The following is a 115,343-nucleotide window of genomic DNA, read 5'->3' on the forward strand; positions in this document are numbered from 1 at the left end:
AACTCTTCAGTTTAATACTTGCTAGCACCTTAAAGGGTGCCAATCTTGGCTCATCAATTTTCTGACATCAATTTCTCAAATAAACTTCGAGCAATTTCTACCATCAATCAATGAAAATAATTTCGATCGATCAATCAGTAAAAATCCACACAAGTTGTTCTTCATAATCTCTTAATGATCTATCTAATACCTCGTCAGTATTAGATGCTGGACTCAATATACTCAACAACTCAGCGCTTCGCGCTTCGTTCGTTTCCGTCTATCTCGTCGGCATGGGGTGCATTCTATACGGTTTTGCTATGAGTGCAAGCGCATTTTATAAAAAAATGCGAAATACATCACCAAGAGATTATTAATTAATCAAATCGAATATTTATCACACTAAATTTAGCATCAGAGCATATTTTTTACAGGTTTCTACACTGAAAAAACTCAGTACACATTCATATACTGAGTTTTTTAATATTAAAAGAGAGCTTAGTTTGCTTGTTCAGCCACCCAACCCATAAATTTTTGTCTTTCTGCTTTATTTGCTTTTTTCCATAGTTCAATTAATTCTTGATCTACAGGGATAGCATTTGATTTGGCATTTGTCGCAACTTGTAATGTCGAAGACGGTGAGTTTGCCACAGGCTGTGTATATACAGCTGGCGGTTGATTAACGGGTGTAGATTTTTTTTGTGTTAAATCTAAAGCTCCACCAAACATACTGCGACTTAACCATGGTTTTTGTTCTGTATTTGCACCAGTTTGCTGAACCAAAACTTGCTGTTTTTGATCAAAAAGCGCAATTGTAGGTTGTTGTGCGTATTTTTTGGCATCTTCAAACGTTTTTGGTGGATTGATTAAAGCTAATTTATAGGTTTGATTGTCTTGAAGGCTTGGTGTTTTCAAAGTAACAACACCTGATTTAACAATATCATGCTCACCAGACATATGTTCAAAATACTGAATGTAGCGAACGCTAATGTCTGAACTACCCGCATCTAACTTATAGGTATTATTTTCTGAACGGAATAAACCTGTATTCACTTCTTGATCATTTACCGCAAGAATCTTGATTGTTTCTGGAGCTGTGATTGTAACCGCTGAAAATACCGAACTACTTACCATTAATGCCGCTGTAGCAAATGTTAAACGTAAAGCCATTTTGCCTTCTCTTGATTCATTGTTAAATTTTAGTTGCACTATGCAAGTTATAAATGACAATTTTATGACAAAGTCATTTTTGAAATGCAACCGATTTCTTTAACTTATTTTTATATACTTTACACAATAGATGATATTGGCATTTGGTCGAGGGGAAATCCGAATGCACATGGTGCATATACGATTTAATATAGAAATTTGATCATTTAAAGACACCGCAATCATCAATGTAAATGACTGCGGTAAAGACATTTAGTTAAATGTTTTAAAGCGGATGTTATCGTCTAAATATGTTTTCTCACCCGCTGGTGCTTCTATTGAACCTAACACTAATTGAGCGCGTAGCTTCCAATGGCTTGGAATGTCAAAAGTTGCCGCAACTTCAGCATCAATTACTGGATTATAGTGCTGTAAGGATGCACCAATATTATGTTCAGCCAATATTGTCCAAACTGCATATTGCGCAATTGCTGATGAATGCTCTGACCATACAGGGAAGTTATCTGCATAGAGTGCGAATTGCTCTTGCAATGATTTCACAACATCTTGATCTTCATAAAATAGAACCGTAGCGTAACCCGCAGCGAAACTATCTATTTTTTTACTTGTATTTTCAAATGCTTCCGCTGGAACCATTTTACGCAAAGTTTCGCGTACAATTTCCCAGAACTTATGGTGTGATTGACCAAATAGGCTAACGACGCGTGAGGTTTGAGAGTTGAAAGCTGATGGACTTTCACGTACAGCATCCTTAATAAGCTGTTCGACTTCTGTTTGTTCTAGATTTACATTCTTTCCAATTGCATAAATTGTACGGCGTTTTTTCATATGATCTAAGAATGCCATTATTTTGTCCTCATTCATTTGTTCGTTTAAATAGAGAGTTATATCTCAATTGTCATACATGTATCTTAAGTGGTTTGTAAATTATATAAAGACCTATGATTGTGACAGTCTGTTTTATATTTAGAACGTTCAAAGGATAACAAAATTTTCTTCATTACGGCTTAAACGAAATTGTCACTCTCTTACTTAAAAATCAAAAAATCTGCTTCTTTCTTGACAGCTTCCACATACTCGGCATCTTGTTCGATCGAACCAAATACTAGCTGGGTTTGCAACTTCCATTTTGTACTGAGTTTTAAGTATTGTGCAACTTTGTAATCAATTGAGGGACTGTAATAATTAAAATTCGCACCTATTCCTATTTCTGCTAAAGCCATCCAAACTGCATATTGCGCCATTCCTGAACTCTGTTCTGACCACAATGGTAATTCTGCTGAATTTAAGGGTGAATTCTTTTGCAAGTTTTCGATGGCTGTTTGATCTTCAAAAAATAAAACTGTTCCATAAGCCGCGTTGCATTTCTGAATCTTTATTGCAATTGCTGGAAATAAGTGTTCGGGTATTTGTGTTTTTTGAATTTCTTGAACCAAACGCCAAAATTCCGTATGTGCTTTGGAAAATAGAATAACAATACGTGTAGTTTTCATGTTCACTGCAGATGGGCAACTTAAAGCAGCTGTATGAATCAACTCAGTTAAATATTCTTGATCATATGCTAGGTTCTTACCTAATTTCTGTATGGATTGGCGTTGTTGTAATTGTTGAAGATAATCCGATTCCTTTGAATCAGTTTCATTTTTTCTATTAAAAATTAAGTCCGTTGTAATTTCAGTTGTTAGCACTTGGCTAAGTTTATCTAATAGTGCCATTGATTACCCCACAAAACCCAAATACACATATTTTTTTTAAGGGTTTTATTCTAACGCTAAATTTCTGGGAAATAATCATTTACTCAGGATAGAGTGTTCTCTTTTAAATCAAACAAATACCCTAAAAAAGATAAACTCCGCATTTTGCGGAGTTTATGTGAAATAGACTACTTTTTATTTTTCGGTTTCAAACAATGCTGCTACAAATGATTTAGCAGAGAATGGGCGTAAATCATCAATTTTTTCACCGACACCAATAAAGCGAATTGGAACATGAGTGCGACTTGCGATGTTAAACAGAACACCACCTTTTGCTGTTCCATCTAATTTAGTGATCGTAATACCTGTAAGACCAACAGCCTCATCAAATAATTCGACTTGGTTAATCGCATTTTGACCTGTGCCTGCATCGACAACCAACATAATTTCGTGTGGCGCAGTAGCATCAATTTTTTGCATAACACGCTTAACTTTCGTCAATTCTTGCATTAAATGACTTTTGTTATGTAAACGTCCTGCAGTATCGGCAATTAGAACATCAACACCTTTTGCACGTGCACTTTCAAAAGCATCGAAAATGACAGAAGCACTATCTGCACCATGACCTTGAGCAACCACGGCGATATTGTTGCGCTCACCCCAAATTTGCAATTGCTCGGTTGCTGCTGCACGGAAAGTATCCCCAGCAGCAAGCATGACTTTTTTACCTTCACCTTGCAAACGCTTAGCCAATTTACCAATTGTGGTGGTTTTACCTACCCCATTTACACCGACAACCAAAATCACAAAAGGGTTTTTATTCGGATCGATATGCAAAGGTTTAACACGTGGAGCAAGCAAGTTAACCAATTCTTCTTGCAATGCTTTATACAAAGAATGTGAATAAATCAAATCACCACGCGCTGTACGCTCAGTCAAATTTGCGATAATTGCTTTGGTCGCATCTACCCCAATATCTGCAACTAAAAGCTGCTCTTCAACTTCTTCTAATAGCTCATCATCAATTTCTTTACCACCGATCAAAATGTTGACCATACCATCGGCAAAGTTTTTACGGGTTTTGGTTAACCCTTCTTTCATTCGGCTAAAAAAGCCGCCTGTTGACTTTTCGGCAATTTGCTCATCGGAAGTTATTTGAACTGAAGTCGTAACTTCTTCAGCTTTTGGAGTCTCAACAATTGGTACATTTACCGCAGGTAAACTTGGTAAAGTTACATCATCATCCCCAATATCAGCATCAATCAAAAATTTATTTTGCCCAGTAGATTGTTGTTGCATGCCGAATCCTTTGAAAAGCAGCGTGTTAAAAGTTAATGATTTTAGCATAAAAGAGAAGGATTTTCCTTATCTTGCCGTATCGTATAAATCAGCTACAAAAAGCTACACCCTTATGTTGCATTTATAAATAATTTTCTAAAGAATGATTTTAAATACCAAGGTTTGTGAGTTCCTTAAGTGTTTGGCAAAAATAATAATAACCGCCTAGAACAATCATCTATACTCTTAGGTATATTGATCTTAGTTTGTCCGATTTATTGTTCTCCAGTTTATGCAAAACCTCAAAACAATCTGACACACTCAACCTCAGAATATACTTTAGACAATGGGCTGAAAGTGATCATCCGCGAAGACCATCGTTCACCTATGGTCATGACACAAATTTGGTATGCCGTTGGTAGTAGTGATGAATCAGGAAATCTGTTCGGTATTTCACACGCTTTAGAGCATATGATGTTTAAAGGCACCACCAAAGTACCTAATGATGAATTTACTCGTTTAAGTCGACTGTATGGTGGGAGTGTAAATGCTGCCACTTTTACCAACTACACCTATTATTATCAACTCTACCAAAAAAACTTTTTACCTTTGGCTTTAGAATTAGAAGCAGATCGGATGAGTAATTTACTGCTCAGACAACAGGACTTTGATACTGAAATTAAAGTCGTTATGGAAGAACGACGACAAAGAACCGATGATAATCCTCGTGCTCTCGCATCAGAACGGTTTAGATGGATTTCTTACCCAACCAGCCACTATCGGCAACCTGTAATTGGCTATATGAAAAATCTCAACACTTTACAATTAAATGATCTCCAAAAATGGTATCAAGACTGGTATGCCCCCAATAATGCTATTTTAGTCATTGTTGGTGATGTGGATACTCAACAAACGCTTCATCAAGTTCAACAATACTTCTCTGCTATTCCAGCAAAAACATTAACTCAAAGAAATGAAGTTCAAGAATATACAAATATTGGCTATCGCTATATGGAGGTTAAACTTCCCGTACAAGTTCCAAATCTCTTTTTAGCTTGGAATGTTCCTTCTTTATCCACCGCGCAAAATCCACAAGATGCCTATGCACTCGCTATTATCAAAAATATACTGGATAGCGGGATAACATCACGACTTCAAAACAATTTAGTCCGTAATCAAAAATTGGCGACTTCAGTCAGCGCATCTTATGATCCGTATAATCGAGGTGATAGCCTTTTTAGTCTTACTGCCATTCCTGTAGATGGCGTTTCACTGGAGGAGGTTGAGAAGGCCTTATTGACTGAAATAGAAAATTTAAAAAATAACCCTGCTGCTGATGATGAAGTAAATCGTGTAGTCACAAGATATATGGCCGATTTAATTTACAGCCAAGATGATATTGCAGGACAAGCCAGAATGATTGGAACATTGGAAGTGAATGGCTTGAGTTATCACTTAATTGATCAATTACAACAACATTATGAAGCTATTACCCCAGAAGATATCCGACGCGTGGCAAATACCTATTTCAACCGAAAAAATTTAAGCAATATGCATATTCTTCCTGAACAACAAAAATGACTAAGGGATAAGCAAATGTGGCAATTATATTTATGTTTCATGGCCTCTTTTTTATTTTCACCTGCTAGTTTTGCTGAGCTTATACAAAATACCAAAACAACAAACGAGTTCAGCTCAATTGCTCATTTACAAAGCCTCAAAAATATTCAGGAAAATCCACATCAAATTGCTCCCTACGTACATGAACTCAATAATCGTTTTCATGTTCGATCACTTTTTGTGGAATCGCCAACTTTACCCATAGTTGACATTCAACTGACCTTTAATGCTGGTTCGGCACGGGACTCTGAGATTGGTTCTAATCTTTATGGTTTATCCAACATGGCCGCACAACTTCTGGATGAAGGAACAACCAACTACACAGCGCAGGAAATTATTTCAACCTTTGAAAGTGTTGGAGCAAAATTCAGTGTGGCTACATACCGAGATATGTTTATTATCAAATTAAGGGCCTTATCCGATCCTGAAAAGTTACAACCTGCCTTAAGCATGATGCTTGAAGTATTGAATCACTCTACCTTTAAGGCACCCAGTATTGATTTGATGCTCAGTAATACTGCTGTTGGGCAAAAACAATTAAAAGAAAACCCAGATCGTATGAAAAACATTGTGTTTTATCGGACATTATATGGCAAACACCCTTATGCCGAACCCATTACTGGAACTCAAGCCAGTATTAAACGCATCACGCCTGAAAATTTGATCGAGTTCCGTAAGCAATTTTTGGTACGGAATAATTTAAATATTGCAATTACTGGACAACTAACTCCCAAAGAAGCTTTAAAACTATCTGAAAAAATAGCCAAACAATTACCTGAAGGCAGCCAAGCCAATCCTCTCCCTGCTCCAAGTATTCGTACAGATTTTAATATTCGGCATATCCCTTATTCATCAAGCCAAGCACATATTGTGATGGGTGAAATCGGAACCACTCGAGATGATCCAGATTATTTGGCACTGCAAGTTGCGAATCGCATATTTGGAACAGGAGGATTTAATTCCATCTTAAGTCAAGAACTCCGTGTTAAACGAGGACTGACCTATGGTGTATATAGTAATTTTAATTTCATGCAAGCTGCTGGCCCCTTTAGCTTAGGCTATTCAACCGAACAAGCTCATTTGCTAGAAAGTATTCAGATTGCACATCAAGCCTTGGTCAATTTCATTGACACACCGATTGACCAACAGCAATTTGAACAGACCAAACTAGGTATGATGCGGGCTTTCCCCAATAACTATAGTAGCAATGCAGCAATTAATGCTCAGTTAGGCGCTATGGGTTTTTATCATTTACCTGCTGACTATTTAAGTCGCTACAGCGAAGAATTAAATCAATTAACCGCTATTCAAGTACAAAATGCGATCCGAAAACATTTACACCCAGATCGACTAACCCTCGTAATTTTTAGTAAAAACCTAGATAAATCTGCCTTAGAACGTATTTTACAAGAAAACTTAAACACGAGTAAAAAATTAGCTCAACCTCAAACAACACTTCCTAAAATGAACGAACCGTATCATCCGCCAAAGGAGGAAGCTCCTTTGCACGATTCTTCTCCGTATGATATGCCCGCATCAATTTCAAGTAATGACCTATGGTCACCTGATGCTTATACAAAAGTTGATCTGCCATATCTTGAGTAGAAGGATAAGAAGCTTGCTGAGATAACTGTTTAATTTGATGATATTGCTCTGGTGTCACTGGTCTAAACAATGCAAAAGTAGCCAAAAAAAGAATCGCACCAATAATTAGCGCGACCAAGAAATAATATAAATTCTCTAATTTAAACTGATAAAAAAAATGAATAATTTTTTGCTTTGCGCTATGCATACACTACCTCGAATCAGCAGATAGTGTAGGTTGGGTACTAAAGAATCTCAAGTTTATTTGCCCAGTCTTAACCTGAAATGGCTAAAAATGGGCAAATTTGGTCTTAAGCACTGGTAATATTACGAACCACGGCAAAATAAAGAATAAAAGCAATTAAAGCCAACGCCAATACAATGGCAAACATACCTACTCCATGCTCTGCATCCGCAGGATGTAAGTCCTCATCATCCGCAATTCTGCGCAGTTCCCCATCGTACATTTTATAAAATTCAACTCTTTGTTGTGGCTCCAGTGTTCGCGTAAAATCATACACGCGCTTACGCTGAGCCAAACAATATTCCCCTAAATGAATTTCATTGTGAAAAATGGCCTCATCTAATTGTTGACGATGATAGTGAGCCAATTCAATAATTTTTTCCGCGTTCAGTGGTAAATCAAAAGTAAAGCCGTCTATTGTATTTGTCATATTATTCTCCTTTTAATTACAGTATCCTGTCGTTACATCTTAATAAAAAAACATTTTGACTATTGTTTAATCATGTAACTTGAATTTATTCGTACAACCCTCATATGTTATTTGACTTTTCATCCAATCTGTAATATTAGTTTAATAATACTTAGTTAAATTAGTATAAAGACTATAAAAGTCGAGTTGTACAATCATAATTACAATAAGGAGTTATCTATGATTCAACAAATTTCTCATCATGAGTTAGAACATGCATATGCTACTGCGGTGAACACTATTCAATCGCAAATGAACTTTTCAGAAGCAGTTCTACAATTGGAAGACGTGGCACGTGCGGGTCATGGTAAAGCGGCAATGTTTTTAGCTGAACTGTACTATCAAGGATTCCGTGTAGAACGCGATTCACTTAAAGCACAATACTGGCAGAAAATGGCCACGATGCAAGCATAATGAAACGTCACTTAGGTGGCGTTTTTTTTGGCTCTATTTTTCCAAAACATATTTACTTACGATTTTTCGCAAAGCTTACACAGAAATTTAACCTGATGTTTTTACAATAACTCATGACTTCACAACGTTTGTCCAATATGAAACAAATTAGTCAATTACAACCAATCGCAAAAGACTTATTTTTTAAAATTACTATTCTTAAATCCATGATGTACTGCGGTGTGTTATGGGGTTTATACAATCAAGGTTGGGCAATCATGTCTGACCAAGATGATTTTATTTTTCCGTTCTGGATGAATAGCGTTCAAGCACATAAATATGCAGAAGTTCATTGGCCAAGTTATATCCCTCGTAGAATTACACCGGCTGATTTTCATACATCATTGTTGCCAACTTTGGCTCGACTCAAAGTCATTCCTGCGCTATGTAATTCTTCTAGCCAAAAATTTAAACTTACGACTCAACAAATGCGCCATTTTTTCTTTGCCGACCTACAATTTCAACCCGCATAAGACTATAAAGCGAAATAAGGTGTTTGATGAAAACACTTTATTTCGCTTACTTAAATGCAATTAATGACTCTTCAGGTATTTGCATTTTTATTGTTTCGCGTTAAGTTAAATATCAAACAATAAACAACATCAGAGATGAATAATATGACTAAAGTTGCACAAGTCCTTCAAGATAAATCCGAACAGTCAATTTTTACAATTCGTCCAGATTCTACCGTATTTGAAGCAATTACACTTATGGCTGACAAGGGCATTGGCGCTTTAGTCGTTACACAGGACGAAAAAGTCGTTGGGATTGTGTCTGAACGTGATTACACGCGTAAAGTTGCCTTGATGGAACGCACTTCATTCACAACCAATGTCAGTGAAATTATGACCGCAACGGTATTGACCGTAACAACCAACACAAGCATAGAAGATTGTCTAGAGTTAATGACTGATCGCCACCTACGCCACTTGCCTGTGGTTGAGAATGAACGACTGATTGGCTTAATTTCAATTGGTGACTTGGTTAAAGCAGCAATGGCTGATCAGAAAAAACTGATTGAACAATTACAGCAGTATATTTCTGGCTAATGAAATGCAGAGTAATAGATAAAAAAGGTCAGCATATGCTGACCTTTTTAAATTTAAGTTTTAATTTAGACCAAGCTTATCAGCAACATAGTCAGAATCTTTATCTCCTCGACCTGACAAATTCACCACGATTTTCACATCTTTTGCTAATTTTGGTGCTTCACGTAATGCCCATGCAACTGCATGAGAGCTTTCTAGTGCAGGCACAATCCCTTCCACACGGGACAAAATCATAAATGCATCTAAGCATTCTTGATCTGTTGCAGTTGTATATTCGACTCGCCCTAAATCTTTAAGGAAGCTATGTTGTGGTCCTACACCAGGATAGTCCAAACCAGAAGCAATTGAATGTACAGGTAATGGCTCACCTTGATCATCTTCCAAGACATAACATGCCATACCATGAATTTGACTTGGCTTACCCAATGTTAAGGTCGCTGAATGCATAGCTGTATCCAAACCATGACCAGCAGGCTCAACACCAACCAGTTTCACATCAGTATCATTTAAAAATGCTGTAAACGCACCTATGGCGTTAGAACCTCCACCGACACAAGCCACAACATAATCAGGATTTTGTCCAAATCGGTCTTGGGTTTGTACTTTAATTTCTTTACCAATAATACTTTGGAAATCACGCACCATTTTCGGAAATGGATGTGGACCCACGACAGAACCAATCGCATAAATATAATTTTTTGGATCGTTCAGGTATTCTTCAAAAGCACTATCAACTGCATCTTTTAAGGTCGCTGTCCCACGCGTAACCGAAATCAGTTTTGCTCCAAGGATCTTCATTTTCACAACATTTGGATGTTCTTTCTCAATATCCACTTGCCCCATATGAATTTCACATGGAATTCCAACTAGAGCACACGCTGTAGCCAAAGCCACACCATGTTGTCCTGCACCTGTTTCTGCAATGACTTTGGTTTTTCCCATGTACTTCGCAAGCAATGCCTCACCAAGACAATGGTTAATTTTATGTGCGCCAGTATGATTCAGATCTTCGCGCTTTAAATAAATTTGCGCACCACCCAATTGCTCCGATAAACGCTTAGCGTGAAATAAAGGACTAGGTCGACCAACATAATTTGCAAATAAGTCTGCAAGTTCATTTTGAAATTCTGAAGTATGACGAATTTCTTCATACGCCACGTTAATTTCATCCATGGCTTCTTTAAGATACGGAGGAATAAACTGACCACCATAAGGTCCAAAAAAACCTTCGGCATTGGGTAGGTCGACTCCATTAATTTGATGATTCATCACTTATTCCCCCTAGTCTACATTTATTATTTCTTACTTTATTGAATACTTAGGACGTATTTAAAAACAGGATAAAATTAACGTGCTAAGTATTTGGTTAAATCCTCTACCCCTTTTAAGGTCATCGGATACATATGCTGCTCAAAAATCTGTTTAATTGAGCCGATCGTTTGTGTGTAGTGCCAGTAATTTTCTTCTTCTGGATTTAGCCATGCTGTTTTATCGAAATGCTGACGTAACCGATATAGCCACACCTGACCCGACTCATCATTCATATATTCAACAGAACCACCAACCGAATTAAGTTCATAAGGTGCCATACTTGCATCACCGACAACAATTACACGATAGTCACGCCCATAGGTATTGAATAAATCCCATGTGTTCATGCGCGTGCTGGAGCGACGTACATTATCTTTCCATACATAGTCATACAAACAGTTATGGAAATAAAAATATTCGAGTGTTTTGAATTCTGTTTTGGCTGCACTAAATAACTTTTCACATTGCGCAATATGGGAATCCATTGAACCGCCCACATCAAACAACATCAAGACTTTAACGCGGTTACGGCGTTCAGGCACCAATTGAACATCCAAAATGCCCTGCTTGGCAGTTTCTTTAATGGTGCCATCAATATCCAGTTCTTCAGCAGCACCTTGACGAGCAAACTTACGTAAACGGCGTAAAGCCAATTGCATTTGACGTGTACCAAGAATCTGCTCGTCATCCAAATTACGGTATTTACGCTGCTCCCAAACTTTTACTGCGGAACGCTTGCGCCCTGGTCCACCAATGCGCACACCCTCAGGATGATCACCAAAAGCACCAAAGAGAGAAGTCCCCCCCGTACCAATCATCTTGTTTCCACCTTGATGTTTTTTATGTTGTTCGCGTAAACGCTCCTCCAACATTTTCATCAACTCTTCAAGGGAACCTGCCTTTTTCAACTCTTCCCGCTGTTCTGGCGTGAGATGCTTTTCTAATAATTCTAGATCAAACCAATCTTTCGGTAATTGCTGAACTTGATTGAGCAATTCATCCAAATTAAAAGTAGAAATACCATCAAAGTAGTCTTTCATGGCCCGATCAAATTTATCAAAGAAACGCTCATCCTTAACCATAATAGTTTTGGTGAGCTGATAAAATTCTTCTTGATCGGCAAATACCAAGCCTGATGCGACCGCCTCATTCAGATCAATGAGTTCTCGTGTAGATACAGGCACACCATATTTGCGTAATGTATAAAACAAGCGCACAAACATGCGTGTTTCTCCTTTAGCGACGCGACATAAAGGCTAAACGCTCAAGCAACTGCACATCTTGCTCGTTTTTAATCAATGCACCATAAAGTGGTGGAATCGCTTTAGATTTATCATGATTACGGAGTACATCTTCTGGCATATCATCTGCCATCAACAGACTTAACCAATCAATCAATTCTGAAGTTGAAGGTGGCTTTTTAAGACCAGGCACTTGACGTAACTTAAAGAAGACCTGAAGCGCCTCATTCACCAAAGCAGTTGAAACTTGCGGAAAGTGCACATCGATAATTTCACGCATGGTTGCTTCATCTGGGAACTCGATATAATGGAAGAAACAACGACGCAAGAAAGCATCTGGCAATTCCTTTTCATTATTCGACGTAATGATGACAATTGGACGTTGAGTCGCAGTAATTGTTTCGCCAGTTTCATACACAAAGAAAGACATTTTATCGAGTTCGTGTAATAAATCGTTTGGAAACTCGATATCTGCCTTATCAATTTCATCAATCAACAACACACAGCGTTCTTCACTGGTAAATGCTTCCCACAATTTACCTGGTTTAATGTAGTTTTTAATGTCGTAGACACGGTCATCACCCAACTGGCTATCACGCAAGCGTGAAACCGCATCATATTCATACAAACCTTGCTGTGCTTTGGTTGTAGACTTAATGTGCCATGTGATGAGTTTTAGACCTAAGCTTTGTGCAACTTGTTCTGCTAATAAAGTCTTACCCGTTCCCGGTTCCCCTTTAACTAATAGTGGCTTTTGCAATGCACGCGCAGCTTTTACTGCTAGCTTTAAACTATCAGTCGCGATGTACTGACTTGTACCCGTAAATTGTTGAGTATCAACAGACATAAGATAACCTTATTTTTTATTTAAAGTGGTGAACTTTTCTTGTTAACTACAGATATTTCGCGTTTATCGCTATATTTCGACCAGCAATAGCCCACGATCAAACCCAAACCAAGAACACATAAAATTGCAGCTAAATTAAACCAGATAAGCGGGTTTTCTTTAGTCAATATGCCAAACATTAAACCAAAAAATGCAGGTGCAATTGAAGCATTTGTCCCTTCAGAAACCGTTGGCGTTAGCATTACGGCAAAAACAATCACCCAACTAATTCCACCCAACGGTTTTGGTAAGCGCTTCGCAATTGCATACCAACACCATAAAATAATGATGCTGCCCAGCAAATACACACTGACTGCAATCGTATCTTCAGGAATTGTGTCTAAAATTGAAAGAAAATTATCCATAGTACAACTCCTGAAAAAAATTAAGCACCACGTAAGCCTTCTGGGGCTACTGCATTCGGGTTAATTAACCCTTCTGGTGGCATTTGAATAAAGAAACCATTGGTTTCTATCGAATCCATCACATGTAATACATTCACACGCGCCAACTTACGCGTTTCGGTCAACTCGATATGCATAACAAACGTCGCGCGACCAAAAGCAATACGTAAAGCTTCTGGAACAACGTCTAATGGATTAGATGCTTCTGCATCATTTTCAGAAGGACGAGCAACATAAAGGTACATCTCGTCTTTTTTGCTCGATTTATAGATTGAACAATGCATGCTTAGAACATTACTTAACTTAGAAAATACAACGCCAAGCATACAACAAAAAATAATCTGATTCAGTAATGATTATTAACGCAGCAGTCGTCAATTTGTCTAAGTGTCAATTCTTTAAACAAATCTAAGTAACTATTGTGCAACTTGCATTTGTGTAGATAAATATTGCTGATCTGCATGTAACACTTGAATGAGTGGCTTGGTCAAAAGCTCATAGCGCCACCCCAGTAAATAGTTGGGTAAATCTTGCTCATCTCGCCCTGACACGACATGCTGATACACGGCATTCAGCCACTTTTTACGCAGCAGGACTTCCTTGGGAACCAAGGTTTCATTCGCCACGTTTTGAATAAACGTATCGACCTTATTACCAATTTCTTTCGAGGAGTGGCGGATTGGTCGTGCCATACGTAATGGCCATTCTTCTTGAGCAGGTAAAAACTTCAACAAATCTAAAATGGTTTTTCCGTGTTCACGTAGAATATTTTGACGAATATCTTTGATATTACACAATTGGAAATGATTTTTTGGATTCTTCTCAACCAAATCAATCATGGTTGAATTCTTAAGAATAAAGCTACGCGGTTGGTTCAACGCTTTGACCATTTGCTCACGCCAAACTGCCAATTGCTGCAATTGCATGAGTTCACGGCGTGAATGTCGGTAATTTCCAATATCTTGATAGAGCAAAGTTGGTAAAGTTTCTTGACCAATTTCATAGGTCAGATTTCGGCAGTCTTCCTGTGCAAACTCTAACAAGTGTTTTTCTTGTAACTCAGATCTAACTTTCTGCGCCAGTGCCATAATATACAGCACATCATTCGCAGCATAATTGAGTTGTTCAGGTGACAATGGTCGGGCCAACCAATCTGAGCGCGTCTGATCTTTATCAATATCTACATTGAGCATTTGCTTTAGCGCATTTTGATAACTAACTTGTAAGCCATGACCCAAAAATGACATGCCAACTTGGGTATCAAAAACATTACTCAGTGACTTATCTTGTGCATAATGATAAATCAAATCAATATCTTCGCCACAAGCATGAAACACATTCAACTGCGCAGTAAATATTTTTTTCCAGAATCCACTTAAATCTAAAGTTGTTCCATCTAACAAATAGACTTGGTCAGCAACATTTATTTGGAACACCCCAAGTTTTGGCCACAAGGTATCCACTTTAATAAACTCTGTATCAAGCCCATAAATGGAATTTTGATCCATGATGGACAAAAAGTTATTTAAATCTGTTTGGTGCTGAATAAACTGAAACATACTGCCGAGTCTAGGAATAGATTCTCTAAAAAGGTATCTTACCTCATATATAACAATTAGCTATAAAAATTTTAATTTTCTGCTAAAGAATTATTTAAATTTTAGTACATAAGCTCTATTTGTCTGTTTATTGATACTTTTTTTATATCATTAATTCTTTAAAAATATACCAATCGTTAAAATAATTTCTAAAATTTAAAGTACTATTCTCCTAAAATAAACATGAAACAAGCATTCACTTATTTCATGCGCATACGATTGTGTACAGCCTGACTCAAAGTATGGCTATCCACATATTCCAACTCACCACCTTGTGGTACACCCTGTGCAATTCTTGTCATATGTACAGGTATATGCTTACAAGCTTCAACCAAATAATGTGCAGTTGCCTGACCTTCAACAGTTGCGTTGGTTGCAAGAATCACTTCAGTAATTTTGCCATCGGTTAAGCGTTGCACCAGATGTGGTATGCCAATTTCGTCTGGGCCAATACCGTCCAGCGGTGACAAATGTCCGCCCAAGACGTGATATTTCCCTCGGAAACTTCCACTTTGCTCAATGGCCATGACATCCGCTGGAGACTCAACCACACACAATATCTGATCATCTCGCTCCGTTGAGAGGCAAATATCACACACTTCATCTTCTGTGAGTGAATGACAAACACAACATTCATGAATATGATTGGTCGCTTCTGTTAAAGCATGAGCTAAACCCACTGCACCTTCCCGATTTTTCATAATCAGATGCAGTGCCATACGTTGCGCAGACTTTGGTCCCACACTCGGTAAAATTCTTAAAGCATGAACTAATTGTTCAAATCGATCACTAAACACCGTTATTCCTATATAAAAATACCTCCCTAAAAAGGGAGGTAAGTAACCACTTGGGATTAGAACATTCCCGCAAGGCCTGGTGGCAAGCCCATACCCGAACTCGCACCTTTCAGGCGCTCTTCAGAAATAACTTCTGCCTGACGTGCCGCATCATTCATTGCAGCCGCAATCAAGTCTTCAATCATATCTGGATCATCTTGCAACAATTCAGGATTAATCTCGATGCGCTTGACCACATTACGGCAAGTCATTGTTACCTTAACCAAACCACCGCCTGCTTCCGCATGAACCTCAGTCTTTGCAAGCTCTTCTTTGGCTTTTTTAAGATTAACTTCCATATCTTTTTGCATGCGTTGTGCTTGTTGCATCAGCATATTAATGTTCATAAAAATCTCCGAACATAAAATTAAAAATTAGATTAAGTCTAAACCACGTGCGATATCACGAATAATATCATCAATATCTTCTAAACCAACAGAAACGCGAATTAAACCTTCGCTAATACCTGCTGCTTGTTTAGCCTCAGCCGACATTCTGCCGTGCGATGTCGTCGCAGGATGGGTAATCGTTGATTTGACATCACCCAAGTTACTGGTAATTGATAAGAAGCGAGTATTATCGATGACCGTCCAAGCCCCTTCGCGCTCGCCTTTCACAACAAAAGAAACCACACCACCAAAACCAGATTGTTGTTTCTTGGCTAACTCGTGCCCATCGTGGTTTGGCAAACCTGCATAATACACTTTTTCAACTTTAGGATGTGCATCGAGCCATTCTGCTAATTTTTGCGCACTGGCACAATGTGCTTTCATGCGTAAGCTTAAAGTTTCTAAACCTTTTAAGAAGATCCACGCATTAAATGGGCTCATAGAATTACCCAGTGTACGAATTACACCGTTAATTTCTTCAACCAATTTATCTTTGCCGACGACTGCACCGCCTAAAGCACGACCTTGACCATCAATGTATTTGGTTGATGAATAGACAATCAGGTCTGCACCAAACTTAATGGGTTGCTGTAAGATTGGCGTACAAAAAGTATTATCCACTGCAAATAAAGCGTCATGTGCATGCGCAATATCAGCAATCGCCTGCATATCACCCACTTGAGCCAATGGATTCGACGGCGTTTCAATAAATAAAAGACGCGTATTTGGACGAATCGCTTGTTTCCAACCGTCTAAATCTTCCAAGTCTACAAATGTTACATCGACACCAAATTTAATGACATATTTTTCAAACAGCGAAATGATCGAACCAAATACAGCGCGCGAACACACCACATGATCGCCCGCTTTTAAATAAGCCAAAGTCACAGCATGCACTGCCGCCATACCTGAACTGGTCGCTACTGCACGTTCAGCACCATCTAATACAGCCAAACGCTTTTCAAATGCTTGTACCGTTGGGTTGGTATAACGTGAGTATGTATTGCCTTCAATTTGCCCTGAAAATTTAGCTGCTGCATCTGCCGCACTTTCGCAAACAAACGAAGATGTTAGGAAAATTGGCTCACTATGCTCGCCTTCAAAAGTACGTGTGTGACCGGTACGAATCGCTAAAGTGTCTAATTGATATTCGATGTCGTCGTATTGGCTCATTTCTACGATTCAGTTCTCAGAACTGCCTTTGTGAATAATTGCCAACATTTTGAGCGTCTACGGCATTTCAGGTCAAGGTAAAATATAAAATTATCGTTTAGACTTCGAGCAAATCTTCAAGTAGGTCAATGAATATGCCCTCGATGACAAAACTCAGACAACGGATCTCTAGTAAGAAAGTCCAACTCAAAAACTTATCGACTCGTGTCTTTAAACAACATTCACTTATTTTGTCTGAAAGCACACCTTATGAAATTGTCGCTCACAATGATTATTCTAAAGTGCGTTACTATCCAGCCGCGTCAAAGCATTATTTAGAACCACTGGTTTTTGTGGCACCTTTTGCCATTAATATGGCGATATACGATTTGTTTCCTTATCGGTCTTTAGTGAAGCATTTTCAAAATCAAGGTTTTGATGTGTATTTAATCGAATGGAAACACTTTCGTTTTCGTGACCGACATATTCATTTTCTTACCATCGTCGACTACGCACTCCCTGACTGCATTAATAAAATACGCAGTCATGCTCAATCTGAGCAAATTTCACTGCATGGTTGGAGTATGGCGGGCATTTTTGTTTTACTCTATAGTGCCTTACACAAGCCGAATTTTGTTAAAAACTTAATGGTTTTAGGCAGTCCTATTGATAGTTATGCCTCTGGATTCATTGGTAAAATCAATCAAAATATGTATCACCTTATCCAAAAGAAACCATCACTAAGTCAATACTTGTTTTCTAGTCATATTCCAAAAAAATTTACGCATACGTCAGGGCGCTTAAATTCTATTAGTTTTAAAATTTTAGATCCTAAAGGCTGGTATGCAAGCTATAAAACCCTTTTGAATAACTTGGATGATTTGGAAACCATCAGTGAAAATGCCACCATTAGCCAGTTTCTAAATAATATGATTGATTATCCTGGTGGCATTAACCAAGATATGATTTTTAAGATTTGGCTGAAAAACGAACTAAAAAATGGGGTTATTCAGCTAGAAGATAAACAAATCAAATTAAATTCAATCACTTCATCTTTGTTGATTGGCGCAGGTGAAACTGATCAACTTGTGACTGAAGCCGCAATAAAACCATTATGCGAATTGACAAACAGCCAAGATGTCACGTTTACTCTAATCCCCGGAGGGCATTTGGGCTTAATGTCGAACAAAGCAAGTGCTGAACAATTTTGGCCCAAACTCACTTCATGGCTAGAACAAAGATCGACAAAGATATAAAGGAAAAATTATGATTCATTCAGTTGCTTTTATTGGTTTAGGTGCTATGGGATATCGCATGGCTGCTCATCTTCCTAAACATTTTGAAACCGTGTTTGTTTGGAATCGTAATTTCTCCAAAGCCGAGCAACATGCAGCTGAATACGGAACCCTTGCTGTTTCTTTACAAGATGCAGTTCAAGCAGACATTATTTTTTCTTGCCTTCCAACTAGCCAAGATGTTGAAGCACTTATTTCTGGACTAGAATTAAAAGCAGGTAGTATTTGGATTGATTGCACGAGTGGTGTACCAGAGTCTGCTAAAAATCTGGCAGAAGCTTTAAACATACAACAGGGTTCTTTCTTAGATGCCCCTGTAAGTGGTCAAACGATTGGGGCTGAAAATGCCACACTGACCGTAATGGTCGGTGGTGATGCAGAAGCATTCGAAAAAGCACTCCCTGCCTTGCAAGCGATTGGAAAACTCATTAAGCATGTAGGTAACTCAGGTGCTGGTTTCGCTGTGAAAGCTGTGAATAATATGCTTCTTGCGGTCAATCTTTGCTCAGTAGCCGAAGGCTTTACCACTTTAAAAGCACATGGTGTAAATTTGGGTGAAGCATTAGATTGCATTAATGCCTCTAGTGGTAAAAGTGGTGTGACTGAAACTGTATTACCTCAACGTGTCTTAAACCGCAGCTTCCCGCTTACCTTTGCTTTACCATTATTGGCAAAGGATACTGGAATAGCATTAGATTTGGTCCGTGATGCTAAACTTTCAGCACCTGTAATTGCGTTGACACAAAGTCTGATACAAGCAGCAAGTGATCTTTCGCCTTCAGAAAGTGATTTTTCTAGTGCAGTCAAATTATATGAATCTTGGAGCAAAATTACGCTGGAGTGATTTAAGTTTCTATGATGCAATAAAAAAGCCTCTATCTAATAGCAGGCTTTTTTTATTTTAACTATTTCTGCAAAATCAGAATCTCTAAATTGGCTAATATACCGCTATCTTTTAATCAAATAATTTTGACCAGTCAGTAGCAAGATGTTGCTCATCTTTAACTACTACCGTTCCTGAGGTTGTAAGCCGCATATTCTCAGCCGTAATAATCAATTCTGGCTCAGCATCATTAAATTCAAAAACAAATTGATATTTACCATTTCCCACCTCTTTAACTTCGTAATCAATGATGTAAAATTGCCCACAACTTAAATCATTCGTAATACTGAATTTATTAATCGAAGCATTTTCAAAAGTCACTAATGCTTTCTCAAGAGAATATTGCTCCAATTCACAATCAAAATCAGAAAATATATGGACATATAAAATCACATCGAATTTCCATAATTCTGGATTCCAATCAAGTAAGAATCCATACAATCTAGAATCATGTAAAGCCCCAAGATATTTATAAAAATTTTCAATCATGTCATTCCCCCACAACAAATTCAAAAAAGTCCAGCATAACGTTCGACTAGACACAATAACAATTAAAGTAAAATAAGTTAAATCTTTATTATCAATTTAATTTTATAAAACCATTGATATATATAACTTTTACCTATCATGTTGGACAAAATTACGTTAGAGTAATTTATTGCCATTGAAGATGACAAATTAAACCCAATATTGTAATAAGGTATTAAACATATACTGTTACAAACCATGAGGAAACTCTTATGAGTAAGTTGCTTATTGCTTGTCTTGCAGGTCTATCAACCTTTATTGGCGCAAATACGATGGCTGCAACGCCAGAGCAAGAGTGTCAAAAACTCAAAAATGATCATGATGTGATTTATGCATCTAAAGGTTTCTGTTTCAAAGACCCTGAAGCAAAAGCAAAGTTTGGTAATGACAACTGCTATACCACCAAACCTAAATTTTCAGATAAAGAACAGCAACGCCTTGACGAAATCAAAGCACGTCAGAAAGAATTAAATTGTAAATAACCACCAAGCTTCTCCCTAAATGGAGACCGTTAAAGGAATAATTATGGCTTACGATGATCAAAATATTTTTGCAAGAATCCTTCGTGGAGAGCTTCCTGCAATCAAAGTGTATGAAGATGAACAGGTTCTTGCTTTTATGGATATCATGCCGCAAGCTGAAGGTCACACCCTAGTCATTCCTAAAACACCAGCAGTAAACTTGCTCGATCTTCCAGCTGAAGCTGCTGCTTATACCATTCAGGTTACACAAAAAATTGCTCGCGCAATCGAAAAAGCACTTGGCGTGGATGGCATTATCTTAATGCAATTAAGTGGGGCTGCGGCTGGACAAACTGTTCCACATATCCATTTTCACCTTATTCCGACCAATGTACATCAGTTAGGCAAGCATGCTGCACAAATGGGTGATCAAGAAAAGATTAAAGCTCAAGCTGAAAAAATTAAAGCAGCATTAAAATCATAATTTGATTATCTACACAGCAAATGGAGCCATTCGGCTCCATTTTTTATATTCGGTAAAAAATCAAAATAAAACTGAGAGTTATCCAATCACGCCTCGTCATCAAACTGTCATTTAGTTTTCACTTTGCTGTCACATAGTTTGCAGATACTGCATAGCAAGTTGGTGAGCTATGTAACGAATTGTACAGAAGCGCGCTGAAAATAAGAGTTTGTAGGCACTTGCCATAAAAATCGTGTTTTGGAGAAATCTCAATGAAAAAATTGCTACTTGCTGCAGCAGTGACCACTTTAAGCTTAAACGCAGCACAGGCAGCGCCAACATTGTACGGTAAACTAAATGTATCGATCGACAATGTTGATAACAAAAGTTTTGATGGCAAGAGTGATGTGACTGAAATCAACTCTAATGCTTCTCGCTTTGGTATTAAAGGGGAAGAAAAGCTAACAGAAAAATTATCTGCAATCTATTTAGCTGAATGGGCAATCGCAACTGATGGTTCTGGTTCTGATACCGACTTAAGTGCTCGTAACCGCTTCATCGGCTTAAAAAGTGATGGTATTGGTGCGTTAAAAGTAGGTAAATTTGACTCTTACTTCAAAACTGCTGCTGGCAATAATCAAGATATCTTCAATGACCACACAATTTTAGATATCACAAACACCATGTATGGTGAAGAACGTTCAAACAATGTCGTTGGCTTTGAATCTGACCCTAAATTACTTGCTGGCTTATCATTCAACGTAATGTTCCAACAAGGTGAAAGCTCTACTGATCCAGCCAAAGGTGCAACAGGTAACGATGATACTCGCAATAACTTTGGCGATGCTGTTTCAGCTTCTGTTAACTATGAAAATAAAGATTTAGGTCTAGCGTTAGCAGCTGCTGGTAACTCAGGCATTCAAGGTAAATACAACGCTTACAGCTTAAAAGATATTTACTCTGATGCTTACCGCGTAACTGGCTCTTATGATTTCAGCACCGTTGGTCTAAAAGGTCTTGTACTGGGTGGCTTGTGGCAACATGCTGAACCAAAAGATGACTTAACTGCTTATGACACTGGTAAAAAAGATACAAACAATCAAGCAATTCTAGCTAACTACAAAGGCTTACAAGAAGACTCTTGGGTTGCAGCAGTAACTTATAAAATCGGCAGCACACCTTTTGCTGTAAAAGGACAATATCAATCAGCTAAAACCGCGCGTGATGGTTATGATGATCGTACAATTGATCAGTACGGTATCGGTTTAGACTACAAAATTAACAAACAAGCACGTTTCTACGGCATCGTAGCGCAACAAAAACGTGATTGGCTTAAAGAAGATGACAAACGCACTGTGATTGGTACAGGCATGGAATACAACTTCTAATCCTCACCAATTTTATAAAAAACACGCTTCGGCGTGTTTTTTATTTAGGCTTAAACCAATTCACCCAAGAACTTGTACCACGCGATTCTATCGGCACTGTATCAATCAGGCGTTCTTTCAATATACCCACTTGATTCACTTGTTGTGCTAAACGCGCTTTTACCGAGTGAATACACTCTCGATCTCCAAATTCGCAAAGATCCAAAGTTGTGCCTCCACAAGGGCCATTGGCCAAACCTTTAGGACAGGTTTCAGGACAGATATATAAAGTATCTGCAAGGCGACACTGACCACAGCTTTCACAGCCTACCACACCATGTTTAGACAAATATTCTGATTTTATAAGCAGTTTATTTGCAAAATGACCTGACCAATGCTTAGGATTAAAAAATTTGCTTCCTAAGTTCCTCGCAATCTTGGAATCGAACATGGAGTCATGCATAAGTTGCATACTTTTATACTTGAGCACTTGTTCTGTAGACACTTTTTTTTGCAACACATCAGGTTTAAGTTTAAGCTCATCCCCCGACTGTAATTGATGCAGCTCACGCCATAGCTGTATGCACTGATCAAAACTAAAATCCTGAAAACGCGCGAGAGCCTGTTCTAACTTTTGTTGCTCTTCTGGCTTATGGCAGGCGGATAAGTGCACTCCAGCAAATCCCCAGTAACGGCAAATTAAAATCTGCAAAGCACAACGTGCATAGACATTCTGTTCTGCAATGACAGCATCTCTACCCTGTTCTTGTTTCAGCAACTGCAAAAGATGAGGCGTCAAAACAATTCCTGCAACTTTCTGTTTGACCATAAATTCTGCACGCGCTGCTGTTAATGGCATCACACACGCAAACAAATCAACCTGTAAATGCTGGTTTTCTAAATATTGCTTCGCTTCCTTTAACGCATCCAAGTCAAACCCTAATTGAGTTACGACATAGTCAGCTCCTGCCCGCACTTTTTTATCCAATTTATAATATTGCGCATCGTGCTCAGCTTTTGCATACTTAAACGGATTTAGTGCTACTCCAACTTTTATTTCAGGTGCAAGCTTTTTGCACTGCATTACAGCATTCACTGATTCTAAATAACGTGTCCGTGGAAAATTTATCTCCTGACCATTTTGATGATGCTTTAATTTATCACCCGTCAGCAACAACACATTCGAATAACCTTGTTCCTGTGCCGCTCGAATAAATGCATTAAAATCTGCTATATCTCGCCCTTTACCCGAAAAATGTAAGATTTTCGGAATCTCAGCTGCATAATTTTGAGCAATTGCCAATGGTTCTGGATCATCATCTGTACGCACACGATCAGCAATTGTCATGATAACTGGATAGCCACCTATACTCGATGGCACAGGTTGTGCGTGCTTAGTCGGCAGATATTCTAGGAAAATAGAAAATGGCTGATTTTGCAAAGAATCAGTAAATAAAGGCATCATATTGGGAAGATGTGTGACAAATGTCAAAAAAAGGAAAGCAGCTTATTATAAAAGATGAAAATGCTCATTGGCAAAATAAATAATGAGTTTGTTCAAACTTAAAAAAGCACAAACTCATTTTTACAATTGTTCCCCAAACGGAAAATTACCAGCGAAATTTATTCCAATTTTCAGGATTCGCCCAATATTTAGAGTTAAACCAATCTGGGACATGTTTGTAATTTAGAATGTTGAATTGCCAAATGGCCAAATCATTATCCTGTGCTGACTTTTCAATGAGTTGGGTAAAACCAAGCGAGCGCATTAATTTATGATCTTGCTCATTCGTGACCACAACCAATTTTTTCGCCATTAAATCGCGTAGCTTCACTAAAAATTGTGCTTTGGTTGTATCCGACAAACCACTCATCTCTAGATTATCTAATACAACAAATCCCAAATCATAACGCTGAGTAAAAGGCAGACTTAGCAACTCAGTTACGTTAAAATAAGTCCAACGAATTGATTGATTCTGGTCATATTGTTCTAAATTTTGACCAATACACAATGCAGTTTGAATAGGCTGTTCCTGAGATAAATCGTCTAGCATAGAAGTGATGACATTCTGTTCAGCCATAACTGCATCCTTATTATTTGAGTGAGCTTTTCATGGAACTACAAGGCATTTGTCATAAAATGCAGGCAGGTCTCAAAGACCTTAGTGTAACTGATCAACAGACTCGCAAGGCAAATGTTGAATATAAATTTATCTTAGATCGTGCAGAAATTGAGCTTCCATTCAGTTTAGGTCAAGAAATTGAGTTGGAATGGACTGGAAATATTTACTGTGTTTCTTGTGGCAGCAAAACACCGAAGTCTTATTCTCAAGGGCATTGTTTTAAATGTTTTAAAACCAAAGCATCTTGCGACATGTGTATTATGAAACCTGAGACATGCCATTATCATCTCGGGACTTGCCGTGAAGATAGTTTTGCTCACGAAGTCTGTTTTCAACCGCATATTGTTTATTTAGCCAATTCTAGCGCTTTAAAAGTCGGAATCACTCGACTGGGACAAATGCCGACACGCTGGTTGGACCAAGGTGCCACTCAAGCCCTTCCGATTATGAAAGTGGGTTCTCGTCGTTTATCAGGTCAACTCGAAATTATGTTTGGGACTCAAGTTGCCGATAAAACCGACTGGCGTAAACTTCTTAAAGGTGAAGCTGAACCTTTAAATTTACTTGAAGTGCGTGAGCAATTGATTGAAGAATTTTCCCCTAAAATTCAAACTATTCGTGATGAATTTAGTCAAAATCTTGAATTTAATGAAACTGTTGAATTACTTGAGAATGAACAACCCCGTGAGTTTATCTATCCTGTAGAGCACTATCCAGAAAAGATTAAATCGCACAATTTGGATAAAACCCCAATCATTCGCGGCAAGCTGCAAGGTATTAAAGGACAATACCTACTGCTCGATACAGGTGTAATTAATATCCGTAAATATACAGGCTATGAAATTATTGTTCGTACTGAATAATTTCATAATTTAATCGTCATAAAAAAACCAGCCTAGGCTGGTTTTTTTTATGACTATATTTTATTTAATTTTCGCTTGGCTTTTTAAGTATTGCGTGTAGTCATCAAGCTCTTGCTGACCACGAAGTTGTTGATAAAGCTTCGTCAATTCTGTTAACTGTTCTGGTGTCAAAGCACTTGCAGCAGTCTTATTGACATTAGAAATTGCAACCACAACAAACTCATTTGGTAAAGACGCTGTTGTTACAGACCACATACCAGCTTTAGGTGCAGGCACACTAAATGCTGCGCGCTCAATTTGACGTTTTAAACCTTGAGAGCGGGTAAACACACCTGCATCTTCAAAACTTAATTGATTTTTAGCCAGAACCGTTGCAGCAGGTTGAGTTTTAAACTCCTCCAATGCTTTTTGAATCTTCGCTTTTGCAGCAGCAGTTGCTTTTACTTCAATCAATGTTGCTTTCACACGTGCACTTGCTTCAGCCAAAGTTTGCTCACCAGCTGCATGATAATCACGTACTTTTACCCAAACAACATCACCACTGGCTAATTGGATATTACTTGAAGCATTACGATCACCATTTTTCACATCGTCATTAAATAGTTTAGCTTTTACATTTGCCTCACTTAAAACTGGATGCTGCATACCTAAGGTTAAACCTTTAATTGATTGAACTTGTACACCTTTAACTTCTTGAGCCACGGTATCAAGTGCATCACTGCCCACCACCATTTCATTCAAGTTATTCACGGTATCAGAGAATGCATTGGCAGTTTTCGCTTTTTGCACTTCCGCAATTAAACGCGGCTTTTCCGATTCAAAAGACGGTAATTTCATTGCAGGTGCTTCAGCAGAAATAATGTGATAACCATATTGCGTTTTCACTGGTGCAGAAACTTGACCTGACTTTAATGATGTAACGGCCGTATCAAATGCATCACCAAACACCCCTTTATCATAGGCAGCAATGACGCCACCTTTTGATTTTGAGTCAGTATCATCTGAATACTTTTGAGCAGCATCACTAAAACTCATACCCGCTTTAATTTGAGCAGCTACATTATCCGCTAATTTCTTCGCTTCAGCATCTGAGCGCGAATCAGCCGTAATAAGAATATGCTTCACTAAAGGCTTAACTGTAGACTTCTGCGCTTCAACAAACTTTGCATAAGCTTGTTGTAATTCTGCATCTGAAATTTGTACATTTGCCGCAGGTACATTCGCTGGACTTAAAACGACAAAATCAACATCTACACTTGCAACTTGTCTGAATGCATTTTTATGTTTGTTATAATAATCAGAAACTTCTTGCTGGCTAACTTGAATGCCTTTTTTATACTCATCAAGCTTGATGCTTGCCAAATGAATCGTACGTTGTTCAGTTTGCAAATTCGCAATTTGTTGAATATCAACCTTACTCACCAAGGCATAATCCAGCACCGTTGATGTCATCATTTTCAATGCATGATCTTGACGTAAATTTTCAATCAATGCCTGGCTCGTTAAACCCACTGATTTTAAATAATTCGCATAAAGCGCTTCAGAAAACTTGCCATTTTCTTGCAAGCTTGGCTGTTGTGCAATCATTTGCTCAATTTGAGCATCGCTCAATGAAATGCCCAATTTTTTTGCTTGTTGTAATAATAAATTACGGGCAATCAATGACTCCAAAGCTTTATCTTTAATAAAAGACTGATTCAACAATGTTTCATCGCCATTTACATAAGATAGATATTGCTGACTATACGACTTCGTCGCATTTTCCAACTCTTTATTACTGATTTCTTGCCCATTCACTGTTTTTGCAGTGTCTTTAGAACTACCACTACTAAAATATCCTTCAATACCTACAAGTGCTAAAGGGGTCAAAAACAAAATGAGCAAAACTTTGCCCAACCAGCCCTTAATAACTTTACGAAAAGATTCCATAAGTATTCCAATATTTTATTTGTGCCGCATTTTACCCGAAAACCTGATATGAATGAATGCGTTTAGCCATTAAATCAGCATTATTAATAAAAAACGCGCCAAGTAGGCGCGTTTGGTAATCTGTTAAAAGATTAAGCTACAGAATCTTTTAAACCTTTACCTGCTTTAAAGCTAGGAACTTTGCTGGCTTTAATTTCAAGAGTCGCACCCGTTTGTGGATTACGACCTGTACGTGCAGCACGTTCTTTTACATTAAAAGTACCGAAGCCCACAAGTGTCACTGTATCACCTGTTTTAAGCGCTTCTGTGATTGAAGCAATTGTCGCGTCTAAGGCTTTACCTGCATCAGTCTTAGACAATCCCCCTTTTTCTGCAATTGCATCAATTAATTCTGATTTATTCATGAAGATGAAGTCCTCTAATATCGTTTATTTAAGGTTCAAGGATATAGTTTAAATTACCATAACGCCTTTATAGCAATGCTTTAGGGGAGAACGCAATACTCCACTTAAGCTTTTCTACAAATTTAATCGTAAATTCGCTTGGAAAAAATAGGAATCTCTCTAAATCTGTCACTTTTTTTCAATTTTTGCTTTCAATTGTTCATTTTCTAAAATTAAAGCATCTATTTTGCCATGCAACTGTAAAATCAAATTTTCCAAATGCTGAATATCTTTCACGGTAACTAAACCAATTCGATTGAGCGAATGATGCACACTATGATCAATTAATTTTTCCACCTTATCTTTGGTATCCCCCACAGATTCTTTGGCTTTTTCAGAGACTTTCTCTACCGTCTGATCTGCAATTTCTGTGGTTTTTGACTCAAGTTCTTCTCCAACTTTAACCAAAGAGTCAAATAATTTGTTTCCCTCTTCTTCCGCACGTGAAAATGCACCTAATCCAGCCAACCAAATTTGCTTTGTATATTTCCGAAAATCCAAACTCGACTTAGAACGCGGTCTTAGGGCTGTTTTATTCTCTGTTTCCGTATGAATTCCGAGATCTTCTTCATCTATTTTTGTCGTTTTGTTCATTTGAGCCACTCCTGCCTATTTTATGTCCCATTCAACACTGTATTTATATAAATAGACTCATCATAGCAAACTTAGCACTTGATCGATTTGCAAAACTGTTCTACAAAGCAGGTTTAATATGCAATTTATTTCAGTCCTCAAACACATACAATGAGATAGGACACTTTTTACCCGCAAGGATTAGGTTTTATGAGCGATTCGCAACAAAGACAAAATCAACCACATTTGTTGCTAACAACATCCATGATTGTTTTAGAAACAATATTTACTTTTGTCATTAAGCGTGATGCTGTTGTTGCACTACAAGCCAAAAAATTCGTAGATCAAAAAATCGCAATTAAAATTAATAGCTACGTCCCTTACTTCGACTTTTATGTACAATTTAATGAACATGGTATTTTGTTTGACACTAAAGCTCCTGAAAAAGCTGTAGATCTAGATGTTAGAACGACGCTCATGGATTTGATTAAGATATTTATCTTTGCCAACAGACGCAGCATTAAAACTATGCGTATAGATGGTGACATTACACTGAAAGATGAATTTCGCGATTTAGTGCTACTGTTTAGCGCACCGAAAGTACTCGCTGATTGGAAACAATGGTTTTTAGAGCCCATAGATGGCGAAGAAAACATCACATCATCTAATAAGCGCGTTGCTCCACTCTTAGAAAAGATTGATCAACAACGCTCTAAAATTAACTCGCTTCAAGTTGAAGTAAAACAATATAAGAATCGAATTCGTCGAATAGAACAAAAGCAAAAACGCATTAACATTGCTTTTTTTGTAATCACGGTACTCCTTATTGGTTTATTTGTGTATAATATTTGGCTTTCATAAATCACTATTTTTATTATTAATTAAAAGAAAAGAATTGGTCTTAAAAAAACTTGACTATTTTAGTCAGGATTCATAGAATCTACACATCTAGTCTAAACATGTGTATCGAATCATGCGCTTAACAACTCGCGGTCGCTACGCGGTGACTGCTCTACTTGATCTAGCTTTGCAGCCTACTGAACAAACGATCACATTAGCCGAAATTGCAGCTCGCCAAACTATTTCCGTAGCATATCTTGAACAGCTTTTTGCCAAGTTAAAACGTCACGGATTAGTTTCTAGTGTTCGTGGTGCGAATGGTGGTTATCACCTTGCTCGCAGCGCTGAAGACATCACTGTGTTAGAAATTATTGAAGCTGTAAATGAAACTGTAGATGCAACACGTTGTGACCACAAAGGCAACTGTCAAAATGGTGCAATGTGTTTAACACATGATTTATGGCAAGAACTCTCTCACCACATTGCCGATTATCTCGCTAAAATCACACTTGCTGATCTTGTAGCTCGTGACAACGTACAAACCGTTGCTATTCGTCAAAACACAGCATCTTTTGATTCAGCCCTTTTATCGGTTACAGGTAGTATTTGAAATGAAACGTCCGATTTATCTTGATTATGCAGCAACCACCCCTGTAGACCCTCAAGTCGCAGAACGCATGATGGAATGTTTAACTTTCGATGGTACTTTTGGTAACCCAGCTTCTCGCTCACATGCATATGGCTGGCAAGCTGAAGAGAAAGTTGAATACGCGCGCGAACAAGTTGCGAATTTAATTAAAGCAGACCCACGTGAAATCGTGTGGACTTCTGGTGCAACTGAGTCTGACAACCTAGCATTAAAAGGTGTAGCTCAATTTTATGCTTCTAAAGGTAAGCATATCATCACCAGTAAAATCGAACATAAAGCAATTTTAGATACTTGCCGCGAATTAGAGTCGGAAGGTTTTGAGATTACTTATCTTGAACCATTACCACAAACAGGTTTAATTACCCCTGAAATGGTTCAAGCCGCTATTCGTCCAGACACGATTCTTGTTTCACTCATGATGGTGAACAATGAAATTGGTACAGTGACTGATGTTGCTGCTATTGGTGAAATCACCCGTGCCAACAAGATTTTCTTCCACGTTGATGCTGCTCAAGCTGCAGGTAAAGTTGAAATTGATCTTTCAACTTTAAAAGTAGATTTAATGAGTTTCTCTGCTCACAAAATTTATGGCCCTAAAGGCATCGGCGCGTTGTTTGTTCGTCGTAGCCCACGTGTACGCTTAAAAGCACAAATGCATGGTGGTGGTCATGAGCGCGGTATGCGTTCTGGTACTTTACCAACACACCAAATCGTAGGTATGGGTGAAGCATTTGAACTTGCAGGCAAAAACTTGACTGCCGAACAAACCCGCTTACGTGTATTGCGCGACAAACTTTGGAATGGTTTACAAGATCTTGAGCAAGTATTCCTCAATGGTCACCCAACTCAAAACGTTGCTAACTATTTAAACGTTAGCTTCAACTTTGTTGAAGGTGAATCGTTAATGATGTCCCTCAAAGATGCTGCGGTTTCTTCGGGTTCTGCATGTACATCTGCAACTTTAGAACCATCTTATGTACTTCGTGCATTAGGTCTTTCTGATGAGTTGGCTCACAGTTCAATTCGCTTCAGCTTTGGTAAATACACCACAGAAGAAGATATTGATCATGTGTTAAGCGTGACCCGAGCTGCTGTTGATAAGTTACGCGAACTTTCTCCGCTTTGGGATATGTATAAAGAAGGTATTGACCTTTCTACAGTCGAATGGGCTGAACACTAATTCCCTCCTTTCAATGAGGTCATCTTGTATGATCTCATTGATTAAACCGAATTTAACCCCATATTAATATTAACGCTGACCCCGAGGTTTGGAGAAGCATCATGGCATATAGTGAAAAAGTAATTGATCATTACGAAAACCCTCGTAATGTTGGTGTTTTGGATAAAAACGCTGAAAATGTTGGTACTGGTATGGTTGGCGCGCCAGCTTGTGGCGATGTTATGCGCCTTCAGATCCAAGTTAACGACGAAGGTGTAATTGAAGAAGCTCGCTTTAAAACTTATGGTTGCGGTTCTGCAATTGCATCAAGTTCTTTAGTGACTGAATGGTTAAAAGGTAAAACCTTAGACCAAGCCCAAGCAATCAAGAACATTGATATTGCAACTGAGCTTGCTCTTCCACCTGTAAAAGTTCACTGCTCTGTACTTGCAGAAGATGCAATTAAAGCTGCTGTTGAAGACTATCGCAACAAGCAAACTAAAGCTTAATTGTTTCAAAATCAGTGAAAGAATAACGGAGTTTTCATGATCAATTTAACTGAAAATGCTGCAACTCATATCAGCAATTACTTAAAAAATCGCGGTAAGGGTGAAGGTATTCGCGTTGGCGTGAAAACTTCTGGCTGTTCAGGCTTAGCATATGTACTCGAATTCGTTGATGAAGTTGATACACATGATGAAATGTTTGTACAGTTCGGTGTTAAAGTCTTTGTAGATCCAAAAAGCCTAGTCTATCTCGATGGTATGGAAATGGACTATGTTAAAAATGGTCTGAATGAAGGCTTCGAATTTAACAACCCGAATAAAAAAGGTGAATGTGGTTGCGGTGAATCTTTCACTGTTTAACCCCCCTATCACCTTCTTCGTTAAAACAGTGTCTTTACACTGTTTTAATTCTATTTATTTACATGAAATTATTGCGGATCCCATCTTCCATGAATCATTTTGAGTTGTTTAACCTCCCAGTAGCGCTCGATATTGATTTAGCAAGTTTAAAAAGTGAATTTTTAAAACTGCAGCAACAATATCACCCTGATAAAGCTGAAGATAAAGATCAAGCCTTGATTAAATCAAGTGAAATCAATCAAGCATTCAAGGTTTTATCTCATGTAGATAGCCGTGCTGGTTACTTGTTAGCGCTCAAAAAACAAGATCACCATTTAGATCAGTCGATTAGTGATTTTGAATTCCTTCAATCTGCATTAGAAATACGTGAGCAACTTGATGAAGCATCTTCAACTGAAGATCTCAGCTCACTTAAAAAAGAAGTTTCTCAATGGATTGATGGTTTAGTTCGTGAGTTCAAAATCGATTACATCGATGAAGATTGGTCTGAAGCACGTGACACAGTTAGAAAATTACGTTTCTTTCAAAAAGTCATGCTTGACATAGACAGAGCCGAAGATCGTTTCTTGGATGATGATAGTTTCGATCTCGATGATGATTTCTAATATTTTAAATTTTGCTGCTCAAAGGATGTAACGCATGGCACTCTTGCAAATTGCAGAACCGGGGCAATCAAGTGCGCCTCATGAACACCGTATCGCGATTGGAATTGACCTAGGTACAACTCACTCTTTAGTCGCAACTGTGCTTTCAGGAAAAGCCAAAGTTCTTAACGATGCACAAGGTCGAGTGTTACTTCCTTCAATCGTTCACTACACCCCGCATCAGGCCCATTATGGCGATGATGCAAAACCGTTTATTACAGCAGACCCTAAAAATACAATTGTTTCTGTTAAACGCTTTATGGGGCGCTCTAAAGCCGACATCAAATTTCAACACCCTTACATCCTTGTGGGTGAAGATCATCAAATGCCAGCATTTGAAACTGCACAAGGTCGTAAAACTCCTGTTGAAATTTCCGCAGAAATTTTAAAACAACTGAAAGACCGTGCTGAAGAAAGTCTAAAAAATCCAGTTAATGGTGCTGTTATCACTGTTCCTGCTTATTTTGATGAAGCTCAACGCCAAGCAACGCGTGATGCCGCTCAATTGGCTGGTTTAAGTGTTCTACGCCTATTGAATGAACCAACAGCAGCTGCCGTTGCTTATGGCCTAGACCAAGAAACCAATTTGGCAACTGATCGCAACTATGTGATTTACGATCTGGGTGGTGGTACATTTGACGTTTCTATTCTTCGTTTCTCACAAGGCGTATTCGAAGTTTTAGCAACCGGTGGACATACCGCATTAGGTGGTGATGATCTTGATCGTCTGATTGTAAAATGGGCAAAAAAGCAACTAAACATTGAACATCTCAATGATGCTGAATATGCACATTTTATTGTTGCCGCACGTAAAGCCAAAGAAGCCTTATCCGATGCAAATGAAGTCGAACTCAAACTTCTTGATAAATCATTACAACTTGATCGCCCTACCTTTGAATCGATTATTCAAGTTGCACTCGATAAAACCATCAGTGTTTGTAAGCGGGTAATGCGTGATGCCAAATTAGAACTCAATGACATTCAAAATGTGGTTTTAGTTGGTGGCTCGACGCGCTCTTATGCGGTGAAAAAGGCGGTTCAGACTGTATTTAATCAAGAACCACTATGCACCATCAACCCCGATGAAGTTGTCGCAATTGGCGCATCTATTACCGCCAACCAATTAATTGGCAACTCAACTGATGGCTCACTACTGTTAGACGTTACCCCGCTTTCACTTGGCTTAGAAACCATGGGTGGCTTAGTTGAGCGTCTGATTTCTCGAAATACTGCAATTCCTGTTGCACGCCGCCAAGAATTTACTACCTATCAAGATGGTCAAACCGCGATGTTGATTCACGTGGTACAAGGTGAACGTGATTTGGTTGAACATTGCCGCAGCTTAGGTCGTTTTGTACTGCACGGTATTCCACCAATGACAGCAGGACAAGCTCGTATTGAAGTAACTTTCCAAGTTGATGCAGATGGTTTACTCACTGTAGCTGCAAAAGAAACCACTTCTGGTGTACATGCGCAAATTGATATTAAGCCATCATATGGCTTATCTGAATCAGACACCGAACGACTATTACTTGATGGCTTTAAGTATGCCGAAGAAGACAAAAATCTTCGTCATCTTCAAGAAACCAAAGTAGAAGCACAACGTGAACTTGAAGCTTTGATTCAAGCCTTGAAAGTTGATACGCATCTTCTAAGCACCGAACAGCTTGACCTACTAAATACAGCAAAGACTCAGCTAGAGACTCAGCTACAAGGTGAAGATATCAAAGCAATTGAACAAGCAATTGAACAGCTTAAAATACACAGTGATAATTTTGCTGCATTACGTATGAATCAACATATTGATGCTGCATTAAAAGGCACTAAACTCGAAGACTGGTCAAACTCAAACTAATTAAGGTAAAGATTATGCCACGTATTAAAGTACTTCCACATGCGCAATTCTGTCCAGAAGGTGCTGAGTTTGAAGTTGAGCAAAATGCAAACTTATGTGAAAGCTTACTCAAGAACAATATCCGAATTGAACATGCCTGTGATATGTCATGTGCATGTACGACTTGCCACGTTATTGTTCGTAAAGGTTTTGATAGTCTTGAAGAAATGAATGATGTTGAAGCTGACTTGCTAGACCGTGCTTGGGGCTTAGAACCGGACTCACGCTTGTCATGCCAAGTTGAAATTGTTGATGAAGATTTAGAAATTGAGATTCCTAAATACACCATCAACCATGCTTCAGAAAATCACTGATCCTTTCTTATGTAAAAAACCACGCAAATGCGTGGTTTTTTATTATTCAATTGATTACTTTAAAAAAGACATCAATTTAGTATTATTTTAATTTAATGAGTATGCGTATTTTCGATAGGCTGAATCACTTCATCTTCAAGTTTTAACTTCACAATACCTTGTGAGTTGGTTAATCTTTGCTGAGTTTGAATACGCTTAATCATTTTATCTAACACAGTGATCAGCTCAGGATACTCAAAGTTTTGCACTTCATCCAAGTTTAACAATAAGTGAAAACCCTTGTATTCATAATCAAACCAACGCTGATAATCCGTTTTTTGAGAAGTATACTTCTCCATCACCTGCCAAGTTCTCACAGGACCCTGAATCCCTTTCAAATAAATTGGCGATTTAGGCGCACACAGATAATCATTTTTAATAAGGTTATAGGTGTCATCAGAAATTAAAATTTCATCAACTGCTGCTGCACTTTGTAAGCGGGCTGCCAAATTCGCATCACGACCTACAATTGTATAGGCCATACGATGTGCAGCACCATAATTCCCAACGTGGCAATATCCCGTACTGATTCCCATGCGAATATGCAACGGTGGATAACCCATTTTAATCCAACGTTCACGAAGCAACTTCATTTGCTGACGCATGACCATTGCCATTTCTACACAGGTTTTCGCATCTTGCTCTACACCTTGTGTATTTGGATCACCAAAGAAAATTAAAATAGCATCGCCCATGAATTTATCGACAGTGCCTTCATATTGCTTGGCAATTTCAGTCATGTGACTTAAATAATCATTGAGCAAGTAAGCAAGATCATCTGGAATTAATGTTTCAGATAGCTCAGTGAAACCTTGAATGTCGGAAAAAAAAACTGTCATTTTTTTACGCTTATATTCAATTTTGGCTTCCGACTCTCCTTTCATAATCGATTGCCAAAGCTGCAATGGCGCATAACGACTGAGTTGGTTTGCGAACTCCATATAGCGATTCATCTGATTATAATAATATTCACGCTTGGTATGGATATAACGAATACGACGGCTTTGATAGATAATTCCAACACCAAAATAGGTGATTAAACATAAAAATGAAAGAACCGTTAGCTCTGATGATGTATGTTCGAAATACTCACCAAATCCAAAAATAAAAATATTACCAAAATAAAAGACAGCAACACCAAACACACACGTGAGCATGGCTGAGAAAAAGGAAACTTTGGTATTAATAGAGGAAAATAAAATTGCAAAGATTGCAGTGAACGTCAGCACCAAACTTAGATGTACAGCCGACAACATAATCGCAATGATGACAACATCTATCGCAAATAGTGTATTGCGCTTGGTATGATAACCAAACTTAAAATCCAACCAATTCGAAAGTTTAGGAAGAATTAATGCCACAATTCCAAGCAGAATGGGTACATAAATTTGATATTTGGTTTCTGGGGATGTGTAGTGATAAACAACTAAAAGTAGAGATAGCATTGCATATCCCATCACACGATGAAGATATTCAAAATGCTTAGGGTCTCTATCTATCCAATTGCTTAATGATAGCACTACCTACTCCAGAACCCGAAACTAATCAATTCATCCATAAACAAATGGTTTTCTGGGATCAATCCATGCGCCAGTCAAATGGCATCTCACCTTGACCACGTAGAGCAAGCATTAATGTTTGACGCATATGCGCAAGAACTTCATTCGTATATGGAACTGCTGGTGTGCCCCAAACTGGTTTAGGCCAAGCCACGTCATTTTGATAACGAACCACATGATGGAAATGCAACTGAGGAACCATGTTACCCAATGCTGCAACATTCATTTTATCAGCACGGAATACACGTGCAAGCTGACTAGATAACCAACTTGATTCACGTAAGAATTGCTCTTGATCTGCCTGACTCAATTCATACAGCTCAGTTACGCCAGGTACACGCGGAATAAGAATAAGCCAAGGAAACTGCATATCATTCATTAAACGACATGTAGAAAGCGGAAAATCGCCTACAAAAAATGTATCTTGAGCAAGTTGTGGATGCAAACTAAACATATCTTTATAAATGATGCAAAATTAGAATGATGGTTAATACTATCACATCAAACTAGAGCTGAGTATTCTATAAAAGGTGTTTCATTGCAAATAAATCACTATTTTATATGATATTGATCACATTTAACACTTTAATAATTTTTCTAAATAAATCAATTGCTTCTTTGGCTATCATTCCAATCTTACTTTTAGAAAGTCAAGCCAAAGAAGTACGCTCTAGAGACTAATTTAACTCTTTAATCAAACTCTCAAGTAACTCATTAATAAATTGGATTCTTTTTTGAAAATCCTCCAACATCACCATGACTTTTAGGCGCTGACCTCCTTCCATGCGAAAGAAAGTCGGATGTTTTTGCATCATACTAATGATACTCATCGCCTGCACGGGTGTATCTTGTGAAAATTCGATATAGCCTCCATTGGTATTAATATCTATTTTAGTAATACCAAGATGTTCGGCTTTAAGGCGCAATTGATGTACAGCAAACAATTGCTTCACTGGTTGTGGTGGAATACCAAAACGATCAATCAATTCCATACGAATATTATCGAGTTTTTCTTGCTGATCTGTATTACTAATGCGCTTATAAAAAAGAAGTCGTTGATGTACATCTCCCAAATAATCATCTGGAATTAATGCAGGCATATGTAGATTGATTTCAGCCGTTAATGACAATGGTGCATCAAAGTTTGGCGTTTTGCCCTTCTGAATTGCTTTGGTCGCCTTTTCGAGCATTTCCATATACAAGCTATACCCAATCGCTTGCATAGAGCCACTTTGCTGCTCACCAAGTAATTCACCAGCCCCACGGATTTCAAGATCTTCTGTTGCCAACATGAAGCCAGCACCTAATGTTGCGGCACGCTGAATGGCATCGAGTCGTTTTTCCGCATCACCTTTCAGTCCTTTAATAGAAGGCACTAACAGATAAGCATAGGCTTGGTGATGCGAACGTCCAACACGTCCACGTAATTGATGTAACTGTGCCAAACCCAACTTATCGGCACGTTCAATTAAAATTGTATTGGCATTCGGGACATCAATCCCCGTTTCAATAATGGTTGAACAAACTAGAACATTATATTCTTTATGATAGAACTGTTGCATGACTTGTTCGAGTTCACGTTCTCGCATTTGCCCATGCGCAACTGCAACGCGTGCTTCAGGTACAAGCTCGCGGAGACTTTCTGCCGCCCTTTCTATGGTCTCAACTTCATTATGCAAGAAGTAAACTTGCCCGCCACGAAGCAGTTCACGCAAAATCGCTTCTTTTACCGACTCTGATGTATGTTCTTGTACAAATGTTTTTACAGCTAACCGACGCGCAGGTGGAGTCGCAATAATCGATAAATCACGCATCCCGCTAAATGCCATATTCAAAGTACGTGGAATTGGCGTTGCTGTCAGTGTCAGCATGTCCACATCAGCGCGCATCGCTTTGATTCGCTCTTTGTCACGTACACCAAAACGATGTTCTTCATCTACAATCATTAAACCCAGATTCTTAAACTGGACATTCTCTTGCAGAATCTTGTGAGTACCCACCACAATATCAACTTTACCCTCAGCCAAATCTTCGATGATCTTGAGATGAGTTTTGCTTGAACCAAAACGGGATAACACTTCAATACGAATTGGCCAATCTGCAAAACGGTCTTTAAATGACTCAAAGTGTTGCTGAGCCAACAAGGTGGTCGGAACCAACACAGCGACTTGTTTATTGTTTTGAACTGCTAAAAAGGCCGCACGCATAGCCACTTCAGTTTTACCAAAACCGACATCACCACAAACCAGACGGTCCATAGGCTTGGCCAATTGCATATCATGCAGCGTTGCTTCAATGGCATTGGCTTGATCTAGAGTTTCTTCATATGCAAATCCACTCGCAAATTGCATATACAAGCTATGATCTAACTCAAAACTGATGCCTGGTTTCGATTGACGTCTTGCCTGTATGTGGAGTAATTCTGCGGCAACATCATGAATTTGCTCTAAAGCTTTGCGTTTTGCTTTATTCCAAGCATCTGTACCCAGTTTATGCAATGGGGCTAAGTCAGGATCACCACCACTATATCTGCTGATTAAATGCAGATTCGTTACAGGGACATACACTTTAGCTGCATCGGCATAATCAAGTTGCAAAAATTCATGCTCCTGATCATCAATACTCAGCGTGATTAAACCTGCATAACGCCCAACCCCATAGTCTATATGTACGACTGGTGCGCCAATACTCAGTTCAGTCAAACTTTTAATCAGAAACTCTTCTGAAACTTCCTGCTGACGCTTACGGCGGCGCTGTACTACGCGATGTTCATAGAGCTGGTTTTCTGAAATTACACTCAATTGCCCTCGAACGACCAGACCACGGTCAAGCGGTGCGTTGGTAATTGCAATTGCTTGTAAGGATTGCTGGAAATCAGCAAAGCTTTCGACACTTGGAATATCACCTAAAAAAGGTCGCAAGGCATCTTTTAAAGTTTCACGTCGACCTGCACTTTCTGCAACGAGTAAAACTGGATGATTCACTGCATCTAAATATTGCTTTACAGCAGCAAATGGTTTTTCTTGCTTAGGGTCAACCGCTAAACGTGGTGGCGTTTCAGTATCTAAATTGATCGCTCCAGCGCGTTCTTCTACCGCTTCAGCAGATGCAATAACACGAGCAAATTTATTTAATTGTTCCAAAACAACGTTTGGCGAAAGAAATAATTCTTCGGGTGGCAAGATCGGATGATCAACATTATGCCGACGGTCTTCATAACGTCGAAGTACTTCTTTCCAAAAACTGGATATCCCCTCATCCAACCCATTATCTGTAATGACAATGCCATTCTGTGGTAAGTACGCCATAAGTGTACTTTGGCTTTGCATCAAGGACTTTTCAAAAAAAAGCGGTAAATAAAACTCAAGACCTGGCGAGGCAATACCCTCTAGTACATCTTGGTAAATTGGATTCTTTTTTGGATTTGCCGTTGGGAAACTTTCTGCATAACGATCTCTGAATAAAGAGCGTGCTTCTTTAAGTGGAAACTCCTTGGCTGGAAGTACACTAAATTTTTCTAAATTTTGCGTAGTACGCTGTGTTTCAGGATCAAAGAATTTAAGCGTGTCAATTTCATCATCAAAAAGGTCAATACGTATTGGTGAATTTTGCCCCGATGCGAAAATATCCATAATACTGCCACGCACAGCAAATTCACCATGATCATATACCGTATCAACCAGATGATAGCCTGCCTGAATCAAGCGCAGTTTTTGCTTTTCAATATCAAATTTTTGTCCAATCTGAATATCAAAATGCTCTCCCAACACCCAAGAAGTTGGTGCAACACGTTGTGCTAACGTTGAGGCAGAAACCAACAATACCCCTTGCTGTGGCATGTTGGACAAAATAGCTAGACGTTCCGAAACGATATCTTGATGAGGAGATAGGCGGTCATAAGGCAAAATTTCCCAATCGGGAAAAATTGTTGGCTTTAGCCCATAAAACTCAAGCTCACTTTCCAACTGTGCTAAGTGCTGACTATTCCGTGCAACAAGGATAAAAAGTTGCTGATGTTGTTTTGAGATTTCTTTAAATAATAGTGCAGCAGCTGAACCTTGTAGTTGTCCGATCCAGCGTTTGTCACCTGCTTTCAACTTAGACAGATTGAGTTGAGCAATTTCTTGTTGGAACATGTAGATCGCTTTTTAGAGATAAGTCACTGAGTTACAATCTTATCATGCAGCTAAAAGTACATAAAATTTTTATGCAGTTATATCGTGACTGAATCTAACACAGCGATTGCGCTGTATGATGCGACTACATTAATGAATGACATGTTTGATATATAGGTTTTACTTTTTAAGTTCTAAGTTTATTTCTCTCGAATAAAACTGCGATAGTAATCATTCAGTTTTTTTACGATATTCTTAAATTGGCGTAAATTCTCTTCAGTATTGCCTAAACGTGCGACAAATCTCTGTTGTGTAATTTCCAAATCAATCTTTTCATTAATTAACATGGCTGCGTAATAAAGTGCTTGCAGATCATCAAACTTATTTAAGCGACGATTTGAGAAGTATTCTAGCCGTTCAGCCAGCTCCTGATTTAGAACGATTCCATCTACTATATAGCCCTGCTGTTGATCAAACTGAATCGCATGTTCCAACAGGTAAGCTTCCTCCTCTTTCACTTTAGAACTTTTAAATACATCTTTAAGCTTGTTCAGCATCTCAGCACACCCCACCAACCTTTTGAATGACTATTATATAGTGCAAATACTTAAGTCTTTCGTTCGGCAAGATTTAATCGCTAGTTTTTATTCACTTAGACCATCAATGCGCTATATTCGCACCATGCAAATATTGTGTTCACTCTAATTTTTTACCTCTATAAATGGAAATAGGACGGGTACTTTTACCCTCCCAGTCTCTTCACTATTTTGAAGTAAAAAAATCATTGGAAAACTAGAGAATAACTATACAAATGTAGAATATAGAAGAGTAAAATCAAACTTGGCAAAATTTAATTGAAAAATATAGCAATATCAAAATTGCTCTAAAAAAGCTTAATTTTTAAGTTTCATGGCTTGATTGCTGCAAAAGAAGAAGTCAATTAAAGCTATCTAACTAATATTTCTTGCAAATAAAGATAAAACTTATTGTTGTTTTATGTAAACAGAATCATTTTTTTGAAGAAATTCCATCTATATAGGCTAAATTATCATCAAATATGGTGAATAATCATCTTTTCAAAGCATTCATTCTTTAAAAAAAGCCATTTTACATATTCTCAGTCTAATTTTTTGTCATTTTTAGTTTTGTAACTAAAATTACATTTCGCTACACAAAATGACTATAAACACCCTAGAAATGTAACAGTAAGTAATTTTGCTTTTATGATTGAATCACCTCCTCGCTATTGCAGCTCAAAAAATCATCTTGGATTGATGGTTTTAGTACAAAGGATGGGCATATGAGTCAAGTGAACCCTACATTAATCACCTTTATTTTTTACATTATCGCAATGGTCGGTATTGGCCTATATGCCTATAAGGCAACTTCAGATTTCTCTGACTACATTTTGGGTGGACGTAGTCTTGGAAGCGTTGTAACTGCACTTTCTGCAGGTGCATCAGACATGAGCGGCTGGTTGCTCATGGGTTTACCAGGAGCAATTTACCTCTCTGGTCTCTCTGAAGCGTGGATTGCTATTGGTCTAATTATCGGCGCATGGCTAAACTGGCTTTTAGTGGCAGGACGTTTACGTGTTCACACTGAATTTCAGAATAATGCACTGACCTTACCAGATTTTTTCACTGGTCGTTTTGGTGATAAAAAGCGTGTATTACGTATTATTTCAGCATTCGTTATTTTAATCTTCTTTGCTATTTACTGTGCTTCGGGCATGGTTGCTGGCGCACGTTTATTCGAAAGCTTGTTCGGATGGAACTACTCTACTGCCCTTTGGATTGGTGCACTCGCAACAATTTCATATGTATGTATTGGTGGTTTCCTTGCAGTAAGCTGGACGGATACATTCCAAGCAGGCTTAATGATTTTTGCCTTGTTGTTAATGCCAATGATTGCTTATCTTTCTATTGATAACCATAGTCAACAGTTTGGTGTATTGCTTGAAGCTGCTCGTCCACAAGCGTGGAATATGCTTGAAGGGCTGAGTACCGTTGCGATTCTATCATCAATGGCATGGGGCTTAGGCTATTTTGGTCAACCACATATCCTTGTACGCTTTATGGCAGCCGATTCTGTGAAGACGATTCCAGCTGCACGTCGTATTGGTATGGCTTGGATGATTTTATGTCTTGGTGGTGCAGTAGGTACAGGCTTTATTGGTATTGCTTACTTCCAACAGCACCCAGAACTCGCAGCCGTTGTTTCTCAGAACCCTGAAACAATTTTTATGGAATTGAATAAAATTTTATTTAATCCATGGGTGGCTGGTATTATCCTTGCTGCAATTCTTTCAGCTGTTATGAGTACTTTAAGCTGTCAGCTTCTAGTTTGCTCAAGTACCTTAACTGAAGATTTGTACAAAGCATTTATCCGTAAAAATGCAACGCAAAAAGAATTGGTTTGGGTTGGTCGTTTGATGGTTATCAGTATTTCTATCCTTGCGATTACTCTTGCTCAAAACCCAGACAGTAAAGTTTTAGGTTTGGTGGCTTATGCTTGGGCTGGTTTCGGTGCTGCATTTGGTCCATTGATTATCTTGTCTTTGTTCTGGAAGCGTATGACACTGAATGGTGCAATCGTGGGTATTCTTGTCGGTGCAATTACCGTGATCGTATGGAAAAATACGATGGGTTATACTGGCTTGTATGAAATTATTCCGGGCTTCATTCTATCGTTCATCAGCATTATTGTTGTGAGCCTTCTTGGTAAAGCGCCAGAGAAAGAAGTGATTGACCGTTTTGAACAAGCAGATGCTTTTTACAAACGTGAGATGGCTGAATTGAAGAATAAATAATTCTTCGTACAGTTAAAAAATAAAGGGGCTAAATGCCCCTTTATTTTTATCTGCTCTTTTTAATTTTCAGGTTCAACTTTGCACTTTCTTTAATGACTTCCATAACAGGATAGCTTCGGGTTTCTTTAATACCGGGTAACTGCCAAAGCACCTGCCCTGATATTTTACGAAACTCTTCCATACTGGCGCAGCGGATCTTTATAACAAAATCAAATCCACCACTGGTCATGTGACATTCAACAATTTCTGGATACTGCATCACTGCCTCGCAGAACTCATCTAATACATTTGGTGTGGTTTTATCGAGTAAAATCTCTACAAAGACCACAAAATTTGAATTCAACATCGCAGCGTTTAACTTGGCTTCATAACCAAGAATAAACCCATCTTTACTGAGCTTCTGTACCCTTGCCAATACTGCCGTTGGTGACAAGTTCACTTCTTCTGCCAATTTAATATTCGATATTCGACCATCGTTTTGCAGAATATCTAAAATTTTAATATCCGTTCGATCAAGCGATAAGATTTGGCTAGACATCTGAATTAATCTCTAAAAATAAAGGAAACTATAGTGAGTTATTCGGGTTTATTTCTGTGATCATTAATTATATACGGCAATTTGCTTAACTCAATCTTTTCAGTCACAGGAAGTTGGCATGAATACGATCATCTCCCCAATTGATGGAACAAAGCCTCATCAAGACTATATTACGCTTTTCAAAGAAAAGACTGCTTATGAAACAGAGATAAACACTGCTTGGCGCCGTGCCGAATCTGAATGTGTTGAAAATCTACTTGAGCATAGCAAAATTTCAGATGAATTGAATACGCGTATTCAAGACTTAGCGTTTAACCTTGCACACACTTTACGTGAACGTAAAAGTTCTGCGGGTAAAGCAGGTATTGTACAAGGTTTATTACAAGAGTTCTCTTTATCTTCTCAAGAAGGTATTGCGCTCATGTGTCTTGCTGAAGCGTTATTACGTATTCCTGATACTGCCACACGTGATTTACTCATCCGTGACAAAATTAACCAAGGCAACTGGAAAGACCATGTCGGTCAAAGTAACCTGATGTTCGTTAATGCCGCTGCGTGGGGCTTAATGTTAACAGGTATGCTGATGGAAACGCCTAAGCAAGCCAGCCTTTCTAGTATGCTTACGGGCTTAATTGCACGTAGTGGTCGTGGCGTAATTCGTAAAGCAGTAGACGTTGCTATGCGTATGATGGGCGAACAGTTCGTTACTGGCGAAACCATTAAAGAAGCATTAAGTAACGCTGAGCGTCTTGAAGATAAAGGTTTCCGTTATTCATACGACATGTTGGGTGAAGCTGCATTAACAGATCACGATGCAGAACGTTATTTCAATGACTACACCAATGCAATTCATGCCATTGGTCAAGCCTCTACAGATAAAGACGTTTATAGCGGCCCAGGTATCTCAATTAAGCTTTCTGCTTTACATCCACGTTACCAGCGTTCGCAAACTGAACGTGTACATAACGAACTTTATAGCAAAGTTTTGGAATTAGCACGTTTAGCTAAAGGCTACAACATTGGTTTAAACATTGATGCTGAAGAATCTGACCGTTTAGAGCTTTCTCTTGAGCTTTTAGAGCGTCTTTGCTTCGAACCAGAATTGGCGGATTGGAAAGGTATTGGCTTTGTCATTCAAGCATACCAAAAGCGTTGCTTCTACGTTGTAGACTATATTGTTGATCTTGCTAAGCGTAGCAACAAGCGCCTAATGATCCGCTTGGTGAAAGGTGCTTATTGGGACAGCGAAATCAAGAAAGCACAAATTGAAGGCATGACCGACTACCCTGTATTTACGCGTAAAGTACATACTGACTTGTCTTACATTGCTTGTGCAAAAAAATTATTGGCTGCACCTGAGCAAATTTATCCACAATTTGCGACACATAATGCGCAAACTGTTGCCACCATTTACGAATTGGCAAAACCTGAACAATATTTTGCAGGTCAGTACGAATTCCAATGCTTACACGGCATGGGTGAGCCTTTATACGAGCAAGTCGTTGGTCCAAAATCTGAAAAGAAATTAGACGTTCCTTGCCGTATTTACGCACCAGTCGGTACGCATGAAACTTTATTGGCTTACTTAGTACGTCGCTTACTAGAAAATGGTGCAAATACATCATTTGTAAACCGTATTGCCGATAAAACCTTGCAGATTCAAGACCTGATTGAAAATCCACGCGAAACAATCTTAACGTCTGCAAAACAAGAACAAGCGGTTGGCTTAAAACACCCTGCTATTCCATTACCACAGAATTTATACGGTGCATTGCGTCAAAACTCTTCAGGTGTTGACTTAGCCAATGACAGCGAATTATTGAGTTTAGACACCACAGTTCAAAACTTAATGTCTCAGCAATGGGCAGCTCAATCAATGGGTCCTGATTTAGCTGAAATTACTGCGGCTGCAGAAGTCGCTGTAATTAACCCTGCTGTTCATACAGATCAAGTGGGTAACGTAAAAGAAGCATCTGCTGAACACGTGAACCTTGCACTGGCTAATGCTGCAAATGCACAAGCTGCTTGGATCAATACGCCTAAAAATGAACGTGCTGCATGTTTAAACCGTGCTGCCGACATTATGGAAAGCCGCATTCAAGAGCTTATGGTTTTGTTATGCCGTGAAAGTGGTAAAACATATGCCAATGCCATTGCTGAAGTACGTGAAGCTGTAGATTTCCTCCGTTACTACGCTGCACAAAGCATTAACTTGGCTGCAAATGCACAAATTGAGTCATTAGGCACCGTATTGTGTATTAGCCCATGGAACTTCCCGCTTGCAATCTTCAGTGGTCAAATTTCTGCTGCACTTGTTGCGGGTAACACCGTAATTGCAAAACCTGCTGAACAAACGCCGCTTATTGCTGCTCTAGCAATCCAAATGCTTTGGGAAGCAGGTGTTCCAGAAGCTGTTGTACAATTAATTCCTGGTCGCGGTGAAACTGTTGGCGCACAACTCAGTGCAGACCCACGTATTCAAGGCATCATGTTCACAGGTTCTACTGAAGTTGCGAAAATTCTTCAGAAAACAGTTGCGAAACGCTTAGGTACAAATGGTCAACCTATTCCGTTAATTGCGGAAACTGGTGGTCAAAATGCCATGATCGTGGATTCATCTGCATTAACTGAACAAGTGATTTTAGATGTTGTGAACTCGGCTTATGACAGTGCTGGCCAACGTTGTTCTGCTTTACGTATTTTATGCGTACAAGAAGACAATGCTGAAAGCGTAATTCGTATGTTGAAAGGCGCCATGAAACAGTTAACTGTAGGTAATCCTGCATTGCTAAAAACTGACATTGGTCCAGTGATTGATGCTGAAGCACAAACCAACATCCAAAACCACATTCAAAAAATGCGTGGTAAAGGTTATGCGGTTCATCAGTTCATGCATAACAAAGATGCTGATGCAAGCTTGACGCAAGGTACATTCATTCCGCCAACGTTGATTGAATTACCGAACTTAAACGACCTTGAGCGTGAAGTCTTTGGTCCTGTATTACACATCATCCGTTACCCACAAGGTAATGTGAAAGCTGTAGTGGATCAAATCAATGCGAAAGGCTATGGCTTAACCATGGGTTTACATACACGTATTGATGAAACCATCAACACTGTAATTCATCACTCAGAAGTCGGTAACTTGTATATCAACCGCAACATCGTTGGTGCTGTTGTTGGCGTACAACCTTTTGGTGGTGAAGGCTTGTCTGGTACTGGTCCAAAAGCGGGTGGCCCTCTTTACATGTATCGCTTAATGCAAGAATGCAGCGCGAAACAGTTGAGTACACCATTTGCAGTAGGTAAAGTATTACAAGCTGCACCGAAAAATGAAGTACATGAACAGTTCTGTGCATGGGTTAAACAGCAATTCCCACAAGTGAAATTGCCTGAAGTCCCTGCGCTTGCTTCTGGTCAAGTGTATGAACTGAACGGCCCTACAGGTGAAAGCAACCAATATACGATTGTTGCACGTCACTGTGTATTGTCTCTTGCAGAGCAAGAACAAGACCAATTGGTTCAATTAAATGCAATTTTTGCAGTGGGTAGCCAAGCTGCTGTGCTTGCAGACAATGTATTTGCATTAAAACATATGTCTTCTATGCCTAAAGCTGTTGCTCAACAATTCAAAGTAATCCAAAGCATTGCAACGGGTGATTTTGATGCAGTTCTGCACCACGGTACAACCACTCAAGTACTAGAGTTACAAGCGACGATCGCTCAACGTGCAGGTGCTATTGTGGGTATCACCCATTTACAGCCTGCGGAACAAAACATTCCTGTTGAACGTCTTGTGATTGAACGTGCAATCAGTATTAACACTGCCGCTGCTGGTGGTAATGCAAGCTTAATGACTTTGAACTAAGGTTTAAAAGCATCCTGTTCAAGGGTTATCTTTCCCTTACCAAGCCATTACTAGTCTAATGGCTTGGTTTCTTTTTATTTAGGGGAGCATCAGCATCCTTATTTTCATCTTTGATTAACTCAGTTTTCTATATTTTCATATAGAGTTGCCGAATTCGCTTAGTCTTCTTCTGCAAACTTTGTTACCATCCCTGTTTTCTACGTTTTATTATTTTTGACTGCATATGACTTCATCTTATCAGCAACAACTTGATGCCAAAGTTGAACGTATTTCTGCACAATTTGCCGAATTCAATCCCCCTTCACTTTCTGTATTTGCATCTCCAGAACAACATTTTCGTATGCGCGCAGAATTTCGTATTTGGCATACAGATAACGATATGTTCTATGCGATGTTTGAGCGCGATGAACAACAACAAAAACAAGTGATTCGTATAGATGAATTCCCAATTGCCGATGCCAGCATTAATCAACTGATGCCTGTGCTTTTGGCTGAACTAAAAAGTCACGATGCTCTATCAAAACGTTTATTTGAAGTTCACTTCCTTGCTACCCTAAAAGGTGAAATGCTTGTTTCACTGATTTATCGCTGCCCACTTGACGAACAGTGGCAAGCATTAGCCAAACAGCTTGCAGAAAAACTAAATATTAAAATTATTGGCCGTAGTCGTGGTCAAAAGGTTGCGCTGTCTGATGAATTTGTGGTCGAAGAACTACAAGTTTCCGAGCGTAAATATCAGTACAAGCAAATTGAAAGCAGCTTTACCCAACCGAATGCTCAAGTCTGCCAAAAAATGTTGGAATGGGCGTGTGATGCTGCAAAAGAATCTTCAAAAGACTTATTAGAACTGTATTGTGGTAATGGCAACTTTACCTTACCACTGTCTACTCGCTTTAATCGTGTGCTCGCAACAGAATTAGCAAAATCGTCTGTCTACGCAGCGCAATGGAATATTGAACAAAATCAGATTGATAATATTCAAGTAGCGCGACTTTCTGCTGAAGAATTTACCCAAGCCTACAATGGCGAACGTGAATTTAGACGCTTACAAGAAGCACAAATTGATATCAGCAGTTATGATTTTGATACTGTGTTTGTTGATCCACCTCGTGCTGGTATTGATGATGAAACGCTCAAATTATTACAGCGCTTTGAACGAATTATCTATATTTCATGCAACCCAGACACTTTACATGACAATTTAAAGAAACTGGCTCAAACCCACAAAGTGACTCAATTTGCCTTGTTTGACCAATTCCCTTATACACATCATGTAGAATCAGGTGTGTTACTCGAAAAATTGTAAAAATTAATTTTACTGAGACATCATATCCTCAAGTCATTTAAAACAATAACTTGAGGATTTTTATTTGAAATAAAGTAGTTAATTTCACCATACATTTAGACCTGTCATAAAACCGTTAAATCTTGCCATTATGATTGAAATTTTGCGTGTTCAACTGCTGCTTTTATCACTTAGACCATCTTGCATTATTTATAAAATTGGCTATATTTCGTTCTATGTTATTCATGAATGAAGGCTCTATGAGTTTTTGGCAAAAATTGTTTACTGCACCTCAGCAGTTGAATGAGCACAAGAATCAAATCGCATGCGTCGAAAATGATTGCTCATGTAAAACAGATGAACAACTGTTAAAGGCTCTTGCTCAAGCCACAGATGATGATGTCATCATTGGTATTAAACGTGTCCTAGCCTCTCGTGGGTATAGCCGCAAAGAGCTCAATGAAATCACCCGCTCACCATTACAGTGATGTCGATTTCGTCATTAAGAAGCATTGGTTTAACCAATGCTTTTTTATTTTCAACTTCAAAATTTTCTAGCTACAAGACTGATCTTCAATATAGGCGAACATTGGTCCAAATGGACTACTCTGAGTATTGATATCCTTCTCCGCCAGATACATCGCTGAAATTGAGCCATCCAGATATAGAGCCTGTTCTAACTTTAACTTCTGTTGCATAAAACTTGCTAAAGCATAAAAACTTACAGCTTGCTCAGTCAGCACAAAATACAGCACTTGATCTTTGATCCCCACGGCGTTACGTATTCTCAAAGATGCACTTTCTGCCATGAAAATTGGATTGATCCGCCGATTAGACACCAGCATCGGCCCTGACTGCGTTGCATAATCCGCTTTGAATTTCTTCTTGGTATATTGCGGACTATTTAAAATGATCGCCTGTTTACTGTTCCATGCCAATACACCATTGGGCTGTAAATAAAAATTCCCCCATCCACGATGCAGATTCAGTGGAAATAACTTTTTGTTATTTGCAATATATAAACCTACAGGATGGAACGTGTGATGAAACATGCCCGCATTCATTGCAAACAGCATTTGCTCACATTGTCCGAGTTGCATGGGTATATTGGCGAAATAATTAATGGGTGTTTTACTCTCCTGTTGATTTAGAAACAAGCGTAGCTTGGATAAATCATGGACTTCAACTACTGTAAAATTGAGATCATTATATTCGTGCGTATAACTTTTGACGTGTGCTTCTGATTGTATCGACAACAAACTGAATAGAAGTATGGCGCTAAGCTGAATCTTTTGCCTGAATCTTGTATACATACCCTCAAACACTCTTTAGCCTCTTGTTTTTATTTTATTGCTTTTTGTAGCATTCACATTCAACTATTCACTTATCTTCATCATTCCAAGTAAACTACATGCTAATATACAGCTGTAGTTTATTCGTTTAGTGTAGCAATGCATCAACAGAAAAAACAGTTTCCTATTGGGGCACATCTGGTGGTAAAACACTTCGCCTACTCGCATCATGGAATTTATATTGGGCGTGGACGTGTTATCCATTATTCAGGTTTTGCCCACTTCTATAAAAAAAGACCGATTGAAATTACGACTCTGGCAGAATTCTGTCATGGTAAAAAAATTGATGTCGTGCAATATCAACATCCTAAATATTCAGGTCGCAACGTCGTACGTCGTATGCGCTCACGGATGAAAGAAAACCACTATCACCTGATTATGAACAATTGCGAGCATCTCTGCACTTGGGCAATTACTGGGGTAGAAAGCAGCCCTCAAGTTATTCGGATGATGAACCGATTAACCACGATTGGTTATGTCAGCTCAATCATGAGCTATATGAATAGTATGTTGCTTACGATTACCACAACGTGCTTTGCACTTGCGCTTTACATTAAAAAGAAGCTGCGTGATAAAGCCAAAATGCAGAGACAAACTTATTTATTTTTCAAAGATCAAGACCATAAAAATCGTTGATTTGATCCCTTTTACGATTCTATTTTGAATGAAAAGACATGAAAAAAGCCCCTTAACTTGAAGTACAGGGGCTTTTTTCAATTCAAATCAGGCTTTATTTACCTGGTTTAAAACTGTCTTTTAAATCTAAAATACGGTTAAACACTGGCTTTTCAGCAGTATGGTCATAACGATCTGCAACAAAGTAACCCTCACGTTCAAATTGGAAACGTTGTTCAGGTTCTGCTTGTGCCAACGCTGGCTCAATCACTGCTTGTACCACTTGTAACGATTCTGGGTTTAGATGGGCCAAGAAATCATCGGTTGCATCTGGCGCCGCTTCGGTAAACAAACGGTCATAAATGCGCACCTCAGCAGGAATACCTTTGCTTGCCGATACCCAATGAATGACACCTTTCACTTTACGACCTTCAGGGTTCTTACCTAAAGTTTCAGGATCAATTGAACATTTTAGTTCAACCACTTCACCGTTTTCATCCTTAACCACTTCATCACACTTGATCACATAAGCATGGCGTAAACGCACTTCACCCTCTGGAACTAAACGTTTGAAGCCTTTCGGTGGAATTTCTTCAAAATCTTTACGATCAATATAGATTTCAGACGTTAACGGAATAACGCGCTCACCCATATCTACGTTTGGATGACGTGCATGCACCAAGTCCAAAGCTTCAGGTAAATTCGTTAAAGTGACTTTTAGTGGATTCAAGACTGCCATACCACGACCAGCCGCATTTTCCAGCGATTGACGGATACAGAACTCAAGCATTGCAACATCTACAATACCATCGGTCTTAGTCACACCTACACGCTTACAGAAATCACGTAAGCCTTCAGGTGTAAACCCACGACGACGCATACCCACGACTGTTGGCATACGAGGATCATCCCAACCATTGACATAACCGCCTTCAACCAATTTACGCAATTTACGCTTTGAAGTAATGGTGTAATCAATGTTTAAACGGCTAGATTCGTACTGACGTGGAACTGCGGCTGAATGCACTTTCTCAATCACCCAGTCATAGAATGGACGGTGATCTTGGAATTCCAATGTACATAAAGAGTGAGTAATGCCTTCAATTGCATCAGACAATGGATGAGCGTAGTCATACATTGGATACATTTTCCATTTGTCGCCCGTTTGATGGTGCTCAGAATGCAAAACACGGTAAAGAATTGGATCACGCATATGAACATTTGGAGATGTCATGTCGATTTTGGCACGTAAAACCGCTTCACCTTCTTTCGTTTCACCATTACGCATTTTTTCAAAACGCTCAAGGTTCTCTGCAACTGTAGCATCACGGTAAGGAGAGTTTTTACCCGGCTCAACAAAGCTGCCACGATTTAATTTAATTTCTTCAGGCGTTTGCAAATCCACATAAGCATCACCTTGTTCAATCAATTGCACAGCCCATGCATATAACTGATCAAAATAACCCGACGCATAACGTGGTTCATCTTTCCACTCAAAACCTAACCATTTTACATCGTTGGCAATACCATCAACATATTCTTGTTCTTCGGCATCAGGGTTCGTATCATCAAAACGAAGATTACAATAACCATCAAATTCTTGTGCAATACCAAAATTTAGGCAAATCGCTTTTACATGACCAATATGCAAATAACCATTCGGCTCTGGCGGGAAACGCGTTACAACGGTTTGTGTACGCCCAGATGATAAATCGTCAGTAATGACCTGACGTACAAAATCCAAGCCAGGCTGTTGTTCTTGCTGCGCAGCATCGACAGAGGCATGATTACTTGGTGTCGGGTTATTTGGCAGAGATGCAACAACATCATTTGGCTTCATAGTAGATAGATCACTTCTAAAAATAAAAAACAGGATATTTTAAACGCAATTTCAGTATTTTTAACAAAGAAATGTACGTTTTTACTTGCCTTGTAGTTTACAGTTTGCTTATGCTTCTCTCAACCAAAAACCCATGGCTTTTATGTCCATGTTAAGGAGATTACACAATGAGTTTTCCTCAAGTCGAATTAAACACCAATAAAGGTCGTATTGTTCTAGAGCTTAACGCTGAAAAAGCACCTAAAACAGTTGCTAACTTTTTAGAATATGTTCGTGACGGTTTCTATGACGGCGTAATTTTCCACCGCGTGATTGATGGTTTCATGATCCAAGGTGGCGGCATGGACGAAAACTTCAAAGAAAAAGCAACGCGTGACTCAATTGAGAACGAAGCGGACAACGGTTTGAGCAATGATGCTGGTACGATTGCAATGGCGCGTACTCAAGCACCTCACTCTGCATCTGCTCAGTTCTTCATTAACGTGAAAAATAACTCTTTCCTTAACCATACTGGTAAAACAGCACAAGGTTGGGGTTATGCAGTATTTGGTAAAGTTACTGAAGGTCTAGATATTGTAGACGCAATCAAAAACGTACGTACTGGTAACCGTGGTTACCATGCAGATGTTCCTTTAGAAAACGTTGTAATTGAATCTGCAAAAATCATTTCTGAGTAATTAATCTCCCTAAATCCCTCTTTAAAAAAGAGGGACTTCCTCCCTTAGTAAAGGGAGGTTAGGAGGGATTATTTAAAGGACAATAGCGTGACCTATCTGTTTATATCGGATTTACATTTGTCACCCGATCACCCTCGACTTGTTCGAGGGTTTTTCGCTTTGCTTAAAGAATATCAATTTAAGCAAACCCAGCTCTATATTTTAGGTGATTGGTTCAATGCTTGGATTGGTGATGACTATACTGCCCCGTGGTTAGATGAAATCGTTACGGCTTTACAAGATTTTCACACCGCAGGCAATCAAGTCTATTTCCAAGTGGGTAATCGTGATTTCGCCTTAGGTCAAAAATTTCTCGATCAGTTTCAGGGTATTTTGTTACCCGACTGCCATGTCTTAGAAATTAACCAACTTAAGTTTAGACTTGAACATGGCGATGCCTTATGTACCGATGACATTGGCTACCAACGCTTTAAAAAAGTGATTCGCAATCCTCTAGTCCTTGGCTTTTTGCGAAAAACCCCGCTCAGTTTCCGTACCAAACTGGCTAATGGCTTCCGAAAGAAAAGTCATGCTGCTCAGCAGTTTAAAAGCTATGAAGTGATGGATGTCAACCCTCAAGCGGTTACTCAGGCTTTGGCGAATGTAGATATATTAATTCATGGACATACCCATCGTGCGGCCATTCATGAACAAGAGGGTAAAAAGCGCATTGTCTTGGGTGATTGGAGAGAAGATTCAGCACAAATTTTGGTTGTTGATCCAAAACAACAGGACTTAATATTAAAGTTAAGTACGTTTAGCTACTAAGCATTCCGACTTTTACTTTTCTGTGCCTGACTTAAGCACCATTTTTACGATACATCCTCAGAATTAATAGCCACCTTCTACCCGCATTTTCTCACTGCTCTTTTTATACTTCGCCAACAATGCTCTTAATCCATTCATTAACACACTAGTATCCACACCAACAGCAACAAACTCAGTTCCTAATTCGATGTATTTCTGCGTGACTTCATCTGTAGTGGATAAAATCCCTGCCGCTTTTCCTGCTGCACGTATTTTCTGTATTGCTGAGATGACAGCTTTCTGAACCACAGGATGGTTTGGATCACCTTGATAACCCATCGTTGCAGATAAATCGACCGCCCCAATAAAGATGCCATCAATCCCTTCGACTTTAAGAATATCATCTAAATGACTTAAGCCTTGTACTGACTCAATTTGAATCAGCAAACAAATTTGTTCATGTGCATTTGCATAATAATCAGGAATACTGTTCCAACGCGTTGCTCGAGCCAATGCTGCCCCTACGCCACGAATTCCTTCTGGTGGATAGCGTACCGCTTTTACCATAAGCTCTGCCTGTTCAACGGTTTCCACCATGGGAATTAATAGGGTTTGTGCTCCAATATCCAATAATTGCTTAATTAATTGCACACTGCCAATGGGTGGACGTACCACTGCTTGTGAAGAATAGGCAGCCATACTTTGCAGTTGTAATAATGTGGTTCTTAAATCACTCGGGGCATGTTCACCATCTATCAGCAACCAGTCGCAACCTGAGTTTGCAACAATTTCGGTCGCATAGGCATCTGCTAAACCGACCCAAAGTCCGATTTGCTGTTGGCTTTTTAATCTTTGCTTAAAATGGTTAATGGTGTCAGGCATCATGATGAGCTAGGTTTAAATGGCATGATGTGAGAAGTAAATCGTTTTCCAGCGTAAAATACCAATATTGATTTTCTATTTAATCATCGTATTCACCACTTAATCCTGCATAATTCTGCATAATTCTGCATAATTCTGCATAATTCTGCGCTTATCTCATAATCGAACAAGCTTTGATAGAACAGATATGAACGATGCTTGAATCTGTCCAATGAAACGATTAATGTGAATATTCCGCTAATGACAGCATCCATTTGACCTCGGAGTGATTTTCATGGATCTTTTGAACATTTCAAAAACTCGTTATACCACTAAGGCTTACGATCCTTCCAAGAAAATTCCACAAGAGCAATTTGAACACCTCCTTGAAATTTTACGTTTAACGCCTTCTTCAATAAATATTCAACCTTGGCATTTCTTTATTGCCGATAACCAAGCAGCCAAAGAACGCATCGCCAAAGCTTTGGTGGGCAAATATGCCTACAATGCACCAAAGGTATTAGATTCATCACATACCATTTTGTTTTGCACCAAAGCAGATATTACTGAAGAACATTTAGAAAATTTATTGGCACAAGATGATGTAAGTGGTCGTTTCAAAGACGCTACTGCCAAACAAGGTCAAAAGGACAGTCGTACAGGCTATGTCGATTATTACCGTAATGAAAAAGGTGATATTCAACGTTGGGCTGAAAATCAAACCTTTATCGCACTCGGTCAAATTTTACTTGCAGCAGGGATTGAGCATATTGATGCTACCCCTATTGGTGGTTTTGATGAGGAATTATTAACTAAAGAGTTACAACTTACAGAAAAAGGCTTAATTCCCTCTGTGCTATTAACACTGGGTTATCGCAGTGAAACTGACTTTAATGCCAAACTACCAAAGTCTCGTCTAAAAAAAGAAGAAGTTTTCACCAAGCTGTAACGGTTTTATTGCAATGATTAGGGACAATTCATTTGTCCCTTTTTTCTCTAAAGGAACGAATCTTGCTTAATTAAGATATAGATTCTACCTAATCAGAGGTCAGCAATGTCTTTATTTGTAAAGCTTCCAATCAAATTTGAATGTAAACACTGTCAACATATCTATTTTTATGCTTATGCACAGTCTACTTTACATAAACCACGCTGCCCAGAATGTCATCACACTGGCTTACTTCTGGGTGTTGCGGAAAAAACTGACTTATTCCGTTTTCCAATAACGTGGGTTGCTACCTCTATGAAACAGTCATGGCATAGGCTAAACAAAGCACACTCATAATCCCTAAGCCCAGTCCTAAGCTGGTACTGGTTTTCAGTTTTTCTTTAAAGAAAATAACACCACTCAATACCCCCAACAACACCACTAAAATATTCATCCCTGCAAATACCAGTGCGGGGCTATCTTTAAGCAACATGTGTGCTTTAACGTATAGCGCGATATTGGCAAAATTAAGCACCCCCAAACATAAACCAAATAAAATATTTGTGGCTGACCCAATTTGTTTTGTCGTTAATACGACATATAACAGTGAAAATATAAAGGCACAGATAAACATTAAGTTTAAAGCAACAGAAAATTGCACACCCAGCCCTGTAGTGTATTTCAGTAAAATATCCACCAAGGCATACCCCACCCAGACACTTGCCAAATAGAACATACCAGAGGAACTAGAACTCGCTTGAGCATGATTGCTACGATGTGAATAAATAATACATAAGACTGCTGTAATACCTAAACCAATCCCAATAAGTTTGAGTGAGCTAAACTGCTCATTAAAGATAAAATAGGCTGCCGTAAGTGACAAAACCACTGAAAGACGTTGTGCAACTTCAGTTTTGACAATACCTGCCGTTTGTAATGACTTAGATAAGCATAAAAATACACTCGGTAATAATATGCCTAGACTGAGAATAAGCCACCATGGTGTATTGCTTGGAGAAACATGGCTCAAATCAGGTTTAAACCAATAGAAACATAAAAGACTGGCGATGGCATAATTCCAGCAAATCATATGCATGTGATTCAAACCTTTAGCCTTACAAACTTTAAGTAGTATAGATACCAATACGCTGCAAAGTGCTGCCGCAAGGATCAGTTCCATTAAACACCTTCCCCATTTTCCCGCCAATCATATAAAAAAGCCCACATAATTTATGTGGGCTTAAATTTATAAATAATTTGTGGAGCGATTATTTATAACGTTCAACCATTTTCTCTAAAGAAATTGGACGAATCTTGTCGGCATTGCCCGCAGTACCAAATGCTTCGTAACGATCAACACAGATCTGCTTCATTGCATCAACAGTTTTTGCGAAGAATTTACGAGGGTCAAATTCGCTTGGTTGTTCTGCCATCATACGGCGCATTGCACCCGTAGATGCTAAACGTAAATCTGTATCGATGTTGATTTTACGAACACCGTGTTTGATTGCTTCAACCAATTGCTCAACAGGAACACCATAAGTTTCTTTGATGTCGCCGCCATACTGGTTAATTACAGCCAACCATTCTTGTGGCACAGAGCTTGAACCATGCATTACAAGATGCGTATTTGGAAGTGCCGCATGAATTTCTTTAATGCGGTCAATTGCCAAAATATCGCCTGTAGGTGGACGCGTAAATTTGTACGCACCATGTGAAGTACCCACCGCAATTGCAAGTGCATCTACATTGGTATCTGCAACAAACTGACGTGCTTCTTCAACTGAAGTTAAAAGTTGAGAATGATCGAGAACACCTTCTGCGCCCACACCATCTTCTTCACCCGCCATACCTGTTTCAAGGCTACCCAAACAACCGATTTCACCTTCAACAGAAACACCGCACGCATGCGCCATTTGTACTGTGCGACGTGTTACATCAACGTTATATTCATAAGTCGTTGGTGTTTTACCGTCTGCACCCAATGAACCATCCATCATTACTGATGAGAAGCCCAATTGAATTGAACGTTGGCATACGTCTGGATCTGTACCATGGTCTTGGTGCATTACCACTGGAATATGTGGCCATTCTTCAATTGCAGCCAAAATAAGGTGACGTAAGAATGGAGCACCTGCATATTTACGCGCACCCGCTGATGCTTGTACGATAACAGGTGAGTTTGTCGCATCTGCTGCAAGCATGATTGCGCGCATTTGTTCTAAGTTGTTTACGTTGAATGCTGGTACGCCGTAAGCATGTTCGCCGGCGTGATCCAAGAGCTGGCGCAATGAAATAAGAGCCATAATGTCCTCCCAGGTAATGCGACATATTCTACATGCTCAAAGGTTTCAATTCAGCAACAAATAACACAATTTAAAAAAAATCCCTGCAATTGCAGGGACCTTCACAGAAAATACGATAATTTATTGAGCAGCAGCCTGTGAAGCTTCAGCTTCTGTTGCAGGAGTCGCAGCATCTGCATCTGCATTGGCAACTTCTGCAGGCACATCTGTATTCTTTTCGTCCATAACCGGCTTATCTAATGAATCGATTGCAGCTTGTTGCTCTGGAGTAACTTTTTCTTCTACTGCTGCATCTGTTTTCGGTGCTTCATCTTTTTTTGCACAAGCAGTTAAAGCCAATGGTGCGATTAATAAAGCAACAAGTGTTAATTTTAGGTTCATCACATTATTCCTACAACAGGTGATTTAATAGGCGTGATTTTATTTCAAAGATATTACAGTTTGATGACCTAAAGATGAATGCAATAAAAAAGGCTGACCAGAGTCAACCTTTTCATTTATTTCATCTCATTCGATGATTTTTTAAGCGCGCTCTAAAAGAACCGCTACTGCTGGAAGTGTTTTACCTTCAACAAATTCAAGGAATGCACCGCCACCCGTTGAGATATAACCAATTTTGTCAGCCACTTCGTATTTGTCGATCGCAGCTAAAGTATCACCACCACCTGCAATTGAGAAACCTTCAGATTCAGCAATCGCAAGAGAAAGTGTTTTCGTGCCTTCACCAAATTGATCAACTTCAAACACGCCTACTGGACCGTTCCAAAGAATGGTTTTTGAAGTTTTTAAAATGTCTGCAAACGCTTGTGCTGTTTCTGGACCCACGTCCAAAATCATGTCATTGTCAGTCACATCTTCAACTTTTTTCACAACAGCTTTTGCAGCAGCCAAGGAGCCTAGGAAATCATCAAAATTGATTTCGCTAGCATCAGCAACAACAACATCAGTTGGAAGTGGTACAGATACTTTTGCAGCAATCGCTTTCGCAGTGTCGATTAAATCATTTTCACACAATGATTTACCTACGTTATAACCTGCTGCCGCCAAGAATGTATTGGCAATACCACCACCGACAATCAATTGATCACAGATATCTGACAATGACGTTAAAACATCAAGTTTAGTCGATACCTTAGAACCTGCAACAATTGCAACCATTGGCTTTTCAGGGGTTTGTAGTGCACGACCTAATGCATCAAGTTCAGCTGCAAGAAGCGGTCCTGCTGCTGCAACAGGTGCTAAACGTGCAACACCTTCAGTTGATGCTTCTGCACGGTGCGCAGTACCAAATGCATCCATCACGAATACATCGCAAAGCGCAGCATATTTTTGTGCAAGTTCAGGGTTATTTTTCTTTTCACCGTGGTTAAAACGGCAGTTTTCCAACAGAACCACTTGACCTGCTTGAACTTCAACGCCATCAAGATAGTCAGTAATTAACTGAACGTCTTGACCCAATGCTTCTGTTAAATAAGCTGCAACAGGAGCTAATGATTGTTCAGCTTTTGGCTCACCTTCTACAGGGCGACCAAGATGTGAATACACCATGACTGCTGCACCTTTATCTAATGCAGCTTTGATTGTCGGTAATGCAGCACGTAAACGTGCATCACTGGTAATCACACCATTTTTAACAGGAACGTTTAAGTCTTCACGAATAAGAACTCGTTTACCTGCTAAATCAAGGTCAGTCATACGCTGAAAATTCATGTATAGCTCTCTGAATATATAAAATCGGCACGATTTTAAATGATTATGCAGAAAAAGGTTAGCTTCTTTTGTATAAAAGCTGCCGAAAGCGTTAGTTTTGATTATGATATTGAAAAGCCACAAATTGATTCACTGCTATGTCATTTCATCCAGATCCTAAAATTAACCGCTTAAATGTATTTGGCGAACCCTTAGCCAGTTGTTGTTTTGACCCGATTACGGGTTATTTCCGCAATGGATTTTGCCATACTGCAACGACCGATTTAGGGCAGCACACCATGTGTGTACAAATGACTTCAGAGTTTCTAAATTTTTCACAGAAAGTTGGCAATGACTTAATTACGCCTTTACCCGAAGTTGGTTTTCCTGGTTTACAACCTGGCGATTTCTGGTGTATTTGTGTGACACGTTGGGTTGAAGCTTATCAGGCGGGTCAAGCACCTCCTGTTAAAATCCATGCCTGCCATCAAGCCGTTCTTTCTTATGTTCCACTGAATGTATTAATGGATTATGCCATCTGATGAATACCCAAATCATTCTGGCTTCAAGCAGTCAGACACGCAAAGATTTAATGGATCGCTTAAAGATTCAATATGATTGTGTTGTACCAGATATTGATGAATCACCGCGTGGTGAATTACATGCAGATGATTTGGCTCGTCGTTTAGCCTTTGAAAAAGCCAATGCTATTGCACAAAAACATCCTGACTCCATTGTCATTGGTTCAGATCAGGTGGCTTGGCGTGAAGGTGCCCCAGATATTTTTATTGGCAAACCGCTCTCGGCAGATAAAGCCATTCGTCAGTTACAAGCCAATTCTGACAAAATCGTCTATTTCAGTACCGCACTGAGCGTACAACAACATTCAACTGGGTTTGAACAAACACTGGTAGAACACTACAAAGTTAAATTTAGAAAACTGAGTTTGGCTGAAATTGAACGTTATGTCGCGATAGAGCAACCGCTATATTGCGCGGGTAGCTTTAAATGTGAGAGTTTGGGTATTAGTTTATTCGAACAGATGATTGGACACGACCAAACGACTCTCATGGGTATGCCCATGATTCAATTGTGCCAAATTCTCCGTCAATTAAATATTTTAGTTCCTTAATTTAGGCTGTAATTTATGTCCCAACCTTTAGATATTCTAGGCGGCATCACCGCTGAACAGTTTCTTCGCGAATACTGGCAAAAGAAACCTTTACTTGTACGTAATGCTTTACCTGAGATCATTAACATCTTAGAACCGAATGATGTGATGGAACTGGCTTTAGAAGAGCATGTGACAGCACGTTTAATTAAGCAAAAAGATAAAGACCCAAATCAGTGGACAGTAAAATCTTCACCTTTAATTAAAGGTGATTTCCAAAAGATGCCGAAACTTTGGACCTTACTGGTTCAAGCCGTCGATCATTACTCTTTTGATTTGGCTGAATTATGGAAAAAGTTTCCATTTATTCCACAATGGCGCCGCGATGACATCATGGTGTCCTATGCACCTAAAGGCGGCTCAGTTGGAAAGCACTTTGACTTTTATGATGTATTCCTTGTGCAAGGTTATGGGCATCGTCGTTGGCAACTTGGACAAATGTGTGATGCCAATACCGAATTTGTTGCAGGTCAACCATTAAAGCTACTGCCTGAAATGCAGGTTGATTTTGATGAAGTGCTCGCACCTGGCGATTTACTCTATGTCCCACCTGGACTATCGCATTACGGTGTCGCGGAAGATGACTGCCTTACCTTCTCATTTGGTTTCCGTATGCCAAACATGGCAGATGTGATGGATCGTGTTAGTGATAAATTTGCTGATAATACTTTCCTAAAAAATCCATTGATTGATATTGAAAGACAACAACCTAATCCTATTGGGCAAATCACCAAATCAGAATTGGATTATTTAAAAACCCTGTTACTCGAACGCTTACAGAATTCATCTGAACTGGATAATGCCATTATCAGCTTAATGTCAGAACCCAAGTATCCAGACAATATTCCTGAGCCTGATGAAATTGAAGCAGATGACTTACGTGAAATTTTAGATACAGGTTATGAAATTTTGCTTGAACCTGCATCACGTTTATTGTACGCCGAACAGGACCAAACCTTATTATTCTGGGCGAATGGCGAGCAACTTTGTATTTCTGAAGACACTAGCTCTCTATTAAAGCAAATTGCAGACGGTCAAGTATTGGCATTTGATCAACACTTTAATCATGACGAAATTTTAGAAGATTTCGCTCAACTGATGAATGATTCAATTCTAATGCTACTTCCACCTGCTGAAGAATAAGTTAAAATTACAAAGGCATTCAATTTCGTTTTGAATGCCTTTGCTCATTATTTCTCTTCTCTAATTTCTAATAGTGCTTGAACCACAGTTCTACCTTTTTCAGAGCTGACCTGTAACTCTGCCCCGACACGTTCTAAACGCATTTTCATACTTCGAATTCCAATGCTCATCCCATTTTGAAAATTACTCTTCACATCAAAACCAACACCATCATCCTCAATGGTTAAAATCAGTTGGCGTTCATACGGAAATACCATAGAAACAAAGACATGTTTCGCCTGACTATGTTTCACAATATTGGTCAGACTTTCTTCCAAAACTCGAATAAGGGTTAAACACTGTAAAGCATTCGGCACATAACCCCAGTTTTGCGGAAAAGACCATTTCGACTCTATGTCCAATTCATCCATAAGCTGGCTAAAACGGTGACGAACTGGTGCCACCCATAAAATTGGATTTTCGGGAACGCGTGATTCAAGACTTGACCCACTATCAATGATTTGTCTTAAATCATCCCGCAACAACTTTAAAATAGATAAAAATTGCTGATTGGTCATATTGTGTTCTGCCTGATCCACAATAATCATAGAACGCACCAAAGATGAACCCAGCCCATCATGTAAATCATGTGAAAGATGAATTCGCTCTTGTAAACGAACATTCTCCAATTCAAGCTTATGTTTCTCATTCATACTGGCATATAAGTCTTGACTGACCTGATGTACTTTTTCTTCTAGTCTTACATTAAACTTCTCTACACGACGTGTATTTCTGGCCAATTTCACCCCTAAAATAAGCACAACAAAGACCGTAATGATTGGAGAGGTGTAAGGCGAAAGTGGTTTTATATTTTTATGCAAATCCGAACCTAAAAGTAAGCTATCAAATAATGCACAAATAAAAATACCTGTAAGACACAGCAACAAAAATATATACTCTCTTTTTTTAGTTCTAAATGTCACGTAACCTAAATAAAGATAAGTTGCTAAAAATAATAAAATATAGAGGATGAAAATATTAATAAAGACAGGAGTTATCCATTGTAGTGGTGTAAAAAAAATAATAATTAATACGATAAAAGTAAAAGCCCAAATACAGCGCTCTAAACGTGGCAACTCAACACGAATAAATCGAAGCAAATAGGTACAAAAGCACACCATATAAAGAATAAAAAAACTGAGATTGGCTTGTGCAGAAATCACATTATTAGGGAATGGTTTAGTTTCTGTCACCAAAATATTTGAAATAAACAAAACCCAAAGTATGCAACTGAGTGCGAACCATGCAAAGGTTGTTTCTGTACGCCTAAAAATCCATATTGAAAAACATAACAGACCTAGTACCAATGAAATGATGATATTGATTTCAAATAAAGTTCGCCTATTCCACATCTGCTGCTGATGTTGATCATACGCTGCTTGTACATTATTGAAAGAAATTCCACCAAGTCCTGCTTTTTGAAAGGCATAACCATTCACATAAATTAAAAATTCATTTTCTCCAGCTTTAAAACTAGAAGGCGTTAATATCCAATATCTCGGCATATTCCAGCTTTTCGATAAGGGTTCAACTAAATTTTTATCACGCCAAAGTACATTACGATTAAAATAAACCGCACCCGCGGAATTAATATATTCTATCGAAAACGTAAAAGATTCACTGATGGTGCCTGAAGAACAATCAGGTTTCCAAAGTATTTTATACCAAGCACCACCATTATAATTTGGCTCATGCATAGCCCAATTATCGGGCAACTCTACCTCTTTCCAACCCGATGTAGGAATATGATGAATCGAATCCGTTTTTACAAACTGAATAGATTGTACTTGAATGGTGCAATGTGCATCTATGGAATAATAAGATGATGCTGCGTAAGCCTGCATATGAATGCAAACCAATGCAAACATACAACAAATCCGCAGAATCAATGTGGTCATATAATCCCTAAAGTTCTCGCTGCACTTACAGCTTTCGTCCTCTTTGAAACAGAAAGTTTTCGATAAATATGCTTAATATGACTTTCTACTGTATAGCGTGACACAAATAATTGTTCCGAGATTTCTCGGTTACTTAAACCTTGTGCAACCAAATCCAAAATTTCCTTTTCACGATTGGTTAAAGCTTCCATATCCGCAGGTAAAGCTCCCTGCTGTCCACTTTTATCTTGCGTGTTTTCTTGAACTGCAATTTGGCTAAGAATCTCTCGAGCAATAAAAGGATCAATCGGTGCGCCACCGCGCAAAATACTACGAATCGCCAACAATACCTCAGAGTCATCCCGCTCTTTTAATACATAACCCGTCGCACCTGCCTTAATTGCAGAAAATAAGCTGGATTGTGTACTCCATGCTGAAATCACCAAAATGGAAGCGTTCGAATCTCTTTCACGTAACTTTTCAATAAACTCCACACCATTTCCATCTGGCAAACCCAAATCGACCAATGCCAATGAGACTGGAATTTCTTCTATTTTTTCAAATGCTTCTTTAAGGTTAGAGACAAAATGTAATGTCTCATTCTCATATCCTAGTTCAGTTAAAATTCTTCTTAGACGGTTCTGTATAATTGGTTCATCTTCCAGAATAATCACTGGTACTGGCAACATAGCTTCATCATTGCTCATGTAACACCCCATTTTTTGGTATGCACTATACTCAGATTTTTAAGATGCCTCATATCCCTATATTTGGGTAAATTAGAATTTTCTCTTTCGATTTAACCCTTATTCTCCTAAGATACACTCATCGTTTACTTTTTACACAAAAAAAACTGCACAGTCGTATAAATTAAATGAAAATAAACATTATTCTTATCTAAGCCACTCGACTTTTTAAATGATTTATTAATCAACTCCTAACACAAATAGTTACTTGTACTCATGCACAAATCTTGGCATTGTGAAATGAAATAAACATCAGGCACAAGGATGAATTATAACTATGCCGAATCCTGCACAAATTGTACGCCACAAATTACTGAACACCTTTTTCTCGCGTCATTCTGTTTGGTTCACTTGTATTTTTATCGCGCTTAGCATCACTTGGTTTAGACTCAATTATGCTCCTCATTATATTTATTATTTCCTCTCAGATACGACGATCAACATATTATGGTTGGTGAGCACTTTTCTGAGTCTTGTTGGCTTATATGATTTATTACAGAATCGACATTCAATTTTAAAAAACTACCCGATTATCGGACATTTTCGCTTCTTATTTGAAGAGTTCCGGCCAGAAATTCGGCAATATTTCATTGAATCGGATGAGGATGCTTTACCTTTTTCAAGAATGCAACGTAGCTTAGTCTATCAACGTTCCAAGAATGAAAACTCAGATAAACCTTTTGGCTCCATCATCGATGTGTATCAGCAAGACTATCGCTTCATGACACACTCCATTCAACCCTGCCCCCCTGCGGATCCCTCTACATTTCGCATCGAAATTGGTAATTCACAATGCGCTCAACCCTATAATGCATCCATCATGAATATTTCTGCCATGAGCTTTGGTAGCTTAAGTGCCAATGCCATTCGTGCATTAAATAAAGGAGCACAACTGGGTAATTTTTACCACGACACTGGTGAAGGCAGCCTTAGCCCTTATCATTTGCAATATGGTGGCGATATTGTCTGGGAACTTGGGAGTGGATATTTTGGTTGTCGTACCGAAGATGGTACTTTCGATCCAGTGAAGTTTGCGAAACAGGCAGTACTTCCACAAATTAAAATGATTGAAATTAAACTGTCGCAAGGTGCTAAACCTGGACACGGTGGTATTTTACCTAAAGATAAGATTTCAGCAGAAATTGCACAAATCCGAGGTATTCCACGTGATCGTGATTGTATTTCCCCCTCAAAGCATTCAGCCTTCAATACCCCTATTGAAATGCTACAGTTTATTCAAAAATTGCGTGAACTCTCTGGTGGGAAACCTGTCGGATTCAAACTGTGTATAGGTCAACCTTGGCAGTTTATGGGTATAGTCAAGGCTATGCTGCATACGCAAATATTACCTGACTTTATTGTAGTGGATGGTTCGGAAGGTGGTACAGGTGCGGCGCCGATTGAACTGATCAATAACATGGGTACGCCACTCCGCGAAGGTGTTTTATTTGTTCATAATACTTTGATTGGTGCAGGACTCAGAAAACACATCAAAATTGGCGCAAGTGGGAAAATTATCAGTGCTTTCGATGTTGCTAGCACTATAGCGATTGGGGCTGACTGGGTGAATTCTGCACGTGGCTTTATGTTTGCGATTGGTTGTATTCAAGCACAGAGTTGCCACACCAACCAATGTCCCGTCGGTGTTGCAACTCAAGATCAAGACCGACAAAAAGCCATACATGTCCCAACAAAGGCAGAACGTGTTTTCCATTTCCACAAAAATACCATGCGTGCATTATCTGAAATGATTGCTGCGGCGGGTTTACGCCACCCTTCAGATATAAAAGCTCATCATTTAGCACAACGGATTAACGATCGTGAAATTAAAAACTATGCGCAATTACATTTTTGGTTAAAAGACGGCGAACTTCTAAATTGCGAAAATAAAGATCAGGAAAACTTTTACTTCCGCATGTGGAATATGGCAAAAATGGAATATTTCTAATATCAGCCTGACTTGGCTAAAATTTTAGCCAAGTCAGTTCAAAACATCTATTTCAAAATAGAACTCAATAATACTCGCCAGTATTATGTGCATGTAAAAAGGCAGGAATTAATCCAGTTAAAGCAGCACGAATGTCAGCGCGTTCATTAATTAATTGATGCGAACCTTCTTCCAACATCAACAGTGTTTGCAATCTAAATTTCTGACGGATAAATTCAATGTTATAGCGCCAATCTACAGTTTGATCTAATGCACCTTGCGCCAACCAAACGGGTATGCGGCAAGATGGACGAGCTTCCATCTGTTGCATCCACTTCGACATGGCCAAAATCCAATCCATACCCATCATACGAGGTTGTAAAGGGTCTTTTAAACGGACAAATCTTAAAAACTCAGGGTTATGATTATTACGACGGAAATGCCTTGGAACTTGACGTTTAATCCGACGAATAATGCCCAAACCAACAGAGTTGTGCCACCACGCCGATTTAGCAGGTCGAATTAAAGGTGACAATAGTAAAACACGCTCTACATAAGGATTTTCACGGCGCTCGGCAAACTCCAGTAAATGATGCATCAGAATTGCACCACCCGTACTTTGTCCAATTCCCAACCAAGGTTTAGGCAGTTGTGAGGCATTTTTCACATATTGATAAACCGCATGAAGTACACGCTGATAATGATCAAAATCTTGAATACTGGCAGGCGAACCATCACTCAACCCATGACCTGGTAGGTCATACGTGAGCACACTAAAACCTTGTTCAAGCAGTTCACGGATAATTGGCTGATAAATTCCGCTGTGCTCTAAATAACCGTGTAAAAGGAACACTGTTCCTTTTATTACAACCTTTCCTTCCGCATTTGCTTTAGGTTGAAACACTTGCACATGCAATTTAAACAACGGCATTTGTACAAAACCTTGCCAATGCTCACATTCAAGCAAATGTAAACCGTACAACTTACGATACGCTTGTAATTCAACTGATGGTGAAAATGCATGATTCAAATTTAATGGACTTAAAACCTGTGGTGTTGTATCTCGATTAGGCACAGGTAAATCCAATTGTTTCAGGATATTTGGATTTAAAAATGGAATTTCAGGCATTAAGGTACCTCACGGCAATCACTTGAGCCGAATAACATGTCGCGAATGGTCGCCAACATTTCATAATTTGCACGGCGGCTATGATCATAGTTCTGTTGGCTAGGCTGCCAAGCTGTTAATTGTGTTGGCATTGGTGCCTCAATAGGCACCGTCTCGATTCCATTTAAAGCAAATAAACGGCGTGTTCTCGGCATATGATATTGATCGGTAATTAGAATCACGGTCGGTGCTCCCCCTTTCTTTTGTAATAATAGCGAGCTAAAGCGTGAATTTTCACAAGTATTCATACTTCTATTTTCTAACAGCTTGGCATCGACACCTCGCTCATTTAACCAACGTTGCATATAAGGAGCTTCTACTCCACTCAGCACAATAGGTAAGTTATACACTTTTTCAACGGCTAGTGTTTTCTCTAGTCTTAATTTTGTATAGTCATTCACGACAATATCTTTTCTATTTTTGTCCAAGGTTAAACCACCACCTAACACGACAATCGCATAGGGTTGTGATAAAGCTCCTTTAGGTGTTTCATTTTGTTCTTTAATTTGGGCAATATCTTTTTGAATTTGCTGTGCATCAACACTTTCAACTACAGGCTCGATTTTATGTTTCTGTAGAAAATCCAGATATTTTTCCATCAAGGCTTTATTTTCTTTGCTATCCAACTCTAATAAATCCTTTACATTTTGTGTCGGATCTTCAGGTAGTGATGCTGCTTGCTTTGGATCTGCCAAAAGCGGAACTTGAGGGCGTTCTTCTTCCTCGTTTTGCTCTTGCTGCTCTTTATTAATTAAATCTTGCAAGGCTTTGTAACGTGCTTGAATTTGCGGTAAATTTTCAGAATTGTTTTGCTGAATTTCCTGTTCCATCAATTTAAGATACGCTTGACGCGCAATCCATAAATTGGAACCCGGTTCAAGATTTTCAGCTTCGCTCAGCGCTGCCATTTTTTGACTTTTCGCCGCCACTTCATTCACTTCTACAGGAACAAAGGTATTCAATGCCTTCACCACCAATTTGGAATAAAATGGTGAATAGATAAAAATCACCAGACAGCCCAAAAGTACAAAAAGCAAAGCTGCAATTTGTACAATACGAACCATCCAATCTATTTTAATCATTCATTATTCCACGTGTGATTGAATTAAACCAACTGCATTAAAAAGAACAGGTTCTGGCTCTAGACGAATGTTGAACTTATTTGACACATCTTGCTGAACCGCTCGATAAGTCGCTTGTACATCCAACAAAGTCGCATTTTCATAGTTCACCAAAACCAAAGCCTGTTTTGCAAACATACCAACCATGCCTAAACGCTTCCCTTTCCAACCCGCCTGATCAATTAACCAGCCTGCAGCAATTTTAATCTGCCCATTTGCTTGAGGGTAATGGGGCAATTGAGGGAATTTCGTATTTATTTGGTCAAAACATTGTGCAGAGATCACAGGATTTTTAAAAAAACTACCCGCATTCGGATATTCTTTTGGATCTGGTAGCTTACTTTGGCGAATTTGAATGACTTGATTTTGCAGATTTTCTGCGCTTAAGTCCTCACCCACGGCTTGCTTTAAATCACCATAGCTTAGTTTCAAATCGGCATGTTTTAAAAGCTGAAAAATCACTTGAGTGATGACATAACGCTCAGGCTCATCTTTAAAAATACTGTGTCGATAAGCAAATTGACAATCTGGCGCTAAAATTTCAGTAAATTGCTGTGTTGTACGGTCATAGACGCGTACCGAATGAATAAACTCACCAACTTCTACCCCGTAAGCACCAATATTTTGTACAGGTGATGCCCCAACTAAGCCCGGGATTAGAGCTAAATTCTGCAGACCATATAAATGCTGTTCAGTCGTCCATAATACAAAATCATGCCAAACTTGACCCGCACCAACGGTGAGTGTCTTGGTCTGGCCATCTTCATTCAAGATTTCAATCCCTTGAATATCCATATGGACAACCAAAGCATGAATATGCTCAGGTAAAAGCATATTGCTCCCACCAGATAGAATTAACACATTGAGCTGTTGTTGTTCTGCATAAGACAAGGCTTCCAACAGCATGTACTCATTTTCAACTTTTACATAGTGTGATGCGACCGAACCCAAATTTAAGGTATTAAAATGCTGAAGTTGAACGTTATTTTGAATATGCATGCTAAAACCCGAACTAGCCTTTCAGCTGTTGTTGAAGTACCTGAACCCAAGCCAAACTACTTGATTCACATTGATCAAGTACACGCTCAAATCCATCATCGCCACCATAATAAGGGTCTGGCACCGCTTGTTGAAGGAATTTTTGATCATGCTGACTCATCAGGGCAATCTTTGCGCGAAGCATATGCTGCCCGAGAACTGATTGTGCCTGCTGCATTAAAGCTTGAATATCTTCTAAATTTTCATAATCCATTGCCAAGATCAGATCAAATTCAACAAAATCATGAATCTTGAGCTGACGCGCACGTAAAGCAGATAAATCATAACCCCGATGTTGGGCATGTTTTTGGCTTCTTAAATCAGGTGCCTTATTCGGATGATAATTGCTGGTTCCCGCGGAATCGACCTCAATATTCAGTTGATGTGCATCACAGTAATGTCTAAATACCACTTCTGCTGTGGGCGAACGGCAGATATTTCCAAGACAGACACATAACACCTTGTAGGGCGTTTGCGATGACATAAGCACCTCAATAGAACGTTTATTTTGCAATGTCTTATGTTAAGTTATTTGGAGGATGAATCCCACTAAAACTGTATAACAAAAACACGTAAATATTGATAAAGCATGAAGGAATTGCCAATGTATGACTTTCAGTTTCAAACTGTTTCCCGAATTATTTCAGGCCTCGGCTCAGTTCAAGAACTTACAACGGTCTTGACTGAACAAAGTGCTAAGAAAGTACTGTTGGTAACAGATAACGGTATGCTACAACAGCAGTTACATCACCCTATTTTAGAAATTTTGGAACATCTGTCATTAGCCCATGTGACTTATGCCGATGTCATTGCTGATCCGCCCGAACACGTTGTCAATGCAGCCGTAGAATTTGCGAAACAGGAAAAAATTGACACAGTGATTGGCTTTGGTGGAGGTAGCTCTTTGGATGTTGCAAAACTCATTGCAATTTTAGCCCATCCAAACCAGCCGCAAAATTTGGCTGAACTCTATGGGATCAACAATGCAAAATCCCCTCGATTACCCTTAATTCTAATTCCGACGACTGCGGGCACAGGCTCTGAGGTCACGCCAATTTCCATTGTAACTACAGGTGAAACCACTAAAATGGGCATTGTCTCACCTGTACTGTATGCGGATGTCGCCATTTTAGATGCGACTTTTACCCAAAATTTACCCGCGCATATTACGGCAGCAACAGGTATTGATGCCATGGTTCACGCCATCGAAGCATATACCTCGAAAATTAAAAAAAATCTGTATGCTGATATATTAGCCAAACAAGCATTGAGACTACTCAATCAAAATTTAAAACTGGTCCTTGAAGATGGTTCGAACCTACAAGCACGGCAGAATATGCTGAACGGTTCGATGTTTGCAGGTCAGGCATTTGCCAATGCCCCAGTAGGTGCAGTACATGCCTTGGCTTATCCTTTGGGTGGACATTTTCACATTTCGCATGGACACAGTAATGCCTTGGTTTTAACTGAAGTCTTGAAGTTCAATGCACCGAATGCCAAGCATTTATATGCTGAACTAATGACATGGATAGACCCTTATAGCAAAGGTTGCACCGATGGATTATGTGATTTATTTATCGATCATATGCAAAATCATTTAGACCGAAGTGGTTTGACTTTAAAGCTCAATGCACTGAATGTACCAAAGACTGCCCTTTCAACACTGGCACAGGATGCCATGTTACAAACCAGACTCTTACAAAATAACCCACGCGATTTAAGCCTAAATGATGCTGAACAAATTTATCACGCAATTTACGCTTAACTCATCGCTTAGCAAAGGACATGCAAAAATGAAACCCCAAGCTAAACTTAGAGAAAACTATCCTTTTATTTTTCCCATACAAACACGTTGGTCAGATAATGATATTTACGGACATGTAAACAATGTCAATTATTATAGTTTCTTTGATAGCGCAGCGAATGCGCTGCTGATTAAAAAAGCTCATTTTGATATTCACCGTTCAACGATTATTGGCTTAGTGGTGAGTTCATCTTGTCAATTTTTACAAGAGCTTTGTTACCCCGAAGTGATTGAAGTCGGTGTGGCAATCAAACGTATGGGCAATAGTTCTTTAGAATATGACTTGGCCATCTTTAAAGCCAATCAAAATACAGCTGCGGCACAGGGGCAATTTATTCATGTTTTTGTCGATCGAGAGCAACGCAAAAGTACACCGATTCCCATGAACATGCGTCAGGCTCTACAAGCTTTTATGCAAGTCGAGCCTGAACCTAAGCTCATCTAAGAGTTATTTCAATTGAATGTTATGTAATTCAGCATCAAAACTTTGGATTAAATCACGTACCACAGGTTCAGTTTGTAACAGTTCCTCTGCCCGCTGATAAGCTTGCTCTTTACGTTGATGCTGTAAAATATAAGGTGTGGTATCTGTAACCGCACCATATTCAATTTTAAACAGCGTATTTGGCCACTGTTTTTTCAGTGCTTGTTCCAAAGAATGCTGTGATTGACCCAATAATTGCTGATATTGCTCTGGAATATGAAAAATTGATTCCGCGTCAATTTTCCCTGTCATGACACCATGTTGTGCTAACTCTTGCACAGCAGGCGATAATTCACTATGTCTGAACCAGAACTCCCACTTACCGAGCGTCCACTCACCTTCCAAAACTTGTTCTTGTACACGCAAAATATCTTGCGGCATAAGCTTTGCAGTTTCTGTATTCGAAGCAGTTGGTGTTAGCAGAGATTCTATTTCAGGCTCAGGCTGTTCTATAAGCGGTTGAACAGCTGAATTCGTTTCAACTTCATCAGTGACTGAACTAAAGAGTGTGTCTTGAGCCGTATCACCACTTGTGAAACCTAAATCGGCTGGTAATGAATCATTTTCAACAGATGCTTCGACTTGACGTTCTACTTTTTCATCTACGGTAATTGGTGCAATTTCTTCAAATAAGAAGTCATCACTACTTGCTTCAGATGGAGCTTGGTATGATGTATCAGTATTTTCATCAAGATCGAATAAGACATCTTCACTCGCAGGGTCAAACACGATTTGATCTGATGCATTACTAGCTAAATTATGTGTTTCTTCAACCTGCTCTGGAATTTCAGGTGATACAGACTCATCTTGTAGATTTGTCTCAACAGCAAGGTTTTCGACAGGTGGTGTAACTTCCGCTATCGCTTGGGTTTGATCTTTCGGAGCTGCAACTACAGTATTGATATTTGTAACGACTTGTTCAGTAGCCAACACTGGTACCGACTGAATTTGTGTAGCAGGAGTTGAAACTAAGACTTCATTTGGTTGCAAAGGTCTAAAGGCCAGCAAACGCAATACGCACATTTCAAAACCTTGCTCTTGCGTCACCGCAAGTTGCAAATCTGCACGCCCTTTACACGCAATCTGATAATAAAGTTGTAAATCTTGATCTGCAATTAGCTGAGAAAGCTGGGAAATCTTTTGATTAATTTCCGCACTATATTTCAGACTTAGATCAGGCAAATATTGCAGCAATGCTAATTCATGTAAAGTTGAAATCAACTGATCTAAAACTAAAGAAACATCTAAAGCTTGCTGTCTAAATTGCAGCAACAATTGACTCACACGCGCTTTCTGATTTTGATGAATTGCCAACAATAAATCATAAATGATCGTACGATCAATCAAGCCTAACATCTCTTTTACATCTTGATGCTGAATTGCACCTTGACCATAGGCAATCGCTTGGTCAGTTAAAGAGAGTGCGTCACGCAGTGAGCCTTGTGCAGACTCAGCGATTTGCCAGATTGCATCTTGCTGAGCTGAAATCTGTTCTTTTTCCAAAATTTTTGTCAAATGCTCGGTAATTTCATCGACCGCCAGAGGACGCAAGGTAAATTGTAAGCAACGCGAAATCACCGTAATTGGGAGCTTTTGCGGATCTGTGGTTGCAAATAGAAATTTCACATGCTCAGGCGGTTCTTCTAAGGTTTTAAGCAAGGCATTAAATGAATGTGTAGAAAGCATGTGTACTTCATCAATCAAGTACACTTTATAGCGTCCTTGAGTTGGCGCATACGGTACGTTATCTAAAAGTTCTCGCGTATCTTCTACTTTGGTTCGTGACGCTGCATCAATTTCAATCAGGTCGATAAAACGACCTTCATTCACCGCTTTACAAGTAGCACAGACTTCACACGGCGTAGCAGTTACACCTGTCTCACAGTTTAAGCATTTCGCAAGAATACGTGCAATTGTGGTTTTACCCACGCCACGTGTACCTGTAAATAAATACGCATGGTGTAAACGCCCACGTTCTAATGCACTACTCAGTGCACGCGAGACATGGTTTTGCCCCACCAATTCATTAAAATTACGGGGACGATATTTACGCGCAAGTACTTGATACATGTATGCTCCTTTTCACAGGTCTAAGCATACTGTTTTTTTGCGCAAGAGTGAATGAACAATCTCAAAGCGAGTTAATGATTGTGGAAATTAAACACGCTGTTGATACCTTAATCTTAAATTCAGTCAATGCGCACTTTAAATCCATCAGCAATTTGATCTTTTCAAGTCAGATCCTACACACAATCTAGGCGATATTTCCTTTAAAGAGGATGATCAAATTTTCCATATTTGACCACCTTCAAATATGCTTATACCAAAGACAATATCTATTGCACCTATCATTTATTAAGTATGTGCAGTCTCTATTATCCAATCTAAAAATCTTAAAACCACCCCTTACGTCCCTTTAATATTGCATCAGCACATCTTAAAGTTTCTTGCGTTAAGCCCCATAAACGATAGTCGCCAGTGATGGACGCCGTGGCAAAATTATGTGTGTAAGCAAAACTCAATTGGCGCTCTGGATCACACCAAGCACCTGAACCATTAAAACCCATGTGCCCAAAACCTTGTGGAACTTGTTTGCCTAAAGTCAGGACACGGTGATACCCCAAACGCCAATGCATCGGGATAGGCATAATTCGATCACGATGCTGATATTGAATTTGCGACATGCGTTGAAATACTTCAGGTTTAATCAACTGTTGCTGTTGCCATATACCCCCTTGTGCCACCATGGCATAAATTTTTGCCAAACTTTCAGCAGAGAAAACGCCATTGGCAGCAGGAATTACAGCTTGTAAACCTTGTTCACTAAAAAAACTAAAGTTCTTCATGCCTTTAGGAATCATCGCATCTTGGAAATCTTGCGGATTTTGACCTGACCATGCTGTAACACGATCCATTAAAGTCGTTTTCTTGGCTGTATTTTTTCTTTTTGAAGAATCAGAACTTGAGCTTTTAGAGTTCGCTGTGAGGAATGGTCGTGCAACCCGATCAAGTTCTGATGTTGGCACACCAAAATAAGCATCTTGTATATGAAGAGGTTGTAACAAATATTGTTGCATTAAATGAGATAAACTTTGCCCTGTGGCTTTTTCCAGAACACCACCCACTAACCAGCCAAAAGTTAAAGGCTGATAAGCTGCATCTTCACCGACAGCAAAGCGCGGTTTGGCCTCAGCAATCCGATTTAACATAAGCTCCCAATCGGCCATTTGCGCTGCATCTTGAACCAAATTACGGATATCAAACAAGCCACTTTGGTGGCTTAAAATATCTGCCAAGCGAATGTTGGTTTTACCATTTTGTGCAAATTCAGGCCAATACTTTGCAATTGGTTGATCATAATCAAGTAAACCTTGACTCACTAAAATATGAGATAAGGTTGCCAAAACACCTTTGCCTGTTGAGTAACAGACCGACAAGGTATTCTTTTCCCATTGTTCTGTCGCTGATTTTTTTCCTATATAAATATCAACGACCTTTTGTCCTTGAAAATACACACAAAGTGCAGCCCCGCCTTGATGCATTCGCGGATGCTGTAAGCGACTGAACTGTTTCGCCAAATCTTCAAAATTTTCAGCAACATCACCATGATATTGATTGGGATTCGCCGATAAATATGCTTTTAGTTCTTTCATCTTACATCCTTATAATTTTTTAATTATTGATACATCCATAAGTAAAAAAGCCCAAATCCTTAAAATTTGGGCTTTTATTCAGCGCTATTAGCGTGCGGTAATATGACCTGTCACATGTGGTTTTTTATTTTTACTATTTTGAATCATAAAATCGATATTCTTACCTACCTGCGCAGTAAGGAACTCAACATTGGAAGGCAAATACATAGGTAATTTAAACCAAACTTCAGCTTCATAGCTGTCGGGTAAAGTTAAATTGGCTAAGGCTTTTGCTTTGCTCCACATACCATGTGCAATCGCTTGTTTGAAACCAAATGCTTTTGCCGTAATTGCATGAATGTGAATTAAATTGAAATCGCCAGAAGTTAAGGCATAACGACGACCGGTATTTTCCGAAACTGTCCACTCTGCCTGAAGCGTATAATTTGGGCGAGTTTCTTCTTTTGCTTTAGTAGCCGCTTTTGTTTCAGTTTTTTGACGTGCAAGATAAGTCGTCACCCCTTGCATCACGACTTCATTTCCTACTTTTGCGGTGGTGATAAAATCAAACTGCACGCCTTTATCATGCGGCTTTAATTCACCAAACTGGCAAGATAGGCTTAGGCTTTCATTTACACCAATTTTACGGCTTTGAGAAACTTGGTTACGAATATGTACCAAACCTAAAATTGCAAAAGGAAATGCCTCTTGCGTCATCATATGCATTTGTAAACTTTGCGATAAAACAGCTAAATAAATCGCTGGAATATAACCATTATTTTTAAATCCGCACACGGCGTTATACGCTTTCAAATGCTTTGGATCAACCTTAAAAGAATCCACAACATATTCAACTTGGGGAAGAACTTTTTCGCCTTTGGACTTTTTAAAGATGAGGCCCTGCACGACTTTGGGATAAGCCAAATAAGGTTTCGGAAGCTGAGAAAAATGGCGCGTTTTCATGTTGAACCTATCTGAAGTTTTTATTTCAATATTTTTGGAAGCTTCTTCTCCTTCAGGGAGAAGGTTGGGATGAAGGAAAAATCCATTCCCTTTATTGGCTTTCCCTCTCCTTAAAAAAGAGGGAAAATTCTAAACTTTTATAATTAAGCACCCAATAAACTTTGTCCGCAAACACGAACAACGTTACCATTTAAGCCCGTCGAAGCCGTTGAAGAAAATAAGGCAATGGTTTCTGCAACATCAACAGGTAAACCGCCTTGACTCATCGAGTTCATACGACGGCCTGCTTCACGGATAGCAAATGGAATTGCCGCTGTCATCTGTGTTTCAATAAAGCCTGGTGCAACTGCATTAATGGTTATACCATTTTTTAAGATCGGTGCAGTAAATTTCACCACCCCAATAACACCTGCTTTCGATGCAGCATAGTTAGTTTGCCCTAAGTTCCCTGCAATCCCTGAAATTGAAGAAACGCAAACAATACGACCATTGGCATTCAAACCATCATGTTCAAGTAAATAATCATTGACACGTTCAATCGCAGACAAGTTGATATTAATCACCAAATCCCAAAGTTCTGGCTTCATGTTTGCTAAAGTCTTGTCACGGGTAATACCTGCATTGTGCACAATTATATCAACACCGCCCTGTGCTACAGCAGCTTCTTTAATTTTCTGACCTGCATCTGCTGCGGTAATATCAATGGCCAAAGTTGAACCACCAATTTCACTCGCAACACGGTCCAAGTCAGCTTGTTGTTGTGGCACATCTAAACAAATGACATGTGCGCCATCACGCGATAATACATGTGCAATTGCCTCACCAATACCACGGCTCGCACCTGTGACTACAGCAGTTTTGCCTGCAAGTGGTTTCACCCAATCTACATCAATCACATCTGCTTTAGACACACGAATGACTTGTCCTGAAACATAAGCAGAACGTGGAGATAAAGCAAAACGTAACGTAGACTCTAAATTAGCTTCTGCACCTTCATCTACATACACCAATTGTGCTGCAATACCTTTTTTGAATTCTTTACCTACAGATTTAACAAAACCTTCTAAAGCGCGTTGAGCAATGGCTTGTTTGACTGTTTTAGCCGTTTCAGGTGTTGTTCCCACCACAATGACACGACCCGAAGCTAAGATTTGGCGCGCGACTGGGTTAAAGAAATTATAAAGTTCTTTGAGCTGTTCAGAGTTTTGAATACCTGAAGCATCAAAAACAACAGCTTTGAACTTTGACTCGCGGTCACCATCGTTAAATGCATTTAGCTTTAAACCTTGGGTTGCAGCAACTTGTTGTAATTCTGCATTGTTGCCTGCATAACTGTTGGCATGAATATTCGCCAAAACCTGAGAAATTGCACCAGATAATGTACTTGCTGGTGCTGCACCAACCAAAACTGCACCTTTAATTACAGGCGTCGCAGAGTCAAAACGATCTAAAAAAGTGGGTGCTGGCAAACCTAAATTTTTAATGACAAATTTACCAATTGGAGATTTTGCGAATGCTTGGTATTGGTCAGTCATGTTTATTATCTCTCAAAACGAATTAAATTTATTTGATGGCTTTTAAACTACTGTTTAACTTCAATATCATGTCAAAGACGTAGATTTCAATAGACTCATCAGTTTCCGTTGAATCATACTTGAGTTAATCTAGTGATGACTTGACCTGAATGTATTCTGCAATGTCATTGTAGTCAATTCGAGCTATGCTGTATTGTGTTAATGTACACCTCAAGAATACTGTAACATGCTTGGAAAAGCCTTATGAGCAAAACAACTCAAGATAATCCAGCAGTCGATCATTCTGTGGCAGAAACTGTGTCAAATACATCAAAACCGCGTACTCGTACACGCAAAACAACTGACACAGCTTCTACGTCTGCAACCCCAACGACTAAAACAACTCGTACCCGTGCAACTTCTTCGCCTCGCAAGAAAGCTGTACCGAGTACAACTAAAACTGCATCTACAACTCAAACTTCTGTCCTACAGGAAAAAATTATGAGTCAAAATACTCCTCGCCGCGTTGCAATTATTGGTGGTAACCGTATTCCATTCGCTCGTTCGAATGGTGCTTATTTCACAGCATCAAACATGGATATGTTTACCGCAGCATTAAATGGTCTTGTTGAGCGTTACAATCTACAAGGTCAACGTTTGGGTGAAGTAGTTGCTGGCGCAGTGTTAAAACATAGCCGCGACTTTAACATGACTCGTGAATGTGTTTTAGAGACAGCTTTGGCACCTGAAACTCCTGCTTATGATCTGCAACAAGCATGTGGAACAGGCTTACAAGCAGCTTTCCAAGTTGCGAATAAAATTGCCTTGGGGCAAATTGAAGTGGGTATCGCTGGTGGTGTAGATACCACTTCGGATGCGCCAATTGCTTTTGGTGATGGCTTACGTAAGGCCTTGCTTGAGCTCAATATTGCAAAAACAGGGAAAGACCGTTTAAAAGCATTAACCAAAATTAACCTAAAAGATTTAATGGATGCCCCTAAAAATGGTGAGCCGCGTACTGGGCTTTCTATGGGCGATCATCAAGCGATTACTGCATTAGAATGGGGCATTGCCCGTGAAGCACAAGATGAACTTGCTGCATCTTCACACCAAAAAATGGCAAAGGCTTATGAAGAAGGTTTCTTTGATGACCTGATCACACCATTTTTAGGTTTAGAACGTGACAACAACTTACGTGCTGATTCTACAGTTGAGAAACTGGCTAAACTTAAGCCTGCTTTTGGTAAAGGTGATGCACGCACCATGACTGCGGGTAACTCTACCCCATTAACCGATGGCGCATCTTGTGTGTTACTTGCATCTGAAGAATGGGCAAAAGCAAATGGTCATGAAGTACTGGCTTATTTAACCTTTACTGAAACTGCTGCGGTAGACTTCATTGGCAAGAATGGACCAAAAGAAGGCTTATTAATGGCCCCTGCTTACGCAGTTCCTCGTATGCTTGAACGTGCTAGTATTACTCTGCAAGATTTTGACTATTACGAAATTCATGAAGCCTTTGCATCACAAGTTCTTTCAACTTTAAAAGCTTGGGAAGATCCACAATTCTGTAAAGATCGCTTAGGCTTAGCTGCACCGTTAGGTTCAATTGACCGTAGCAAACTCAATGTTAAAGGCTCTTCTTTAGCAGCGGGTCACCCATTTGCTGCAACAGGTGGACGCATTTTAGCAACGGCGGCAAAACTTCTTAACCAAAAAGGCTCTGGTCGCGTACTCATCTCGATTTGTGCTGCGGGTGGTCAAGGTGTAACGGCGATTGTTGAAAAATAATTGATGATTATATCTTTTAAAAAGCACCTTTAATCAGGTGCTTTTTTATTCTAAGCTCGATTAAAGCTTTAATAATAAAAAGGAATTTTCCATGAATTACTTGCGACTTTTAACATGTGAAATCAGCATAAAAATACCTCTTGCAATTAATATGCAAAAAATGACTGCCAAAATAATCCATGCTGAATACTCATCATCATGCAAGAAGCCCTGCCAAAATTGATGCAGCCAATGTGTAACCTGTAAACCCACACTCACCACAACAAATGCCCAAAGGAAACAAGCAACTATATTAATGATGATATAACGTATTTGTGGATAGCGCTTAATCCCGATAATCATGGGAAGAACTGTTCTTAAGCCCCAAGCAAAACGCATGAGTAAAATACACAGTGTAGGATAACGCTCAATCAACACACTCGCCTGTTGAAATTTCTGATTTAATTTAGGATGTTGAACAATAAAACGATAACCATAGTGGCGACCTATTTGGTAGTACAACTGATCACCAATAAATCCACCCAGCATTGCTGAAAATATAAGTAGCCAAAAATGTAAAACGTGTTGATGAACAGCATATGCACCAAGCATCAGTAGCGTTTCACCTTCAAAAAAGGATCCAATGATCACTGCAAAATAACCGTAATGTTGTAATAAGTAAGTCCAATCCATCTGCATACTCTTTTTATCGTTATTAGGATCTCTTTATTTAAAAATCAAAGCTGAGATACCACCCGACCTCTTAAAGATTATAGGATAGATCATTTAAAAGACTAAAACCGCATTTGAGATATGATTACAAAGTTATTTAATCTATCTGATATCCGACTCCAGATGTATCAATTATTATCCATCGTCAAACAATCGAAATAATGCAATATTTTTATTTTTGCAATGAGTTTACTGTTAAGCGATTCAACGTCTATACATAAAAAAGCCACATAATAATGTGGCTTTTTAAAAATCACGACTGTTGGACAGGAGAATATCCTAAGCGCATTTCAATATGGTCATAACACCATTGGAAAATGAAGGTATAAACCAAAATACACATGGTCAAACTAAAATCTAATAAAATGGCTTGCCAAATGGTCATGTCCATTGCATACGCGACCATTGGAATGGTGACTAACATCAAACCACCCTCAAATCCAATCGCATGCATAATACGAACAGCAACTGTACGCTGCAATTTTCGGCGTTGCTCAAATTTTTCAAAAAAATGATTAAAAATCATATTCCAAAATACAGAAGTGACCGCCATAACAATACCTAGGCTTCCTGTAACTTCCATTGGCATATTAAAAATTAAACTTAATGCGATGGCAATGATGACCAACAGGATAATCTCATAGCTCAACGCATGAACAATCCTTCTCTTGGAAATCAACATTTAAAACTACTCTTTGTTTTCGATGTTTGCTATTTTATTTTTATTATATTGATTAATCGAGTTAGATTCTTTCAGTTTTATTGAAAGGTCTATCTTGGAACTTTTTTTAGTAACTTAAGCAAAAAATACGCCAATGAATATTAACCATGATCAACTGATTATTTTCCAAACTGTAATAGAAACGGGTTCTTTTTCCGCAGCTGCAAGAAAACTCGGTAAAGTCCCTTCCGCCATTAGTATGTCTATTGCAAATCTTGAAATTGATCTGGATTTAACGCTTTTTACCCGTCAAGGGCGTGAACCCATTCCAACTGCGCAAGCCATGACGTTATATGAGAAAACTCAACAACTTCTCATTGAAATGAATCAATGGAAACAACATGCCTTTGCCTTAGCACAAGGTCTGGAATCAAATTTGAATATTGTGGTGGTTTCTGAATTACTCCATACGCATTGGACGGACTACATTGTGCTTCTAGAACAACGTTTCCCTGAACTTCAAATCAATATTTTTTCGGCACCACAAGAAGATGCACTGCAAATGTTGCTTGATCAATCTGCACAATTAGCACTGATGTTTGAGCGTGAACAATTACAAAGTGGCGAACAATTTGTAGAGTTAAAACGGGAAACATTGATTGCTGTGGCGGCAAAACAACACCCTCTCGCCCAACATGAAAAAATAAGTTATGAACAATTACTGCAAAGTCGACAAATTGTTGTCGCAAGCCGTGACCGCAGCTTAAAACCAGAACTACTTTTTTCTAAAAATTATTGGCGTACAGACAATCATCATTCCTCCTGTGCCATGATTTTACAAAACTTAGGTTGGGGCGTACTCCCTTATGAAATGCTCAATGAAAATCAATCATTGCAACAACAATTAAAAATCCTAAGTTTTCAAGATTTCTCACCCAAATTTGAATATTCTGTCGATTTAGTTTGGAGTCGAGAAAGTCAACTGGGTGCGGCTGCTCGTTTTTTGATTGATCATATTCGAAACAGCAAAAAAAATACGAATTAGCGAAGCTCGAACCCTGATTTTGCTTGGGCTAGGCAAAGTTTGTGGTATAACTAAATGACGGGTACAACTTTTAAGAAATAGATCTCAATGACACAGAATGCGTTAAACCAATTAAAAAAGATGACAACCATCGTTGCTGATAGTAGTGACTTAGCTGCAATTGAAAAATTTCGTCCACTCGATGCAACAACCAATCCTTCTCTAATCACGGCTGCAGCCAATCAACCAGAAAATAAAATTTTAATTGAAGCTGCGTATGATCAAGCAAAGCAAGAAGGCTACACTTCTGACGAATTGATTGAACGTACCATTGATATTCTTACCGTAAAATTTGGTGTAGAAATTCTTAAACTAATTGAAGGTCGAGTTTCAACAGAAGTTGATGCGTCATTGTCTTATGATACTGAAGCAACCATCGCTAAAGCCAAAGAGCTTTTAGCGCTTTATAAAGCTTATGGTATTGATCAAAACAGAATTCTGATTAAAATCGCATCTACTTGGGAAGGGATTCAAGCTGCTCAAGCACTTGAAGCTGAAGGTATTCACTGTAACCTCACACTTCTGTTTGGTTTACATCAAGCTCAAGCCTGTGCCAATGCCAAAGTAACCTTAATTTCACCATTTGTTGGTCGTATTTTGGATTGGTACAAAAAAGCTGAAAATGTACAAAGCTATCCTATTGAGAAAGATCCTGGTGTACTCTCTGTGAAGCAAATTTATCAATATTACAAACAGCACCAAATTCAAACTGAAATTATGGGTGCAAGTTTCCGTAGTATTGATCAAGTACTCGGTTTAGCAGGCTGTGACTTATTAACCGTAGCACCTGGTTTATTGGCTGAATTAGAACTCGATACACGTGAAGTACAACTTCAGCTCAATCCGAACCAAATTGCAAAGAGCTCTGAACAGGCAATCGTTCTTGATAAAGCAACTTTTAAAGACCAGTTAGAACACGATCTCATGGCTTTCCAATTGCTGCAAGGCGGTATTGATGGCTTTATTAAAGCACGTGAACAACTCAGCACCTTATTGCGTCAATCATTCGGTTTGGATGCTGAAATTCAAGCTTAAAATTATGCACCATAAGTGCGCAAATCTTGAGCTCATTTTGTTACAATAACAAAATGAGCTTTTTATAATGAGTATATTGTGTTTGGCATTACGGATCTTAGTACCTATATTATTGGAACAATTTTAATTGTTATTCTTCCAGGTCCAAATTCGTTATATGTCATGTCCATTGCCTCGCGCTTCGGAACACGTATTGGCTATCTTGCAGCTTTAGGCGTTTTTACTGGCGATCTGATTCTCATACTTTGCACCATCTTCGGTGCTGCTTCTTTATTACATAGTTTCCCATGGCTATTTATCATTTTAAAAGTGGTTGGTGCAGCGTATTTATCCTATTTGGGTAGCTGGCTCATCATTGCCAGTATTCGCACTTGGCAAGGGACCACAGCCCAATCCTTGGAAAGCTCAAACAAAAGCATCACTTATAAAGAGGCCCAACCCTATCGTACTGCATTAACAATCAGCATCCTCAATCCTAAAGCGATTTTATTTTATCTGTCTTTCTTCGTGCAATTTGTCGATCCGAACTATGCATACCCAGCAATTAGCTTTACCCTAATGTCAATTATTTTACAAATCATTAGCATGCTTTATTTAAGCATGCTGATTTTTTCTGGCGTACGTTTTGCTGCATTTTTCAATCAGCGTTATCGCCTAACTTCAGTTGCCGTGGCAATCGTTGGCTTTGCTTTTTTAGGCTTCGGTATGAAATTGGCATTTTCAACCGTATAGTTGAATAAATTTCAATAAATATCTTTAAAACGTGAAATATCGTTTAATTTTTGGATATTCACTTTTCCAAAATATGGCTTAAGCGTATGATGCAAGACTTACATTTAAACCTTTGGTCAAAATAGAATAAGTACGGATACATGCAAAAACTCATTCAAGATTTTTCTATTCCCGCAGTCTTCGCTGGTTTCATTACGTTTTTAATTGGGATCAGTGTATCTGCGGTGTTGGTCATTCAAGCAGCTCAAATTTTAGGTGCAAGTACCGAACAAATTACCTCATGGTTTTGGGCTTTAGGGCTTGGTATTGGTCTGGTGGGCATGTTTCTATCATGGAAACTAAAATATCCAGTGTCGACTGCGTGGTCTACCGCGGGCCTAGCTCTCATCATTGCCACAGGCAGTGGTTATAACTTAAACGAAGCCATCGGTGCTTTTCTGGTTTGTGGTTTAATTACTGCGGTTTTAGGTTATTTAGGCATTTTTGAAAAAATTCTAACGCTTATTCCTCAAAGCCTGACCAGCGCAATGTTGGCAGGTGTCTTATTAAAATTTGGCATCGAACTCTTTGCCAGTCTTAAAACGGATTGGGGATTTATTCTTTCCTTATTAGCAGTTTATATCGTTGCAAAAAAACTTACTCCGCGTTACAGCATTGTATTAACTGTGATTGCGGCGATTGCTTTATGCCCCGTGTTTTTAGACTTTCATACCCCTACTGTTACATGGAGTATGGCTAAACCAGTCTGGATGACACCTGACTTTACGTGGTCGGCAATTTTAGGTCTTGCACTTCCCCTGTTTGTGATTAACATGGCTTCGCAATATTTACCAGGCATTGCCATGATCAAAAGTTATGGTTATCAACCACATGTCAATCAATTGATTGGCGGGACAGGACTGATTCAAACTGTACTGGCACCTTTTGGTTGTTATAGTGTCAATATTGCAGCGATTAGTGCCGCAGTCAGCTTAGATGATCAAGTACACCCAGACCCAAGTAAGCGCTATATTGCAGGTATCAGTTGTGGTTTTTTCTATGTCTTAATGGGGTTATTTGCAGCAACACTGACTAGCCTTTTAATGTCTTTTCCCCATATTTTTATTGTGACTTTAGCTGGAATAGCCTTATTCGGCACCATCAGCCATAACATTGCACTGGCCTTTCATGATGTTTCTGACCGAGAAGCTGCGCTCATGACTTTTTTATTCAGTGCTTCAGGCGTGCAGTTTTTTGGCATTGGTTCTGCATTTTGGGGACTGCTATTTGGTTTTGCCGTTGCATTTATTATGAAATTGAACATCAAAAAATAAGCTCTGCCTAATAAAAAAAGCATACAGATTCTGTATGCTTTTTTCACCGCTTTATATCAATGCCCAATCGAGTTTGAAAAGACATTCATGACAATTACACCACCCACAATCATGCCGATTCCAATTAAAGCTGGTAAATCCAAAGTTTGTTTAAATACAAAAAAACCAACCAAAGCCGTTAATACAATACCCACACCGCCCCAAATTGCATATGCAATTCCCAAGGGAATAGTTTTAATCACTTGCGATAATAAATAAAAAGAAATGACATAAAACACAACCACCAACAGGCTTGGTCCTAATTTTGTAAAACCTTCCGATTTCACTAAAAATGCAGAGCCAGTCACTTCAGAAACAATTGCCAAAGCCAACATAGCATAAGCTAACAGTAGGACATTCATGCTTGTGTTACCTCTCCAAATTTTCTGGATGAAGCTTAACAGTTCATCGTTGCTTGTTATATGATTTTTCTATGATTCTGAATCTAAACCACTGAATTTCTGTACAAAAGAAATCGTTTCATCAAAAGTTTGCTGGCTGGCTTTTAACCCCATAAAAAATTGATACTCATGAATTAACGGCTCTTTACTCTCAGGATAGAACACGGCAGTTACAGGAATTTCATGCTGCTTTAATGCGGCAACGAAAGGAACAGATTGAGTCGCTGTTAAAAAGTCCTTATGACCACCACTAATAAATACGGGAGGATAGTTTGCAGTTAGATGCTTTATTGACGATATTTCATTTAAGAAGGCCGCATCGTCCTTACGCTCCCCTGTGTATGCCTTAACGAGGCTATAAATCCCCCATTCTACAATTTTATGCTCATTAGGTGCTGTGGCCACAAAAGAGGCTATATCGTAAATACCACAATGCAGAATTAATCCTTTCAACTGTTGCGGTTGGATCGCAGGTACAAAATTTGATTCTTGGGCAAATTGCGGATTTGTAAGCAACGCTGCGTAGTGACTTGCTAAATTAGCACCTGCCGAATCACCTGCCATATAAAGTTGATTGGCATCGATCTGATAATCTTTAGCATGCTTATTGATGAACTTTAGTGCTTGGTTAATTTGTAATAATTGATTGGGGTAGATCACCTTCGGTGCAAATTGATACTCTACTGATATGACATTAAAGCCTTGTGCTGCAAGCAATTTAAAGTACCCACGCGCATTTTCTTTAGAACCTGAAATCCATCCCCCACCATGAATCCAAACAATTGTTGGTCTTAAACCAAGCTCTTCTATATTTTCAGGTTGATATAAATCGAGTCCTAATTTTGGATTTTTTGAATATTCAATATTTGAATGAATCAATACATTGTTAGGTGCATGTTTATCCAACATTCTTTTCTGTATTTCTGTGGCCGTGTTAAAACTTCGCGCAATCACTTTGCTACTTTTTTGAGTATTTTGACATGCCGTTAATAGCACCAAAATACAGCTTAAAATGATAAAAATTGTCTTTTTATACATGAGCAATTCCACAGTTTTTAAATATTTTCATAATGATGTGTTTTAAAGAACCTTTTTCAACAGGCGTATTTTAGCGAAAAACAAAGCTCTCTCATAAAAAAAGGAAAAACTTTCTATTTTGATTACAAGCTTTCATGATAAATCCGATAAAAATACTCAACTTTTTAGCTTTTTAGAACATTAAAAATTTCTAATTAATTGAATGAATTTACGCTGTTTTTTCACTTTATAAATTGATCACAATACGACTATGTGCTATCTATAAATAAGTAGCAATAATGATAAACAACAGGAGTAAATCCGATGTCTTACCAACATATTTTAGTTCCAGTAGACGGCTCTGCAATTTCATTCTCCGCAGTTAAACAAGCCGCGATTATTGCGAAAGCATTTGGCAGCGAATTGACTTTGATTAGCCTTGTTGCAGAAGATCCTTTTACAGAAGTCGACTTTTACTATTCTTCTGCAATTATGAAAGAATACTTTGTGCAAGCGTATGCCAATGCTGAAAAAGCTCTAAAAGAAGCCACTGTTTTTGCTCAAGAAGAAGGTGTAGAGCCAACAACACAAATCATTAAAGGGCAAGTTTCTGCTGAAGGTGTAGTTCAAGCTGCCGAAGAGAAAAAATCTGATTTAATTGTGATGGGTTCACATGGCCGCAAGGGCTTCCAAAAGTTTCTACTGGGTAGCTTCGCGCAGGATGTGCTTCGTGGTACGCATCTGCCTGTTTTAATTGTGAAAGAATAAATCTACAAATTCAGCACCTACTTTCACGTGGGTGCTCATTGAAGTATCTTTGGTGGATGCTTTCTAAAACTTTCTAATACACAAAGCCAAGTTTTTATAATAATCGAAGGTGTGCTCTCATGACTTATCAACATATTCTAGTCCCTGTCGATGAATCTCCAATCTCATATACTGCTGTCGAGCAAGCACTTTCTTTAGCCAAACTATTCAATTGTCGTGTCACTGTCATGTGTGTAGTTGCTGTAGATCCTTTTGTCGGTGTCGACTTTTATAAAGTTGCTCCTGCCATTACAGATTATTTTATGCAAGCGGAAGAGAATGCCCAAACACGCCTAGCAGATATTAAACAATCCTTCACTCGGGATGGAATTGAGGTTGATACCAAAGTTATTCGTGGTGTTTCTGCAGCAGATGGCATTATTCAAATTGCCGATGAAGTCAGCGCTGACTTAATTATTATGGGCTCACATGGTCGTACTGGTTTCAAAAAGATGATGCTAGGTAGTGTTGCGCAAGCCGTACTTACTCAATCTCCTATTCCAGTTCTGATTGTAAAAGTTTAAAGAACATAAAAAATCCCTCGTTTTCGAGGGATTTTTTATGTTTTGCATATACAACCAAATGCCGAACTTAAGTCATTAAAAGCAACGTTATTACTTTTTAATTTGAATCGCACGTGCCATGACATCTTCAGGTACTTGATCTGTCAATAGCACTGCTAGGGCTTTGTCATTTTTAGGCATTTTCTCAGTATTATTAGCATCTAATACTGCATTAATATCCTCTGGTGTGAAGCTGTACATTGCACCTGTCGCTGGATCTACCGCCAGTAAACCAATTAGTCCACCAAAAATAATATTACCAAAATACCAGCCACTAACTGTGCCTTTTACTGTCACTGTTTTTGGCGTAAACCCATCTTTACTAAAAGTAATTTGGTATTCTTCTGGTTTGAAATAACCTGCACCCTTTTTCAAGCTAACTGTGGTAGGTGTTTGTCCTACATGTACACTTTGCCCTGCACGGTTTTTAATTTCAATTTTGGCTGAATCTGGAACGCTGGTAAACGTTAGTGTTTGAGTCGACCCCTTAATAATACTTGCACAACCTGTCATCAACATTGTTGCAGAAATCATAGAGGCAACTAATAATTTATTCATTTTTATTACTCTTTTAAAGAAATCTGGCGAAATGTAACAGAAAGTTAATGAATTATGAAGAAAATATGTAGAAGAAATATTTAATTGATCATTTTTTATGACAAAGTTATCTAAATGTCTTTTTCAATTATTTTCCAGAAGAAAAAGTTCAAGTAAATAAATATCTTATATCGCTACATTTATTCAGTGTTTGTATTTTTAATTTCAATAAAGCCAATAAAAAGGCTATTTCCCATGACTGGAAAATAGCCTGAACATGCTTAAACTCTAGAGTTTTTTTATCAGATGCTCAGCATACTGTTTAAAGTTTCCACCACGTTCTTAGATTTCACTTGCGGCTTTAAGGCTTCCAAAGATGCCAACACATCTGAACGTTGTGGTTCAGCCAAAGTATACCAACGAGATAAAACCTGTAATAAACGTGAACCCAAAATTGGATTTTTTTCATCTAAATACTTGGCCAAATTTACAAAGTGCTCTACGCCAAAGCTCCAAGTATTCACAGGATTACTGTTCAAACCACCACTCACAGCTCGAATTCGGTTTGGTACTCCCAAATCATAATCTGGATGATTAATCAAAGTTTGAATACTTTCCGCCGTTGCATTTGGATGTGATGCTTGCACCATAAACCACTGATCTAGAGAAAGTGCTTCATCTTTAAAGCGTGCATAAAAGTCTTCAAGTACTGGTTGAGCTTGTGGTGCATCATTCCAAACTAAAACACGTAAAGCCCCTAAGCGCTCTGACATATTACGTGTGTTGCTATATTGGCTATATGCCAAGTCAAATGCTTCGGCATCGCCTTGTCGTGCCAACATCATCAACATGATGTTTTTCAATGCACGCACACCCATTGCTTGTGAAAAATCTTTTTGCAAGTCAGGGTCTAAAGCCAAATATGTTTCTTTACAGAAAGAACCTAATTCACGTGCCAAGGTATTTAACAACGCATTACGCTTTTCTTGAATTACAGCGGGATTATAGTTCTCATCAATACGACTACCCAAATACCCTTCACTTGGCACATCAAACAAACGTGACGCCAGTAAAGGATCTTTTTCAACTAGAGCCGGCAAAGTATTTTTAATGGCTTGTACATAAATTGCTGCATCATGATCATTCAATAACACACGCTCTAACAAGGTTTGTGTTGCCTGCCATTGGTTAAAGCCATTGGTTTCATATTGAATCAAGAACGCCAATTCTTCATCTGAATAGTTGAATTCAAGATTTACAGGTGCAGAGAAGTTACGTAGTAAAGACACAACTGGTTTGGCTGTTACATTCGTAAAGACAATACTGGCTTGGTCTTGATCGAACAAATACACACCATCTTTCACACCATTTTCGAATAATGCATCAGATTGCAGGGTATATTGCTCGCCTGTTTCTGCGTTAAATAATGCCAGTGCCACAGGAATTGGAACTGCTTTTAAATTCGGGTATTTCGCATGAGACTTCAGGCTTTGTTTAAAACTCAAACGATAGGTTTGTGTAGCAACATCGTACTCACCTGTCGCTTCAAGTTTAGGCGTACCCGGTTGGTTATACCAAGTCAGGAAATTCGACAAATCAACACCTGAACCCGCAGTTAAGGCAGCAACCCAATCTTCAACCGTTACAGCTTGCCCGTCGTGACGGCGGAAATATTCATCCGTACCTTTACGGAATTTTTCTTTTCCTAATAAAGTTGCCATCATGCGGTTAATTTCCGCACCTTTCTCATATACAGTAGCTGTGTAAAAGTTATTAATTTCTACAAAATGGTCAGGACGTGGTGGATGTGATAATGGACCTGAATCTTCAGGGAATTGATGTGCTTTGAGTACCGCAACATCATCAATCCGTTGAACCGCAGCAGACTGTAAATCTTCTGAGAAAGATTGATCACGGAAAACCGTTAAGCCTTCTTTTAAACATAATTGGAACCAGTCTCGACAAGTAATTCGGTTACCTGTCCAGTTATGGAAGTATTCATGCGCAATCACCGATTGCACACGCATAATTGCAGCATCCGTGGTGTATTCTTCATCGGCCAGTACACATGAGGTATTAAAGATATTTAAACCTTTATTTTCCATTGCACCCATGTTGAACGCACTGGTGGCGACAATCATATAATTGTCTAGATCATATGGACGACCATAGTGTTCTTCGTCCCAACGCATCGAATGTTTTAAGGCTTCCATCGCAATATGACATTTCGGAATATCTTTTTCTTCAGCATAAATTTCCAAAGCCACATCACGTCCTTCAGAAGTCGTGTAACGATCTTTCAAAACAGCTAAATCACCAATCACACAAGCAAAAAGATAGCTTGGTTTTTTGGTTGGATCTTGCCAAATCGCAAAATGACGATCTTCACCCACTAAACCTGTTTCAAGCAAATTACCATTCGCCAAAAGCACTGGATATTTTTTATCGGCTTCTACACGTGTCGTAAATACAGCCAAAACATCAGGACGGTCTGGATAGAATGTGATTTTACGGAAACCTTCTGGTTCATTTTGCGTTACATACAAATCTGATGCTGCTTGGTATAAACCTTCAAGCTGCGTATTTGATTCGGGATGAATGACCACGGATGTTTCTAAAATGACTTCATTTGGTGCATGATGAATAACAAGCTGCTCACTGTCTAAAGTGTAATCGCCCGCATTTAAAACCTGACCATTTAAGCTTATAGACTTTAGCTCTAAATCACGCCCCAATAAGACCAAATCACCTTCAGTCTGGCGCTTCATGACCAAATTGGCATTCACTTGGGTATATTCTGCATACACCTGAATATCTAAATTGATCGAATCAACCAGAAATGCAGGTTTTTGATAGTCTTTTAAATATACAGTTTGGTCTGCTTCTACCACTGGATTTGCCGCAATGTTCATATCATTTCCTATTTGTCTTTTTAGCATCGACTTTTGTATTGCGTAAAATCATTCAACACAGCACAAGTATCTTTGCCCTTATTTATCATTCAATATGGGTGTTTATTTTCTGCATTTCAATCATGATTGTGCATAATTTTAAGGAGATGTATTTTATTTATACGCTTTATTCCTCCTCTATGAGTATGTCGGCTAAAAATGAAAATACAACACTTGTTTTACAGCATCATCATGTCAAGTTTCACATCCGTTGCAATTGCCGCGCCAACTCTTGAATACATGGAATGTCTAAAGTCAGTCAACAACATCATTTTGTTTTGGTTGCTCCAGCGTAAAACTTAGAAACAATAAAACTGATGTATTTTCGATTTTTTTAAACCTATTTCTTTGCATTATAAAAACTGAAAATATTGAAATGGTAGAAGATCATCCCTATGAACAGCAGTTTTTTTAACGAACGTAATTCCCAACGCAATACAGGACAATATAAAATTATTCTGCAAGGTGTACGGATTTACGCAGTGATGTATACCGCGAGGCAATCAGGTGTAGTGAGGTCTTATCAAAACTATCTGGCAGATGAAAAAAACAAAAAAATGAATCAGACACTCATCGCCCCATAAATTACAATGCATTTAATTCTGTTGCCCTCATGTTATTTACATATCGTTTCCTAACACGGCCGAGCGTGACATTTTTATGACTTATTTTTCAAACTGACTACAATTTGTGCACGTTTTTTGCTTGTAAATAGATGTGCAAAGCGCACTATAAAATGAGCAAAATAAAAACGAGGTGCAAGATGTATATCAAAGAACACTTAATCCGTACGGAAAATATTAAAGTCATGCAAACCTTACACGCAGCAGGAATCGATCATAAGGTGATTGCTACATTTATGTGTTGTGAAGGTATTCAAATGCAAGCGCAAGAAGTCAGCAGCATTTTAAATCAGTATGATGCTTTAGGAAGCAAAAAAATTCCTTCTAAAAAAGTCAAAGCCTTAATTTATGCCAAACAACTCGGAGAAGATGACGAAACACTGCCTTGCCCAGCAGCCTATTAAATTCTTTCTAGCCACTCACAAATAAAGAGCTACTCAAAGCTGTAGCTCTTTTTAATTTGCAAAACATCAGCACAGCTTTGCATAAATGCTTAACAGTTCAGCTCAGAACAACACCTAAACGGTGTATAATCTTAGCTACTGATTCAATTATTCGATGACTAACCATGCTGCTCCAAATTCTGCAAAAACAACTGGATGAAAGCACAACTTGTCCGCTTTGTCAGGCAGCAATGTATTGGGTAGAAGCTGAGCAGTATGATCAAGATGTACAATTTCATGAATGCAGCCACTGTACACATCGGGTGTACCAATCGGATAAATTTACGTGCCACTGTGACAGTTGTGCTTCAAAACGTAAAAAACTACTGCAAGAAACGCGCTTACAAGAGCAACGAAAACTCAAAAAGAAAGACGTCGTAGAGCTGGAACTCAGCCAACTGAGTTTTCTTCATAAATTATTTTTACTCAGTATTCTGGATAATCAGATTCAGGAATATTCCGTACATGATGAATTCATTCACTGGGAAAAAATTAAATATCAACCGATTACCCCCAATTATTATTTTCAAAGTACCTTGCTCAAGCAATTGCTCAAAGAGCAAATTTTAATTGCCAAAGATTTTGCCGAAGAAGCGCATGAATATTATGTCAATGTCAGGCTAGAAGGTTATACAGAACCAAGTTTATTCAGTATTACCCAACAACTCAGACATTGGTTTTATGAAAATTTAAAACTCGGTATTCCATTTAAAGATGCAGAAGAAGTTAAAAACACCTTGTACTTAATCTTGTATCAAGAAATCGTTCAGTTTATGCAATTTTACTGTAAATCTTGGGGCATCCAAATTGCAGGAAATCAGAGCTTTCAAACCTTTTGTTATCGTTTAATGGAGACCCTCGCGGTGGGTCAGATTTATTATCTCATCCAAACTGCATTGGAGTATCTGTATGAACAAAAAGCGCTTAAGCCGCGCAATGATAACTTTTTGAATACTAACTTACTCAAAAAAACTGTTCAGCAGTATCGAGAACGATCCCTCGCAGAAAAATGGGAAACTTCTACACTGCCTCGTTTACCAACTATGCCGCTCAGTAAAATGAGTGAGATCCTATTTTTTAAATTTCTCGGTTATGATGAGCGTATTTTCTTTCAACCTGTTTGGCGTTCGTGGAAGAAAATTGAACCGCGTTTAAACTTCTATTCAGTCAAACGCTGTATGTATTGTGGTTCCAACGACTTAGCCGTTGACTATGATGCCGAAGAATACGTGTCGTTATTTTGTCGACATTGTAAGCATCAGGACCACTATTTCACACGGTGAATGGTGAACATCATGTCTACACTTTCAAACCAGCCAATATTTGACCTTCAGGATAATTTAGTGGATCAAACTGCACCGTTACTACAGAAAATTATTGAAGCACACACGCAACTTCGTGCGACGCAACCTCTCGTGCAATGTATAACCAATAGTGTCGCAGCAAATTATGTGGCCAATGTTCTGCTCGCGTGTGGTGCTTCACCTGCCATGATTGACAATCCCTTTGAAGCAGAAAGTTTTACCCGAATTAGTAGTGCACTCAGTATTAATTTAGGTACACCAACAACTGAACAAATGCAGGCAATGCAAATTTCTGCCAATACCGCGCATCAAGCTTCTATTCCTTGGGTACTTGACCCTGTCGGTTATGGCAACATTTTATCTTGGCGCTCAGAAATGACCAATGAATTATTACAATATCAACCGACAGTGATTCGCGGAAATGCCTCTGAAATTAGTGGGCTAGCAGGTAATCAGGTTGTAGGTAAAGGAGTCGATAGCACACTCGATAGTGCTGAAGTATATGCACAAGCTTGGACTTTGTTAGACCATGCAGAGTGCATTGCCATTTCAGGAGAATCTGACTTTATTCTCTCCAAAGCGTTAAACAGCATTATTCAAGTGAATGGTGGGTGCTTTCTACAACCTCGTGTAACTGCAACAGGTTGTGCCCTAGGCGCCTTAATTGCGGCTTATTGTGCTGTAACCGATGTAACCACTGCAACGTTAGCAGCACATGTGCATTTTGCCGTAGCAGGACAATTGGCCTACCAAACAGCACAAACGGTGGGATCATTTAATGTGGCTTTTTTAGATGCGTTAGATTGTATAGATGCAGAGCTATTGAATGAATATGCGGACGTGAAAATCATAAATCGGTAAGAAAGTGGGCATTCTGTAACACTGATGTTCACTTAGCTTGCAGCACGTTCAATCGCACTCAATATTGCAGCTTCTGTCAGCATTTTGGTATTCAGTTTACTCACACACATCATGCCTATTCCATCAAAGAAATCTGGTGTGTGTTGCATAAAGAAATCGATATGTTGATTTGCCTGATCATGAATATGAATAGATTCATCTAAGGCTGTTTCAGGGATCACTCTAGGATGTACATAAATATCTTCCCCACGTTTTTGTACATCAGATTTTCTCAATGCAATTAACTTAAGTATTTCAAGATAGTCCTGAGGTGTATCCACATCAATACGTGGATAAAAGTTCTGTGCACAAGACGCAAGTAAAGCATAAGCCTTAGGCTGCATTAAGGTCACTACAATCCACAGAGGCAAAAGTGGATGTTTAATACTATGTTGTACCGCCACTTTAATGACTGAATTAATGGTTTTGTTGGCTCGCTGATAGTTTGGTAAAAATGAACCGCGAGAATTCGCTACAAAAATATTCTTTTCACGAATATTCAGTTTTAAGATAAGAATACTGTTATACCCAATTAAACGAACACCATCAAAATATTCTACAACTTGCACCGATATCGCATCAGAATCATGCATAAAATTATGCAGTTCTTGCTTACAGGTATCTGGAAAAATAATACGGTCAAATGCTAAAAGCTGTTCTAGATATTGGTTCTGATGTTCAGGTAATAGCTTCTTATAATCTGTTATTGTTTCAGAAATATTCATAACTCCGTCCGAGTTGAATAGACCCGATCATTTTAATACGAGATGATTCTGTCTGACATCCCTTAAATTAGGTACTTGAGGCTTATATACAAAGTTAAAGAATGATTATTCATCTTTTAAATCAATAGATTACAGAATTACGTATTCAGCAAAATCAATAAGATATAATTAAAATACAGATTATAAAAAACATTGAATGCTCAATAATTTAATCCATATTTTTTTAAGTATTTTTATCAATCATTTTTTAGTTTTAGATCATTTTCAATGATTACACAAATAAAGTGGGTTGCAAGATGAACCAATAGCACCTTTAAGTCACCCTTCCCTAAAGGTGTTATTGGTTCAATTATCACCTTTAACCCATTCAGTGATAATTTATATCTCTAGTCTAATCATTAACTTGCATAATTGTTTACTGTATTTGACTTAAATTTTTAAAATTTCAGCATAGGAATGAAGTATATTTACATTTTAAAGAAGATTCTTCCGTGGAATGAATTTTGAACAGTACAGAATATACACTAGATAAAATTGATCGGAATATTTTATCTGCTTTAAGACAAAATGGTAGATTGACCGTCGCACAACTCGCAGATGAAGTCGGACTTTCCTCCTCCCCATGTTGGACACGTCTAAAACGCTTGGAAACTTTAAAAATTATTGATGGCTATACCGCCAATATTAATCCTAAAGCCATTGGGATTAATGAATTATTCTTTATCGAAATCACGCTAGAACGCCATGATGATGAAATTTTAGAGCAATTTAGCCAAACGCTAGCAGACATTCCCGAAGTGATAGAAGCTCATTTAGTGACTGGGGATTATGATTATTTAGTCAAAGTTGCTGTGAAAAATGCTGAACACTATGAGCGTTTTTTAAGAAAAAAACTGTATTCGATTAAAGGGATTCGGCATACTCGCTCAACTTTTGCTTTACGACCTCTCAAATCGGCAACAACCTCCGATTTAATGCTAATTGAATAATCCAACACTCTTTTACTGCAATTTAAGTCGATGTATGTTTTAATATACTCAGTATGAGATGAGCCTTATATGAGTATAGCGCGAGCTATACGACTAGCCCCTGAAAAATGGGGCTTTTTATTGTCTGTTTGAAACGATAAATTCATCATAAATGTATAAACTGTTATTAAGAATAAATGAATTGAACAGCATTATGTTGTTATTAACGTCAAGAATTGGTTGGACAAAATTAAAATCTTTCTTTTATTGAGAATATGTTAACTACACTAGACTTCAACAAAATCACTGTTCATTATTAGACCGATAATAACTATACCTTTGGAGCAAACTTCAATGGGATTCAAACTCATACCAACCATAATTTCAGTATCACTTACCCTTATTATTTGGTTTCTCATTCCAATTCCGCAAGAAGTCTCTGCAAATGCTTGGCTTCTATTTGCCATGTTTATTGGTGTTATTTCAGCGATTATTGGTAAAGCAATGCCTATTGGTGCAATTTCGATTATCGCGATTGCGCTTGTCGCAATTACTCGAGTAACAGCAGATAACCCGAGTGATGCCATTAAAGATGCTTTAAGTGGTTTTGCGAACCCTCTTATTTGGTTGATTGGTATCTCTATCATGATTTCAAAGGGTTTACAAAAAACAGGGCTTGGTGCGCGGCTAGGTTATTACTTTATTGCCGTATGGGGGAAAAGAACCATTGGTATCGGCTATAGCCTTGCATTATCTGAACTGATTCTTGCGCCCGTTACCCCAAGTAATACGGCACGTGGAGGCGGAATTATTCATCCAATTGTTCGCTCCATTGCAACGAGTTTCGATTCCGATCCTGAAAAAGGCACGGAAGGCAAGATTGGTAAATATCTGGCTTTGGTCAATTACCATTCAAACCCTATTACTTCGGCTATGTTTATTACGGCCACAGCGCCCAATCCTTTGGTCGTTGAACTGATTGCGAAAGCAACCAATAGTCAGATTCATTTGAGTTGGACCACATGGGCATTGGCCATGGTTTTACCAGGTATTGTCGCATTGGCTCTCATGCCGATTGCGCTTTACTTTATGTATCCACCTGAAATCAAAAAAACACCAAATGCAGCACAATTTGCCAAAGACCGTTTAAAAGAAATGGGCCCCATTACCTTACATGAAATGATTATGTTGGCTGTATTTGGAATTTTACTGTTACTCTGGGCAGGCATTCCCGCAATGATCTTGGGTGATATGTGGACTTTAGACCCAACCACAACCGCATTTATTGGTTTATCACTTCTTCTGCTTACAGGTGTTTTAACTTGGGATGATGTTTTAACTCAAAAAAGTGCATGGGATACGGTGACATGGTTTGCTGCTTTGGTCATGATGGCAACCTTTTTAAATAAGCTTGGTTTGATTACATGGTTCTCTAATTTATTACAAACAGGTATTGGTCAGCTTGGTTTAACTTGGGTTCCCGCATCCATGCTTTTACTATTCGCTTATATGTATGCTCACTATATTTTTGCCAGTACTACTGCACATATTACTGCAATGTTTTCTGCATTTTATATTGCAGGAATAGCCGTAGGTGCACCTCCGATGTTCTTTGCACTAATTATGGCAGCGGCTTCAAGCATTATGATGACACTGACTCATTATGCAACAGGTACATCCCCTATTGTTTATGGTTCTGGCTATACAACGCTTGGTGAATGGTGGAAAGCTGGCTTTATCATGAGCATTATCAATATAGCTATTTTTATTGTATTGGGCGGACTTTGGTGGAAGATGCTGGGGTATTGGTAATTTAATATCTGTTATAAATCATAATCTTGTAAATATAAAAATATCTATACAACCAGCCACCTGAATAAGGGGGCTTTTTAATATCTGTCCATTAAAGAAACTTCGTTATAATTTTACTCACTGAATAGAAATATATTTGATTAATTAGACTCGATGTCATAGACCCAGTTTCGTGCTTGTTGGTCTGTCGTGGTTTCACAAACATAATAGTCATGATCCCATGAGTCTTGATGGAAAATTTCCATTTTTCGATAAGTCACCTGTTTGCCATTTTCCACACAGATAAAGCTATCGCCTTGGTCTTTGACTTGAGTTCCGTTGAGGAAACCACCAATACAGAGGAATCGAGATTGTTTTGCCATTTCTATATCAACTTTTTGAATCATTTTTCAATGTGCGGATTAAACGATTTATTAGATGGACTGTAAAGTGGAACAAACAATATCTATAAAAGAAATATCAATCTATCAAAGTGAATCTTCAACTGAAAGATTGAAGTCATAAGCAATACACAAATGACCTCATGTTGTAATATCAAGAGATGCCTATTTCATTTAATCAACAAACTGTGCAGGACTTAAAGAATTAGTTTCAATAAATTGAGTGTACCTCTTCAGTTTCTCAAGAGTACTTTCGATATCTATTAATTCTGAACTTTCATCTCTAATAAGATACTTAGTTGTTAAAATCGTCATTGTTTCACCTTTACCAAATCTGGTTGGTTTTTCAAAACTTAAACCATCCTCCTTAGCTTTAGCTAAATAATGCTTGTAACAAATATTTCTAAATTTTTTGTCATTTTCTTCTTTGTTACTATTAATTTTTAACACTAGATCTTCTTCTTGAATTTGCAAATACTGTGTACAAAATTCATTTTTTTGAAATGCCCACCAATACCCCATGAACCCACCATTTTGATTAGGAACATATCCCCAATTACCTCGATTCAACTCTTTTTGCAAATACTTGAAAAATCCGATCCAATTTTTATGATTCCATTTCTCTTTATGAACAAATGCGTTAACTTCATTTTCAATTGAATTTATATAGTCTTTAAAATCATTAAAAATATCACTGAGCACATTCTCATAAATATTTAAAACGGAAATTAATTTATCTCTAGAAAAAATCTTAAACCCATCGTCTATTTCTTTTTTATAATTAGATTGATCGTGTGTTTTAAAAAATATAGCTAAAACATTTTCCTCACCTACCTCTGAGGCAATAATATTTCGATATCTAGTTAGCTGATCTCCATGTGATTGGGTTCCAGTTTTATCTTCAATAATAATAGAAAAATTGTTTATTTTAAGTAAGATATCAATATTTTTGTATTGTTTGGAAAGACTGAACTGTTCAATTTTTTCAGGTATTTTTTTATTTTCCAATTTAAAAAATTCTGATATTAAACTCAAAGCACAATTTTTTAAAGCTTGATTTACGTTCTCATATTTAGGATTTGCATGATCTAATAGCCAAAAAATAAAAGCATCTTGCGATAATTCTTTTGTAGCATATTTAAAAATATTTGGTTTATCCATTTTATAATCCAAAAAATAAGGGCTGATTACTCAGCCCTTATTTTTAACTCATTTAACCTTAATTTTCAATTAATTAAGTCAATTGAGCAGCAGCAATTTTCTTCGTATCAACATTCGCAGCAGCGTCAGTATAGTCGCCCATTTTGTCAAAGCTTAAATATTGGTAGATGTCAGCAGACATGCTATCAATTTGAGCTGCGTACTGTTGGTATTCTTCTGGAGTTGGTAATTTACCCAATACCGCAGCAACAGAAGCAAGTTCAGCAGAAGCTAAGTAAACGTTCGCACCTTGACCTAAACGGTTCGGGAAGTTACGAGTAGAAGTCGATACACATGTTGTGTTCGGCGCTACACGTGCTTGGTTACCCATACATAATGAACAACCTGGCATTTCAGTACGCGCGCCAGCTTTACCATAAGTATTGTAGAAACCTTCTTCCATCAATTGACGTTCGTCCATACGCGTAGGTGGAGCAATCCACAAACGAGTTGAAAGTACGCCACCAGGAACTTTCTCTAACAACTTACCAGTTGCGCGGAAGTGACCGATGTTCGTCATACATGAACCAACGAATACTTCGTCAATTTTCACGCCTTGAACGTCAGAAAGCAATTTAGCGTCATCTGGGTCATTCGGGCAGCAAAGAACTGGTTCAGTAATTGTCGCAAGGTCAATTTCATACACTTTCGTGTATTCAGCGTCAGCATCAGCTTTAAGAAGTGATGGGTTCGCTAACCATTTTTCCATGTTTTCAACACGACGAGCCATCGTACGCGCATCGCCATAACCTTCAGAAATCATCCACTTCAACATTGTAATGTTTGATTTCAGGTATTCAGCAACTTTCTCTTCAGAAAGCGTGATAGAACAACCTGCAGCAGAACGTTCAGCAGATGCATCAGAAAGTTCAAATGCTTGCTCAACAGTTAAGTCTGTTTCCATTTCTGTTAAGTCGATCTCAAGGATACGACCAGAGAAGATGTTTTTCTTACCTTTCTTCTCTACAGTTAAGTCACCTTGCTGAATCGCAACGTAAGGAATTGCATGTACAAGGTCACGTAGTGTGATACCAGGTTGCATTTTACCTTTGAACTTAACAAGTACAGATTCAGGCATATCCAGCGGCATAACACCAGTCGCAGCAGCGAACGCTACAAGACCAGAACCCGCAGGGAATGAAATACCAATTGGGAAACGTGTATGTGAGTCACCACCAGTACCAACTGTATCTGGAAGAAGCATACGGTTTAACCAAGAGTGAATAATACCGTCACCTGGACGTAAAGATACACCGCCACGGTTCATGATGAAATCAGGAAGCGAGTGTTGCATTTGAACGTCAACTGGTTTTGGATACGCAGCTGTGTGACAGAAAGATTGCATAACAAGGTCAGCAGAGAAGCCTAGGCAAGCTAAGTCTTTCAATTCGTCACGAGTCATTGGACCAGTCGTATCTTGCGAACCAACAGTCGTCATCTTAGGTTCACAGTAAGTACCCGGAAGTACGCCTTGACCTTCAGGAAGACCACATGCACGACCAACCATTTTCTGTGCTTGAGTGAAACCTTTGCCAGTAGCAGCAGGTTGAACTGGAGTACGGAATAAAGTAGATGGAGCAAGACCTAAAGCTTCACGCGCTTTAGTCGTCAAACCACGACCAACGATTAAGTTGATACGACCACCCGCACGTACTTCGTCTAGAAGTACTGGAGTTTTAAGTTCAGCTTCAGCAATTACTGCGCCGTCTTTAGTTGCAGTTACTTTTGCAGCAGCATGATCAATGTTAAGAACGATTTCGTCGCCCATGTTCATGTTTGCAACATCAATTTCGATTGGCAATGCGCCAGCATCTTCCATTGTGTTGAAGAAAATCGGAGCGATTTTAGAACCTAAGCAGTAACCACCGTCTTTTTTGTTCGGGATGTGAGCGATGTCGTCACCGAAGAACCAAAGTACAGAGTTAGTTGCTGATTTACGGCTTGAACCAGTACCAACAACGTCACCTACGTAAGCAACTTGGTTGCCTTTCGCGATTAAGTCTTTGATTTGGTTTAATGGACCAACTTCACCAGGAACTTCTGGGTTGATACCGTCACGTACGTTTTTCAACATTGCATTTGCGTGCAATGGAATATCTGGACGGCTCCATGCGTCTTGTGCAGGTGACAAGTCGTCAGTATTAGTTTCGCCAGTTACTTTGAAAACAGTAAGTTTGATTTCAGTCGGAACATCTTTACGGCTTGTAAACCATTCAGCGTCAGCCCAAGACTGAAGAACAGCTTGTGCATTTGCATTGCCCGCTTTCGCTTTGTCTGCAACGTCATGGAATGCATCAAATACAAGAAGAGTTTTCTTCAATGCTTCAGCAGCTAATTCAGCAAGTGCCGCATCATCAAGAAGAGCAACTAGAGGTGCTACGTTATAACCACCAAGCATAGTACCTAGTAAGTAAACCGCACGTTCTTTAGAAACTAACGGCGAAGTCGCTTCACCTTTAGCCAAAGCAGCTAAGAATGCAGCTTTAACATATGCAGCTTGGTCAACACCCGCTGGAACACGGTTTTCTAGTAAATCAACTAAAAATGCTTCTTCGCCAGCTGGTGGGTTTTTTAATAATTCAACTAATGCAGCTGTTTGAGCATCATCAAGTGGCTTCGGTGGGACTCCGAGTGCGGCACGTTCTGCAACGTGTTGGCGGTAAGCTTCTAGCACGGTGTTATTCCTCTTTTTTAAAAAATTATTTACGTATTCCTGCTTTAAATAAAGCTACGCAAACAATATGGACTGCTTGATTTTACTAAAATTCCAGTTAAAAGTTAATGCGCTACAAGTGTTTCTTCGTGATGCCCATTATTTTCTAACTAAATGATGCTTACATCGATTGCATATAAAAACAGCAATATCGTCAGATTATTTGGACTTTATTCACATTAACTTTGAACTGTCATCTAAAAACTAAAAAGGCAACTCATGTTGCCTCTTTTTACTCAATATAAATATTCAACCTTAGTGGACAGTAGTTTCTCGTAAATACTCAGCCAAGGCAGATTTATCCCCTTCAAATTTAACCTGAACTTCATCCTCATGCAGCATAAGATGCTGCGCGCTGATAAATGAAATTTTAACCGCATAGAGCTTTAGATCTGTATCAATTAAGTGTTGTATAAAAACACTGTCGCCAAGACTGAGCACATAATGACTACCCGCGATGATCATACAATGTGTTTCATCTTGTAAAAGTAAATCTGCGTGATTTAAATATGCGACCACTTCCATAGCTCACCTCATTGGTTGTTATTATTCTGCTTTCATTATTGTTTAAAAGTTGAGAGTTTTCTATATGCTCAGCTTCAATTCATAATATATTTTAAACATACTTAGGCTATTTTACGCACGATAAATATACCTAGGTCGCTAGCTGAGAAACCGATGCAAGCAACAAAGCCTTGTATCTCTACAACACAAGGCTTTGTTCTGTATTTAGCTTTTCAAGCATGAGCGTAGCAGTTATAGCTAATTTAAAACTGCTTATATTCGGGCAATTGATCATGTGGCGTTGCCAAGCACTTCGCTGTAATTTGTGTCTTAATTTTCTCGCGCGCTGCATCTTTATCTTGTTTAATTTGCTCTTCTGGCAAGGCATAGACTTGTTCAATAATATTCAAAATGAACTTTTGGGTAAATTCATCGTCAATTTTATTGGCGTGTTCTATGGCTTTATCTTTTTCAATAGCACTTTGACGATCGAGCATAATTGAACGTGCAGCATTGCCCATACTGGTACAGTAACCATGCCATTGTTCTTCAGGAGTTAATGGCTTCTTTTCAGAACACCCTGCTAATGCTGCCACAATAGCCAAAAAATAAACTTTTTTCATGCATACTCTCCAATTTCGCGCCCTATGATAGTCAAACTTTTTAAAATGAAGAACTATTACTGTCTTCAAATATGAAAAAAGCCCTGATTTGGGCTTCTTTCACTGAGCAAATTAACCGCAACTCGCTTGAATCACTTTATGGTTGTTCGGATCAACCGTAACCGTGACCCGATCTTCACGATAATCCATCGTCACAGGTTGACCTGGTTGAACTAAACGCACGACATGTGCACTGGTTTTTTGTTTAATTTGTGCCTCGCTCAAGCCACTCTGCCCAACCAACGCTGCCGCTTGTTCAGGTACACATTTTGTCTGATTGGCGCGGAAAAACTCCCACTCTTCAACAATCTGCCCGTTAGGAAGATGGCAATAACCCACTTCACCATTCGTTTCTTTTCTAATTTCTAATTTACCTTTCTGTTCAACACAAAAAGTACTTGCAGGATTTGCCATACCAACGTTTGGTTTTCCCGTTTCGCTCTTTTGTGCAGTGCTACAACCTGACAAAGCCGCCATAATCAATCCAAGCATCACGATTTTTTTCATAAAGGATATTTCTTTAAATAAAAGATTAACATAGCAAAAATATTTAAAATAAACTGTGCGTTTTTTGCTAAATATCAATCAAAAAAGCCCATCAAATGATGAGCTTTTCATACTTAAAACTTCTTTTATACATCAACTTTAATTCACTGAATGAATATCAAGTTCTTCATTTTTCGCTAAAACTACAGAAGCTAAAATTGGTATACCTAAAATAAAAGGTATAGAGAAGATCCAAAAGATCACGGTGTAATCAGGATTGAATAAAAACTGAATAGCTATTGCCGCCAAGATTAAAACAGAAAATAAAATCGCTGCAAAACGCAGTACAAATTTGATTGGCATGGTGATCATCGCTCTATATTTAGCTCGTCTACTTACTATACACATACTTTCTATATGGCTTTATTGATTTTAGGTATCTAATAGCTGTTATTTATAGATTTTCTTAATCTACATGAAATATTTCATACTCTATAAAACCATTTTTCAAAACTCATTAAAATAGAAAGATCATAGTGGAGCCTTATTTAAATATGGAGGAATTAAATCATTGAGTACCTGTGAATTAAACTAACATTTTCTGTAGTGAACTGAATCCAATATAATTAAAAGCTACCCCAAATCTATATCAATCTGTAACTTCCGCCATGGGCGCTGATATTCAGACTGATACTTCTTACTTTTTCACTCTGCTTAAGTCAGGAATTTTACACCTGTACCATCAATGAGTAGATGAGCTTTTTTGCCTGCTAATTGTAATATCAATATGCTTTTAGGATTGGTAAATTATGATTGTGTACAAATATCACTAATATTCAGGGCTAATCTATAAATACGAATGAGACTTTAAACAAATTCCATGACTATTCGTAGAGCTAAATAAAATATGACTTTCATCATTAAACCGCACTGAATAGGTTTGATTTCATCTTTTTCTCCCTTTTGGCGCGATTAACTAAATATTGAGATCAAGCCAAAAGACATCTAGGATTTCTTAAACTTGTTATCACGTCACGCTAGCTTTGTGCTATATATAGCCGTTTTATAGTCTTTTTTGCCATTTGGTCTTTTTATGAAAAATACATCATCTTCTAATGACACTGAATCAACCGTTTTGGGTTGGAAATTTATTGCTATCGTTGGCGTTATAACGACGATCTTTTTCACTTTTTTATATTTAGCGATGTCGAGTGACCCAGAATATATGCCTAACCGAGAACCCAAAGCTGCTACGCAACCTACAGCAGAAGTTCATTCAGCTACTCATAATAGCGAAGGCGATAAACAGCATTAATTTGTTAACTAACTAAGCCCTCTCGTTAGGGCTTAAGTTCAAATGAACTTAACTATTTTGTACATTAATGGATAAAATATAAAGGAATATTCAATCCATTTTAGTAGCTCCAAATAATTTAATTAGTACATAAATAAAAGAAAATGCTGGGCCATTTATATATCTGAACTACTTTTTAAACCGCTTATTTTGTATGTATTACAGGCACATCGTTTTAAGGTGTGAAACTTTATCTTAAAATATAGGGTCACTCATACTACTGATCTTATCAGGTCTAAATTTTTATCGATGGATTCCCCGTCCACAATCAATCTAATAGCATCCACATTAGACCTATTGAGTTTAATTTCAGACTAAATCCACAAGTTCAACATTTGTATTTTAAGTCTGAAATCACTCAACATTCCAGACCTACCAACAATCCAATTAATCTTAAATTCCACCTAAAATACAATTACTTAAAACCTTAAAATACTTTAAATGATTAGAATCGCCAGTTATAGAAGAAATCTACAGCTCGATCAACTGACTGGCTCGCTTCCAAATACAATTTTTGATTGATTTGATAACGCAATGTTAATTTGTTGACTGGCGTAAACACACCGACCCCATAACGAATATAAAGATCTGGCGTAATATATCCCGTCACACTCACTTGCGTATCATCACCTGTACCTTGAGCATCTAGCGCCAAGCCGCTTAAGCCAAATGATTGCCCCAGTTGATTAGTAAAGGCTCTTGTTCCACCCAAGCCCATACTAATACCAGCTGCTGCAATGGTGTTATTTACATCTGACTTAAATGTTTCAGTCTGATTAATATTATTCGCACCTTCATTAATACGCCCTGTAACCAGTGCATTCATGGCTTCTTGTTCAGTCAAATTGCCATCATTGTAGACTTGAATATTTGGATTACTTGCAGTGCCTGTAACACGAACCCCGACGATTGTTCCCTGTATAATTTTATTGGTATCCACATCTAAGGTTGGATTTGCCAAAGGACCATTGAAACGTGCAATTGCACGATTTAAATCGAGACTTTGTCCATAGGCTTCAATTTTAACCTTCTGGCTTACCCCAATTGCACCATTCGCACGCATTGCTGTTTCAACACCACGTTGCGATAAATATAAGCGCCCAACCAATGGAATACGACTATTAAAACCTTGGAATACGACTTGTTTACCTAAATTAATCATCACATCCGCTTTAATATCCCACGGACGTGCTGATCTTAAGATTGCCAATTGATCTTGGCCCTCTTGTACGATTCGAACATCCGAAGAAACATCTACCACAGGTGCTGAAGATTCAGGCATTGAAATTAAAGCACGCGGAACGTCAACCTCACCTTTTAATACGAGTTTTTTCTGGAAAGGCATAACATCCAAACTAAAGTCTGGAGTAACCAATGCTGTAATTAACGGTGCTTGGCGAATTAATAAATTATCGCCTTTTAAATGCAGTTGAATACGTGGTTCATTTTTCCAGTCTACATTTCCTGTAAGCAAACCAACGCCTTGCCCACTGTTAAACGCGCCATTAATTGTTGCATGGTCATTCTGAATGGAAGAATAAACTTGAACATTCGTTAAATTGATAGGGAGTGAAATCATACTGATCACACCATCTTTTAAACGCATTTCGCCTGTTAAGCGTGGTTTCAGAAGCTCACCACCAATTTTCCCTGCAAAAGAAAGTGTTCCACTTAAAGTACGGATATCTTTTACAAATGGTTTGAAGACTTTTAGCTGCACTTCATTAAATGCAATCTCTCCTTGCATTGGTTTATTGGCTTTAAAAGGATCGATAATTACATTGGTATAACCCGTACCAATTTCAGGTGCTTTTACATCTAAACGAAGCTGCAATCCTTGCGCAACACTTTTCGCATTCACTGAAATTTCGTCATATCTTAATGAAGATGCCGTATCTTGAGGATCCTCAGCAGCAATCCCAATAATGCCTTGACGCGATACCATTCGTGCATCTATTTTTGGTTTGCTACCTTGCGCCCAAGCTGCTTTTGCATAACCATTGGCTTTTCCTGTAATTGCCAAACCTTCAGGCATAAACGCTGCAAAGTCATTTAAGTCGAGGTTTTTAGTCACAAAAGAGATATTACCTTTGGCTTTACTTATTCGAATGGGTTGATCGAAACACAACTCACTTTGCTGACTTGCCCAACAATGTGCGCCAACAAATAATTCTGTCGTATTTTGATTGAACACAACCGAAGCATTCTGACGTTGTACTAAACGTACGCGAACCGAGTCAAAGTCACCCTTTTGGATCTGACCTAACCATGAGTTATTACCATTAAATCCACCTGCAAGCTGTACATAAAAATTACTAAATCGGTTGTTACCTTGAACCTTTAATATATGTGCTTTTCTGGTACCCGCAAGTGAAACCACCCCATGTTGAATTTCTCTATTCCCGCTGCGTAAATTTGTCATTTCGGCTTTAAGCAATGTTGGTGTGGTTTCAGAAGTAGGTAACTGGCCTTGCACACGCAGTTTTTGCATACTCAGAATATTGCCCACTCTTAAATCATCTACTGCAAGATTTGCCGTTGCCTGTAAACGCGGTTGCGCCTGTATATTGAGATACCCATAAGCTCGACCTCTTAAGCCGCCATACAGCTCATATAATGCAGGGGCATTAATTTTGAGGCGTAAGTTTTGTGCATTGCCTGTCGCTTGAATTTGGTTATTTGCATAAGACATAAACAAATTATTGGCTTCAAATTGCTGTGGTAAAAAGCCTTTTTGATTGTTATTTAAGACCAAGGCCAAATTACCCGTACCGCGTACAGGCTTATTATTAATATAGCCTGCTACATTCAACTTCTGAATATTGATACGTTTTAGTGCATCAGACCAAAAGCCTTCTGTTTGCACGATACCCGATATTTCACCACGAACTGTTGAGACAAAATACTGCGGCTTAAAACGAACCAGTGATGCATTGATATTCCAACCAATGCCTTTACTTAAGTCGACTTTACCTTGTGCAAGAATTTTACCTGCTGCACCATCATGTTGGAATTGATCAATTTTTAGAAGTTGGGGTGTACCAGAAATTTTAACTTTTAACAGCCCGCTACTTTCTTTGATCTTGCTCGACTTTAAAGCACCATCATAATTTACAGCGAAACTTTTGAAGCCACCACCCGCTTTAGTATCATGGAAAAGAACCGCTACAGTACTTTTTCCTGTGAGTTGTACCGTCTCTTGTTGAGCCTGTTGTGGTAAATGCCCAAGCAGATTAATTCCTTTAAGCTCAATAATATGTTGATTCGGTTTTGCATACCCGCTTGCCTGTATTTGACCATTGACCAAATCAATTGGTGCAGCAGCCACGACAGTTTGAGGATTGAAATCTTGTGCTTTAACATTAGCATCCCATTTCAATTGGGTTTTATCTGTAGGCAAAATAACATTGGCTTGCCCACTCAAACTCCCTTTATTGGCAACATAACTAAAACTAGGCACTTTTAATATATTTTTCTTAATATCGAGCTGCGCCTTATATTGACCTGCTGGAAGTAAGGCAGATTCATGCTGGGCAACTGTCGAAGAAACCACAAGATTTTGCTGACCTTCGACTAAGCGAATTTGAACATCACCTGAATCACTTTTTAGCCACCCAATATAAGGCATGGCACGGTCAATATTTTTCCATGCAACATCAAGCAACATTGGTTGAGGCTGCTTCGGTTTCGCCTCATTTTGATTCAGTTTTAAATTCCATGTTTCATATTGGTCAAAATCAACCAATCCGGTCAAATGCAGCCCTTTTTCCAAACGACCAGTCGAAGCAATTTTTGCATCGAGACTTGGTGGTAAGAAATCTTTGACCACTTGAGGAATTAACTTATCTTTAGGGTTAATTTTATTTAAATGTCCCTGTACATCCCAATGTACATGCTTCTCCCAACTGACCAGACCTTTAGCTTCAACCGTTCCTTTCATCACTTGACCTTTAAACTGGTCAATATTGAGTTGATGCACCAAGTCGGTATGCATAACAGCGGTATATTTGCCTTTGGGAAGATTCTGCCCCGTTAAATCAGTCGATAATCCGAGATTGAGACGTTGTATATCCCCTTGATAACGAAGGACACCAGCTTGAGTAAATAATTTTTGATCGGTCAGTAATGGCCAGTGGTAATTTTCGAACTGTAACTGTCCAAACATAGGAACATGACTACGAACAGGATGTACAACTCCCCAACCTGAAAGTAAATCAGGGGTATTGGTCGCAAATCCAGCTGTAATCGTATCCAAACTTCCTTTCGCTACAACCTGAATATCATGAATATTAAGACTATGATTTAATGCATGAATATTCACTGTTGCTTTAGCATTTAAAGGGTATTTACCCTGAAAATCCATGTTTCCAGTCGCATTTTTAATGGCTAAATAGCCCATATCTGCCTTAGAGTCTTCAAACTCTAATTTGGTGTTGGACCATAATGCTTCATTTAACTCAATATCATTAAAATTCACAGAGGCCGCATGTGTTTTAATCAATAAATGATCGACATCAGCATGATCCAAACGTAGGGTAAATGGCAATCTAATTTCTTTAAACTTAAAAGGCTCACTACTCGGTGGAGTTTTAGTAATGACCTGTAAATTACGAACGTCAGCGCTATACAGATGGATTTCTTTATGTACTAAAGCACGCCATCCCAAAATCACTTCGGCACGATCAATCTTGACATCAACTGCAGACAAGGTCACCAAAATGTTTTTTAAAATAATGCCTTTTAAAAGATTACCGCCTTCATATTCATAATGAATAATCTGTTGACGTTCCAACACACGATTGAGAAGAAACTTACTTCCCTTATCGGTCGAAAACATGATAGCGAAAGCAGATACAAGTAAAATCACCAAAAGAAGCAGCGTTAAAAGGACACTCCTCATAACACGGCGCTTTTTAGGCAACGGTGATTCGGGTAATTCTTGTTTTTGCTGTTCTACTTCAGCCATAACCTTCTCAAGTACAAAATTAAGTTTAAATTTTAAAGTGGTGAACCAATAAAGAAATGCACACGAATTGGATGATTTTCATCCGAAATACCCGATGCAACATCTATGCGTAAAGCCCCAATCGGAGATGCCCAACGGATCCCCACACCAACGCTATATTCTGTATTGTTACTAAAATCTTTATCATAAGCATTACCAAAGTCACTGAATAATGCTGCACGCCATCCATCTTTAAATTGATAGTTATACTCGAGTGAACCCACTGCTAAAGCTTGTCCCCCAATTTTATAGCCATCCACTTCGGGCGTTAAACTCTTATAGTCAAAACCACGAATAGACTGATCTCCACCCGCAAAATACCGAAGATTATAAGGAATTTTATTAAAGTCTTCAGTTACGATATAGCCTAAATCGCTGCGACCTACAAACTGATGGTCATTATTTTCCCCTAAGGAATAAATGAATCGCCAACCAGCATTTAATATTGCCATATTTGCATCAGATAGAAGTGCATCACTTCCAACTTCTATTTTATAAATTTGTCGAAAGCCCTTTGTTGGGTTCACTCGCTTATCTGAATCTACCCGTGAAGCCTCATAACCCACCAACAATGATTGTTGCTCCGTATCAGCGCTCGCCAAAAATGCGTCAGGAATATCACTTTCATTCACTACACCATTTTGGCTTAAACGGTCTAATCGATAACGCAAACCAAATGTATGCTGCCAATTGCCCATAGAGCGTTTAATAATACGGTCTGCGCCAACAACCGCGGATTCAATAGTAAGACTATTACCCTGCGCAACACCGTCTCGTTCTTCACGCTCGTAACCACCCACCAGACTAATGTAATCATTTAATGGATGGTTATAAGGAATGTTATAGCGCGTATCCACTGCTTGCCGAATTTGTGATAACTCTAAGTTGGCATCTAATGAGTGACCTCTTGGGTTCACAATAGCTCGACGATAAGTTGTTCTTAATCGCGGACCTGTATCCGAACCCCAGCCCGCACCTACTTCAGCATTATTTAATCGGTCAGCATTTAAAGTCACAATAACAGGAACTTTTTTCTCATCCCGTGCTTGTACTTTCAGTCGTTCATCTTCTTCCTCACGTGTTTCTTGAGCTGCTCTTTGCTGTTTAATTTCAGGATCCAATTCCTTTTCATTTGCCCCAGCAAATTGATCTTCATCTACAACAGATTGTGTCACTTCCTTTGCAGAATTTAGCTCCTTTTGATCTTGAACTTGCAGTTCACTACTTGCTATTTTTTCTTGATCGACTAACGCCTGTAAATCTGGTGGAAGTTCTAAAGGCACTTCAACTGGGTCAGGTCGTACCGCATCGACCAAGGTGTAGTTAAAATAACGTGAGTTGGTCAAATTATTTGCCAAAGTATTCACACGCCATAAAGCATAATCTGCGCCATCTTCCCAAGGCACCATCATTTTCAAGATGTCCATATCCAGTGGGAATGGTTTAGCAGGATCGCTCATACGGAATTCTACACCAGCTAATTGATAACGCTCACCTGTTTCAAAACGCAAATTAATGTCTGCTAAATTTTGAGGCTGTGCAACTTTCACATCATGCAATCGCCAATAAGAATCAAAGAAACCATTGTTGGCAGCGGCATCTACAATCCGTTTTTTCGTACTTTCATACAGCCCGTGATTGAATACATCTCCAATGTCTAAATCAGGTAACACGCTAATAACTTGAAATTGAGGACTATTTGCACCCACACCACTAAATTCAATATTTTGGTTATCAACCAAGACAGGCATATTGGGTTTAATAATGACTTTGACACGGCTTTCACTGGTCTTCTCAAACTTAAACTCGGCTTGATAAAAACCTACAGCCTGAGCAGACAAATTAGATAAGCTTTTTAATTGTGGCAAGGCTGCATTAAAATCACCATAGGATTCTTGCGTAAAGCTAGACAGCTTTGCAGCCACGTTACTTTTTAAATTTAAAAGTGCTTGTTGATATTCTTTATCTGGTAAATCTGGATTAGTATTCTGCGCATCAACAATAACAACCTCAGCTTTAATCCGAGGTACTTTGGCCGTCTCTAAATCATTTTTTGAGGGTCTTAATTTATGGTACCAACGTTTAAAAAAGCCTTTTTCATCTTCTACGACTGGTTCAGTGACCAAGCCCAACTCTGGTAATGTTTTTCCAGACTCATTGGCTTCTACAACAATTTGACTATCTGCCTGAATACGATTCATTAATTGATCGACGTTTACAGGTGCCTGATTAATTTCGGTAAGCTCCTGTGGCGTCGGACTACGCACTACGACTTCTTGGGTTTGACCTGCACGATATCTTTCTGCCTGAGCTTTTGCTTCGTTGGCAACATTATAAATTTCATTTGCCATACCCTGATCGACAGGCGTTTCAGGCAGTTCTTGTAAATCGTCAAAAGTTATGGGCTTAAAGGTGTCAATTTGATCGGTATGCTGCACTTGATGTTGCAACATTGCATAACTATCAGGCGCTGAAACTTTATTTTGGTCATTTTCAGCTTTTTCAAGATGCTCAACTTGACTCAAGTTCTGTGTCTGTGCTTCAGCTTGAACCTGCGCATTTAGCTCATCTTTTACAGCTTGTTCAATATGAGATGTTGCTGCATTTTCAGGTTGCACTGCACTGATCTCTTGAGCGAAGCCATGTTGGGCAAAAAACATTAAAAAAGCGCTCAAACACAAACTTTTATTGGTATGATTCAACTCCAAGATAGAGTTCATACTTAGTGTCAAAGTCGACTTTTTAAAATTGGTTTTTACAAGCATAGAATACTCTAAACTCATGATGGGTCTAATCAACAGCCCTTCGTATTTGTAATGAAAAGTTTAAAATTTATACTGGCTAAAGAACTCAATTTTATTGATTTTTTCACCACAGCATAAGATTAAAATATCATACATGATTTTCATGGCTATTTTACCAGATGCTCACATTTCTTAATAAAACTTTATGAAGTTCACATTGTCATGGAAAAAAAAGAACATCTTTTAAGCACTCGGCGTTTTTTACCGATGTTTGTGACTCAGTTTTTAGGGGCATTAAACGACAATGTCTATAAACAAGCCTTATTGTTGGTCATTACCTATGGATGGATTAATCAACAAAGTGCCAGTGTGAGTACACTCAATAACCTTGCAGCGCTGTTGTTTATTCTCCCGTACTTCATTTTTTCAGCGACAGCAGGACAAATTGCTGACAAATATGAACGTGCTCGCTTGGTCCGTGGCATTAAAATTCTTGAAATTGTCATCATGCTGATTGGTAGTGCAGGTTTTTTACTTGGACATTTATGGCTATTGTTACTCGCTCTATTTCTTATGGGCACGCACTCTACTTTTTTTGGGCCCATTAAATATGCCATCCTGCCTGAAATTTTAAAACCCAACGAATTAATGTCAGGAAATGCCTTGTTCCAATCAGGCACCTCAATGGCGATCTTAATCGGTATGATCTTAGGTGGAGCGGTCATTTCTGCTTCGGAAGGTAATTTACTCTGGATTAGCCTGACCATCGTTACGATTGCTATTTTGGGTTACTTTTCCAGTCGATTTATTCTTAAACAAAATGTGGCTACACCTCATTTAGAGATTGATTGGAACTTTTTCAGAACCAGTTTTCAAACATTAAAGTATGCGAAAAGCATTCCACTCATTTATTTGGTGCTATTGGGTAACTCTTGGTATTGGTTTTATGGAGCAACCTATTTAACCCAAATCCCGCAACTTACGCAGCAAAATTTGCATGCATCTGAGAATGTGGTCAGTCTATTGCTCACTTTTTTCTCTGTAGGAATAGGCATTGGTTCATTGCTATGTCGCAGAATTGGTGGAACAGAAGTTAATTTAAAAATGGTTCCGATTGGCGCCATTGGTTTAACTGTATTTGCTTTATATTTGGCTGCCAGTCTTGCTTTTGTTCCAGTAGAAACCGGTGAGCTTTTACATCTCGCAGATGTATTTCAACGCGGCTGGAGCTATTATCATGTCATGTTGGCAGTTACCATGCTGGGTATCAGTGGAGGTTTTTACATTGTTCCGCTCTACGCCATGATGCAAGCACATTCACCTCGTTCAC

At 38.7% G+C, this 115,343-nt stretch carries 106 protein-coding genes (1 of these 106 running past the window's edge); 48 read left to right on the forward strand and 58 right to left on the reverse strand.

Annotated features, from left to right (window positions below; all coding sequences use genetic code 11):
- Positions 1–477: 477 nt before the first annotated feature.
- From E0H87_RS00005 to ftsY, 4 genes are all read right to left on the reverse strand, one after another.
- Complete coding sequence (locus E0H87_RS00005) at positions 478–1,149, reverse strand: DUF2057 family protein (RefSeq protein ID WP_131321250.1); 672 nt, start codon at positions 1,147–1,149, stop codon at positions 478–480.
- A 252-nt stretch (positions 1,150–1,401) separates the two neighbouring features.
- Complete coding sequence (locus E0H87_RS00010; RefSeq protein ID WP_131321252.1) at positions 1,402–1,995, reverse strand: nitroreductase family protein; 594 nt, start codon at positions 1,993–1,995, stop codon at positions 1,402–1,404.
- Positions 1,996–2,177: 182 nt separating this feature from the next.
- On the reverse strand, positions 2,178–2,864 hold the full coding sequence (locus E0H87_RS00015) for a nitroreductase family protein (protein WP_131321254.1): 687 nt from the start codon (positions 2,862–2,864) through the stop codon (positions 2,178–2,180).
- A gap of 174 nt (positions 2,865–3,038) precedes the next feature.
- Positions 3,039–4,142 (reverse strand): signal recognition particle-docking protein FtsY, encoded by a 1,104-nt coding sequence (gene ftsY, locus E0H87_RS00020; RefSeq protein ID WP_131321256.1) that lies wholly within the window; start codon positions 4,140–4,142, stop codon positions 3,039–3,041.
- A gap of 252 nt (positions 4,143–4,394) precedes the next feature.
- Here ftsY and E0H87_RS00025 point away from each other — a divergent pair, with 252 nt between their 5' ends.
- Entirely contained in the window at positions 4,395–5,702 is a 1,308-nt protein-coding gene (locus E0H87_RS00025) for a M16 family metallopeptidase (protein ID WP_227547301.1), read from the forward strand.
- A gap of 15 nt (positions 5,703–5,717) precedes the next feature.
- Positions 5,718–7,346, forward strand: coding sequence for a M16 family metallopeptidase (locus tag E0H87_RS00030; RefSeq protein WP_131321260.1), 1,629 nt, complete (start codon positions 5,718–5,720; stop codon positions 7,344–7,346).
- A gap of 290 nt (positions 7,347–7,636) precedes the next feature.
- Here the strand turns inward: E0H87_RS00030 and E0H87_RS00035 are convergent, their stop codons facing one another.
- Positions 7,637–7,999 carry a hypothetical protein gene (locus E0H87_RS00035; RefSeq protein ID WP_131321262.1) on the reverse strand — a complete coding sequence of 121 codons (363 nt, stop codon included), beginning with the start codon at positions 7,997–7,999 and terminating at the stop codon, positions 7,637–7,639.
- Positions 8,000–8,218: 219 nt separating this feature from the next.
- Here E0H87_RS00035 and E0H87_RS00040 point away from each other — a divergent pair, with 219 nt between their 5' ends.
- The 3 genes from E0H87_RS00040 (at position 8,219) to E0H87_RS00050 (ending at position 9,540) form a co-directional block, all read left to right on the forward strand.
- Positions 8,219–8,452 (forward strand): hypothetical protein, encoded by a 234-nt coding sequence (locus tag E0H87_RS00040; RefSeq protein ID WP_131321263.1) that lies wholly within the window; start codon positions 8,219–8,221, stop codon positions 8,450–8,452.
- A 137-nt stretch (positions 8,453–8,589) separates the two neighbouring features.
- Positions 8,590–8,964: a DUF2750 domain-containing protein gene (locus E0H87_RS00045; protein WP_131322472.1), complete on the forward strand. Its 375-nt coding sequence runs from the start codon at positions 8,590–8,592 to the stop codon at positions 8,962–8,964.
- Positions 8,965–9,108: 144 nt separating this feature from the next.
- The gene (locus E0H87_RS00050) at positions 9,109–9,540 is read left to right on the forward strand and encodes a CBS domain-containing protein (protein ID WP_131321264.1); all 432 of its coding nucleotides are present in this window, start codon (positions 9,109–9,111) and stop codon (positions 9,538–9,540) included.
- A gap of 60 nt (positions 9,541–9,600) precedes the next feature.
- Here the strand turns inward: E0H87_RS00050 and trpB are convergent, their stop codons facing one another.
- The 9 genes from trpB to E0H87_RS00095 form a co-directional block, all read right to left on the reverse strand.
- The gene (gene trpB, locus E0H87_RS00055; protein WP_131321265.1) at positions 9,601–10,809 is read right to left on the reverse strand and encodes a tryptophan synthase subunit beta; all 1,209 of its coding nucleotides are present in this window, start codon (positions 10,807–10,809) and stop codon (positions 9,601–9,603) included.
- Between the two features lie 77 nt (positions 10,810–10,886).
- Positions 10,887–12,074 carry a vWA domain-containing protein gene (locus E0H87_RS00060; RefSeq protein ID WP_131321266.1) on the reverse strand — a complete coding sequence of 396 codons (1,188 nt, stop codon included), beginning with the start codon at positions 12,072–12,074 and terminating at the stop codon, positions 10,887–10,889.
- 13 nt (positions 12,075–12,087) lie between these two features.
- Positions 12,088–12,939, reverse strand: coding sequence for an AAA family ATPase (locus tag E0H87_RS00065; protein ID WP_131321267.1), 852 nt, complete (start codon positions 12,937–12,939; stop codon positions 12,088–12,090).
- A gap of 20 nt (positions 12,940–12,959) precedes the next feature.
- Positions 12,960–13,343 (reverse strand): hypothetical protein, encoded by a 384-nt coding sequence (locus tag E0H87_RS00070; RefSeq protein WP_131321268.1) that lies wholly within the window; start codon positions 13,341–13,343, stop codon positions 12,960–12,962.
- Between the two features lie 20 nt (positions 13,344–13,363).
- Positions 13,364–13,666: a YcgL domain-containing protein gene (locus E0H87_RS00075; protein ID WP_131321269.1), complete on the reverse strand. Its 303-nt coding sequence runs from the start codon at positions 13,664–13,666 to the stop codon at positions 13,364–13,366.
- 132 nt (positions 13,667–13,798) lie between these two features.
- Positions 13,799–14,941, reverse strand: coding sequence for a ribonuclease D (locus E0H87_RS00080; protein ID WP_131321270.1), 1,143 nt, complete (start codon positions 14,939–14,941; stop codon positions 13,799–13,801).
- A gap of 239 nt (positions 14,942–15,180) precedes the next feature.
- On the reverse strand, positions 15,181–15,777 hold the full coding sequence (gene recR, locus E0H87_RS00085) for a recombination mediator RecR (RefSeq protein WP_131321271.1): 597 nt from the start codon (positions 15,775–15,777) through the stop codon (positions 15,181–15,183).
- Between the two features lie 56 nt (positions 15,778–15,833).
- A complete protein-coding gene (locus E0H87_RS00090) occupies positions 15,834–16,163 on the reverse strand; it encodes a YbaB/EbfC family nucleoid-associated protein (protein ID WP_131321272.1) in 330 nt (109 codons plus the stop codon).
- Positions 16,164–16,190: 27 nt separating this feature from the next.
- Positions 16,191–17,378 (reverse strand): O-succinylhomoserine sulfhydrylase, encoded by a 1,188-nt coding sequence (locus tag E0H87_RS00095; protein WP_131321273.1) that lies wholly within the window; start codon positions 17,376–17,378, stop codon positions 16,191–16,193.
- 143 nt (positions 17,379–17,521) lie between these two features.
- Between E0H87_RS00095 and E0H87_RS00100 the strand changes: the two genes are divergently transcribed.
- Both E0H87_RS00100 and E0H87_RS00105 read left to right on the forward strand, forming a co-directional pair.
- On the forward strand, positions 17,522–18,613 hold the full coding sequence (locus E0H87_RS00100) for an alpha/beta fold hydrolase (protein ID WP_131321274.1): 1,092 nt from the start codon (positions 17,522–17,524) through the stop codon (positions 18,611–18,613).
- A 10-nt stretch (positions 18,614–18,623) separates the two neighbouring features.
- Complete coding sequence (locus E0H87_RS00105) at positions 18,624–19,496, forward strand: NAD(P)-dependent oxidoreductase (RefSeq protein WP_131321275.1); 873 nt, start codon at positions 18,624–18,626, stop codon at positions 19,494–19,496.
- Between the two features lie 111 nt (positions 19,497–19,607).
- On the opposite strand, the gene E0H87_RS00110 is transcribed toward E0H87_RS00105, so the two are convergent.
- The gene (locus E0H87_RS00110) at positions 19,608–20,024 is read right to left on the reverse strand and encodes a hypothetical protein (RefSeq protein WP_131321276.1); all 417 of its coding nucleotides are present in this window, start codon (positions 20,022–20,024) and stop codon (positions 19,608–19,610) included.
- Between the two features lie 251 nt (positions 20,025–20,275).
- Here E0H87_RS00110 and E0H87_RS00115 point away from each other — a divergent pair, with 251 nt between their 5' ends.
- The 3 genes from E0H87_RS00115 to E0H87_RS00125 all read left to right on the forward strand — a co-directional run bounded on the left by E0H87_RS00115 (position 20,276) and on the right by E0H87_RS00125 (position 22,375).
- On the forward strand, positions 20,276–20,545 hold the full coding sequence (locus tag E0H87_RS00115) for a YARHG domain-containing protein (protein WP_131321277.1): 270 nt from the start codon (positions 20,276–20,278) through the stop codon (positions 20,543–20,545).
- Positions 20,546–20,588: 43 nt separating this feature from the next.
- Positions 20,589–21,008: an HIT family protein gene (locus E0H87_RS00120; RefSeq protein ID WP_131321278.1), complete on the forward strand. Its 420-nt coding sequence runs from the start codon at positions 20,589–20,591 to the stop codon at positions 21,006–21,008.
- Between the two features lie 251 nt (positions 21,009–21,259).
- Positions 21,260–22,375: a porin gene (locus tag E0H87_RS00125; protein ID WP_131321280.1), complete on the forward strand. Its 1,116-nt coding sequence runs from the start codon at positions 21,260–21,262 to the stop codon at positions 22,373–22,375.
- A gap of 40 nt (positions 22,376–22,415) precedes the next feature.
- Here E0H87_RS00125 and E0H87_RS00130 read toward each other — a convergent pair whose 3' ends face one another.
- Together E0H87_RS00130 and E0H87_RS00135 are read right to left on the reverse strand one after the other, a co-directional pair.
- Positions 22,416–23,816 (reverse strand): methylenetetrahydrofolate reductase C-terminal domain-containing protein, encoded by a 1,401-nt coding sequence (locus tag E0H87_RS00130; RefSeq protein WP_131322473.1) that lies wholly within the window; start codon positions 23,814–23,816, stop codon positions 22,416–22,418.
- A gap of 148 nt (positions 23,817–23,964) precedes the next feature.
- On the reverse strand, positions 23,965–24,435 hold the full coding sequence (locus E0H87_RS00135) for a DUF6231 family protein (RefSeq protein ID WP_131321282.1): 471 nt from the start codon (positions 24,433–24,435) through the stop codon (positions 23,965–23,967).
- A gap of 32 nt (positions 24,436–24,467) precedes the next feature.
- Between E0H87_RS00135 and E0H87_RS00140 the strand changes: the two genes are divergently transcribed.
- Positions 24,468–25,340, forward strand: a complete 873-nt coding sequence (locus E0H87_RS00140) for a DUF2797 domain-containing protein (protein ID WP_131321283.1) — start codon at positions 24,468–24,470, stop codon at positions 25,338–25,340.
- 60 nt (positions 25,341–25,400) lie between these two features.
- On the opposite strand, the gene E0H87_RS00145 is transcribed toward E0H87_RS00140, so the two are convergent.
- From E0H87_RS00145 to E0H87_RS00155, 3 genes are all read right to left on the reverse strand, one after another.
- On the reverse strand, positions 25,401–27,269 hold the full coding sequence (locus tag E0H87_RS00145) for a SurA N-terminal domain-containing protein (protein WP_131321285.1): 1,869 nt from the start codon (positions 27,267–27,269) through the stop codon (positions 25,401–25,403).
- Positions 27,270–27,400: 131 nt separating this feature from the next.
- Entirely contained in the window at positions 27,401–27,673 is a 273-nt protein-coding gene (locus E0H87_RS00150) for an HU family DNA-binding protein (protein WP_131321287.1), read from the reverse strand.
- Positions 27,674–27,841: 168 nt separating this feature from the next.
- On the reverse strand, positions 27,842–28,306 hold the full coding sequence (locus tag E0H87_RS00155) for a phasin family protein (RefSeq protein WP_131322474.1): 465 nt from the start codon (positions 28,304–28,306) through the stop codon (positions 27,842–27,844).
- Between the two features lie 189 nt (positions 28,307–28,495).
- Between E0H87_RS00155 and E0H87_RS00160 the strand changes: the two genes are divergently transcribed.
- The 8 genes from E0H87_RS00160 (at position 28,496) to fdx (ending at position 34,651) form a co-directional block, all read left to right on the forward strand.
- Positions 28,496–29,146: a hypothetical protein gene (locus tag E0H87_RS00160; RefSeq protein ID WP_131321289.1), complete on the forward strand. Its 651-nt coding sequence runs from the start codon at positions 28,496–28,498 to the stop codon at positions 29,144–29,146.
- Between the two features lie 112 nt (positions 29,147–29,258).
- Positions 29,259–29,735 carry an Rrf2 family transcriptional regulator gene (locus E0H87_RS00165; protein WP_016166295.1) on the forward strand — a complete coding sequence of 159 codons (477 nt, stop codon included), beginning with the start codon at positions 29,259–29,261 and terminating at the stop codon, positions 29,733–29,735.
- A gap of 1 nt (position 29,736) precedes the next feature.
- Positions 29,737–30,954 carry an IscS subfamily cysteine desulfurase gene (locus tag E0H87_RS00170; RefSeq protein ID WP_131321291.1) on the forward strand — a complete coding sequence of 406 codons (1,218 nt, stop codon included), beginning with the start codon at positions 29,737–29,739 and terminating at the stop codon, positions 30,952–30,954.
- A 101-nt stretch (positions 30,955–31,055) separates the two neighbouring features.
- Positions 31,056–31,442, forward strand: a complete 387-nt coding sequence (gene iscU / locus E0H87_RS00175) for a Fe-S cluster assembly scaffold IscU (protein WP_016166297.1) — start codon at positions 31,056–31,058, stop codon at positions 31,440–31,442.
- A 36-nt stretch (positions 31,443–31,478) separates the two neighbouring features.
- Positions 31,479–31,799, forward strand: coding sequence for an iron-sulfur cluster assembly protein IscA (gene iscA, locus E0H87_RS00180; RefSeq protein ID WP_116760830.1), 321 nt, complete (start codon positions 31,479–31,481; stop codon positions 31,797–31,799).
- An 89-nt stretch (positions 31,800–31,888) separates the two neighbouring features.
- Positions 31,889–32,404: a Fe-S protein assembly co-chaperone HscB gene (gene hscB, locus E0H87_RS00185; protein WP_131321293.1), complete on the forward strand. Its 516-nt coding sequence runs from the start codon at positions 31,889–31,891 to the stop codon at positions 32,402–32,404.
- Positions 32,405–32,438: 34 nt separating this feature from the next.
- On the forward strand, positions 32,439–34,298 hold the full coding sequence (gene hscA / locus E0H87_RS00190) for a Fe-S protein assembly chaperone HscA (RefSeq protein WP_131321295.1): 1,860 nt from the start codon (positions 32,439–32,441) through the stop codon (positions 34,296–34,298).
- Between the two features lie 14 nt (positions 34,299–34,312).
- Entirely contained in the window at positions 34,313–34,651 is a 339-nt protein-coding gene (gene fdx, locus E0H87_RS00195; RefSeq protein ID WP_116760836.1) for an ISC system 2Fe-2S type ferredoxin, read from the forward strand.
- A gap of 92 nt (positions 34,652–34,743) precedes the next feature.
- On the opposite strand, the gene E0H87_RS00200 is transcribed toward fdx, so the two are convergent.
- The 4 genes from E0H87_RS00200 to E0H87_RS00215 form a co-directional block, all read right to left on the reverse strand.
- Positions 34,744–36,147: an adenylate/guanylate cyclase domain-containing protein gene (locus E0H87_RS00200; RefSeq protein ID WP_131322475.1), complete on the reverse strand. Its 1,404-nt coding sequence runs from the start codon at positions 36,145–36,147 to the stop codon at positions 34,744–34,746.
- Positions 36,148–36,268: 121 nt separating this feature from the next.
- Positions 36,269–36,703, reverse strand: a complete 435-nt coding sequence (locus E0H87_RS00205; RefSeq protein WP_100241678.1) for an HIT domain-containing protein — start codon at positions 36,701–36,703, stop codon at positions 36,269–36,271.
- Positions 36,704–36,926: 223 nt separating this feature from the next.
- Positions 36,927–40,385: a transcription-repair coupling factor gene (gene mfd / locus E0H87_RS00210; RefSeq protein WP_131321297.1), complete on the reverse strand. Its 3,459-nt coding sequence runs from the start codon at positions 40,383–40,385 to the stop codon at positions 36,927–36,929.
- Between the two features lie 179 nt (positions 40,386–40,564).
- Positions 40,565–40,921: a hypothetical protein gene (locus E0H87_RS00215; protein ID WP_131321299.1), complete on the reverse strand. Its 357-nt coding sequence runs from the start codon at positions 40,919–40,921 to the stop codon at positions 40,565–40,567.
- A gap of 743 nt (positions 40,922–41,664) precedes the next feature.
- On the opposite strand from E0H87_RS00215, the gene putP reads away from it, so the two are divergent.
- Positions 41,665–43,176: a sodium/proline symporter PutP gene (gene putP, locus E0H87_RS00220; protein WP_131321301.1), complete on the forward strand. Its 1,512-nt coding sequence runs from the start codon at positions 41,665–41,667 to the stop codon at positions 43,174–43,176.
- 46 nt (positions 43,177–43,222) lie between these two features.
- Here putP and E0H87_RS00225 read toward each other — a convergent pair whose 3' ends face one another.
- On the reverse strand, positions 43,223–43,714 hold the full coding sequence (locus E0H87_RS00225; RefSeq protein WP_131321303.1) for an Lrp/AsnC ligand binding domain-containing protein: 492 nt from the start codon (positions 43,712–43,714) through the stop codon (positions 43,223–43,225).
- Between the two features lie 118 nt (positions 43,715–43,832).
- On the opposite strand from E0H87_RS00225, the gene putA reads away from it, so the two are divergent.
- The 3 genes from putA (at position 43,833) to E0H87_RS00240 (ending at position 49,355) form a co-directional block, all read left to right on the forward strand.
- Positions 43,833–47,582, forward strand: coding sequence for a trifunctional transcriptional regulator/proline dehydrogenase/L-glutamate gamma-semialdehyde dehydrogenase (gene putA, locus E0H87_RS00230; RefSeq protein WP_131321305.1), 3,750 nt, complete (start codon positions 43,833–43,835; stop codon positions 47,580–47,582).
- A gap of 223 nt (positions 47,583–47,805) precedes the next feature.
- A complete protein-coding gene (gene trmA, locus E0H87_RS00235) occupies positions 47,806–48,888 on the forward strand; it encodes a tRNA (uridine(54)-C5)-methyltransferase TrmA (RefSeq protein ID WP_131321307.1) in 1,083 nt (360 codons plus the stop codon).
- A gap of 239 nt (positions 48,889–49,127) precedes the next feature.
- Positions 49,128–49,355, forward strand: a complete 228-nt coding sequence (locus E0H87_RS00240) for a hypothetical protein (protein WP_131321309.1) — start codon at positions 49,128–49,130, stop codon at positions 49,353–49,355.
- 66 nt (positions 49,356–49,421) lie between these two features.
- Here E0H87_RS00240 and E0H87_RS00245 read toward each other — a convergent pair whose 3' ends face one another.
- Positions 49,422–49,967: a phosphodiester glycosidase family protein gene (locus E0H87_RS00245; protein ID WP_205677733.1), complete on the reverse strand. Its 546-nt coding sequence runs from the start codon at positions 49,965–49,967 to the stop codon at positions 49,422–49,424.
- 351 nt (positions 49,968–50,318) lie between these two features.
- Here E0H87_RS00245 and E0H87_RS00250 point away from each other — a divergent pair, with 351 nt between their 5' ends.
- Entirely contained in the window at positions 50,319–50,855 is a 537-nt protein-coding gene (locus E0H87_RS00250) for a lecithin retinol acyltransferase family protein (protein ID WP_131321313.1), read from the forward strand.
- 94 nt (positions 50,856–50,949) lie between these two features.
- Here the strand turns inward: E0H87_RS00250 and E0H87_RS00255 are convergent, their stop codons facing one another.
- On the reverse strand, positions 50,950–52,674 hold the full coding sequence (locus E0H87_RS00255) for a glutamine--tRNA ligase/YqeY domain fusion protein (RefSeq protein WP_131321315.1): 1,725 nt from the start codon (positions 52,672–52,674) through the stop codon (positions 50,950–50,952).
- Positions 52,675–52,841: 167 nt separating this feature from the next.
- Here E0H87_RS00255 and E0H87_RS00260 point away from each other — a divergent pair, with 167 nt between their 5' ends.
- Positions 52,842–53,351, forward strand: coding sequence for a peptidylprolyl isomerase (locus tag E0H87_RS00260; protein WP_131264372.1), 510 nt, complete (start codon positions 52,842–52,844; stop codon positions 53,349–53,351).
- A gap of 87 nt (positions 53,352–53,438) precedes the next feature.
- Complete coding sequence (locus E0H87_RS00265; protein ID WP_131321317.1) at positions 53,439–54,158, forward strand: UDP-2,3-diacylglucosamine diphosphatase; 720 nt, start codon at positions 53,439–53,441, stop codon at positions 54,156–54,158.
- Positions 54,159–54,221: 63 nt separating this feature from the next.
- On the opposite strand, the gene hpaI is transcribed toward E0H87_RS00265, so the two are convergent.
- Complete coding sequence (hpaI, locus tag E0H87_RS00270) at positions 54,222–55,019, reverse strand: 4-hydroxy-2-oxoheptanedioate aldolase (protein ID WP_131321319.1); 798 nt, start codon at positions 55,017–55,019, stop codon at positions 54,222–54,224.
- Positions 55,020–55,293: 274 nt separating this feature from the next.
- On the opposite strand from hpaI, the gene nfsB reads away from it, so the two are divergent.
- On the forward strand, positions 55,294–55,947 hold the full coding sequence (nfsB, locus tag E0H87_RS00275) for an oxygen-insensitive NAD(P)H nitroreductase (protein WP_131321322.1): 654 nt from the start codon (positions 55,294–55,296) through the stop codon (positions 55,945–55,947).
- A gap of 292 nt (positions 55,948–56,239) precedes the next feature.
- Here the strand turns inward: nfsB and E0H87_RS00280 are convergent, their stop codons facing one another.
- The 4 genes from E0H87_RS00280 to E0H87_RS00295 all read right to left on the reverse strand — a co-directional run bounded on the left by E0H87_RS00280 (position 56,240) and on the right by E0H87_RS00295 (position 59,942).
- Positions 56,240–57,106, reverse strand: coding sequence for a DMT family transporter (locus E0H87_RS00280; RefSeq protein WP_131321324.1), 867 nt, complete (start codon positions 57,104–57,106; stop codon positions 56,240–56,242).
- Between the two features lie 88 nt (positions 57,107–57,194).
- Positions 57,195–58,232 (reverse strand): class II fructose-bisphosphate aldolase, encoded by a 1,038-nt coding sequence (gene fba / locus E0H87_RS00285; RefSeq protein ID WP_131264377.1) that lies wholly within the window; start codon positions 58,230–58,232, stop codon positions 57,195–57,197.
- A 120-nt stretch (positions 58,233–58,352) separates the two neighbouring features.
- Positions 58,353–58,613 carry a hypothetical protein gene (locus E0H87_RS00290; protein ID WP_131321326.1) on the reverse strand — a complete coding sequence of 87 codons (261 nt, stop codon included), beginning with the start codon at positions 58,611–58,613 and terminating at the stop codon, positions 58,353–58,355.
- Positions 58,614–58,754: 141 nt separating this feature from the next.
- Complete coding sequence (locus tag E0H87_RS00295) at positions 58,755–59,942, reverse strand: phosphoglycerate kinase (RefSeq protein ID WP_131321328.1); 1,188 nt, start codon at positions 59,940–59,942, stop codon at positions 58,755–58,757.
- A 137-nt stretch (positions 59,943–60,079) separates the two neighbouring features.
- Here E0H87_RS00295 and E0H87_RS00300 point away from each other — a divergent pair, with 137 nt between their 5' ends.
- The 3 genes from E0H87_RS00300 to E0H87_RS00310 are packed head-to-tail and all read left to right on the forward strand — an operon-like array spanning position 60,080 to position 62,235.
- Positions 60,080–60,463, forward strand: coding sequence for a DUF2237 family protein (locus tag E0H87_RS00300; protein ID WP_131321330.1), 384 nt, complete (start codon positions 60,080–60,082; stop codon positions 60,461–60,463).
- Complete coding sequence (locus E0H87_RS00305) at positions 60,463–61,053, forward strand: Maf family protein (RefSeq protein WP_131321332.1); 591 nt, start codon at positions 60,463–60,465, stop codon at positions 61,051–61,053. The genes E0H87_RS00300 and E0H87_RS00305 overlap by 1 nt, the downstream gene beginning before the upstream one ends.
- Positions 61,054–61,068: 15 nt before the next feature.
- The gene (locus E0H87_RS00310) at positions 61,069–62,235 is read left to right on the forward strand and encodes a cupin domain-containing protein (RefSeq protein WP_131321334.1); all 1,167 of its coding nucleotides are present in this window, start codon (positions 61,069–61,071) and stop codon (positions 62,233–62,235) included.
- Positions 62,236–62,282: 47 nt separating this feature from the next.
- Here the strand turns inward: E0H87_RS00310 and E0H87_RS00315 are convergent, their stop codons facing one another.
- Positions 62,283–64,142: a 7TM diverse intracellular signaling domain-containing protein gene (locus E0H87_RS00315; RefSeq protein ID WP_227547287.1), complete on the reverse strand. Its 1,860-nt coding sequence runs from the start codon at positions 64,140–64,142 to the stop codon at positions 62,283–62,285.
- Positions 64,143–64,168: 26 nt separating this feature from the next.
- Positions 64,169–64,858 (reverse strand): response regulator, encoded by a 690-nt coding sequence (locus E0H87_RS00320; protein WP_131321338.1) that lies wholly within the window; start codon positions 64,856–64,858, stop codon positions 64,169–64,171.
- Between the two features lie 316 nt (positions 64,859–65,174).
- Between E0H87_RS00320 and E0H87_RS00325 the strand changes: the two genes are divergently transcribed.
- A complete protein-coding gene (locus E0H87_RS00325) occupies positions 65,175–66,845 on the forward strand; it encodes an FMN-binding glutamate synthase family protein (RefSeq protein ID WP_131321340.1) in 1,671 nt (556 codons plus the stop codon).
- Positions 66,846–66,909: 64 nt separating this feature from the next.
- On the opposite strand, the gene E0H87_RS00330 is transcribed toward E0H87_RS00325, so the two are convergent.
- From E0H87_RS00330 to E0H87_RS00345, 4 genes are read right to left on the reverse strand one after another with little or no spacing between them, the layout of a single operon-like run.
- The gene (locus tag E0H87_RS00330) at positions 66,910–67,953 is read right to left on the reverse strand and encodes an alpha/beta hydrolase (RefSeq protein WP_131321342.1); all 1,044 of its coding nucleotides are present in this window, start codon (positions 67,951–67,953) and stop codon (positions 66,910–66,912) included.
- Positions 67,953–69,074, reverse strand: coding sequence for a YdcF family protein (locus tag E0H87_RS00335; protein WP_131321344.1), 1,122 nt, complete (start codon positions 69,072–69,074; stop codon positions 67,953–67,955). The genes E0H87_RS00330 and E0H87_RS00335 overlap by 1 nt, the downstream gene beginning before the upstream one ends.
- 3 nt (positions 69,075–69,077) lie before the next feature.
- Positions 69,078–70,112, reverse strand: coding sequence for a UDP-N-acetylmuramate dehydrogenase (gene murB, locus E0H87_RS00340; protein WP_131321346.1), 1,035 nt, complete (start codon positions 70,110–70,112; stop codon positions 69,078–69,080).
- Positions 70,113–70,125: 13 nt separating this feature from the next.
- A complete protein-coding gene (locus tag E0H87_RS00345; protein WP_131321348.1) occupies positions 70,126–70,635 on the reverse strand; it encodes a low molecular weight protein-tyrosine-phosphatase in 510 nt (169 codons plus the stop codon).
- A gap of 120 nt (positions 70,636–70,755) precedes the next feature.
- Between E0H87_RS00345 and E0H87_RS00350 the strand changes: the two genes are divergently transcribed.
- Together E0H87_RS00350 and E0H87_RS00355 are read left to right on the forward strand one after the other, a co-directional pair.
- Positions 70,756–71,916 (forward strand): iron-containing alcohol dehydrogenase, encoded by a 1,161-nt coding sequence (locus E0H87_RS00350; RefSeq protein WP_131321350.1) that lies wholly within the window; start codon positions 70,756–70,758, stop codon positions 71,914–71,916.
- Positions 71,917–71,944: 28 nt separating this feature from the next.
- Positions 71,945–72,400 carry an acyl-CoA thioesterase gene (locus E0H87_RS00355; RefSeq protein ID WP_016166337.1) on the forward strand — a complete coding sequence of 152 codons (456 nt, stop codon included), beginning with the start codon at positions 71,945–71,947 and terminating at the stop codon, positions 72,398–72,400.
- A 3-nt stretch (positions 72,401–72,403) separates the two neighbouring features.
- Here the strand turns inward: E0H87_RS00355 and dnaX are convergent, their stop codons facing one another.
- From dnaX to E0H87_RS00375, 4 genes are all read right to left on the reverse strand, one after another.
- The gene (dnaX, locus tag E0H87_RS00360; protein ID WP_131321352.1) at positions 72,404–74,509 is read right to left on the reverse strand and encodes a DNA polymerase III subunit gamma/tau; all 2,106 of its coding nucleotides are present in this window, start codon (positions 74,507–74,509) and stop codon (positions 72,404–72,406) included.
- 323 nt (positions 74,510–74,832) lie between these two features.
- Positions 74,833–76,092, reverse strand: coding sequence for a serine hydrolase domain-containing protein (locus E0H87_RS00365; RefSeq protein WP_131321354.1), 1,260 nt, complete (start codon positions 76,090–76,092; stop codon positions 74,833–74,835).
- 87 nt (positions 76,093–76,179) lie between these two features.
- On the reverse strand, positions 76,180–77,034 hold the full coding sequence (locus E0H87_RS00370) for a MaoC/PaaZ C-terminal domain-containing protein (protein WP_131321356.1): 855 nt from the start codon (positions 77,032–77,034) through the stop codon (positions 76,180–76,182).
- Positions 77,035–77,177: 143 nt separating this feature from the next.
- Positions 77,178–78,569 carry a 3-oxoacyl-ACP reductase gene (locus E0H87_RS00375; RefSeq protein ID WP_131321358.1) on the reverse strand — a complete coding sequence of 464 codons (1,392 nt, stop codon included), beginning with the start codon at positions 78,567–78,569 and terminating at the stop codon, positions 77,178–77,180.
- A gap of 243 nt (positions 78,570–78,812) precedes the next feature.
- On the opposite strand from E0H87_RS00375, the gene E0H87_RS00380 reads away from it, so the two are divergent.
- Positions 78,813–80,339, forward strand: a complete 1,527-nt coding sequence (locus E0H87_RS00380) for an acetyl-CoA C-acetyltransferase (protein WP_131321360.1) — start codon at positions 78,813–78,815, stop codon at positions 80,337–80,339.
- 96 nt (positions 80,340–80,435) lie between these two features.
- Here E0H87_RS00380 and E0H87_RS00385 read toward each other — a convergent pair whose 3' ends face one another.
- Positions 80,436–81,011, reverse strand: coding sequence for a DedA family protein (locus E0H87_RS00385; protein WP_131321362.1), 576 nt, complete (start codon positions 81,009–81,011; stop codon positions 80,436–80,438).
- Positions 81,012–81,303: 292 nt separating this feature from the next.
- Complete coding sequence (aceI, locus tag E0H87_RS00390) at positions 81,304–81,732, reverse strand: chlorhexidine efflux PACE transporter AceI (protein ID WP_131321364.1); 429 nt, start codon at positions 81,730–81,732, stop codon at positions 81,304–81,306.
- Positions 81,733–81,865: 133 nt separating this feature from the next.
- Here aceI and E0H87_RS00395 point away from each other — a divergent pair, with 133 nt between their 5' ends.
- The 4 genes from E0H87_RS00395 (at position 81,866) to E0H87_RS00410 (ending at position 85,875) form a co-directional block, all read left to right on the forward strand.
- Positions 81,866–82,756 (forward strand): LysR family transcriptional regulator, encoded by an 891-nt coding sequence (locus tag E0H87_RS00395; protein ID WP_131321366.1) that lies wholly within the window; start codon positions 81,866–81,868, stop codon positions 82,754–82,756.
- An 87-nt stretch (positions 82,757–82,843) separates the two neighbouring features.
- Complete coding sequence (tal, locus tag E0H87_RS00400) at positions 82,844–83,830, forward strand: transaldolase (protein ID WP_131321368.1); 987 nt, start codon at positions 82,844–82,846, stop codon at positions 83,828–83,830.
- Positions 83,831–83,908: 78 nt separating this feature from the next.
- The gene (leuE, locus tag E0H87_RS00405) at positions 83,909–84,562 is read left to right on the forward strand and encodes a leucine efflux protein LeuE (RefSeq protein ID WP_131321370.1); all 654 of its coding nucleotides are present in this window, start codon (positions 83,909–83,911) and stop codon (positions 84,560–84,562) included.
- 140 nt (positions 84,563–84,702) lie between these two features.
- On the forward strand, positions 84,703–85,875 hold the full coding sequence (locus E0H87_RS00410; protein ID WP_131321372.1) for a benzoate/H(+) symporter BenE family transporter: 1,173 nt from the start codon (positions 84,703–84,705) through the stop codon (positions 85,873–85,875).
- A gap of 56 nt (positions 85,876–85,931) precedes the next feature.
- Here the strand turns inward: E0H87_RS00410 and E0H87_RS00415 are convergent, their stop codons facing one another.
- Both E0H87_RS00415 and E0H87_RS00420 read right to left on the reverse strand, forming a co-directional pair.
- Positions 85,932–86,276 (reverse strand): DMT family transporter, encoded by a 345-nt coding sequence (locus E0H87_RS00415; RefSeq protein WP_131321374.1) that lies wholly within the window; start codon positions 86,274–86,276, stop codon positions 85,932–85,934.
- Positions 86,277–86,345: 69 nt separating this feature from the next.
- Positions 86,346–87,353 (reverse strand): alpha/beta hydrolase, encoded by a 1,008-nt coding sequence (locus E0H87_RS00420; RefSeq protein ID WP_131321376.1) that lies wholly within the window; start codon positions 87,351–87,353, stop codon positions 86,346–86,348.
- Between the two features lie 303 nt (positions 87,354–87,656).
- On the opposite strand from E0H87_RS00420, the gene E0H87_RS00425 reads away from it, so the two are divergent.
- A complete protein-coding gene (locus E0H87_RS00425) occupies positions 87,657–88,100 on the forward strand; it encodes a universal stress protein (RefSeq protein ID WP_131321378.1) in 444 nt (147 codons plus the stop codon).
- A 119-nt stretch (positions 88,101–88,219) separates the two neighbouring features.
- Positions 88,220–88,663: a universal stress protein gene (locus E0H87_RS00430; protein WP_131321380.1), complete on the forward strand. Its 444-nt coding sequence runs from the start codon at positions 88,220–88,222 to the stop codon at positions 88,661–88,663.
- Between the two features lie 90 nt (positions 88,664–88,753).
- Here the strand turns inward: E0H87_RS00430 and E0H87_RS00435 are convergent, their stop codons facing one another.
- Positions 88,754–89,260, reverse strand: a complete 507-nt coding sequence (locus E0H87_RS00435; protein WP_131321382.1) for a hypothetical protein — start codon at positions 89,258–89,260, stop codon at positions 88,754–88,756.
- A 281-nt stretch (positions 89,261–89,541) separates the two neighbouring features.
- Positions 89,542–92,151, reverse strand: coding sequence for an aminopeptidase N (gene pepN, locus E0H87_RS00440; RefSeq protein ID WP_131321384.1), 2,610 nt, complete (start codon positions 92,149–92,151; stop codon positions 89,542–89,544).
- A 434-nt stretch (positions 92,152–92,585) separates the two neighbouring features.
- On the opposite strand from pepN, the gene E0H87_RS00445 reads away from it, so the two are divergent.
- From E0H87_RS00445 to thiM, 4 genes are all read left to right on the forward strand, one after another.
- Positions 92,586–92,774, forward strand: coding sequence for a hypothetical protein (locus E0H87_RS00445; RefSeq protein ID WP_131321386.1), 189 nt, complete (start codon positions 92,586–92,588; stop codon positions 92,772–92,774).
- A gap of 179 nt (positions 92,775–92,953) precedes the next feature.
- Entirely contained in the window at positions 92,954–93,217 is a 264-nt protein-coding gene (locus tag E0H87_RS00450) for a hypothetical protein (RefSeq protein ID WP_131321388.1), read from the forward strand.
- A gap of 164 nt (positions 93,218–93,381) precedes the next feature.
- Positions 93,382–94,539 carry a hypothetical protein gene (locus E0H87_RS00455; RefSeq protein WP_131321390.1) on the forward strand — a complete coding sequence of 386 codons (1,158 nt, stop codon included), beginning with the start codon at positions 93,382–93,384 and terminating at the stop codon, positions 94,537–94,539.
- A 60-nt stretch (positions 94,540–94,599) separates the two neighbouring features.
- A complete protein-coding gene (gene thiM, locus E0H87_RS00460; RefSeq protein ID WP_171458331.1) occupies positions 94,600–95,421 on the forward strand; it encodes a hydroxyethylthiazole kinase in 822 nt (273 codons plus the stop codon).
- A 32-nt stretch (positions 95,422–95,453) separates the two neighbouring features.
- Here thiM and E0H87_RS00465 read toward each other — a convergent pair whose 3' ends face one another.
- Entirely contained in the window at positions 95,454–96,185 is a 732-nt protein-coding gene (locus E0H87_RS00465; protein WP_131321394.1) for a hypothetical protein, read from the reverse strand.
- A gap of 503 nt (positions 96,186–96,688) precedes the next feature.
- Here E0H87_RS00465 and E0H87_RS00470 point away from each other — a divergent pair.
- Complete coding sequence (locus tag E0H87_RS00470) at positions 96,689–97,174, forward strand: Lrp/AsnC family transcriptional regulator (RefSeq protein WP_131321396.1); 486 nt, start codon at positions 96,689–96,691, stop codon at positions 97,172–97,174.
- Between the two features lie 333 nt (positions 97,175–97,507).
- Positions 97,508–98,965 carry a DASS family sodium-coupled anion symporter gene (locus tag E0H87_RS00475; RefSeq protein WP_131321398.1) on the forward strand — a complete coding sequence of 486 codons (1,458 nt, stop codon included), beginning with the start codon at positions 97,508–97,510 and terminating at the stop codon, positions 98,963–98,965.
- 140 nt (positions 98,966–99,105) lie between these two features.
- Here the strand turns inward: E0H87_RS00475 and E0H87_RS00480 are convergent, their stop codons facing one another.
- The 7 genes from E0H87_RS00480 to E0H87_RS00515 all read right to left on the reverse strand — a co-directional run bounded on the left by E0H87_RS00480 (position 99,106) and on the right by E0H87_RS00515 (position 105,273).
- A complete protein-coding gene (locus E0H87_RS00480; RefSeq protein ID WP_131321400.1) occupies positions 99,106–99,327 on the reverse strand; it encodes a hypothetical protein in 222 nt (73 codons plus the stop codon).
- Between the two features lie 192 nt (positions 99,328–99,519).
- Positions 99,520–100,506: a PD-(D/E)XK nuclease family protein gene (locus E0H87_RS00485; RefSeq protein WP_094148167.1), complete on the reverse strand. Its 987-nt coding sequence runs from the start codon at positions 100,504–100,506 to the stop codon at positions 99,520–99,522.
- A gap of 73 nt (positions 100,507–100,579) precedes the next feature.
- Positions 100,580–103,219 (reverse strand): bifunctional aconitate hydratase 2/2-methylisocitrate dehydratase, encoded by a 2,640-nt coding sequence (locus E0H87_RS00490; protein WP_131321402.1) that lies wholly within the window; start codon positions 103,217–103,219, stop codon positions 100,580–100,582.
- 294 nt (positions 103,220–103,513) lie between these two features.
- Positions 103,514–103,783, reverse strand: a complete 270-nt coding sequence (locus E0H87_RS00500; RefSeq protein WP_131321404.1) for a hypothetical protein — start codon at positions 103,781–103,783, stop codon at positions 103,514–103,516.
- A gap of 242 nt (positions 103,784–104,025) precedes the next feature.
- Positions 104,026–104,385, reverse strand: coding sequence for a hypothetical protein (locus tag E0H87_RS00505; protein ID WP_131321407.1), 360 nt, complete (start codon positions 104,383–104,385; stop codon positions 104,026–104,028).
- Positions 104,386–104,496: 111 nt separating this feature from the next.
- A complete protein-coding gene (locus E0H87_RS00510) occupies positions 104,497–104,931 on the reverse strand; it encodes an I78 family peptidase inhibitor (protein ID WP_131321409.1) in 435 nt (144 codons plus the stop codon).
- 138 nt (positions 104,932–105,069) lie between these two features.
- Complete coding sequence (locus E0H87_RS00515; protein ID WP_131321411.1) at positions 105,070–105,273, reverse strand: hypothetical protein; 204 nt, start codon at positions 105,271–105,273, stop codon at positions 105,070–105,072.
- Positions 105,274–106,003: 730 nt separating this feature from the next.
- Here E0H87_RS00515 and E0H87_RS00520 point away from each other — a divergent pair.
- Positions 106,004–106,225, forward strand: a complete 222-nt coding sequence (locus E0H87_RS00520; RefSeq protein WP_131321413.1) for a hypothetical protein — start codon at positions 106,004–106,006, stop codon at positions 106,223–106,225.
- Between the two features lie 484 nt (positions 106,226–106,709).
- Here the strand turns inward: E0H87_RS00520 and E0H87_RS00525 are convergent, their stop codons facing one another.
- Both E0H87_RS00525 and E0H87_RS00530 read right to left on the reverse strand, forming a co-directional pair.
- On the reverse strand, positions 106,710–111,230 hold the full coding sequence (locus tag E0H87_RS00525; RefSeq protein ID WP_131321415.1) for a translocation/assembly module TamB domain-containing protein: 4,521 nt from the start codon (positions 111,228–111,230) through the stop codon (positions 106,710–106,712).
- Between the two features lie 32 nt (positions 111,231–111,262).
- Positions 111,263–114,034 (reverse strand): autotransporter assembly complex protein TamA, encoded by a 2,772-nt coding sequence (locus tag E0H87_RS00530; protein WP_131322476.1) that lies wholly within the window; start codon positions 114,032–114,034, stop codon positions 111,263–111,265.
- Between the two features lie 201 nt (positions 114,035–114,235).
- Between E0H87_RS00530 and E0H87_RS00535 the strand changes: the two genes are divergently transcribed.
- Positions 114,236–115,343 carry the 5' portion of an MFS transporter gene (locus E0H87_RS00535; RefSeq protein WP_131321417.1) on the forward strand. It continues 212 nt past the right edge of the window, so 1,108 of the gene's 1,320 nt are visible here — the first part of the coding sequence; it begins with the start codon at positions 114,236–114,238; its stop codon lies off the right edge, out of view.

This window comes from Acinetobacter sp. ANC 4178 (genome assembly GCF_004331175.1).
Lineage (GTDB): Bacteria > Pseudomonadota > Gammaproteobacteria > Pseudomonadales > Moraxellaceae > Acinetobacter.

What these genes read in the sequence shown, in the direction of transcription:
- E0H87_RS00170 (WP_131321291.1), top strand. Translation starts at nt 29,737, where the DNA reads ATGAAACGTCCGATTTATCTTGATTATGCAGCAACCACCCCTGTAGAC.
- E0H87_RS00355 (WP_016166337.1), top strand. Translation starts at nt 71,945, where the DNA reads ATGAAACCCCAAGCTAAACTTAGAGAAAACTATCCTTTTATTTTTCCC.
- E0H87_RS00140 (WP_131321283.1), top strand. Translation starts at nt 24,468, where the DNA reads ATGGAACTACAAGGCATTTGTCATAAAATGCAGGCAGGTCTCAAAGAC.
- E0H87_RS00450 (WP_131321388.1), top strand. Translation starts at nt 92,954, where the DNA reads ATGTATATCAAAGAACACTTAATCCGTACGGAAAATATTAAAGTCATG.
- E0H87_RS00410 (WP_131321372.1), top strand. Translation starts at nt 84,703, where the DNA reads ATGCAAAAACTCATTCAAGATTTTTCTATTCCCGCAGTCTTCGCTGGT.
- E0H87_RS00005 (WP_131321250.1), bottom strand. Translation starts at nt 1,149, where the DNA reads ATGGCTTTACGTTTAACATTTGCTACAGCGGCATTAATGGTAAGTAGT.
- E0H87_RS00315 (WP_227547287.1), bottom strand. Translation starts at nt 64,142, where the DNA reads ATGTTTGCATTGGTTTGCATTCATATGCAGGCTTACGCAGCATCATCT.
- E0H87_RS00385 (WP_131321362.1), bottom strand. Translation starts at nt 81,011, where the DNA reads ATGGATTGGACTTACTTATTACAACATTACGGTTATTTTGCAGTGATC.
- E0H87_RS00380 (WP_131321360.1), top strand. Translation starts at nt 78,813, where the DNA reads ATGAGCAAAACAACTCAAGATAATCCAGCAGTCGATCATTCTGTGGCA.
- E0H87_RS00325 (WP_131321340.1), top strand. Translation starts at nt 65,175, where the DNA reads ATGCCGAATCCTGCACAAATTGTACGCCACAAATTACTGAACACCTTT.
- E0H87_RS00090 (WP_131321272.1), bottom strand. Translation starts at nt 16,163, where the DNA reads ATGAACATTAATATGCTGATGCAACAAGCACAACGCATGCAAAAAGAT.
- E0H87_RS00365 (WP_131321354.1), bottom strand. Translation starts at nt 76,092, where the DNA reads ATGAAAGAACTAAAAGCATATTTATCGGCGAATCCCAATCAATATCAT.
- murB (WP_131321346.1), bottom strand. Translation starts at nt 70,112, where the DNA reads ATGCATATTCAAAATAACGTTCAACTTCAGCATTTTAATACCTTAAAT.
- E0H87_RS00250 (WP_131321313.1), top strand. Translation starts at nt 50,319, where the DNA reads ATGCATCAACAGAAAAAACAGTTTCCTATTGGGGCACATCTGGTGGTA.
- E0H87_RS00290 (WP_131321326.1), bottom strand. Translation starts at nt 58,613, where the DNA reads ATGAACCTAAAATTAACACTTGTTGCTTTATTAATCGCACCATTGGCT.
- E0H87_RS00060 (WP_131321266.1), bottom strand. Translation starts at nt 12,074, where the DNA reads ATGTTTGTGCGCTTGTTTTATACATTACGCAAATATGGTGTGCCTGTA.
- E0H87_RS00200 (WP_131322475.1), bottom strand. Translation starts at nt 36,147, where the DNA reads ATGGGATATGCAATGCTATCTCTACTTTTAGTTGTTTATCACTACACA.
- E0H87_RS00350 (WP_131321350.1), top strand. Translation starts at nt 70,756, where the DNA reads ATGTATGACTTTCAGTTTCAAACTGTTTCCCGAATTATTTCAGGCCTC.
- E0H87_RS00110 (WP_131321276.1), bottom strand. Translation starts at nt 20,024, where the DNA reads ATGATTGAAAATTTTTATAAATATCTTGGGGCTTTACATGATTCTAGA.
- E0H87_RS00510 (WP_131321409.1), bottom strand. Translation starts at nt 104,931, where the DNA reads ATGAAAAAAATCGTGATGCTTGGATTGATTATGGCGGCTTTGTCAGGT.
- mfd (WP_131321297.1), bottom strand. Translation starts at nt 40,385, where the DNA reads ATGTTCCAACAAGAAATTGCTCAACTCAATCTGTCTAAGTTGAAAGCA.
- pepN (WP_131321384.1), bottom strand. Translation starts at nt 92,151, where the DNA reads ATGAACATTGCGGCAAATCCAGTGGTAGAAGCAGACCAAACTGTATAT.
- E0H87_RS00425 (WP_131321378.1), top strand. Translation starts at nt 87,657, where the DNA reads ATGTCTTACCAACATATTTTAGTTCCAGTAGACGGCTCTGCAATTTCA.
- E0H87_RS00455 (WP_131321390.1), top strand. Translation starts at nt 93,382, where the DNA reads ATGCTGCTCCAAATTCTGCAAAAACAACTGGATGAAAGCACAACTTGT.
- E0H87_RS00370 (WP_131321356.1), bottom strand. Translation starts at nt 77,034, where the DNA reads ATGAAAACGCGCCATTTTTCTCAGCTTCCGAAACCTTATTTGGCTTAT.
- E0H87_RS00415 (WP_131321374.1), bottom strand. Translation starts at nt 86,276, where the DNA reads ATGAATGTCCTACTGTTAGCTTATGCTATGTTGGCTTTGGCAATTGTT.
- E0H87_RS00445 (WP_131321386.1), top strand. Translation starts at nt 92,586, where the DNA reads ATGAACAGCAGTTTTTTTAACGAACGTAATTCCCAACGCAATACAGGA.
- trmA (WP_131321307.1), top strand. Translation starts at nt 47,806, where the DNA reads ATGACTTCATCTTATCAGCAACAACTTGATGCCAAAGTTGAACGTATT.
- putA (WP_131321305.1), top strand. Translation starts at nt 43,833, where the DNA reads ATGAATACGATCATCTCCCCAATTGATGGAACAAAGCCTCATCAAGAC.
- E0H87_RS00015 (WP_131321254.1), bottom strand. Translation starts at nt 2,864, where the DNA reads ATGGCACTATTAGATAAACTTAGCCAAGTGCTAACAACTGAAATTACA.
- E0H87_RS00205 (WP_100241678.1), bottom strand. Translation starts at nt 36,703, where the DNA reads ATGTTTAGTTTGCATCCACAACTTGCTCAAGATACATTTTTTGTAGGC.
- E0H87_RS00105 (WP_131321275.1), top strand. Translation starts at nt 18,624, where the DNA reads ATGATTCATTCAGTTGCTTTTATTGGTTTAGGTGCTATGGGATATCGC.
- E0H87_RS00225 (WP_131321303.1), bottom strand. Translation starts at nt 43,714, where the DNA reads ATGTCTAGCCAAATCTTATCGCTTGATCGAACGGATATTAAAATTTTA.
- E0H87_RS00515 (WP_131321411.1), bottom strand. Translation starts at nt 105,273, where the DNA reads ATGCCAATCAAATTTGTACTGCGTTTTGCAGCGATTTTATTTTCTGTT.
- E0H87_RS00320 (WP_131321338.1), bottom strand. Translation starts at nt 64,858, where the DNA reads ATGAGCAATGATGAAGCTATGTTGCCAGTACCAGTGATTATTCTGGAA.
- E0H87_RS00335 (WP_131321344.1), bottom strand. Translation starts at nt 69,074, where the DNA reads ATGATTAAAATAGATTGGATGGTTCGTATTGTACAAATTGCAGCTTTG.
- putP (WP_131321301.1), top strand. Translation starts at nt 41,665, where the DNA reads ATGAGTCAAGTGAACCCTACATTAATCACCTTTATTTTTTACATTATC.
- E0H87_RS00030 (WP_131321260.1), top strand. Translation starts at nt 5,718, where the DNA reads ATGTGGCAATTATATTTATGTTTCATGGCCTCTTTTTTATTTTCACCT.
- E0H87_RS00115 (WP_131321277.1), top strand. Translation starts at nt 20,276, where the DNA reads ATGAGTAAGTTGCTTATTGCTTGTCTTGCAGGTCTATCAACCTTTATT.
- E0H87_RS00045 (WP_131322472.1), top strand. Translation starts at nt 8,590, where the DNA reads ATGAAACAAATTAGTCAATTACAACCAATCGCAAAAGACTTATTTTTT.
- E0H87_RS00310 (WP_131321334.1), top strand. Translation starts at nt 61,069, where the DNA reads ATGTCCCAACCTTTAGATATTCTAGGCGGCATCACCGCTGAACAGTTT.
- E0H87_RS00240 (WP_131321309.1), top strand. Translation starts at nt 49,128, where the DNA reads ATGAGTTTTTGGCAAAAATTGTTTACTGCACCTCAGCAGTTGAATGAG.
- E0H87_RS00430 (WP_131321380.1), top strand. Translation starts at nt 88,220, where the DNA reads ATGACTTATCAACATATTCTAGTCCCTGTCGATGAATCTCCAATCTCA.
- E0H87_RS00475 (WP_131321398.1), top strand. Translation starts at nt 97,508, where the DNA reads ATGGGATTCAAACTCATACCAACCATAATTTCAGTATCACTTACCCTT.
- E0H87_RS00160 (WP_131321289.1), top strand. Translation starts at nt 28,496, where the DNA reads ATGAGCGATTCGCAACAAAGACAAAATCAACCACATTTGTTGCTAACA.
- E0H87_RS00305 (WP_131321332.1), top strand. Translation starts at nt 60,463, where the DNA reads ATGAATACCCAAATCATTCTGGCTTCAAGCAGTCAGACACGCAAAGAT.
- E0H87_RS00135 (WP_131321282.1), bottom strand. Translation starts at nt 24,435, where the DNA reads ATGGCTGAACAGAATGTCATCACTTCTATGCTAGACGATTTATCTCAG.
- E0H87_RS00375 (WP_131321358.1), bottom strand. Translation starts at nt 78,569, where the DNA reads ATGACTGACCAATACCAAGCATTCGCAAAATCTCCAATTGGTAAATTT.
- iscA (WP_116760830.1), top strand. Translation starts at nt 31,479, where the DNA reads ATGATCAATTTAACTGAAAATGCTGCAACTCATATCAGCAATTACTTA.
- E0H87_RS00530 (WP_131322476.1), bottom strand. Translation starts at nt 114,034, where the DNA reads ATGCTTGTAAAAACCAATTTTAAAAAGTCGACTTTGACACTAAGTATG.
- E0H87_RS00095 (WP_131321273.1), bottom strand. Translation starts at nt 17,378, where the DNA reads ATGAGCCAATACGACGACATCGAATATCAATTAGACACTTTAGCGATT.
- E0H87_RS00395 (WP_131321366.1), top strand. Translation starts at nt 81,866, where the DNA reads ATGAATATTAACCATGATCAACTGATTATTTTCCAAACTGTAATAGAA.
- E0H87_RS00330 (WP_131321342.1), bottom strand. Translation starts at nt 67,953, where the DNA reads ATGCCTGAAATTCCATTTTTAAATCCAAATATCCTGAAACAATTGGAT.
- E0H87_RS00480 (WP_131321400.1), bottom strand. Translation starts at nt 99,327, where the DNA reads ATGGCAAAACAATCTCGATTCCTCTGTATTGGTGGTTTCCTCAACGGA.
- E0H87_RS00255 (WP_131321315.1), bottom strand. Translation starts at nt 52,674, where the DNA reads ATGAAGCCAAATGATGTTGTTGCATCTCTGCCAAATAACCCGACACCA.
- E0H87_RS00010 (WP_131321252.1), bottom strand. Translation starts at nt 1,995, where the DNA reads ATGGCATTCTTAGATCATATGAAAAAACGCCGTACAATTTATGCAATT.
- hscB (WP_131321293.1), top strand. Translation starts at nt 31,889, where the DNA reads ATGAATCATTTTGAGTTGTTTAACCTCCCAGTAGCGCTCGATATTGAT.
- E0H87_RS00040 (WP_131321263.1), top strand. Translation starts at nt 8,219, where the DNA reads ATGATTCAACAAATTTCTCATCATGAGTTAGAACATGCATATGCTACT.
- E0H87_RS00165 (WP_016166295.1), top strand. Translation starts at nt 29,259, where the DNA reads ATGCGCTTAACAACTCGCGGTCGCTACGCGGTGACTGCTCTACTTGAT.
- E0H87_RS00500 (WP_131321404.1), bottom strand. Translation starts at nt 103,783, where the DNA reads ATGGAAGTGGTCGCATATTTAAATCACGCAGATTTACTTTTACAAGAT.
- E0H87_RS00465 (WP_131321394.1), bottom strand. Translation starts at nt 96,185, where the DNA reads ATGAATATTTCTGAAACAATAACAGATTATAAGAAGCTATTACCTGAA.
- E0H87_RS00070 (WP_131321268.1), bottom strand. Translation starts at nt 13,343, where the DNA reads ATGGATAATTTTCTTTCAATTTTAGACACAATTCCTGAAGATACGATT.
- E0H87_RS00145 (WP_131321285.1), bottom strand. Translation starts at nt 27,269, where the DNA reads ATGGAATCTTTTCGTAAAGTTATTAAGGGCTGGTTGGGCAAAGTTTTG.
- hpaI (WP_131321319.1), bottom strand. Translation starts at nt 55,019, where the DNA reads ATGCCTGACACCATTAACCATTTTAAGCAAAGATTAAAAAGCCAACAG.
- E0H87_RS00260 (WP_131264372.1), top strand. Translation starts at nt 52,842, where the DNA reads ATGAGTTTTCCTCAAGTCGAATTAAACACCAATAAAGGTCGTATTGTT.
- E0H87_RS00215 (WP_131321299.1), bottom strand. Translation starts at nt 40,921, where the DNA reads ATGCTGAACAAGCTTAAAGATGTATTTAAAAGTTCTAAAGTGAAAGAG.
- E0H87_RS00120 (WP_131321278.1), top strand. Translation starts at nt 20,589, where the DNA reads ATGGCTTACGATGATCAAAATATTTTTGCAAGAATCCTTCGTGGAGAG.
- trpB (WP_131321265.1), bottom strand. Translation starts at nt 10,809, where the DNA reads ATGAATCATCAAATTAATGGAGTCGACCTACCCAATGCCGAAGGTTTT.
- E0H87_RS00065 (WP_131321267.1), bottom strand. Translation starts at nt 12,939, where the DNA reads ATGTCTGTTGATACTCAACAATTTACGGGTACAAGTCAGTACATCGCG.
- E0H87_RS00435 (WP_131321382.1), bottom strand. Translation starts at nt 89,260, where the DNA reads ATGAATAAATTATTAGTTGCCTCTATGATTTCTGCAACAATGTTGATG.
- E0H87_RS00035 (WP_131321262.1), bottom strand. Translation starts at nt 7,999, where the DNA reads ATGACAAATACAATAGACGGCTTTACTTTTGATTTACCACTGAACGCG.
- fdx (WP_116760836.1), top strand. Translation starts at nt 34,313, where the DNA reads ATGCCACGTATTAAAGTACTTCCACATGCGCAATTCTGTCCAGAAGGT.
- E0H87_RS00245 (WP_205677733.1), bottom strand. Translation starts at nt 49,967, where the DNA reads ATGCAACTCGGACAATGTGAGCAAATGCTGTTTGCAATGAATGCGGGC.
- E0H87_RS00050 (WP_131321264.1), top strand. Translation starts at nt 9,109, where the DNA reads ATGACTAAAGTTGCACAAGTCCTTCAAGATAAATCCGAACAGTCAATT.
- E0H87_RS00520 (WP_131321413.1), top strand. Translation starts at nt 106,004, where the DNA reads ATGAAAAATACATCATCTTCTAATGACACTGAATCAACCGTTTTGGGT.
- E0H87_RS00300 (WP_131321330.1), top strand. Translation starts at nt 60,080, where the DNA reads ATGTCATTTCATCCAGATCCTAAAATTAACCGCTTAAATGTATTTGGC.
- ftsY (WP_131321256.1), bottom strand. Translation starts at nt 4,142, where the DNA reads ATGCAACAACAATCTACTGGGCAAAATAAATTTTTGATTGATGCTGAT.
- hscA (WP_131321295.1), top strand. Translation starts at nt 32,439, where the DNA reads ATGGCACTCTTGCAAATTGCAGAACCGGGGCAATCAAGTGCGCCTCAT.
- E0H87_RS00420 (WP_131321376.1), bottom strand. Translation starts at nt 87,353, where the DNA reads ATGTATAAAAAGACAATTTTTATCATTTTAAGCTGTATTTTGGTGCTA.
- E0H87_RS00125 (WP_131321280.1), top strand. Translation starts at nt 21,260, where the DNA reads ATGAAAAAATTGCTACTTGCTGCAGCAGTGACCACTTTAAGCTTAAAC.
- E0H87_RS00525 (WP_131321415.1), bottom strand. Translation starts at nt 111,230, where the DNA reads ATGGCTGAAGTAGAACAGCAAAAACAAGAATTACCCGAATCACCGTTG.
- E0H87_RS00295 (WP_131321328.1), bottom strand. Translation starts at nt 59,942, where the DNA reads ATGAATTTTCAGCGTATGACTGACCTTGATTTAGCAGGTAAACGAGTT.
- E0H87_RS00130 (WP_131322473.1), bottom strand. Translation starts at nt 23,816, where the DNA reads ATGCCTTTATTTACTGATTCTTTGCAAAATCAGCCATTTTCTATTTTC.
- tal (WP_131321368.1), top strand. Translation starts at nt 82,844, where the DNA reads ATGACACAGAATGCGTTAAACCAATTAAAAAAGATGACAACCATCGTT.
- fba (WP_131264377.1), bottom strand. Translation starts at nt 58,232, where the DNA reads ATGGCTCTTATTTCATTGCGCCAGCTCTTGGATCACGCCGGCGAACAT.
- E0H87_RS00485 (WP_094148167.1), bottom strand. Translation starts at nt 100,506, where the DNA reads ATGGATAAACCAAATATTTTTAAATATGCTACAAAAGAATTATCGCAA.
- E0H87_RS00505 (WP_131321407.1), bottom strand. Translation starts at nt 104,385, where the DNA reads ATGAAAAAAGTTTATTTTTTGGCTATTGTGGCAGCATTAGCAGGGTGT.
- E0H87_RS00280 (WP_131321324.1), bottom strand. Translation starts at nt 57,106, where the DNA reads ATGGAACTGATCCTTGCGGCAGCACTTTGCAGCGTATTGGTATCTATA.
- E0H87_RS00080 (WP_131321270.1), bottom strand. Translation starts at nt 14,941, where the DNA reads ATGTTTCAGTTTATTCAGCACCAAACAGATTTAAATAACTTTTTGTCC.
- nfsB (WP_131321322.1), top strand. Translation starts at nt 55,294, where the DNA reads ATGGATCTTTTGAACATTTCAAAAACTCGTTATACCACTAAGGCTTAC.
- E0H87_RS00150 (WP_131321287.1), bottom strand. Translation starts at nt 27,673, where the DNA reads ATGAATAAATCAGAATTAATTGATGCAATTGCAGAAAAAGGGGGATTG.
- dnaX (WP_131321352.1), bottom strand. Translation starts at nt 74,509, where the DNA reads ATGTATCAAGTACTTGCGCGTAAATATCGTCCCCGTAATTTTAATGAA.
- aceI (WP_131321364.1), bottom strand. Translation starts at nt 81,732, where the DNA reads ATGTTGATTTCCAAGAGAAGGATTGTTCATGCGTTGAGCTATGAGATT.
- E0H87_RS00100 (WP_131321274.1), top strand. Translation starts at nt 17,522, where the DNA reads ATGACAAAACTCAGACAACGGATCTCTAGTAAGAAAGTCCAACTCAAA.
- E0H87_RS00155 (WP_131322474.1), bottom strand. Translation starts at nt 28,306, where the DNA reads ATGAACAAAACGACAAAAATAGATGAAGAAGATCTCGGAATTCATACG.
- iscU (WP_016166297.1), top strand. Translation starts at nt 31,056, where the DNA reads ATGGCATATAGTGAAAAAGTAATTGATCATTACGAAAACCCTCGTAAT.
- E0H87_RS00075 (WP_131321269.1), bottom strand. Translation starts at nt 13,666, where the DNA reads ATGCATTGTTCAATCTATAAATCGAGCAAAAAAGACGAGATGTACCTT.
- E0H87_RS00345 (WP_131321348.1), bottom strand. Translation starts at nt 70,635, where the DNA reads ATGTCATCGCAAACGCCCTACAAGGTGTTATGTGTCTGTCTTGGAAAT.